At 62.6% G+C, this 113479-nt stretch carries 101 protein-coding genes and 4 pseudogenes (2 of these 105 only partly in view); 63 read left to right on the forward strand and 42 right to left on the reverse strand.

Going from position 1 to position 113479, the window contains the following annotated elements; all coding sequences use genetic code 11:
* From HDG37_RS04445 to HDG37_RS04455, 3 genes are all read left to right on the forward strand, one after another.
* On the forward strand, positions 1 to 2577 hold the 3' portion of the coding sequence (locus tag HDG37_RS04445) for an MGH1-like glycoside hydrolase domain-containing protein (RefSeq protein WP_184044713.1). It extends 189 nt beyond the left edge of the window; 2577 of the gene's 2766 nt are visible here — the last part of the coding sequence; its start codon lies off the left edge, out of view; it ends in the stop codon at positions 2575 to 2577.
* A 170-nt stretch (positions 2578 to 2747) separates the two neighbouring features.
* The gene (locus tag HDG37_RS04450; RefSeq protein ID WP_184044716.1) at positions 2748 to 4070 is read left to right on the forward strand and encodes a DUF2254 domain-containing protein; all 1323 of its coding nucleotides are present in this window, start codon (positions 2748 to 2750) and stop codon (positions 4068 to 4070) included.
* Positions 4071 to 4080: 10 nt separating this feature from the next.
* Entirely contained in the window at positions 4081 to 4758 is a 678-nt protein-coding gene (locus HDG37_RS04455; RefSeq protein WP_184044719.1) for a carbonic anhydrase, read from the forward strand.
* A gap of 199 nt (positions 4759 to 4957) precedes the next feature.
* On the opposite strand, the gene HDG37_RS04460 is transcribed toward HDG37_RS04455, so the two are convergent.
* Positions 4958 to 6355 (reverse strand): MFS transporter, encoded by a 1398-nt coding sequence (locus HDG37_RS04460; protein ID WP_260332746.1) that lies wholly within the window; start codon positions 6353 to 6355, stop codon positions 4958 to 4960.
* Positions 6356 to 6467: 112 nt separating this feature from the next.
* Here HDG37_RS04460 and HDG37_RS04465 point away from each other — a divergent pair, with 112 nt between their 5' ends.
* Entirely contained in the window at positions 6468 to 7340 is an 873-nt protein-coding gene (locus HDG37_RS04465; RefSeq protein ID WP_184044726.1) for a LysR family transcriptional regulator, read from the forward strand.
* 377 nt (positions 7341 to 7717) lie between these two features.
* Here the strand turns inward: HDG37_RS04465 and HDG37_RS04470 are convergent, their stop codons facing one another.
* Positions 7718 to 9031: a hypothetical protein gene (locus HDG37_RS04470; RefSeq protein WP_184044729.1), complete on the reverse strand. Its 1314-nt coding sequence runs from the start codon at positions 9029 to 9031 to the stop codon at positions 7718 to 7720.
* 108 nt (positions 9032 to 9139) lie between these two features.
* On the opposite strand from HDG37_RS04470, the gene HDG37_RS40250 reads away from it, so the two are divergent.
* The 3 genes from HDG37_RS40250 to HDG37_RS04485 all read left to right on the forward strand — a co-directional run bounded on the left by HDG37_RS40250 (position 9140) and on the right by HDG37_RS04485 (position 10496).
* Positions 9140 to 9391 carry a hypothetical protein gene (locus tag HDG37_RS40250; protein ID WP_184044731.1) on the forward strand — a complete coding sequence of 84 codons (252 nt, stop codon included), beginning with the start codon at positions 9140 to 9142 and terminating at the stop codon, positions 9389 to 9391.
* Between the two features lie 230 nt (positions 9392 to 9621).
* Positions 9622 to 10203: a hypothetical protein gene (locus tag HDG37_RS04480; protein WP_260332747.1), complete on the forward strand. Its 582-nt coding sequence runs from the start codon at positions 9622 to 9624 to the stop codon at positions 10201 to 10203.
* Positions 10200 to 10496, forward strand: coding sequence for a YdhR family protein (locus HDG37_RS04485; RefSeq protein WP_018422424.1), 297 nt, complete (start codon positions 10200 to 10202; stop codon positions 10494 to 10496). The genes HDG37_RS04480 and HDG37_RS04485 overlap by 4 nt, the downstream gene beginning before the upstream one ends.
* Before the next feature lie 37 nt (positions 10497 to 10533).
* On the opposite strand, the gene HDG37_RS04490 is transcribed toward HDG37_RS04485, so the two are convergent.
* The 3 genes from HDG37_RS04490 to HDG37_RS04500 form a co-directional block, all read right to left on the reverse strand.
* Complete coding sequence (locus HDG37_RS04490) at positions 10534 to 11202, reverse strand: response regulator transcription factor (protein ID WP_184044733.1); 669 nt, start codon at positions 11200 to 11202, stop codon at positions 10534 to 10536.
* Between the two features lie 18 nt (positions 11203 to 11220).
* Entirely contained in the window at positions 11221 to 12126 is a 906-nt protein-coding gene (locus HDG37_RS04495) for a S1C family serine protease (protein ID WP_184045260.1), read from the reverse strand.
* Between the two features lie 241 nt (positions 12127 to 12367).
* Complete coding sequence (locus tag HDG37_RS04500) at positions 12368 to 12577, reverse strand: hypothetical protein (protein ID WP_084754273.1); 210 nt, start codon at positions 12575 to 12577, stop codon at positions 12368 to 12370.
* 163 nt (positions 12578 to 12740) lie between these two features.
* On the opposite strand from HDG37_RS04500, the gene HDG37_RS04505 reads away from it, so the two are divergent.
* On the forward strand, positions 12741 to 13163 hold the full coding sequence (locus tag HDG37_RS04505; RefSeq protein ID WP_184044736.1) for an ACT domain-containing protein: 423 nt from the start codon (positions 12741 to 12743) through the stop codon (positions 13161 to 13163).
* A gap of 249 nt (positions 13164 to 13412) precedes the next feature.
* The gene (locus tag HDG37_RS04510; RefSeq protein ID WP_260332749.1) at positions 13413 to 13808 is read left to right on the forward strand and encodes a hypothetical protein; all 396 of its coding nucleotides are present in this window, start codon (positions 13413 to 13415) and stop codon (positions 13806 to 13808) included.
* A gap of 12 nt (positions 13809 to 13820) precedes the next feature.
* On the opposite strand, the gene HDG37_RS04515 is transcribed toward HDG37_RS04510, so the two are convergent.
* Positions 13821 to 16574 carry a UPF0182 family protein gene (locus HDG37_RS04515; protein WP_184044742.1) on the reverse strand — a complete coding sequence of 918 codons (2754 nt, stop codon included), beginning with the start codon at positions 16572 to 16574 and terminating at the stop codon, positions 13821 to 13823.
* A gap of 295 nt (positions 16575 to 16869) precedes the next feature.
* Between HDG37_RS04515 and HDG37_RS04520 the strand changes: the two genes are divergently transcribed.
* A complete protein-coding gene (locus HDG37_RS04520; protein ID WP_184044745.1) occupies positions 16870 to 17454 on the forward strand; it encodes a glutathione binding-like protein in 585 nt (194 codons plus the stop codon).
* Between the two features lie 62 nt (positions 17455 to 17516).
* Here HDG37_RS04520 and HDG37_RS04525 read toward each other — a convergent pair whose 3' ends face one another.
* On the reverse strand, positions 17517 to 18449 hold the full coding sequence (locus tag HDG37_RS04525) for a hypothetical protein (protein ID WP_184045262.1): 933 nt from the start codon (positions 18447 to 18449) through the stop codon (positions 17517 to 17519).
* Between the two features lie 221 nt (positions 18450 to 18670).
* The gene (locus tag HDG37_RS04530) at positions 18671 to 19714 is read right to left on the reverse strand and encodes an AraC family transcriptional regulator (RefSeq protein WP_184044748.1); all 1044 of its coding nucleotides are present in this window, start codon (positions 19712 to 19714) and stop codon (positions 18671 to 18673) included.
* A 490-nt stretch (positions 19715 to 20204) separates the two neighbouring features.
* Here HDG37_RS04530 and HDG37_RS04535 point away from each other — a divergent pair, with 490 nt between their 5' ends.
* On the forward strand, positions 20205 to 20369 hold the full coding sequence (locus HDG37_RS04535; protein WP_184044750.1) for a hypothetical protein: 165 nt from the start codon (positions 20205 to 20207) through the stop codon (positions 20367 to 20369).
* A gap of 237 nt (positions 20370 to 20606) precedes the next feature.
* Positions 20607 to 21323 carry a transposase gene (locus tag HDG37_RS04540; RefSeq protein ID WP_184044753.1) on the forward strand — a complete coding sequence of 239 codons (717 nt, stop codon included), beginning with the start codon at positions 20607 to 20609 and terminating at the stop codon, positions 21321 to 21323.
* A gap of 71 nt (positions 21324 to 21394) precedes the next feature.
* On the opposite strand, the gene HDG37_RS04545 is transcribed toward HDG37_RS04540, so the two are convergent.
* The 4 genes from HDG37_RS04545 to HDG37_RS04560 form a co-directional block, all read right to left on the reverse strand.
* The gene (locus tag HDG37_RS04545; protein ID WP_184044756.1) at positions 21395 to 22618 is read right to left on the reverse strand and encodes a polysaccharide pyruvyl transferase family protein; all 1224 of its coding nucleotides are present in this window, start codon (positions 22616 to 22618) and stop codon (positions 21395 to 21397) included.
* Positions 22593 to 23618, reverse strand: a complete 1026-nt coding sequence (locus tag HDG37_RS04550) for a lysylphosphatidylglycerol synthase domain-containing protein (RefSeq protein ID WP_184044758.1) — start codon at positions 23616 to 23618, stop codon at positions 22593 to 22595. The genes HDG37_RS04545 and HDG37_RS04550 overlap by 26 nt, the downstream gene beginning before the upstream one ends.
* Before the next feature lie 281 nt (positions 23619 to 23899).
* Entirely contained in the window at positions 23900 to 24097 is a 198-nt protein-coding gene (locus HDG37_RS04555; protein ID WP_184024187.1) for a hypothetical protein, read from the reverse strand.
* Between the two features lie 110 nt (positions 24098 to 24207).
* Entirely contained in the window at positions 24208 to 24750 is a 543-nt protein-coding gene (locus HDG37_RS04560; protein ID WP_311541000.1) for a phasin family protein, read from the reverse strand.
* A 404-nt stretch (positions 24751 to 25154) separates the two neighbouring features.
* Here HDG37_RS04560 and HDG37_RS04565 point away from each other — a divergent pair, with 404 nt between their 5' ends.
* From HDG37_RS04565 to HDG37_RS04575, 3 genes are all read left to right on the forward strand, one after another.
* A complete protein-coding gene (locus tag HDG37_RS04565; protein WP_184044761.1) occupies positions 25155 to 25925 on the forward strand; it encodes a DUF3047 domain-containing protein in 771 nt (256 codons plus the stop codon).
* A 90-nt stretch (positions 25926 to 26015) separates the two neighbouring features.
* Positions 26016 to 26684, forward strand: a complete 669-nt coding sequence (locus HDG37_RS04570) for a hypothetical protein (RefSeq protein WP_184044763.1) — start codon at positions 26016 to 26018, stop codon at positions 26682 to 26684.
* Between the two features lie 416 nt (positions 26685 to 27100).
* Positions 27101 to 28819 carry an alpha/beta-hydrolase family protein gene (locus HDG37_RS04575; protein WP_260332750.1) on the forward strand — a complete coding sequence of 573 codons (1719 nt, stop codon included), beginning with the start codon at positions 27101 to 27103 and terminating at the stop codon, positions 28817 to 28819.
* Positions 28820 to 28890: 71 nt separating this feature from the next.
* Here HDG37_RS04575 and HDG37_RS04580 read toward each other — a convergent pair whose 3' ends face one another.
* Entirely contained in the window at positions 28891 to 29619 is a 729-nt protein-coding gene (locus HDG37_RS04580; protein ID WP_184044766.1) for a FadR/GntR family transcriptional regulator, read from the reverse strand.
* Between the two features lie 414 nt (positions 29620 to 30033).
* Between HDG37_RS04580 and HDG37_RS04585 the strand changes: the two genes are divergently transcribed.
* From HDG37_RS04585 to HDG37_RS04600, 4 genes are read left to right on the forward strand one after another with little or no spacing between them, the layout of a single operon-like run.
* Entirely contained in the window at positions 30034 to 31161 is a 1128-nt protein-coding gene (locus HDG37_RS04585) for a sugar ABC transporter substrate-binding protein (RefSeq protein WP_184044769.1), read from the forward strand.
* A gap of 35 nt (positions 31162 to 31196) precedes the next feature.
* Positions 31197 to 32747 (forward strand): sugar ABC transporter ATP-binding protein, encoded by a 1551-nt coding sequence (locus HDG37_RS04590; protein WP_184044772.1) that lies wholly within the window; start codon positions 31197 to 31199, stop codon positions 32745 to 32747.
* Positions 32744 to 33724, forward strand: a complete 981-nt coding sequence (locus HDG37_RS04595; protein ID WP_184044775.1) for an ABC transporter permease — start codon at positions 32744 to 32746, stop codon at positions 33722 to 33724. Before HDG37_RS04590 ends, HDG37_RS04595 begins: the two co-directional genes overlap by 4 nt.
* Positions 33721 to 34707, forward strand: a complete 987-nt coding sequence (locus HDG37_RS04600) for an ABC transporter permease (RefSeq protein WP_184044777.1) — start codon at positions 33721 to 33723, stop codon at positions 34705 to 34707. The genes HDG37_RS04595 and HDG37_RS04600 overlap by 4 nt, the downstream gene beginning before the upstream one ends.
* An 84-nt stretch (positions 34708 to 34791) precedes the next feature.
* Here the strand turns inward: HDG37_RS04600 and HDG37_RS04605 are convergent, their stop codons facing one another.
* A complete protein-coding gene (locus tag HDG37_RS04605; protein ID WP_018422453.1) occupies positions 34792 to 35016 on the reverse strand; it encodes a hypothetical protein in 225 nt (74 codons plus the stop codon).
* Positions 35017 to 35457: 441 nt separating this feature from the next.
* Here HDG37_RS04605 and HDG37_RS04610 point away from each other — a divergent pair, with 441 nt between their 5' ends.
* Complete coding sequence (locus tag HDG37_RS04610) at positions 35458 to 36789, forward strand: NRAMP family divalent metal transporter (protein ID WP_184044780.1); 1332 nt, start codon at positions 35458 to 35460, stop codon at positions 36787 to 36789.
* Positions 36790 to 36875: 86 nt separating this feature from the next.
* Here HDG37_RS04610 and HDG37_RS04615 read toward each other — a convergent pair.
* The 4 genes and pseudogenes from HDG37_RS04615 to HDG37_RS04630 form a co-directional block, all read right to left on the reverse strand.
* Positions 36876 to 37103, reverse strand: a pseudogene (locus HDG37_RS04615) (acetylornithine deacetylase); the annotation flags it as partial.
* Entirely contained in the window at positions 37096 to 37773 is a 678-nt protein-coding gene (locus tag HDG37_RS04620; protein WP_184044782.1) for a DUF1028 domain-containing protein, read from the reverse strand. The gene HDG37_RS04620 and the pseudogene HDG37_RS04615, both read right to left, overlap by 8 nt.
* 10 nt (positions 37774 to 37783) lie before the next feature.
* The gene (locus tag HDG37_RS04625; RefSeq protein WP_184044785.1) at positions 37784 to 38215 is read right to left on the reverse strand and encodes a RidA family protein; all 432 of its coding nucleotides are present in this window, start codon (positions 38213 to 38215) and stop codon (positions 37784 to 37786) included.
* Entirely contained in the window at positions 38215 to 39573 is a 1359-nt protein-coding gene (locus HDG37_RS04630) for an NAD(P)/FAD-dependent oxidoreductase (protein ID WP_184044787.1), read from the reverse strand. Before HDG37_RS04630 ends, HDG37_RS04625 begins: the two co-directional genes overlap by 1 nt.
* A 178-nt stretch (positions 39574 to 39751) precedes the next feature.
* On the opposite strand from HDG37_RS04630, the gene HDG37_RS04635 reads away from it, so the two are divergent.
* From HDG37_RS04635 to HDG37_RS04665, 7 genes are all read left to right on the forward strand, one after another.
* The gene (locus HDG37_RS04635; RefSeq protein WP_184044790.1) at positions 39752 to 40675 is read left to right on the forward strand and encodes a LysR family transcriptional regulator; all 924 of its coding nucleotides are present in this window, start codon (positions 39752 to 39754) and stop codon (positions 40673 to 40675) included.
* 124 nt (positions 40676 to 40799) lie between these two features.
* On the forward strand, positions 40800 to 41951 hold the full coding sequence (locus tag HDG37_RS04640; RefSeq protein ID WP_184044792.1) for an SRPBCC family protein: 1152 nt from the start codon (positions 40800 to 40802) through the stop codon (positions 41949 to 41951).
* A 43-nt stretch (positions 41952 to 41994) separates the two neighbouring features.
* The gene (locus tag HDG37_RS04645; RefSeq protein ID WP_184044795.1) at positions 41995 to 43200 is read left to right on the forward strand and encodes an ABC transporter ATP-binding protein; all 1206 of its coding nucleotides are present in this window, start codon (positions 41995 to 41997) and stop codon (positions 43198 to 43200) included.
* Positions 43201 to 43202: 2 nt separating this feature from the next.
* On the forward strand, positions 43203 to 44258 hold the full coding sequence (locus tag HDG37_RS04650; protein ID WP_184044798.1) for an ABC transporter substrate-binding protein: 1056 nt from the start codon (positions 43203 to 43205) through the stop codon (positions 44256 to 44258).
* A gap of 39 nt (positions 44259 to 44297) precedes the next feature.
* The gene (locus HDG37_RS04655) at positions 44298 to 45554 is read left to right on the forward strand and encodes an ABC transporter permease (protein ID WP_184044801.1); all 1257 of its coding nucleotides are present in this window, start codon (positions 44298 to 44300) and stop codon (positions 45552 to 45554) included.
* 66 nt (positions 45555 to 45620) lie between these two features.
* On the forward strand, positions 45621 to 46448 hold the full coding sequence (locus tag HDG37_RS04660; RefSeq protein WP_090810989.1) for an ABC transporter permease: 828 nt from the start codon (positions 45621 to 45623) through the stop codon (positions 46446 to 46448).
* 233 nt (positions 46449 to 46681) lie between these two features.
* Complete coding sequence (locus tag HDG37_RS04665; protein WP_184044802.1) at positions 46682 to 47131, forward strand: SET domain-containing protein; 450 nt, start codon at positions 46682 to 46684, stop codon at positions 47129 to 47131.
* 158 nt (positions 47132 to 47289) lie between these two features.
* Here the strand turns inward: HDG37_RS04665 and HDG37_RS04670 are convergent, their stop codons facing one another.
* Entirely contained in the window at positions 47290 to 48066 is a 777-nt protein-coding gene (locus HDG37_RS04670; protein ID WP_184044805.1) for an aspartate/glutamate racemase family protein, read from the reverse strand.
* Between the two features lie 379 nt (positions 48067 to 48445).
* On the opposite strand from HDG37_RS04670, the gene HDG37_RS04675 reads away from it, so the two are divergent.
* From HDG37_RS04675 to HDG37_RS04720, 10 genes and pseudogenes are all read left to right on the forward strand, one after another.
* Positions 48446 to 49582 (forward strand): branched-chain amino acid ABC transporter substrate-binding protein, encoded by a 1137-nt coding sequence (locus HDG37_RS04675; protein WP_260332751.1) that lies wholly within the window; start codon positions 48446 to 48448, stop codon positions 49580 to 49582.
* 25 nt (positions 49583 to 49607) lie between these two features.
* Entirely contained in the window at positions 49608 to 50507 is a 900-nt protein-coding gene (locus tag HDG37_RS04680) for a branched-chain amino acid ABC transporter permease (RefSeq protein ID WP_184044810.1), read from the forward strand.
* Positions 50508 to 50510: 3 nt separating this feature from the next.
* On the forward strand, positions 50511 to 52319 hold the full coding sequence (locus HDG37_RS04685) for an ABC transporter permease subunit (protein ID WP_184044814.1): 1809 nt from the start codon (positions 50511 to 50513) through the stop codon (positions 52317 to 52319).
* Positions 52307 to 53038 carry an ABC transporter ATP-binding protein gene (locus HDG37_RS04690; RefSeq protein WP_090810981.1) on the forward strand — a complete coding sequence of 244 codons (732 nt, stop codon included), beginning with the start codon at positions 52307 to 52309 and terminating at the stop codon, positions 53036 to 53038. Before HDG37_RS04685 ends, HDG37_RS04690 begins: the two co-directional genes overlap by 13 nt.
* 168 nt (positions 53039 to 53206) lie before the next feature.
* On the forward strand, positions 53207 to 54052 hold the full coding sequence (locus tag HDG37_RS04695; RefSeq protein WP_184044817.1) for a DUF1989 domain-containing protein: 846 nt from the start codon (positions 53207 to 53209) through the stop codon (positions 54050 to 54052).
* Positions 54053 to 54158: 106 nt separating this feature from the next.
* Positions 54159 to 55403, forward strand: a complete 1245-nt coding sequence (locus HDG37_RS04700) for a D-amino acid dehydrogenase (protein WP_184044820.1) — start codon at positions 54159 to 54161, stop codon at positions 55401 to 55403.
* A gap of 418 nt (positions 55404 to 55821) precedes the next feature.
* Positions 55822 to 57348 (forward strand): glycosyltransferase family 39 protein, encoded by a 1527-nt coding sequence (locus HDG37_RS04705; protein WP_184044823.1) that lies wholly within the window; start codon positions 55822 to 55824, stop codon positions 57346 to 57348.
* Between the two features lie 14 nt (positions 57349 to 57362).
* Positions 57363 to 57692 (forward strand): annotated as a pseudogene (locus HDG37_RS04710) (hypothetical protein); the annotation flags it as partial.
* Positions 57693 to 57806: 114 nt separating this feature from the next.
* Entirely contained in the window at positions 57807 to 58163 is a 357-nt protein-coding gene (locus HDG37_RS04715; protein WP_184024102.1) for an STAS/SEC14 domain-containing protein, read from the forward strand.
* A gap of 181 nt (positions 58164 to 58344) precedes the next feature.
* On the forward strand, positions 58345 to 59247 hold the full coding sequence (locus HDG37_RS04720) for an NAD(P)-dependent oxidoreductase (RefSeq protein WP_184044828.1): 903 nt from the start codon (positions 58345 to 58347) through the stop codon (positions 59245 to 59247).
* 291 nt (positions 59248 to 59538) lie between these two features.
* Here HDG37_RS04720 and flgM read toward each other — a convergent pair whose 3' ends face one another.
* A complete protein-coding gene (gene flgM / locus HDG37_RS04725) occupies positions 59539 to 59850 on the reverse strand; it encodes a flagellar biosynthesis anti-sigma factor FlgM (protein ID WP_184044830.1) in 312 nt (103 codons plus the stop codon).
* Positions 59851 to 60711: 861 nt separating this feature from the next.
* Here flgM and HDG37_RS04730 point away from each other — a divergent pair.
* On the forward strand, positions 60712 to 61179 hold the full coding sequence (locus HDG37_RS04730; RefSeq protein WP_184005654.1) for a CBS domain-containing protein: 468 nt from the start codon (positions 60712 to 60714) through the stop codon (positions 61177 to 61179).
* Positions 61180 to 61210: 31 nt separating this feature from the next.
* Positions 61211 to 63226, forward strand: coding sequence for an acyl CoA:acetate/3-ketoacid CoA transferase (locus HDG37_RS04735; protein WP_184044832.1), 2016 nt, complete (start codon positions 61211 to 61213; stop codon positions 63224 to 63226).
* Positions 63227 to 63298: 72 nt separating this feature from the next.
* Here the strand turns inward: HDG37_RS04735 and HDG37_RS04740 are convergent, their stop codons facing one another.
* Positions 63299 to 65689: a filamentous hemagglutinin N-terminal domain-containing protein gene (locus HDG37_RS04740; protein WP_221311896.1), complete on the reverse strand. Its 2391-nt coding sequence runs from the start codon at positions 65687 to 65689 to the stop codon at positions 63299 to 63301.
* Positions 65690 to 66184: 495 nt separating this feature from the next.
* Here HDG37_RS04740 and HDG37_RS04745 point away from each other — a divergent pair, with 495 nt between their 5' ends.
* On the forward strand, positions 66185 to 67408 hold the full coding sequence (locus tag HDG37_RS04745; RefSeq protein WP_184044834.1) for a YeeE/YedE family protein: 1224 nt from the start codon (positions 66185 to 66187) through the stop codon (positions 67406 to 67408).
* A gap of 19 nt (positions 67409 to 67427) precedes the next feature.
* Here the strand turns inward: HDG37_RS04745 and HDG37_RS04750 are convergent, their stop codons facing one another.
* Positions 67428 to 68093 (reverse strand): DUF4410 domain-containing protein, encoded by a 666-nt coding sequence (locus HDG37_RS04750; protein ID WP_311541006.1) that lies wholly within the window; start codon positions 68091 to 68093, stop codon positions 67428 to 67430.
* A 325-nt stretch (positions 68094 to 68418) separates the two neighbouring features.
* Between HDG37_RS04750 and HDG37_RS04755 the strand changes: the two genes are divergently transcribed.
* Positions 68419 to 70071 carry a cyclic nucleotide-binding domain-containing thioredoxin-disulfide reductase gene (locus HDG37_RS04755; RefSeq protein WP_184044838.1) on the forward strand — a complete coding sequence of 551 codons (1653 nt, stop codon included), beginning with the start codon at positions 68419 to 68421 and terminating at the stop codon, positions 70069 to 70071.
* A gap of 42 nt (positions 70072 to 70113) precedes the next feature.
* On the opposite strand, the gene HDG37_RS04760 is transcribed toward HDG37_RS04755, so the two are convergent.
* Positions 70114 to 71016, reverse strand: a complete 903-nt coding sequence (locus tag HDG37_RS04760) for a DUF4922 domain-containing protein (protein ID WP_184044840.1) — start codon at positions 71014 to 71016, stop codon at positions 70114 to 70116.
* A 51-nt stretch (positions 71017 to 71067) separates the two neighbouring features.
* On the reverse strand, positions 71068 to 71553 hold the full coding sequence (locus HDG37_RS04765; protein ID WP_018422486.1) for an adenosine-specific kinase: 486 nt from the start codon (positions 71551 to 71553) through the stop codon (positions 71068 to 71070).
* Between the two features lie 414 nt (positions 71554 to 71967).
* Between HDG37_RS04765 and HDG37_RS04770 the strand changes: the two genes are divergently transcribed.
* The 3 genes from HDG37_RS04770 (at position 71968) to HDG37_RS04780 (ending at position 74567) form a co-directional block, all read left to right on the forward strand.
* Positions 71968 to 73275 (forward strand): tryptophan leader peptide, encoded by a 1308-nt coding sequence (locus HDG37_RS04770; protein WP_184044842.1) that lies wholly within the window; start codon positions 71968 to 71970, stop codon positions 73273 to 73275.
* Between the two features lie 67 nt (positions 73276 to 73342).
* Positions 73343 to 73672: a hypothetical protein gene (locus HDG37_RS04775; RefSeq protein ID WP_184044845.1), complete on the forward strand. Its 330-nt coding sequence runs from the start codon at positions 73343 to 73345 to the stop codon at positions 73670 to 73672.
* Between the two features lie 49 nt (positions 73673 to 73721).
* Complete coding sequence (locus tag HDG37_RS04780; RefSeq protein ID WP_184044847.1) at positions 73722 to 74567, forward strand: GNAT family N-acetyltransferase; 846 nt, start codon at positions 73722 to 73724, stop codon at positions 74565 to 74567.
* Positions 74568 to 74699: 132 nt separating this feature from the next.
* Here the strand turns inward: HDG37_RS04780 and HDG37_RS04785 are convergent, their stop codons facing one another.
* Positions 74700 to 75596: a LysR substrate-binding domain-containing protein gene (locus tag HDG37_RS04785; protein ID WP_409259937.1), complete on the reverse strand. Its 897-nt coding sequence runs from the start codon at positions 75594 to 75596 to the stop codon at positions 74700 to 74702.
* A 179-nt stretch (positions 75597 to 75775) separates the two neighbouring features.
* On the opposite strand from HDG37_RS04785, the gene HDG37_RS04790 reads away from it, so the two are divergent.
* The 3 genes from HDG37_RS04790 to HDG37_RS04800 all read left to right on the forward strand — a co-directional run bounded on the left by HDG37_RS04790 (position 75776) and on the right by HDG37_RS04800 (position 80068).
* On the forward strand, positions 75776 to 76942 hold the full coding sequence (locus HDG37_RS04790; RefSeq protein WP_184044849.1) for a mandelate racemase/muconate lactonizing enzyme family protein: 1167 nt from the start codon (positions 75776 to 75778) through the stop codon (positions 76940 to 76942).
* A 146-nt stretch (positions 76943 to 77088) separates the two neighbouring features.
* Positions 77089 to 78459: a C4-dicarboxylate transporter DctA gene (dctA, locus tag HDG37_RS04795; RefSeq protein WP_184044851.1), complete on the forward strand. Its 1371-nt coding sequence runs from the start codon at positions 77089 to 77091 to the stop codon at positions 78457 to 78459.
* Positions 78460 to 78520: 61 nt separating this feature from the next.
* On the forward strand, positions 78521 to 80068 hold the full coding sequence (locus HDG37_RS04800) for a methyl-accepting chemotaxis protein (protein WP_184045272.1): 1548 nt from the start codon (positions 78521 to 78523) through the stop codon (positions 80066 to 80068).
* Between the two features lie 34 nt (positions 80069 to 80102).
* On the opposite strand, the gene HDG37_RS04805 is transcribed toward HDG37_RS04800, so the two are convergent.
* The 4 genes from HDG37_RS04805 to HDG37_RS04820 form a co-directional block, all read right to left on the reverse strand.
* Entirely contained in the window at positions 80103 to 81626 is a 1524-nt protein-coding gene (locus tag HDG37_RS04805) for an ATP-binding cassette domain-containing protein (protein ID WP_184044853.1), read from the reverse strand.
* A complete protein-coding gene (locus HDG37_RS04810; protein ID WP_018422496.1) occupies positions 81623 to 82549 on the reverse strand; it encodes a branched-chain amino acid ABC transporter permease in 927 nt (308 codons plus the stop codon). The genes HDG37_RS04805 and HDG37_RS04810 overlap by 4 nt, the downstream gene beginning before the upstream one ends.
* 23 nt (positions 82550 to 82572) lie before the next feature.
* The gene (locus HDG37_RS04815) at positions 82573 to 83448 is read right to left on the reverse strand and encodes a branched-chain amino acid ABC transporter permease (protein WP_184044855.1); all 876 of its coding nucleotides are present in this window, start codon (positions 83446 to 83448) and stop codon (positions 82573 to 82575) included.
* 91 nt (positions 83449 to 83539) lie between these two features.
* On the reverse strand, positions 83540 to 84805 hold the full coding sequence (locus HDG37_RS04820; protein WP_184045274.1) for an ABC transporter substrate-binding protein: 1266 nt from the start codon (positions 84803 to 84805) through the stop codon (positions 83540 to 83542).
* Between the two features lie 617 nt (positions 84806 to 85422).
* Here HDG37_RS04820 and HDG37_RS04825 point away from each other — a divergent pair.
* The 7 genes and pseudogenes from HDG37_RS04825 to HDG37_RS39035 form a co-directional block, all read left to right on the forward strand.
* Positions 85423 to 85671, forward strand: a pseudogene (locus tag HDG37_RS04825) (ABC transporter substrate-binding protein); the annotation flags it as partial.
* Positions 85672 to 85711: 40 nt separating this feature from the next.
* Positions 85712 to 86582 (forward strand): annotated as a pseudogene (locus HDG37_RS39975) (carbohydrate ABC transporter permease).
* Positions 86582 to 87433, forward strand: coding sequence for a carbohydrate ABC transporter permease (locus HDG37_RS04835; RefSeq protein ID WP_184044857.1), 852 nt, complete (start codon positions 86582 to 86584; stop codon positions 87431 to 87433). The pseudogene HDG37_RS39975 and the gene HDG37_RS04835 overlap by 1 nt, the downstream one beginning before the upstream one ends.
* 102 nt (positions 87434 to 87535) lie before the next feature.
* Positions 87536 to 87859, forward strand: coding sequence for a hypothetical protein (locus HDG37_RS04840; protein ID WP_184044859.1), 324 nt, complete (start codon positions 87536 to 87538; stop codon positions 87857 to 87859).
* A 1447-nt stretch (positions 87860 to 89306) separates the two neighbouring features.
* Complete coding sequence (gene phbB / locus HDG37_RS04845; RefSeq protein ID WP_184044861.1) at positions 89307 to 90050, forward strand: acetoacetyl-CoA reductase; 744 nt, start codon at positions 89307 to 89309, stop codon at positions 90048 to 90050.
* A 303-nt stretch (positions 90051 to 90353) separates the two neighbouring features.
* Positions 90354 to 90620, forward strand: a complete 267-nt coding sequence (locus HDG37_RS04850) for a hypothetical protein (protein WP_184044863.1) — start codon at positions 90354 to 90356, stop codon at positions 90618 to 90620.
* Between the two features lie 181 nt (positions 90621 to 90801).
* Entirely contained in the window at positions 90802 to 91056 is a 255-nt protein-coding gene (locus HDG37_RS39035; RefSeq protein WP_260332753.1) for a hypothetical protein, read from the forward strand.
* A gap of 112 nt (positions 91057 to 91168) precedes the next feature.
* On the opposite strand, the gene HDG37_RS04855 is transcribed toward HDG37_RS39035, so the two are convergent.
* Both HDG37_RS04855 and HDG37_RS04860 read right to left on the reverse strand, forming a co-directional pair.
* Positions 91169 to 91546, reverse strand: a complete 378-nt coding sequence (locus tag HDG37_RS04855; protein WP_184044865.1) for a DUF3022 domain-containing protein — start codon at positions 91544 to 91546, stop codon at positions 91169 to 91171.
* A 499-nt stretch (positions 91547 to 92045) separates the two neighbouring features.
* Entirely contained in the window at positions 92046 to 92909 is an 864-nt protein-coding gene (locus tag HDG37_RS04860) for an alpha/beta fold hydrolase (RefSeq protein WP_184044867.1), read from the reverse strand.
* A 108-nt stretch (positions 92910 to 93017) separates the two neighbouring features.
* Between HDG37_RS04860 and HDG37_RS04865 the strand changes: the two genes are divergently transcribed.
* Positions 93018 to 93869, forward strand: a complete 852-nt coding sequence (locus HDG37_RS04865) for a LysR substrate-binding domain-containing protein (RefSeq protein ID WP_184044869.1) — start codon at positions 93018 to 93020, stop codon at positions 93867 to 93869.
* Positions 93870 to 94046: 177 nt separating this feature from the next.
* Here the strand turns inward: HDG37_RS04865 and HDG37_RS04870 are convergent, their stop codons facing one another.
* The gene (locus HDG37_RS04870; protein WP_184044871.1) at positions 94047 to 95177 is read right to left on the reverse strand and encodes an MBL fold metallo-hydrolase; all 1131 of its coding nucleotides are present in this window, start codon (positions 95175 to 95177) and stop codon (positions 94047 to 94049) included.
* A gap of 84 nt (positions 95178 to 95261) precedes the next feature.
* Here HDG37_RS04870 and HDG37_RS04875 point away from each other — a divergent pair, with 84 nt between their 5' ends.
* The 4 genes from HDG37_RS04875 (at position 95262) to HDG37_RS04890 (ending at position 97368) form a co-directional block, all read left to right on the forward strand.
* Entirely contained in the window at positions 95262 to 95876 is a 615-nt protein-coding gene (locus HDG37_RS04875; RefSeq protein ID WP_184044873.1) for a TetR/AcrR family transcriptional regulator, read from the forward strand.
* A 250-nt stretch (positions 95877 to 96126) separates the two neighbouring features.
* Positions 96127 to 96501, forward strand: coding sequence for a hypothetical protein (locus HDG37_RS04880; RefSeq protein WP_184044875.1), 375 nt, complete (start codon positions 96127 to 96129; stop codon positions 96499 to 96501).
* Positions 96502 to 96505: 4 nt separating this feature from the next.
* A complete protein-coding gene (locus HDG37_RS04885; RefSeq protein WP_184044876.1) occupies positions 96506 to 96853 on the forward strand; it encodes a hypothetical protein in 348 nt (115 codons plus the stop codon).
* 23 nt (positions 96854 to 96876) lie between these two features.
* Positions 96877 to 97368 (forward strand): lytic transglycosylase domain-containing protein, encoded by a 492-nt coding sequence (locus HDG37_RS04890; protein ID WP_184044879.1) that lies wholly within the window; start codon positions 96877 to 96879, stop codon positions 97366 to 97368.
* Between the two features lie 74 nt (positions 97369 to 97442).
* Here the strand turns inward: HDG37_RS04890 and HDG37_RS04895 are convergent, their stop codons facing one another.
* From HDG37_RS04895 to HDG37_RS39980, 3 genes are all read right to left on the reverse strand, one after another.
* The gene (locus HDG37_RS04895; RefSeq protein ID WP_184044881.1) at positions 97443 to 98711 is read right to left on the reverse strand and encodes an RNA polymerase sigma factor; all 1269 of its coding nucleotides are present in this window, start codon (positions 98709 to 98711) and stop codon (positions 97443 to 97445) included.
* Positions 98708 to 99076, reverse strand: coding sequence for a YciI family protein (locus HDG37_RS04900; protein WP_018422516.1), 369 nt, complete (start codon positions 99074 to 99076; stop codon positions 98708 to 98710). The genes HDG37_RS04895 and HDG37_RS04900 overlap by 4 nt, the downstream gene beginning before the upstream one ends.
* Positions 99077 to 99360: 284 nt before the next feature.
* Positions 99361 to 99648, reverse strand: a complete 288-nt coding sequence (locus HDG37_RS39980; protein WP_311541071.1) for a LysR substrate-binding domain-containing protein — start codon at positions 99646 to 99648, stop codon at positions 99361 to 99363.
* Here HDG37_RS39980 and HDG37_RS39985 point away from each other — a divergent pair.
* A complete protein-coding gene (locus HDG37_RS39985; RefSeq protein ID WP_311541075.1) occupies positions 99633 to 99899 on the forward strand; it encodes a hypothetical protein in 267 nt (88 codons plus the stop codon). The two genes, HDG37_RS39980 and HDG37_RS39985, sit on opposite strands and share 16 nt — an antisense overlap.
* Before the next feature lie 144 nt (positions 99900 to 100043).
* Here HDG37_RS39985 and acnB read toward each other — a convergent pair whose 3' ends face one another.
* Positions 100044 to 102629 (reverse strand): bifunctional aconitate hydratase 2/2-methylisocitrate dehydratase, encoded by a 2586-nt coding sequence (gene acnB / locus HDG37_RS04915; protein ID WP_184044883.1) that lies wholly within the window; start codon positions 102627 to 102629, stop codon positions 100044 to 100046.
* Positions 102630 to 102973: 344 nt separating this feature from the next.
* Between acnB and HDG37_RS04920 the strand changes: the two genes are divergently transcribed.
* On the forward strand, positions 102974 to 103576 hold the full coding sequence (locus HDG37_RS04920; RefSeq protein ID WP_184044885.1) for a DUF1326 domain-containing protein: 603 nt from the start codon (positions 102974 to 102976) through the stop codon (positions 103574 to 103576).
* Positions 103577 to 103578: 2 nt separating this feature from the next.
* A complete protein-coding gene (locus HDG37_RS04925) occupies positions 103579 to 104370 on the forward strand; it encodes a DUF2182 domain-containing protein (protein ID WP_184045276.1) in 792 nt (263 codons plus the stop codon).
* A gap of 34 nt (positions 104371 to 104404) precedes the next feature.
* Here HDG37_RS04925 and HDG37_RS04930 read toward each other — a convergent pair whose 3' ends face one another.
* A complete protein-coding gene (locus HDG37_RS04930; RefSeq protein ID WP_311541012.1) occupies positions 104405 to 105355 on the reverse strand; it encodes an alpha/beta hydrolase in 951 nt (316 codons plus the stop codon).
* Positions 105356 to 105489: 134 nt separating this feature from the next.
* The gene (locus HDG37_RS04935) at positions 105490 to 106047 is read right to left on the reverse strand and encodes a TetR/AcrR family transcriptional regulator (protein WP_184044886.1); all 558 of its coding nucleotides are present in this window, start codon (positions 106045 to 106047) and stop codon (positions 105490 to 105492) included.
* A gap of 259 nt (positions 106048 to 106306) precedes the next feature.
* Here HDG37_RS04935 and HDG37_RS04940 point away from each other — a divergent pair, with 259 nt between their 5' ends.
* Positions 106307 to 107836, forward strand: a complete 1530-nt coding sequence (locus tag HDG37_RS04940) for a CYTH and CHAD domain-containing protein (RefSeq protein ID WP_184044888.1) — start codon at positions 106307 to 106309, stop codon at positions 107834 to 107836.
* A gap of 91 nt (positions 107837 to 107927) precedes the next feature.
* Here the strand turns inward: HDG37_RS04940 and HDG37_RS04945 are convergent, their stop codons facing one another.
* The 4 genes from HDG37_RS04945 to HDG37_RS04960 form a co-directional block, all read right to left on the reverse strand.
* On the reverse strand, positions 107928 to 108329 hold the full coding sequence (locus tag HDG37_RS04945) for a hypothetical protein (protein ID WP_090810890.1): 402 nt from the start codon (positions 108327 to 108329) through the stop codon (positions 107928 to 107930).
* 216 nt (positions 108330 to 108545) lie between these two features.
* A complete protein-coding gene (gene pstS / locus HDG37_RS04950) occupies positions 108546 to 109580 on the reverse strand; it encodes a phosphate ABC transporter substrate-binding protein PstS (RefSeq protein ID WP_184044890.1) in 1035 nt (344 codons plus the stop codon).
* Between the two features lie 248 nt (positions 109581 to 109828).
* Entirely contained in the window at positions 109829 to 111631 is a 1803-nt protein-coding gene (locus tag HDG37_RS04955; RefSeq protein ID WP_311541015.1) for a thiamine pyrophosphate-binding protein, read from the reverse strand.
* A gap of 341 nt (positions 111632 to 111972) precedes the next feature.
* On the reverse strand, positions 111973 to 113479 hold the 3' portion of the coding sequence (locus HDG37_RS04960; protein WP_184044892.1) for a methyl-accepting chemotaxis protein. The gene runs 233 nt beyond the window's last position; the window shows 1507 of its 1740 coding nt (coding positions 234–1740); its start codon lies beyond the right edge, outside the window; its stop codon occupies positions 111973 to 111975.

The raw sequence follows: 113479 nt of genomic DNA on the forward strand, positions 1-113479 counted from the left end.
ATGTACCGCTGGGGCGAGGACGGCATTGCCGGATTCGGCAACGACCCGCTCGACTGGTGCGTGTCGCTCGCGCTCTGGAACGGGCGCGACCCCATCCTGAAGGAGCGGCTGTTTGGCTTGACCAATGCGCAAGGCAATCACGGCGAGGACGTGAAGGAGCTTTACTTCTACGTCGATGGCACGCCGACGCACTCGTACATGAAGATGCTGTACAAATACCCCCACGATGCGTACCCGTATCAGGACCTGATCGAGGAAAACGGCCGGCGCGGCGCCGATCAGCCCGAATACGAAATCCTCGATACGGGCGTGTTCGACAACGATCGCTATTTCGACGTCTGGGTCGAGTACGCGAAGCACACATCCGACGACATCGTGATGCGCGTAACCGTCGAAAATCGCGCGGATCAGCACGCGCCACTCCATGTGCTGCCGCTCTTCTGGGCGCGCAACCGCTGGGCGTGGTCAGGCAAGCCCGGCAAGCCGTCGCTCACGCTCGAGCCGGAGTCCGCCGAGGGCGCGCGCGTGAGCGCGCACAATCCCGCGCTGGGCACGATGATCGTCACGGCCTCGGCGCCGCAGCCGATCGAATGGCTGTTCTGCGAAAACGAAACCAACGTCCGCCGCCTTTTCGGCATCGCCGGCGCAGGCCCGTTCAAGGATGGCTTCAACGATTACCTCGTCGATGGCGACGAGCACGCGATACGCCGCGACGCGGGCACCCGCGCCGCCGCGCATGTGGCCCTGTCGCTCGCGCCGCACGAGCGCGCGGTGCTGTATCTGCGCTGGCGTCCGGCGGCACTACCGGGCATCACGCGCGACGACGTGCCGCTCGACTTCGAAGCGCTGTTCGCGCGCCGGATCGCGGAGGCCGATGAGTTCTACGCGGCGCTCCAGCACGACATCAGCAACGCCGATGCGCGGCTCGTGCAACGCCAGGCGCTCGCCGGCATGCTATGGACGAAGCAGTATTACCAGTTCGACGTGACGCGCTGGCACGACGGCGACCCCGGTCAGCCGAAGCCGCCGAAAGGACGCCGGCACGGGCGCAACGCCGACTGGCGGCATATGTGCAACGGCGACGTCGTATCGATGCCGGACAAGTGGGAGTACCCGTGGTACGCGTCCTGGGATCTCGCGTTTCATGCCGCCGCGTTCGCCATGATGGACCCCGACTTCGCGAAGAAACAGCTGCTGCTGCTCGTGAAGGAGCGGTACATGCATCCGAACGGGCAGTTGCCCGCCTACGAATGGGCATTCGGCGACGCGAATCCGCCCGTTCATGCATGGGCGACGTGGCGCGTGTACGAACTCGACCGTGAAGTCACGGGCGTCGGTGACCACAAGTTTCTCGAGGTGATGTTCCACAAGTTGCTGCTGAACTTTTCGTGGTGGGTCAACCGCAAGGATGCAGAGGACCGCAACATCTTCCAGGGCGGCTTTCTCGGGCTAGACAACGTCGGCATCTTCGACCGCTCTTCCCCCCTGCCGACCGGCGGCCGCATCGACCAGGCGGACGGCACTGCCTGGATGGCCTCGTATGCGCTCGACCTGATGCAGATCGGACTCGAACTCGCGATGACGAACAACGCGTACGTCGAAATCGCGGTGAAGTTTTTCGAGCATTTCCTGTATATCGCAGAAGCCGTCGGTTGCAGCGAAGGTTGCAGAACGGGGCTATGGGACGGACACGACGAATTCTTTTATGACGTACTGCATCTTCCTGACGGAACCCGTGTGCCGATGCGCGTTCGCTCGATCGTCGGCCTGATTCCGTTGTTCGCCGTGCATGTGCTCGAAGAACGCGTATACGGCCACCTGCCGGGCCTGCGAGAACGGCTCGCGTGGTTTCTCGATCACCGGCCCAATCTGGCCAAACTCGTATCGCGTTGGACCGAACCCGGCAAAGGTAACACCACGCTGCTCTCGCTACTGCGCGGATACCGGATGACGGCACTGCTGCGCCGCGCGCTCGACGAAGACGAATTTCTGTCCGATCACGGCGTGCGCGCGCTGTCACGCGTGCATCGCGATACACCGTACGAGTTCGATCATGGCGGCGCGCATGTCTGCATCGCGTATCAGCCGGCCGAATCGGATTCGCGCGTATTCGGCGGCAATTCGAACTGGCGCGGGCCTGTGTGGATGCCCGTCAACTATCTGCTGATCGAATCGCTGTATGAATTCCATCGCTACTACGGCGACGAGTTCCGCATCGAATATCCAACTGGATCGGGCAACCGGTGCTCGCTCAGCGAGATCGCCGACGGTCTCGCGCGGCGTGTCACTACCCTCTTTCTCAAGGACGAGCACGGCGTGCGGCCCGTGATGGAGGCTTATCCGCAGTTGCAGGCCGACCCGCGCTCGTCTGATCTCGTGCTGTTCCACGAGTACTTTCACGGCGACAGCGGACGTGGCGTCGGCGCTTCGCACCAGACCGGCTGGAGCGGTCTCGTCGCGCTGCTGCTTCAGCCGCGTCTGATGAAGCTGGCCCACGTGGCGGCCGATGTCACTGCCGAAAACGCGCCGGCAGGCGCGCCCGTCGCCGAAGACGCGCTGCCCGCGATGGCTCGATAGACGGGCATCCAAAATCCGCAATCGATCGAGACGCGATTCCCGAAACTCTATGTCCTCGACCTATCGGACCAAAGTCTGATTGACCGACCTGAAGGTCACGTGCATCGTCAAAGGCGAACCGCGAACGTTTCGGCCTCCGCTGCCGCATGAATCGTAGGAAGAGCGCAAACATGGACTGGAACCGCTGGTACAGCTTGAAGAGTTACCTCAGATCTTCCCTGTGGACGGTACCGCTCGTCGCGGTGGCGATCTATGCCGTGGTAAAGCCGCTCACTGAAATGCTGGGAAGGTGGATGATCGGACACGACATCCTCGATCCGAAAACTGGCCTTTTTGCGCTGTCCATGACTGGAGCACGGTCACTTGTCGGCGACATCGTTTCCGCAGACCTGGCGTTTCTGGTGTTTACCTTCGGTTCGCTGCTCGTCGCAATCCAGGTCGCTGGCGGTCAATATACCCCGCGGATCATCGCGACGACCTTGCTGCGCGATAACGTGATCCGCAGCATCTCGGGGTTGTTCGTATTCACGCTTCTGTTCGCCAACAGAACCCTAGGCTGGATGGGTGACAGCGAGGTGCACCAGCTTCAGGTATTCATTGCAGCGCTATTCGGCTTCGCTTCTGTCGTCGCATTCCTTTTCCTGATTGATTATGCGGCGAAATGCCTGCGTCCAGTAAGCCTCGTGGCTCGGGTTGGGGAGCACGGGATCGCGGTCATCGAAAGCGTCTATCCCGACCCCGCGACGGGCCGAATCACCCCGCCGAGACTTGACCACGAGCGAGGCGTCCCTGGCCGCATTGTTCGCCATAGCGGTACATCCGGCATCGTTCTGGCCGTGAATCTCGAAAGACTTGTCGCCAAGGCGAGGCGCACTGACTCGGTTATCGAATTCGTGCCGCAAGTCGGCGACTTTGTCGCAGTGGACGAACCCTTGTTTTACTTGTACGGAGACTCTGACGCAATCGATGAAAACCGGCTGCGTACACTGGTTGCTTTCGGGACTGAACGCACGATGGAACAGGATCCCATGTTCGCGTTTCGCATCCTTGTTGATATTGCGCTGAAAGCGTTGTCGGCTGCGATCAACGATCCAACCACGGCCGTGTTGGCCATCGATCAGTTGCAGCGGCTATTGCGTGTAGTCGGAAAACGGTCTTTGTACACCGAAGAGATAACGGATAAGTCCGGACTTGCGCGCGTCATCTATCGAACGCCGAACTGGGAAGATTTCGTGCATATCAGTTTCCGCGAAATACGTCAGTACGGCGCGGGCAGCATTCAGATCGCGCGGCGTCAGCGCGCGGCGATAGAGAATCTCCTTCAGTGCTTGCCGGAGCATCGTCACGACGCCTTGCGTGTCGAGCTGACCCTGCTGGATCGTGCGATCGGCTCGAAGCATCCATTTCCGGAGGACCTGGCGCTGGCCCGTATCCCCGACTCGCAAGGGCTTGGAGGCTCGAAAGGCTCGACAGCACGGCAACCCGTCCTTTGAGAGGCAAACCATGCAAAAACTCATCATGGGCATCGTTGAATTCCGGGAGAAAATGCTGCCGCAATACGCGCAGCAGTTTAGCAAACTCGCGCTCGCGCAGAGACCTGATGCGCTCTTCATAACGTGCTCGGACAGCCGGGTCGTGCCGGATCTGCTTGCATCGACCCATCCCGGCGATCTCTTTACGATGCGCAACGTGGGCAATCTGATACCGCCGGCGACTGCGGAGGGCGTCTCTACCGGAGATCTTTCCGAGGCAAGCGCGATCGAATATGCGGTGCTGGTGTTGAAAGTCGCGAATATTGTCGTGTGTGGACATTCGGAGTGCGGCGCGATGAAGGCCGTGTTCTCCAGGCACGCCAAGCTGAAATCGCCAAACCTCGATAAATGGCTATGCCACGCCAACAACGCAGCGTTTCGCCTCGAACAGGAAGGTCCGCTCGACGACAGCTTGAAAGCGCACGATCAATTGTCGCAACTCAACGTACTCGTGCAACTCGAGCACCTGATGACCTACCCGATCGTCCGCCAGCAGGTCACTGCCGGGGCACTCGTATTGAGCGGCTGGTGGTTCGACATCGCGACGGGCGCCATGTATGCCTATGAGCGCACGAGCCGCTCATTCGCAGTCATCGATCGCACAATGGCTGATCGGATGATTGCGCGCCTTGCCGCACGGGCGAGATGACGGGTTGCGAAGCCCGCGACGGGACCGGCATGTCGCTAGCGACCAATGCAATCCCTGCGTCGCGATGCAGACGGCAAGTTCTGTTTCAATGTTCGCTCCGGCCATCAACGGGCATTCAGCTAAAATCCAGCGTGTCTGCTTACAGGCATACCTGAGCCATTGCGGTTGACGCGCGACTGCACACCTGAAGAATCGGATCTTATCTGTCAGAGGCCAGAACCCTGGAAGTGTTCTCAATGTGCACGGGCCGTGGCGTTCTGATTCCGTACAGGCACATCACGCTGCCGCACAGCAGGAGCACCGCAGCGGTCATGATGGAAAGATGCATACCTTGCATAAATGCATCAGGACGGGTATCGCGTACGAAAAACCCGAACACCGCCACCCCGAGCATGCCGCCTACCTGCCTCGCCGAGTTGAGCACTCCTGACGCGATACCCGAGCGGGAAGCATCCACGGATGACAGCGTGACGTTTGTCATGGTCGGCACCATTAAGGCAATGCCGCTTGCGGCTATGAGCATTGGCACGACCAGCATCCAGTACGAGCCGTCTACGCGAACCGGCAACAGCAGCAGATAACCCGACGCGGCAATCAGCATGCCGGCAATCATGAGTTTCTTTGCGCCGACGCGGTTGAGCAGCCGACCCGCCAGGATATTCACTGCCATCAGAACGACGGTCATCGGCAAAAACGCGAGGCCGGTCCACTGAGCTGATAACTGCTGCTCTATCTGAAAGAAGAGACTAAAAACAAAGATCAAACCGTAGTAGGCAAAGTTCACGATGACGCCGGCGGCCGAGGCCGCAGAGAACGTAGTCGTTCGAAAAAGAGCCAATGGGAGCATGGGTTCCGTACGGCGTGACTCAAGCCACAGAAACGCCAAGGTGGCAACAACTGAGAACAGTAGCGCACCATAGACCAACGGATGATGCCATCCAAACCGGGCCGCTTCCGTGAGGCACACGGTCAGAGCGACGAGCGCCAGAATGGCCGCCACCTGGCCGGCAAGGTCAATGCTTCGGCTATGCGCGCGTGCGGCTGTCGCCGCATGACGGAGAGTAAGGCTCACGCCTGCAATTCCGATCGGCAGGTTAATCAAAAAAATGCTGCGCCAGCCCACGTGAGTCACCAGCAGCCTACCTAGCACAGGTCCTGCTGCAAGTGCAATTCCGCCTGCAGCACCCCACCAGCCCACCGCTCGGCTTCTTTGCTCCGTATCAGGGAACGCCTGGCGCAGCATAGCCAGCGAATTGGGCACCAACAGCGCGGCGCCCATGCCCTGTACGGCGCGTGCAGCCACAAGAATCGGCAACGAGTACGCGATCCCACACGCAATCGATGCCACAGTAAAGACGGCGAATCCCGCAGTGAAGATTCGCTTTGCGCCGAAGCGATCACCTAAGGCGCCCGTGGTGAGAAGCAGCGACGCGAATGCCAGCGTGTACGCGTTGACAACCCATTGCAGGCCGGTCACGTCCGTGGTGAAACGGGCTCGCAAGGCGTCAAGAGCGACATTGACAACGCTGACATCAAGCAAAACAACGACAAAGCCCAGCCCTGCGGCGGCGAGAGTGCCGCGTTGATCGCGGCTCATAGACATGCTCATCTGGAATGACCCTTATCGACTGAACGAGTCTCATGGTAGGCATGTCGCCTTTGTGCGAATATTCCCCAAAACCGCACACTATCCTTGAGAAATTGCACAGATGTTCGATTGGGAAAATATTCGTCATTTCCTGGCTGTCGCCCGCATCGGTACGTTGTCAGGGGCCGCGCGCGATCTGAAGGTTGATCACGCGACGGTGAGCCGACGCTTGAGCGCACTCGAGGACGAGGTCAAGACGCGCCTTGTCGAACGGCTCCCCAGGGCCTGCAAACTCACTCCCGCTGGGCAGCGCGTGTTCGAACTCGCGCAGGGAATGGAAGAGAACGCGTACGCGATTGAACGGTTCCTTGATGCCAGCCTATCGCCGCTGAGCGGCAAAGTCACGCTGAGCGCACCGCCGGTACTAGTGGCCAGTTTTCTGGTGAAGCATCTGGCGGAATTCCGGCTTGCAAATCCCGGCGTCCAGTTGTCTGTTTCTGGCCAGGCACGACAGGTTTCCCTTAGCCGAAGGGAGGCGGATATCGCCTTAAGGCTGGTTCGTCCTGAGGAAGCGACCAGCGTCGTACGCAAGCTAGGGCGTATGCCGTTCGACCTGTACGCGAGCAGGGACTATCCGCACCTGCACAATCCATCTGCATGGGAGTTCATCGTCTACGATGCCGGATTCGCGGACATGCCACAGCAGAAGTGGTTGATGAGCGTTGCAAGAGGGCGACCCATTGCTTGCGAAATCAGCGATATCACGGGCCACCTTGCAGCGACCCGAGCAGGCGCCGGCGTGGCTGGCCTCCCGTGCTTCCTGGCAGATACCGATGCGAATCTACAACGCGTCGCATACGACGGCGAACGATTTTCGCGTGATCTCTGGATGGCTGTGCATCGGGATTTGCGGCGTTCTCCGCAAGTACGGGCAGTGATGGACTTTCTGCTGAAAATCGTGGCGGAACATTCCGCCTTTACGACAAGCGGTTAGACGGCGGATGCCAAGGGCCGCCGCCTACGATCGAAATAGTACGGCTGGCACAGCAGCAGTCGTTCGAATGAGCGCTCGAAAATGCGGTCGAGCGGCAGAAACTGAGCCGGCTTCTGCCACAGCGTGGTCTATGGTTAGCACAACCCCACATACAACGCCCGCGCAATAGGTAGCGCGGTGAAAAGCGAACGTGTACGTCGATCCCAACGCGGGTCTTTCAGTATTCGCAGACATTTCTTCGGTCGAGAATCTGCGAGCGCAAGGTGGGATCAGCAAGGTGCTGCGTGCCCGGCGAGTGATCTTCGCGTTGCGGTACATCCGCGATGTACCGCGGCACGGTCTGGGTGGCTCGCAAGGAAGAACCGGCATCTTCGACGTCAGCTCGTCGCGCCGAAGTACACGGGTTGGCCGAAATGCTGATTGCGTGGCTCGTCGATTACCTGGCGGAACTGCTCGTAGCTGAGCGCCCATTGGTCGATCGACTGGATCTGGACCGCGTTGCCGTCAACCAGACGTTCGCCTTCGATGCGCCCGACCTGTATCTGCGCTTCGAGCGGATCAAGCACGGCATCGGCAGCCTGCCTGTCACTGTCGAAATGACGCTGGGCATACAGAGCGCGCTCGACGTTCTCGTGCCAGTCTCCGCCCATCTGGTAGCGCACCTGTTCGATAAAGGCGATCACGCCATGTCCGCGCGTCGGGCCGAGATGAATCCGGCGCAGCTTCAGACCGAACAGAAAATCTTGCAGCGCCACCTCGCGCACGCCGCGCTCGATGCACTGGTCCTGCACGCCGCCCATTTCGTTTTCGAGAAAGTCCTGGGTGTGCACCGCGTCGCCTAGCACCTTGAATGAATAGGCGTACGACTGCGTGGCCAGGAACACGCCGGTGCGCTGCGTGCCGTTGACCGTGCAGGTGACGCGGGCCAGCAACACGTCGTTAGCGCGTGCCAGTTCCAGTTGGCTTCGAGTCCAGTGCATGATCAGAGCAGACGGAAATTTGAAGATCTGCTCGTCCTCGATCAGCGGAAAACCGACCGAAAGCTTCATGGTCTCGGCGACGCTCAGCACCGAGAACAGGCAGTTGTCACCCGACGCGACCCGAAAGTACATCCGGTCCTTGTGCGGTGCATGGCTGAATGGATGCCACGGCTGTCCCATGTTGTTGAGGCCGAGATCGACTCGGTTGAGCGCGCCACCGTGCTCCCTGACCGTCGCGAAGTCGCGCCCTTCGCCCCGGCATCCGATCGGTAGGATCAGGCGGCCACCGCCCGCCGTCCTCAGCCGCAGCTTGTTGCGGAAGTAGCGCCGCACCTCGAGGCCGCGCGGAATGCCCCCGGTTGCCGGACCGCCCGGCATGTCTTTGAAGCCGATCTCGAGGGCGAGCTCCAGGACCGCCCGTTTGTCGGCGTCGGTGTCGGGCCAGGATGCGGCCTGCTGGACCACGATGGTCGCGCCGGCCGTCTTGCGCCCACCGAAGTTCATTGTCGGCAGTGTCGGATCGCGATAGACCCTGACAAACAACGCCTTGAGTTTCTCGTCACCCGGATCTAGCCGGCCGCCCGACGCGCGCGCTTCCTTCCAGAAATATGCACACCACCAGCCGAAATCGAAATCCTGGTTGCTGGCATACAGTCGTTGCAGTCCCTTGAACTGATCGAGCTGCTGCTTGGTGATCCAGTCATGAGCCATTCCGGGTGCCTCCTGCAGGCCGTACGTGGTCGGGCGGTGCGATAAAGGATCGGCGCTGCCCGAAAACGCCCGTTGGCAAAATCGTGCGCGGTATCCATGAGGTCGCGCGTGATGAGGCTCGACGCATTGCGGCAACCCCAGCATGATTATTTTCAGTCATGCGGCGAGACTGCCGACAAATTGTCTGACGCTGGCGAGGACGGCTCTCCGGTCGCCCGCGAAAACCCAGTGATCGACGCCGTCGAGTTCGACGTATCGCGCCTGTGCGATGTGGCTGGCAAGATGCCGGCCAGCGCCAATTCGAACGGCGTGGTCGTCCCGACGGAACTCCGGAAAACCAGGCGTCCGCACGCTGAATAGAGCCATCGTAGTGCGACCCTCCATGACGGCGTCCAGGGGACGCGTCGATCCTACCATGCACGGCAGACGATCATCGCTGCACTCATTGCGGCGGATCGCACTGGAGGCTTTGCCATGAAGAACCTGGATAAGCATGCGATCGTGATAGGCGCCGGAATGGGTGGGCTGCTGGCCGCACGCGCGCTATCGGATTTCTATTCCACCGTTGGCGGCTCCTGGAACTGCCGAACGTGCGCGCCATCGAGAATTGCGCAGTGCGAGGGCTCGCCGGCGACTCCGCCCGCGAGCGCGTGACAGGCGTGCGCATACGTGCCGAAGGCAGGCCCGAAGAGACCGTCGACGCGGACCTTGTCGTCGATGCGACTGGACGCGGCTCGTCCGGCGCGATGTGGCTCGAAGAGCTCGGCTACCGACCTCCCGTCAGCGAGAAGGTCGAGGTCGGCATCGGCTACACCACCCGGACCTATCGACGTCGGCCGACCGATCTTGACGGCAAGCTCGGCATCGTCGTCGCCGGGAGCGAGCCGAACTGGCGCAACGGCGTCATACTCGCACAGGAGAGCGACAACTGGATCGTCAGTACCGGGGGTTTTCTCGGCGACGAGGCGCCCGACAACGATGAGGGCTTTCTCGCGTATCTGGCGACGCTGCCGACCGTGGAAATTCATGACATTGTCGCCACAGCGGAGCCGATGAGCGGCTACGGGCGCTACCGCCACGTCTCCAGTCTGCGCCCCCCGGTACGAGACGCTTGCACGCTTTCCCGGGAATTACCTAATGTTGATCACAGTCTCCAAAGGAGTACGACATGATCGGTGTATTCGTTACGTTTCGCTACGGTGACAATTTCGATGAACGAGCCGTGCGCACGATTGCCGAGACCGCACGTGCAAGGTTTGAAGGAATGCCAGGGCTGCGTTCAAAGGCTTTCACGCTCAATTCCGCCAAGCGTGAGGCCACGAACTTCTACGTTTGGGAATCAGAGGACGCAGCCAAGGCGTTCTTCACCGATGAGCTGCTCGACCGGGTCACCGGTCTCTACGGGGTACGCCCTGATGTCGAGTTCGTGCAGATTGCCACGTTAGTGGAAAACGTTCGAGCATGACGTCGTCAGTGTCGTGGGTAGAGAAACGCGAGCTTGTCTACACCATGATGAATCCGTGCCGCATGCCGAGCATCACCGCTTCGGTGCGGTTGGTCGCACCGAGTTTGCCGAAGATTGACGAGAGGTGGAATTTCACCGTGTTGTCCGAGATGTCGAGGTGCCGCGCGATCTCCTTGTTGCCGAGTCCGTCGGCGAGCATCGCCAGCACTTCGATCTCTCGTAACGTCAAGGCTTCGAACGGTTCGCCGGATCCCTTCTGGCGCGACGCTCTTGTTTCGGCCAGCAGCCTTGCGAGGATGTCGGGCGTCAGCACGCAAAGGCCTGCGGCGACGGCTTCGATGGACACGACGATTTCAGCTGGCACCGCGTTGCGCGGCAGGATAGCCACGGCATCGGCGGGCAACGCATCGAGGATCCAGTCGCTGTCCGGGTCGTCGCTCAACAGGACGAGCGACGGTGACGCGGGCGAGAGTTCGAGTAGCGTCCTGAGCGCATCGCTCGCCTCCGGCGCGATGTCGGTGACGACCACATCCGGCACCGATCCGGCGAGGCAATCGACGAGCTTTTCGGCGTCGGGCGCACTACCCAGGAACTCAAGTGCCGGGTTCGCCTCGACAAGCGCTTGCAGGCTTGCGCGCTCTTGCCACGATGCCGCAATCACTACGACCCGTAAAGGCGCCCTCCGTATCGTCTGTCCATCCGACATTTGGTCGCTTCCCGGACGTCACCTGCACGAATTCCGTTGGGGCCGTTCGCCCACCGTTACCGAACACGCGTGGCGTTCGCCGCCTCGGATCAAGGCGATGTGCAACTGCTGCCCAATGCTTGCGGAGCCCAGCGCCGCACTTACGTCACCCATGTCGCGGCAAGGCTTGCCGTCCAGTTCGATCAGTACATCGCCTATCAGCACGCCCGCCTGCTCCGCAGGGCCGCCCGGCGCAAGCGAATTGATCAGCAATCCACTGCTGAACGACAGGTTCATTTTATTGACCCAGTCGTCCGGCAGGCCGACCCGCTGCGTGCCGACACCAAGGTAGCCCCGCGAGACGCGCCCTTTAGCCAACAGTTCATCGGTGACGCGCTCCACGGTCATCCCCGGAATCACGATGCCGGCGCCGCGCATCAGTGCCGAGGTGCAGATGCCGATGACCTGCCCGCGCATGTCGGCGAGGGCCGCCCCGGAGAAACCCGGGCGCAGACCGCCGTCCAGTCGCACGAACGCATCGAGTTGTCCGCCTTTCCATGTGCGCCAGGGACCACCTATGCTGCCGATCACGCCAAAATCAGCGCTGACGCCGGAATCGTCCGCACGTGCGACGGCGAGCGCAAGATGACCCGGCTTCAGTGAGTGGGCGTCGCCGGAACCGATCGGGTCGAGGTCCACGCCGTCCAGTTTCAGCACGCCGACGTCGGACCCCAGATCCAGGCCCGCGAGGACTGCGGCGACCGTACGGCCGTCGGTCAATGTGACTTCGATGCCGTCCTCACGCCTGAGCGTGTGTGCAGCCGTCACGACGACGCCACGTCGCCAGATTACGCCACTCGACGGCATGCGATGTCGGCCGTGTACTGCGACGACACTCCGCCCGACTCGCGCGACGATGTCTGCCAGATTGTCCGAGAGATCCATCAAAGGATTTCCGCTCGAGGATGTGGTTTCCATTTCAAGCCCCCTGTCAATTGCGTGCGACCTGCCAGTGCTTCGCGTCGACGTTTGCTCGCCTGTCCAGCTAGCGTTATGACGACGGGTTCACAATGACAGAACGACGGGGGGCGCACACCACCCAAATGGGTAGCCGGGTAGATGCAATGCGGACTTCACGATGCAACGAGTCTGGTCTGCGACCAGCACGTCCCTGATCACACTGCGGTTAGCGCCGCCCGCTACGGCCCCATACATAGCGAACCCACCGCTGCCAGCGGCTTTGCGGTGGAGCGGGCGCGTGGCGCGCAGTCTGCGCTTCGCAGTCGCGCTGGACGGACTTCTGAACCTGTTCGTGGATCTGCCTCAAACTCATGCCGCCTGGGCCTTTCAGTTTGTCGGGATCGGTAGCAGGATCGCCATCGGGATCGTCTGTCATGAGAGTCGCCTGTTTGTGATGAGGCGACTTGATCTTGATACAGATGCTCGGTAGCAGCAAGTTGGACGCGGATCGCCGAGCGGCGCGTAGTCCGACAGTCCTTGCCCGCATGCCGTTCGTGAAGTAGATTTTTCTAATGAGGTACGAGCCGGGAGGGACGGCCATGGAACTGAGCGTGGAACGGGTCGAGGTTTGGGCAGCTACCATCGACGATAAACCGGGAGGCCTTGCGAAGGTCTTAAGCGTCTTGCGGGATGCTGGTGTCGACTTGCAGTTCGTCGTGGCACGTCGAACGCCAGAGGCAGCGGGTAAGGGAGTCGTGTTTGTCGCTCCGCTACAGGGAGAAAGTGCGATCCGTGCCGCCACCCAGGCGGGGTTCAGCGTCACCCCGAGCCTTCACTCCGTCCGTGTAATGGGTCTGGACCAGTTGGGCATCATCGCGCAATTGACCCAGATGTTGGCGGATGGGGGGATCAACCTTCGCGGCGTCTCGGCCGCTGTACTTGGCACGCAGTTCATTGCGTATCTCGCGGTCGACTCGTTGGACGATGCCGAAAAGGCGATTGACCTTCTACAAAGGGCCTGAAGTACCCGTACCGGACTGCAAACCGGCTTGGCTCTTGCTGACGAGGCAAGGGGGCCACTCTGTCTGACGCGACTGCCGTCGACCATCTCAAATCCGTTGCGACAAAGCCGAGCGGCCATTTGAATGGCGAACGAAGCGCCGGGCATGGCGGCGAATCCCGATGCCGGTAGGAGGTCGACAGTGATGAAGACACCGACGACCCGAAGGCGGGTGCTTTGGGCGCTCCCGCTTTGCATTATCGCGACTTGCATGGCAGTTGGCGGGGCATTGCTGTTCGAGCTGTCGGTGGTCGGCCGTGCCGTGAGCGATTTCCGCCGGGACGCGGCCCTGGCGCAAGCGGGCATCGCACGTGGCGAGCCGGCTACGCCCGAGGAGCGCATGAACCCGCCCTATCTGAAGCGATACGGGTTGGACCGTAACCTGTACAAGGACATTCACGGAAACTTTTCGCCAACGGGTGCTGACTGGCGCCAATGGGGGCTGCGAACCAAGGTCGCAGCCACTGTGATGTGGCTGGGTCACGATCCACCGGGAACGTGGTGGACCTACGTTCAGATCAAGTGCGTCGATCGGTTTCCTCAAGCTCACGCCGACAGCGAGCCGATCGTCGATGTTGCCGACGCTTGCCTCGGCGAGCCGCATTGATCGTCCCGTTGGTCACTTCCGATCATCGGAACGGCCAGCGCCGAGTGCCTCGAGCAACGGCCGGAGGGCGTCCAGTTCCGCGCCGAAGCCGCTCCAGTCTCCCGCCTTCAGTCGCTCGATGGCGCGGTCATAGTGGACAAGTGCCTCTCTCGCGCGAGCGTCCACGGTGCCTCGGGCTGGCGATGCCGCTCGTGCGGTCTCACTGAAAAGCGCCGCCAGCGCCTCATCCAGAGTGTTCTCCATCACCACACGGTCCCCATACGCGGCAATCACCCGCTTCATCTCCGGCAACTGACCGGACGCCGCGCGCAAATAGAGCGGCGAAACGTAGAGGATCGAGTTCTCGATCGGCACGACCACGAGATGACCGCGAATGACGCGTGAGCCCATCTGGTTCCACAGCGAGATCTGCTGCGAGATCCCGGTATTCTGTTGAATCCGCGCTTCGATCTGAAACGGCCCATAGATCAGCTTGTCCTTGGGAAAGGTGTACACGATGAGCTTGCCGTACCCGGGCGCATCGCAACGCGCCGCCAACCAGGCAATCATGTTCTCCCGCCGGCTCGGCACCATCGGCAGCATGAGGATGAACTCGGCGCGTGCGTCGCCGGGGAGTCGCATGATCGTGTAATACGGCGGCATCGTGCTGGCGGTGCTTCCGCCATCCATTCCGACCAGCTCCTGGGGAAACTGCCACAGATCCTCGCGGTTGTAGAAGATCTCCGGCGCATCCATGTGATAGGCGCGGTAGATCTGCGCCTGGATCAGGAACAGATCTTCGGGGTAGCGGATATGCTTTCGCAGCTCCGGTGGCATCACGTCCAAAGGCTTGAACAAACCCGGGAAGATGCGCTCGTATGTGCGCAGGAGCGGATCGGCGGGATCGCTGACGTAGAAATCGACCGTGCCGTTATATGCATCGACCACGACCTTGACGGCGTTTCGGATGTAATTGTCGCCGTCGCCGAAACCCGGCCGGGAGTAAGGAAACCACCGGCTGACGGTGTACGCGTCCTGGATCCAGAACAGGCGCCCATTGCTTGCGACGACATAGGGGTCATGGTCGAGGGTCAGGAATGGCGCGATCGTACGCACGCGGTCCTGAATGTTGCGATGAAGCAGGATCCGGCTCTTGTCTGTGATATAGCCGCTCAGCAGGATGTTCGGATCGTCGAGCTGCCAGGCGAACAGACTGCGGCGTGCCACACTGCCGATGTTGACGCCATCGCGCCCGCTATACGTCGTGTAGGCATTAGTCGGCCGTTCGGGAAAGTCGAACTCCGCTACGTTGCCGTTCACGATGACGTAGTCCTGGCGGCCTTCGCTGAAATAAAGACGTGGTTCGCGAATGGCCGGGCCGCCGCTGGAGACTGGCGGAATATCGTGCAGATAGAAAAACGGTAAGCCTTCGGTGGATTTCTCGGTGACTGGCGACATCACGACGCCGATGCCGTGAGTAAAGATAAGGTGCAGATTCACCCAGGTTTGGGCGTTGGTCGGAAGCATCGCCGGTTCCAGTTCACGCGCCGACAGCATTACCTGTCTGTATCCGGCGTCAAGCTGATAGCGGTCGATGTCCACCGAAATAAATTTGTAGTAAGTCCTGATCTCCTGCAACTGTGCATAGGTATCCATCAGCGGTTGCACATCCCATAGCCGGATGTTGTCGATGGTCGCCCGATTGGCCTGCAGCGAGTCGAGAGTCAGTCCCTGCTCGGCCTCAAACGGTTTAACCTCGATCTTTGCGAGGCCGTAAGCCTGTCGCGTTAGCGCGATAGCGTGCTCGATATAGGGTGTTTCCAGTTTCAGCTCGCTCGGTTTGACATAGAAGCGCTGAAACAGCGATGGATAGATCACAGCGAATACAAACGAACTGCCGAATACGAGCAGCGCGAGAACGACGGGTTGCAGATGGCTCCGTCGGCGCATGTTGATCCAAAGGGCAACGGATGAGGCAGCGGCAAGGCCGACAAGCATCCACAGGACCGGCAACTCGACGTGCACATCGGTATAGCTGGCGCCGACCACGACGCCGTTGTCGCCATAGAGCAGCAGAAAGCGGTCGAGCCACCACGACCAGGCCTTCACCGCAAAGAACAAACCGAGCAGTGCCGAACCATGAGTGAGGGGGGCGGCCGAGAGCGTGCGTGGCGGCCGCTCCAGCGCGATGTCTCCGCGCAACGCGTAGACAGCACCTGCCACGATCGCGCTCCAGAAGATTAGCTGCAGCAGCCAGTTCTTGAGTGCGACATACGCGGGGAGCGAGAACAGATAAAAGCCGATATCCCTGTCAAAGATCGGATCGCGTTCGCCAACAGGGACCTGATAAATGAAGCGAAGCGCGAGGTCCCAGCTCGAGACTTCGCTAACGGCAATAACCAACCCCAGGACGACCGCGGCGCAGGCAATACTGGAGCGCCAGGGAACGTGCGGCGCGATCAGTTCAGACAATTCAACGGCAACTTCAGTCGTACCCGATCGATCAACAGATTGCGCTCGCAAGACATCGACGCGCCTCGCGTAACGATGCGCCAAAATCCCAGACAGCCATATCGCGCACGCCGAGACTGCGAACACCGCGGCAAACAGCAGCGCTCTCGCGGAAAGGATGGTCCAGAAAACGCCACCATAGCCGATCGAAGAGAACCACAGCCAGTTGACCAGGATGCCGGTGATGCGTCCGACGACAAGCAGGCCAACGATGACGGCCGTCACCGTGATTGCATAACGTCTCAGGCGCACGCCGGACTTCACTTCCGACCGCATGGTCTCTCCTGTGCTGGCCGTCGCCCTGCCCTGCTGCGACTGCGATCCGGGTTCGGATGGCTACATTAATTCAAGCTATCTGAAGCCGCTCCACGAACCATGACGAAAGACCCTTATGGACGTGGCGCGAGTCAAAACGGACAGTGCCCGGCGCAGCGATGCGGCAATTATGCCAAAGTTCACCCATCGCAATCGACGCTCGACGTCGAACTCTCGTTCCAGGTGTCGACGGCGGCGGCACGCCCTTTGCTGCGTTGAAACGGTTCAGTTCATCTCACGAAAAGGGACCCCTATCATGAAGCTCTACTATTCGCCTGGTGCCTGCAGCCTCGCCGACCATATCGCAATGCATGAGGCCGATCTCACTTTCGAAAGGATTCGCGTCGACTTGAAGTCCAAGGAGACCGAGACTGGGGAGCAGTTCAATCGGATCAATCCAAAGAGTTACGTCCCAACCCTCGAAATGGATGATGGTCAACGGCTTACCGAGAATATCGCGATTCTTTCGTGGGTCGCACAGCGCAAGCCTGCCCTTGCGCCGAATAGCGAACCCGGCAGCCTGCGCCTGCTCGAGATGCTCGCGTTCATTTCGACGGAAATCCACAAACAGTTCGGCCGTGTTTTCAAGCCCACTTCGGATGCTGAAGCAACGGCAGCGCGCGAGAAGCTCGGTCAACGCTTCCAGTTGATCGCCACCATGTTCAAGGGCGAATACCTGTTCGGCAGCGAAGCGAGTGTGGCGGACGCCTATCTGTTCACGATGCTGCTCTGGGCCAAAAAGGTAGGCATCGAAGTGCCGGAGAAATTGCGAAACTTTGCCGAACTGATGCGCGCGCGTCCGGCCGTCCAGCTTGCCATGAAGCACGAGGGACTCGACTGATGAAACTCAGATCCTCGCCGCGCGCACCTTTAGCTGGATGATTCGTGTGCGTTCGGGCTCGCTCAATGCAGTGTGGCGAGTGCGGCCCGGATACGCATCCCCTGCTCTTCGGAGACGAGCCGATCGAGCACTTCCGCGAAATGGGGGTGATGCATACCGGAATGGAGGTACTGCCACCGGTAGGCATGATGGAAATTCGCTTCGATCGACATGGCTTCTGCCTCGACGACGGCACGCCCGCAGTTCGCGATGAAATACCGCGAGTCCGCTGTCGCCTGCCCGCGCAAAATGCCATCTATCGCAATCATCAGGTCGATGAACTCGTTGACCGCGTTGTCCCGCGCCGCATCTGTCAGCGTAGCGTCGTGCCGCTTCCATTCCAGTTCATCGAGAATGGCGTGCTGACTTTCTTCCTTCCAGTGGTACAGAAATACATCCTTGAACAGCTCGGATAACTGATCGTCAGGATGAATGCTCTGGCGGTAGTGAATTTGCGAGAAGAGTTCAATATGCAGCGTCATGGCCAGCACCGCCCAGGTGCTCTTGCCGAGGACCACGGCGGCAAGCGCATCGGGATCGACGTCGAAGCGATAACCCGCGGGCAGCGTTTCACCGATCATTTTTTCGATGCGGCGAAACAGCGCCTGGTGTTTAAGCTCTTCGTCGCTGAAACGCACGAGCGCTTCGAGCGCCACCTGATCGCCGAGCCAGTAGTCGCGGCTCACTTCCAGCACCTTGGCGTTAATGAAGCGCTCGACGAGCCCGAACACGTTCGCGTATGTGCGCCCCTGAATCTGGCTGACGAACCGCTTCTCAGCCTCCGAGAGCATGATGAAATCCGGCACCAGCGAGAGCCCGTCCGGCAAATACTTCTGGGACAAGTCGAAGGTACGGCCTCCAATCACGTCACGGTCGATGTCCCAATTGACCATCTTCGAAGCGCGAATGCATCGGGCGTAGCGATCGCGATCGGACAGCCGCAATATTGCGTTCATTGAAGTTCTCCCAATATGGACCGCCACGCGGTCTAGCGTTGAGTGTCGATTCACCGGGCAGAGCCAGTCGGATGATCTGGCTTTCCGGTACGCTCAATTTACGATTGGGAGTCTTGAAGTTCTATGATCGAGTCGCCGGACGATATGACTGAAACGCCGTTTCGTCACGTTGGTCGCACAGGTCGACTTGAGTGGGTAGAAACAGCACGGCGCGGTAGGGATCACTGATCCCGCAGTGCGGCAACGCCACGCGTAGGTTGCGCGTGCTGCGCTGATGTGGCCACGCCGTTCGACTTTCCTTTGCTCTTGCGCCAGCCGGCCGGGGCCATGCCGAATTCGCGTCTGAACGCGCGACTGAATGCGGCTTCCGACTCATAGCCAATCTGTTCCGCAACGGCGTTGAGCGGCTTGCTACCGATCAGAAGTTCGTGCGCCGCAATCTGCATGCGCCATCTCGCGAGGTACTGCATGGGCGGCTGCCCCAGAAGATCGGTAAAGCGTTGCGCCAACGCGGAACGCGACAGGCCCACTTTGCGCGCAAGTTCCTCGACGGTCCACGCATGCGCCGCCTGCGCATGAAGCAGCGAGAGCGCGCGTCCAACGTAGCGGTCACGCACGCCGGCGAGCCACCCGGTCTGGTTATCAGGTAGCGCTTCAATACAGCTACGGATTGCTTCGACAAACAGCAGTTCCGATAGCCTGGCAAGCACGATCGTGCCGCCCGCGCGCGAGTCGGCCGCTTCCGCGGCAGCAACTTTGAGAGACGACTCGAGCCATGCCGCACGCGGATCCTGGCGCATGTCGATCTTGAACAGTCGCGGCAGCGATGAGAGCAGCGGATTGTTCAAAGTATCGTCGCAGGCCAGAAAGCCGCACACGATGCGCGTCACAGCGCCCCCGCCGCCATAGGACAGCGTCATCACTTCACCGGGTGCTGTCGCCATCTGCCCGGCCAGTAGCGAGTCCGACGGCACAGGGGAAATATCGATCGCGCTGCCGATGATGTGCGTTTCACCCTGAGGCACCACGATCAGTTCGCCGGCATGGACGTGAATCGCCGAACCGGGATCGTCGGCCAGCGTCGCCCAGCAACTCCCCTCTATGATCAGATGATAGGAAACGACGCGCTCGGAAGGCGGCAAGTAAGCGCTGCAGAGCGATGCATCGGTGCGACCGATCAGACACCACGGCGCGGTGAGTGTCCCGTTCAGAAACACGGCGCCGCTCAGACGAACAGTGCGCAGAACATCAGAGACTGCATCCATGGATAGCTCGCGTGAAATGCGATTTCCCGGGCGAGAAACCTGGCCGCCGTTCATTGTTCAGGACGGCCAAGGGCTCCATGTTATACCCGCAACCTCACTTGATGACAATTCCCTTACTGACGTTTTTCGCGAGGCTTATGAAGCGCTTTGCGGGTCCGTTAAAGACTCGCGCCTGGCCAAAAGCGCAACCCAAGGAACATGCGCTTCGCCAGGATGACAGGACGATCTTTGTGGACGCCCGCACTGCGCACGCGATGCATCGGCAAGAAGTGGACGATCGGTCAAGAAAGATCGACGCACGGACAGGACGGCAATGGCTTGCCGCGGGCAGAGTTCATGACAGGAAGGAACCTCACGGATCGGCGTCATCCGTACTTCGCCAACAAGCCTTCCTCGGACTCTGGAAACCTGGCGCGTCACCCAACTTGCACGAATCGGTTCAAGCACAGCAACTGACCGCTTCGCGCAAACACAGTAGCGTGAGACACCGATGAAACGCCTGATAAGCCGTGCGATGTACCACCCGATCATTGCGCTATCCGTTTTCTATCTGGCCGACGTTATGCATCACGTCGATTACAGCATCGCTGGTGCGTTGCTGGTTCTGGCCGCGAAAACGATCTCGCGTGTTTCAAGTCTGTTCGACAAGGGATAGAGCTGCGATGCGACGCGTTCGTCGATGAACTTCCGAGCGCGGCGCTGCAATTCAGCATTGGCATAAGAGACACTGGCGTCGATCGGCAAATCGACGAACAGAGGCCATAAAAAAGGCCTGTTCGTGATGCAGATGCACGAACATGATCGATAGAATTTCCTCCAGCACGTTACACACGGTCCCGCGTCCGATATCTCTCGGACCGCTTTCTCACATCGGATCTCCGGTTAATTCAGCATGGCACGGCTTGCACGGCACTACGTCCCCGATCAACCGCAGCACGTTATCTTGCAGGGACTCGCGGGGCCCGCTTTCATGGACGAAGGAGACTACCTGTACTTCCTCGCCTGCGTGGCGGACGCAGCGCGCGTCGCCGATCTGGCGGTCCATGCGTGGGTGATCATGCCTGATGCGGTACAGTTCCTCGTCACGCCTTCGTACGAGTCGAGCGTCGCCATGGCAATGCAGGCGGTTGGCCGTCGCTATGCCGAGACCTTCAACCGCCGCCATGGACGCCGCGGTGCGGTATGGCGTGGCGAGTACCGGTCGACAGTGATTGAGCCCGACCGGTATTTCCTGCTCGCGAGCCAGATCATCGATCAGGCGCCGGTGCGCAATGGCCTGGCGGCCGAGCCGGGAAACTACCCGTGGTCGAGCTGCGCGCACCACATCGGGCTGCGTGTCGATAGGTTCATCAAGGACCATCCACTGTACCGGGCGCTCGGCAATACGCCGTTCGAGCGCCACCAGGCTTATCGCGATCTGGGCGCACAGCCTGTTGACGAACGCGAGATCAATAACCTGATGCAGTCGACGCTCAACGGCTGGGTGCTCGGCAGCCCCGCGTATTGCGAATGGGCGGCGCAGACAGCCAATCGGCGCTTGATGCCACTGCTGCTGCGCGACCGGCCGTCCACGGTTCGCACCACACGCTCGCTCGTACACGTGGGCTGAGCAAAGAACGATCGAGCTTCGCGAGATTACACGACGGCGCCGACACCGCTCGTCGCGCGAGGCCCTGCATTTCAAGCAGAACCCATTGCCGCTCGCGTCTGCGCGAATCCCTCGCGATAGCGAGCGGTGAGGTGTGTGGCCGTGCGCCGCAGCAACGTCCGGTCGATCGTCAGGGCATGGAGCATTGCTTGCGAAAGTGCCTCGATCCCGACGCTGCCCGGCACGCACGCTGGCTCCCACGTCGCGGCAAACGCGGACTGTTTGGTCGTGTCGTTCGCGCGCGCCGGATGGAAGAAGTTCACCCGCGGCAAGCCGAACGCCAGCGCGACGATCCGTCCGTGCAGGCTGCTTCCCGCGTAGGCCGTGGCGGCTGCGATCAGTGCGCAGATGTCCCATATCTCCAGCGAACGGAAGAGTTGTGTACGTGAGACCTTCATCCGTGCCGCAATCCGCTCGTAGCAGGCCATATCGTCATGCCAGGGCGCCGCACCCGCTCGAAAGAAAACAATACCAAGCCCGCTCTCGTTCGACACGCGATCGAGCTCGCGCGCAAGCACATCGAGCGTTCCGTCGTCGCCGAAATCCGCACTGAACTGCACGGCGACATACCCCTCGGGAAACGCCCTTTGCAAATCCGCCACGCCGCTTCGTTCCTTGCACGCACGAATGTTCGCGCCGAACAGCTCCATCACCATCACCGCCGGATCCGGCACGAGCCGTGCGAGAATGCCTGCTGCGGCGAGCCCGTTCTGGGTGTGGATGTCACGCACGCTGACGTCGTCGGCTTGCGCGAGCTTCGACAGGACTTCTGCTCGCATCCCGGGATCCAGTCGCTCCACATCGACGCCGCCGACCGCTTGATAAGTGACGCTCGACGCACAGGGAAACAACTCGCGAGACGTCATGTACGGGGCAAGCGCATCGAGACCCGTCAGCGCACGTGCCCACGCGCGTCGCTCGTCGTTGTGCGTTTCCAGTCGCGCGATGACCTTCTGTGCCTGGTCCCACGGCAGCAGCATCACCGCCGCCTCCCAGTCGCCGCAAGTCAGGATCTCGCCGCCTGCATGCACGATATGCACACGGTCCTTGCCGCGTTCGGCGGCCAGTTGCGCGAGCGCCTGAACAGCGTGGCCGCCGTGGACGCGCAGGTCGCGCTCCGCGAGCCCGGCGAAGATCATGTCGTCGCACGCAAGCAGTTTTGCGACGACGTGAGGCAACAGCAGGTCACCCAGGTTGTGGCGATCGAAGGCGCCGAACACCACGACCGCATCATGTTTTCCTGTGTCTCGCATCATGATTCGGGCCCCGACCTCCCTCGGTACGAAGTCGCCGCTTGTCGCGCCACTCCTCCACCTGCCAGGCGATGAGTCCAGGCAGAAAGACGATGACGTCACGAATACGGCGCGCACCCGCGAGCGCGAGGCAAAGCTGCGGATGGAAACCAAGCACCGTGCCGATCAGCAGAAATCCACCTTCCTGAACGCCGAGTGCGCCAGGCACAAAGAACGCGACGCTACTGAGCGCCTGGATGAGCGACTCGAGTACGACTGCCTGCAGGAAACCTGCTTTTGCCGACAGAAAATAGAGCGCGAGCCATAGCTCGAGCGCCGTCGCGATGCATTGGAGCGATTGCCAGACGAGCAGGTAACGGATGATGACGCCGGGCTGATGCCAGAGGTCACTGATCGACTGATCGATGCGCACCGACTCGCCGACGAGCGAGCGGAACTTGCCGCTCGTGATGCGATTGAAAAGTTTCGTGAGCCGCGCGAACGGACTCGCTCGCTGCACGAGCGAAAACGCCAGGAGCAGAACCGCCAGAATGGCGATGCCGCCTCCGAGCCTGGCTGCGAGGTGCAACGCCCTGGAGCCGGCATGGGCGATCAGATAGCCGATGGCCGCGATGGCGAACAGCATTTCGCTGATGAGCGTGAGCTGGAGGTCGACGACGAGGCTCGCCATGGCTGGGGCAGGCTCCATGCCCCGTTTGCGCATCATGCGAAACGTCACGACTTCACCGCCCACTCGGGCAACGGGCAACATGCCGTTCACGGACTCCCGAATCCAGACGAGATGCAGTACGGCGAACAGCTTCGGGCGTATCGCGCCGCGCATCAGCATTTGCCAATTCCTTGCGTTGGCGAGCATCGGCAGAATGTGGACCATCCCTGCAAGCGCGAGCCCGGCGCCGGCCGCGCGCATCAAACCGAGCACCTTCAGGGCGTCGGCGTGCCAGACGAGCCAGACCGCGATGGCCAGGCCAGCAAGTGCGGCAACCCGGGCGAGATATTTCATAAGCTGGCGCGAGCGTAGTGTCAGTCGCTTTGAAGCGGCAGCAATAGACTTTTGCGTCCACTGGAGATCGAGCCGCAGCTGCGACTCCCGATAACTTTTCACCGAGAATCTGGCAGATCGCACCTAGGGCCACTATTCGAGCTGTCGCATAACTCGTTCCCCGCGCTGCCTTGCTCAGCGACAGTCACTGGCGAAGCTGTTCGTGCACACGATTGCCGAGCGGCGGCGCAGGCGGCCCACCCAACGTGTATAGGTCGTCAGATACGTTGTCTGCGCACCGGTCAGCGGACCCGTGCGAACGCTCGCAGCACGGCGTCGCCGCGCGGCGTCACGCGAGGTAACCGGAAGCCCGGCCCGGCTGGCTCATTCGCAATCAACTGCAGTTCGCGGAGCGCGCCAAGCTCTGCCCGATCCGAATCAATTCGTTCAGGCGCATCTTTCAACAGCAGCAACGTGGCCACTTCGTGCGGGCTCAACATGTCGCTTACCTCACGGCGGGAACGAAGGAACGGGTGACCAGATCCGGCCACGGCTGCATCGGCAGCACGCGAATACCGGACCCGGCAGGATTGTGGTGGAAGCTCGTCGCCTATCGGGTTGACGAGCGACGTGTGCGAGGCGGACCTCGTCGTTCCGCCGTGTCAGGCGTCGCCTTTTCGACGCGCTCGAGAAAGGCACGGACCATTTCTCCGACCTGTGCCTCGGCGACGGACACGCGGTCCGGCTGCACTTCCGGCGGCACGGCCGCGCGCATCATCGCGTCGACGCCCGTTGCGCAGGCCGGCAGGCCAGCGGGCATGGTGTCCTCGTGAAGCTCACGCTCGTCGTCGTGATCGCCGCCGGCGTGGCACGGTCTGATTGTTTCAGACGCGATATCCATCCAGCCGCGGGTGTATCCGGCGAACTGCAGGGTAAGCCAGGGCAACACATCCGCTTGACGTCTGAGGAACTGTTCAGGCGTCTGGGCGCGCAATATGCTTGCCCAGTGTAGCGCGGCACCCGTGACCGAGGACCTGTATGTATCCACGTTCAGCCGTACCAGCGCGCAATAACCGGCGAGGAACTGGTTGGGCAGTTGCGACACGTCGGTCGGCACGGATAGGGTAAATGGCATCTGTTTTGGGCTGCTCACGGAATATCTCTCAGGTTCTCGCGGACACGGCGATCGCTGCCACTGCGATTCGTGAAGGTCGTTTCCACACCGGGCCGTTGGCCAGGCAGACGGTCTGAAGCCGTCTTAGAGCAGCCATTCTAACTTTGTTAAGTCGGGTTACGATTTTTACGAGCCAGGGAGTTTCCCCAATATATGGGAAATTGACGCCTGTGATGAGTGGCGGCGACCATGGTCATTGATAGCAAACCCCTCGCGCGCCGCACGACGCGACGGGAATACCGCGCGGCGCGTTGCGAGCCTCGTCATGCAAACGCTACGACGCAGCGAACAGATCCTCAACCGCCGGCGTGAAAGCTTCGCTGAAACGTCGCCCGAGGAGCCCATTACAATGGACGCTATCCAAAATACGGATGCGACCTGCCATGCATCTTCCCTCGCGCCATCGAGCGCAAAAACGAACAGCCCCGTCAGCCTGGATCGCCGCATGCGTCGCGCTTCTTTTGTTGTCGCCACCCATCCTTGCCCAGGACGAAACGCCCGGTATCGCCTTTTCCTCGATCGAGCCCGGCGCATCGCTGCCCGCGGGCTGGAAGAACCTGCCGGTCGTGCGCGGCAAGCCCATCACGCAATACACGCTCGTTCACGACGACCACACCACTGTGCTGCAGGCGGACGCGAACCGCTCTGCTTCCGCGCTGATGCACGACGGTGATATCGACCTCGCTCGCACTCCCGTCGTGGCATGGCGCTGGAAAGCGGATAGACCGATCGAAGGCGCCGATAACCGCGTGGCGTCGAAGGAAGACGCGCCAGCGCGGCTGGTGTTCATGTTTGCCGGAGACAAGAGCAAGCTGTCGCTTTTCGACCGGGCGAAGATGGGGCTGGCCAAGCAACTGAGTGGCGAAGATCTGCCCTATGCCACGTTGATGTACGTGTGGTCGACCACCGCCGCGCCGGGTACCGTCATTGCCAACCCTCGCACGAACCGCGTACAGATGATCGTGGTCTCCGGTCTGCCTGGCGATGCGGGTCAGTGGCAAAGCCTGCGCCGCAATATCGTGCAAGACTATGAGCGGGTCTTTCACGAACCGCCAGGACGAATCACAGGCTACGGGCTGCTGACCGATACCGACAATACCGGTGCCACGACACGCGCCTGGTACGGAGACGTCCAGTTCCTTCCCGGGCCTTGATCACCGCGTGCCATCGAGTTGATCGAGCCCGTCGGCGCGGCGTGGCCGGCTGAGTGTCCCGCGCGCTTTCGTAAGCGAAGACGACGCGCCTTGCCGATCACCGGCTTGCTTTGGGGCGCAGCCATCGACCCTTCATTCCTCAGGCGCTCAGATGAGTTCCCGCGGTTTGTAGTACCACATGCCCACAATCAAAGCCTGGGTGCGCAGCATCTTGCCGATATCGAGGTGAACGTTACGCTATCGAAGACGCATTGGCTCGGTGGCAAATATCGCCGTTATCGCGTGTCATGGACCGTGACGTTGCCGGGCAATCCGGAGCAGGAACTGCTGAGTTTTCCGGAACAGTTCGATTTTCTGACCGAGCATGAAGCGTTCAAGTATGGAGAAAATCGGACGCACACCTTTGTCGATTCGATGTTGTCGACGCCTTCAAAGGCGCAGGTTCCGCGACGCGGCCGCTCGGCCCGCAACGCGCCAGGAGGTTTGATGGTTCGCGCCGGCGCGCGACATTTCGGAGCGGTATGGCGCGTCGCCGCGTTTCCTATGATCCCTTCGAGCTTCGTGCGGCAGGCAGAAGCGACCGGAAACACCGAGTCTTCCGGGAAGTCTTCCGACAATCGCAACACCATCTCGCTATCTGGCCTGTTTGCCCTGCCGGTCAACTGCGTAGCGTCGGCAATGCTCCAGATATTCTGGCTTCGTTTGCGACGGTCAATTCAACCAGCGGGTTTCGAACCGCTTGATCGTGCCACCGGGTAGCGACCAGCGCGACGAGCAAGCAGCGTGTGCGCAAGCTCCGTAAAGCCACTCGCTCGGGCGACGTCGCCACCGATAGGCCGGTCATCGATGTTCGAACACGATGCGCGCAGAGCGACGATGTTGTTCGGGGGACAGAAAGGTAAATACAATGCGACGCATGGCCGGTTTATCGTTGACGTTTTTTCGACGCAGGAGAAACATCGCACGAGATCGGAGCAGCCCCGTCCGTCCCGCTGCCCCCATGTGTCGCGCTGCGCGCGGGAATCAGGAAAACATCGTCGTGGCTGATCATGCGGCGGCATCTTCCATTACTGCCCTCCTGGCGGAGTCTGAATCAAGGCTGGTCGGGTCATCAACTCCTTTGCGGGTGACCCGCGAAAACGAGGTGCGAGTTGTGCCAATCCGAGCGAGCACGCATGCGGGACTCCCATGAGCCGGTAGCCGCCGGGCTTCGAAGCACGTCCTGGACGCCGACGCTCAGCGGCTCGCTGCTCGCGCTCGTGTTCTGGTGGCAGTCGCTGACGCCGACACTGATTCCGCGGTCGTGGGGAACGCAAACCGTGGTCGGCGCGTTCTGTCTGGCCATCGGCTACGGGATAGGCACATTGGCCGGCCGCGGCGTGCATCGGCTGCTGGAGCGATGGGGGCGCGTGGCCGGCAGCGAGATCCGACGGCGCAGTTGGATCGTTCTGGCAGCGGCGTGGCTCATTGCACTATTCGTTGGCTCGAAGCTATGGCTCGGCTGGCAGAACGAGCAGCGTAATTTCATGGGGATGGCGCCGATCGGCTGGTTCGACGCCGTGCTGGTGATCGTCCTGTCGCCGTTGAGCGCGGTGTTGCTGGTAGTCATCGGGCGATTGACGGCGCGCGGTGTCGCCGGCGTCAAGCGGGTCATCGAGGGCCACGTGCCCCCGATGATTTCGGTGCCGGCAACAGCGCTGCTCATCATCGTAATTAGCATGGCGCTCGGTCGCGGAGTGGCCTTTCCCGCCCTCACCACGGTCTCCAACTTCGTCCACGGGCGGGTGAACGAGAACACGACCGAGGCAATCGTGGCCCCCACGTCGCCGGCGGTGTCGGGCAGCAGCACGTCGTTCGTCGCATGGGACACCTTGGGCCGCATGGGGCGCGACTTCGTGGCGACAGCGACGAACAAGCAAGAGCTTGCGAAGTTCCACGGGACTGATGCGAGACTGGTCGATCCGGTGAGGGTCTACGTGGGAGTGCGTTCCGCGGACTCCCTCGAGCAGCGTGCGCAGATTGCGGTCCGCGAGCTCGAGCGCGCGGGCGGGTTCGAGCGGAAAGTGCTGGTCGTGTGGATACCCACCGGCACGGGCTGGATAGTCCCCAAAGCCGCGGCTTCGCTGGAGCAACTGCACCGTGGCGACACAGCGATCGTGGCGATCCAATACTCTTTCCTGCCTAGCCGACTCGCCATTTTCATGGATGCGGGTCTCGCGAACGAGGCGGGTATCACGCTCTTCAACGCGGTTCGCGCCCGATGGTCGATGCTCCCGCCGAAACGACGGCCAAAGCTCGTTCTGTTCGGCAAGAGTCTTGGCGCCGCGGGGGTGGAAGCGCCTTTCGTCGGGAAAGACGCCTCTGCCTCGGTGGCCAACATGACGGCCCGAACGGATGGCGTGCTGATCGTCGGCGCCAAACAAAGCAACCCGATCCATTCGCAACTCACTCGTGAGCGCGATAGCGGGTCGCCCTTCTGGCAGCCGATCTTCGATGGGGGGCGTTCGGTACGGTTCTTGAACCGCGATCCGCATCAGGTGGCATTGGACACCGACTGGCCGGCCCCGCGAATCGTGTACCTTCAGCATCCGGCCGATCCGGCCGTGTTCTGGAGTGCCAGTGCGTTCTGGTGGCCGCCCGAATGGCTGGCTCGGCCACGGGGCTTCGACGTGCCTGACGCCATGCATTGGTTTCCCATCGTCTCGGGCGTGCAGGCGGTGGGCGATCTGATTCACCAACTCGGCGTGCCGGCGGGTTTTGGTCACAACTACTCGTCTGAGGACTACGTCAACGGCTGGGCCAGCGTGGTGCCTCCCGAGGGCTGGACGCACGCCGATACCGGACGACTGGCGCGGTTCCTCGACCAGATTGCCGGCGATGAATCAGAGCCGTGACCGAGCTGAAGGCGAACGGACTGGGGCGATGCCGCTGCAGCTTGCTGCGCGCACTGCAGAACATGGTCTGGCTAACGCCAGGCTCGTGTGAACTCGCCGACCACGCGCGCCAGATGCGCCTGCATCGCCGTGCGCGCGGCGGTCGCATCTCGCGCCATGATGGCCGCAAAGATGCGCTGATGGTCATCCTGTGACGCCGCCCGCAATGCGGGAGTATGAAAGTGCTCCTCGATCTTTTTCCACAACGGGTCGGCACGGGAGTTGTCCCACATCGCTGTCACCACGAGCCGGAGCATTTCGTTTCCCGTCGCCCGCGCGATCGCCAGATGGAAATCACGGTCGGCGGCCTCGTTCGCAGCCTTCTCGTCCATGTTTTCGCGCATCGCGCGCAACGCGGCGAAGAGCCGGTCGAGGTCTGAATCTTTGCGCTCGGTAGCGGCTAAGGCCGCGATCCCGCTTTCGATCACCGCCCGCGCGCGCAGCGTCTCGATCGGGCCCAGTCCGCGCGGCAGTTTAAACATGGCGGAGCGCGCCTGCGGCGCTTCTGCCACATAGATGCCCGAGCCGACACGGACCTCGACCACGCCCTGCACTTCCAGCGCGATGATCGCTTCCCTCACCTGCGTGCGGCTCACGCCAAAACGCTCGGCCAGCGTGCGCTCGGAAGGCAGGCGCGCACGCGGCCCGACGTCGCCGGCGACGATCAGATCGTAGATCTGCTTCGCGAGCCCGACATAGGAACGGTCGGTCGCGTCCTCATCGGCGGCGCGGCCGGTTGGCGTGTGCGAAAGATCGGCCATTCAGGATTCCAGAAAGCTTCGAAGCCGCCCAAGGATTGGCTCGAGTTCGCCAAAATGGTACACCAATTGCCGGCGCCAGCCTGCATCGGCCTGACGCCGCGCTTGCCGCCCACCGAACCCGTACGGCAGGAATTTCAGACTACTCGAATCCTCCCGCGACGCCGTGGTAAACCACTATCGCGCGCGGATTGGTATGCCAGTACTGTCAGACGTGACTGCGTTCGCGCCGGCCCTTCGTTTTGCTTCGAGGCGGCGCCGTTGAAAAGGTCATCGCGCTGCTTCGGCGAGTCCGAGTCAGCCCCGCTGCAGCACATTCCGCAAGATTCCCTGCTTCACGCACAGAATTCGGCGGCGATCCATGGCCGCCATGTTCGCCGGCAATCGGCAAGTTCAATCCAACAAAAAGGAGACGACATGCTTTCAGGAATCCAGGTGCTTCGAGCGGCGGCGACCGCGGCATTCACGCTGTGTGCAAGCGCGGCTTTCGCGCAGGCATCGTTCGTTTCAGGACCGTCCAGCGATCCAACCTGCATGGTCCCCTGGAAGAGCGACACGAAGTTCATCAAGTATCCGAAGAAGAACGGGCCCTACCGGATCGCACTCGTGAACGGCTATATCGCGAACACCTGGCGTATCCAGATGATCAAGACAGCCAAGGCCTACACGGCGCAGCCGGCCGTCGCCGCCAAGCTCAAGGAATTCAAGGTCGTCTCGACCGGCGAGGACGTGCCGGCGCAGATCTCGGCCGTCAACAACTTCATCGATGCCGGCTATGACGCGGTCATCGTGGACGCGCAAAATCCCGCCTCGTTCGGCCCCGCGATCCGCCGCGCGAAGAAGGCCGGCGTCGTGCTGATCGCGTTCGACAACATCCTCGACAGCGAAGACGCGATCAACGTCAACGTCGACCAGTACGGGCTCGGCGTGCTGTGGGCCAAGTGGCTCGCGAGCCACCTGCCGAACGGAGGCAAGGTGCTCGAGGTTCGCGGGGTGGCGGGCACGTCGGTCGACACGGACCGCCACAATGGTTTCCTGAAAACGTTGGACGACACCGGCAAGAAGTGGAACGTCGTCCAGGTCTACGGCAAGTGGGACGACGGGGTCGCGCAAAAGGCCACCGCCGACGCGATTGCCGTGCAGGGCCATTTCGATGGAATTTCGGCGCAAGGCGGCGACACGGGAGTCGTGCGCGCGATGATCGATGCGAAACATCCGTTCGTGCCTTTCGGCGGCGAGACGGAGAACGGCTTTCGCAAGTTCTGCGCGCAGTATGGGAGCCAGGGCCTGAAGTGTACGTCGGCGGGCACCGGTCCCGCGCAGGTGGCCGTGGCGATCAAGACGGCGCTCGCCGCGCTGGACGGCCAGACGATCCCGGTCTCGATCAAGCTGCCGCTCGACGTCACCGACGATTCGAAGCTGAAGGCGGGCGTCAACTATTTCCCGAACGACTCCGACAACTTTTTCGTCGGCAACTCGTTTCCGACTTGCGGCATCAATTTCTCTGCGCAGGAAATCATGAAGCAGAGCCAGGGCAACCAGTGATCGGGTGATGGCCGGGATGTGACGGGAGACGAAGCATGCTGCAGGATGCAGAGCAGCCGTTCTTTCAGATGTCTGGCGTGTCGAAAAGCTACGGCGGCGCCGTCGCGCTGGATCACGCTGAGCTCACGGTGCGCAGGGGCCGCATTCACGCGATCCTCGGCGAGAACGGCGCGGGCAAGTCCACGTTGCTGAAGGTGATGTCCGGCGTCGTACAGCCGGACGAGGGCACGATGCACTTCGATGGCCGGCAGGTCTCGTTCGCGTCGCCGGCCGAGGCGAACGCGGCCGGCATCGTCTGCGTCTATCAGGAGCTGTCGCTGATCCCCGACTTGAGCGTGGCGGACAACATCTTCGCTTCGCACCCGCCGCGACGTTTCGGCATGATCGACCGCCGGGCCCAGCGCCGCCATGCCGAGGAGGCGCTCGCCCGGGCGGGCGCCGCCGACATCAATCCGCTTGCAAAGGTCCGGGACCTGCCGCTGTCGCGCCAGCAGATGGTCGAGCTCGCGAAGGGGCTGGCACACGCGCCGCGCATTCTGATCCTCGACGAAGCCACCTCGGCGCTGACCGCGGCCGACGTCGCGCGCGTGATCGAGGTGCTCAAGCGCCTGCGCGAAGAGGGGCTCGCGCTGCTGTTCATCTCGCACCGGATGCACGAGGTGAAGGCGCTCGCGGACGAATGCACGGTCTACCGGAACGGCCGTCATGTGATGAGCTTCGAGGCAGACACACGCTCCGACAACGAGGTCGTCGAAATGATGATCGGCCGCAAGTACCAGCATGCCTTTCCGGCCAAACCCGCCGGCGACCGCAGTGCCGCTCCGGTTCTCGCCTGCCGGGATCTCGCGTGGAACGACACGCTGCAAGGCATCAGCTTTTCGTTGAAGCCCGGTGAAATCCTCGGACTGGGCGGCCTCGACGGACAAGGCCAGCGCGAACTGCTGCTGGCGCTGTTCGGCGTGTTGCGCGGGTGCGCGGGCAAGATCGAGATCGACGGCAAAGCCGTGTCGATCGGCAGTCCGTTGGCCGCGCGCGCCAACGGCATCGGTATGGCGCTGATACCGGAGGACCGCAAGACCGAAGGCTTGATGCTGCCGATGTCGGTACGCGAGAACCTGTCGTTTGCCGCGCTCGATCGCATGTCCACCGCCGGCGTAATCGATCGCGACCGCCAGCAGTCGCTCGTCGACCGGATGATGGAGCTGCTTGCGATCAAGTCGTTCGGCGTCGACGCGCCCGTGAGCTCGCTGTCGGGCGGCAACCAGCAGAAGGTGGTCATCGCGAAGTGGCTGATCCGGCAGCCGAGAATCCTGCTGCTCAGCGACCCGACGCGCGGTATCGACGTCGGCACCAAGCAGGAGCTCTATCAGTTGCTCAGGCGCCTCGCCGACGACGGCGCCGCGATCGTGTTCTATTCGACCGACTACGACGAGCTGATCGGCTGCTGTGACCGCGTGCTCGTGCTGTACGAAGGCAGGATCAAGAAGGAACTCGTCGGCTCGGCGATCACCGAGCAGAACCTGATTGCCAGCGCACTGGACCTGCCCGTCGGACAGATTTCGCCTTCCACGGGAGTCGCGCTATGAGCGGGCTGCGTTACTGGTATGCGGAGAATCGCGGGGCCGTGTTCGCGTTCGGCCTGTTCGTGCTGATGTTCGCGATCTACCTGGTCAACTATCCGTCGGCGTTGTCGGCCAACGTGTTTCAGACGGCAGCGAACAAGGCGGTGCTGCTCGCGCTCGTTTCGATGGGCCAAGCGCTCGTCGTGCTGACGGCCGGCATCGATCTGTCGATCGGCATGACACTGGTGCTGACGAATTGCATCGGCTCGTGGATCGTCACGGGCGGCACGCTGCACAGCGCGCTCGGCATCGCCGGCGTGCTCGCGGCGGGCGCGCTGTGCGGCGCGCTGAATGCCGTGATCATCATTTTCGGCCGGCTGCAGCCGATCGTGACGACGATCGCGACGGGCGCCGTCTACTACGGCCTGGCGCTGCTGCTGCGCCCCGTGCCCGGCGGCTCGATCAACGAGGACCTCGCCGACGCACTGACCGGCAAGGTCGCCGGCGTCCTGCCGGCGAGCTTGCTGATTCTGCTCGCGGCGACGCTGATCGTCTGGATTCCTTTCAAACGCTCGGCGGTCGGGCGCGCGGCGTACGCGACCGGCTCGTCCGAACCCGCGGCTTTTCTGTCCGGCATGCCGATCCGCCGCGCGAAGTTCGCCAGCTATACGCTGGCCGGCCTGCTCACTGCGATCGGCGGCCTATTCCTGACGTTCTTCACCGACACCGGCGAAGCGAGCCTCGGCAGCGCCAACTCGTACACGCTGTTTTCGATCGCCGCGGTGGTGATAGGCGGCGTGTCGCTGCTCGGCGGCAAGGGCAGCGCGATTGGCGCGATCTTCGGCGCATTCGCGTTCCGCTCGATCGGCGACCTGCTGTTCGTGTTCAACGTCGATGCGCTGTGGCAGCCGCTATTCCAGGGTGTGATTCTTCTGCTCGCTGTCGCGATCGGCGCATGCGGGCTGTTCAGGGTACGCAACCGTCTGGAGTGGTTTCAATGAGCCACGTTTCAGCAACCGGCCGGACCACGTTCGTGTCGAGGCTCACGCGCAGAATCGACAAACCGATCGTGATCGCGTTCGCGTGCATCGTCGCGCTGCTGCTCGTCGGCGGGATGTATTCGCGCAACTTCACGTCGCCGGAGTACATCCTGCTGCAACTGAAGGTCGGCGCGTTCCTCGGCATCATCGCGACCGGCCTGATGATGGTGATCCTGCTCGGCCACATCGACCTGTCGCTGCCGTGGACCATCACCGTCGGCGCAATGATGGCGTGCGCGGTAGCGGGGCACGGCGAACTCGGACGGATCCTCGCGATACCGGTCGGGATTGGTTGCGGCGTGCTGATCGGCGTCGTCAACGGCATCCTCGTTGCGCTGCTGCGCATTCCGTCGATGATCGCCACGCTCGCGACCAATGCGGTCGCACAGGGCATCATGATCGTCTATACCGGCGGATCGTCGCCGCAGGATTCCGCGCCACAGGTGATGCGATGGCTCGCGGCGGGCTGGCTCGTACCGGGCGTGCCGAATGCCGTCGCGCTATGGCTCGTGATCGGCGGCGCCACGGTGTTCCTGTTGTCGCGTACGACCTTCGGCCGCACGCTGTACGCGATCGGCAATACCGAACGCGCGGCGTATCTGTCCGGCATCAATACGCGGCTCGTGACCGTGGCCGCATTCGCCGTGTGCAGCGCGTTCGCGGCGTTCGGCGGCGTATTGCTCGCCGGTTATGCGTCGAAGGCAGCGCAGTCGATGGGCGATGCCTACCTGTTGCCGGCGATCGCGGCAGTCGTGCTCGGCGGCACATCGATTCTGGGTGGACGAGGTTCATACCTCGGCACCGTCGCTGGCGCGATCCTCATCACGCTGCTGCAGTCGATCCTTTCAGTCGCGCAGATGCCCGAGGCGGGACGTCAGATCATCTACGGCGCGGTGATAGCGGCAATGTTGCTGCTGTATGGGCGCAGCAAGCGGGAAGCGTAGGTTCGAGTCGATCCGCTGGCGCGTCCTCCCGGCCCACCAACGGCAACGGCTCCAAGCCTCTCGACTACCCTGCCAAGCGCAAGCTCATCCATGAGCATCCACCCACGCGCGCGCCCAATCCAGGCCTGCATGGTGGGCTTCCTCCTCGCTATCGAATAGTCCCAGAATGCCTGATGCTTCGATCAGCTTTCCGCCTCGCGTAATGGTTCCGCTCGCCGCATAGCGCTCCGGTTGCAGGATGCCTTCGCCTTCCTGCTGAAGGATGGCATGCCCCCACAACGTGTACCCGTCGTAGTCGATCGTTTCCATTAGCGCACGACCCTGACGGATGCGGCGCGAGCCGTCGCTCGAAGCATGTTCGCGCGTGCCTCTGGTGGATTCCAGACCTCAGCGTAGTCCGATGCGTGCGCGCCCGTGCAAGGCGTCATGATCAGAACCGTAAATCCTGTCTTTTTCAAGATTTCTCCTTTCCAGCGATTTTCTTCAGCGGCGGAAAAGACGCCTGGGCATTGAGACTTCACTCGCGGGGAGCTATCGCGGAGACTGGTCGTTCGCTCGCCGCGGTCGACGAGCGTTTCGCGCTGGTCGGCGCGGGTTGAAGATGTGACATTGTATCGTCAGCCTGCGGGAGTCCTGATAGTCGCCCTCGATAGCGTCACATCCGCTGAATATGTGTGCCGCGAAACGAGTCGACGAAGGAACGTTTCGTGCGAGCGCTACAGTATCCCTGGTTTCCCGACGGTCAGGCGAATGCACTCTTCCCCCGACAGGGGCACCGCGCCCCGCGCCGCACAAGGTAGTACGCACGCTGCCTCGTCGCAGGCCGCCCGCTCGTGGGCCGCCGATCTGCGGCCGGGGCTGGCAAGTCTCGGCTGCGATAACGATCCCAGCGGTATCGCCACATATTCACTCGCGGGCGCGTGGTACGGCTACGACCTGCTGTGGACCTGCGTGCTGTCGTATCCGTCGATGGTCGCGTTGCAGCTGGTCTCGGCGCGTGTCGCCGCCGTCACCGGACATGGCCTGACCGCGAACATGCGCGCGCACTATTCGCCGGTGTTCTTCCATTTGGCGGTGGCGCGGTTCGTGATTGCGAACACGCTGAATATCGCCGTCAATGTGATGGCGATGGCCGCGGTCGTGCAACGCTTCACTCATGGGCCGCTTTGGTTGCTTGCCCTCGCATGCGGTTGCACCTCGATTGCGTTGCAGTGGTTCATTCCCTATGCGCGCTATGCGCAGGTGCTCAAATGGTTGATGCTGCCGATGCTCGCGTATGCCGGCGTGCTGCTGGTCGTCGATGTGCCTTGGCACACGGTCGTGCTGCGCTCGCTCGTGCCGCACGTCGAGTGGAAAGAAGATTTCGTCACGATGCTGATGGCCGTGCTCGGTACGACGATGAGTCCCTATCTGCTTTTTTCGCAGGCCGAGCAGGAAGCACAGGAAGAACATCGACAGCACGAACAGCACGCGGCGCGGGGCGATCGACGTTCGTCGGAGCAGCTTCGCCGCTTGCGCATGCAGACCTTGACGCGCACCGCGCTATCGAGCGTAGCCGCATTGTGCATCATGATCGCGGCTGCGGCGACGCTGCATGGTGCACAGACGCGGCCCGGCGAGCCCATGGAGCTTTCCAGGGTGCTCGAACCGCTAGTGGATGGCTACGCCGGCACACTGCTTGGGCTTGCACTGATCGGCTCAGCGCTGCTCGCACTACCTTCGCTTGCGGGTTCCGCTGCGCAAGCGGTCGCGAGTTCGTTCGACTGGCCCCACGGCCAACGGCGTGATCGGCGCATTGCTGTTCTGCTCGTTGCGCTCGCGGGGCTCGGAACGCTGCTTGGCGTTGCGCTCGGCCTATCGCACGTCGACCCTGTCAAGGCGCTGTACTGGAGCGCCATCGTCAACGGTATGACGATTACGCCCGTGCTGGTGCTTCTGGTGCTGCTGAGTGCGAAACGAGAAGCGGTCGGAGAAATCGTCGCGCACTGGTCGTTACGCGCGCTCTGCTGGCTCGCGACCCTGATCACCGGTGTGGTCGTGGTCGCGCACTTCGTGCTCGAAGTGGCGGAGCGCGTGTCCTGATGAACCCCTCACGCCCGATTTGCACCGCAGACGCGCAGGCTACCTCACGCTTTTGAGATGTTCAGCGAGGCGAGCGAACATCGCGTCACACCATCGGTATGCCCGGACAGCACGATGTCACCACGCTCTCGCGGACCGATCGTGGCGAACAGGTTCGCCTTGGTACGCTCGGCGTTATGGAACAGCTCGCTGTCCACACCGAGATTCGCGAGGTATTGCTGCACGAAGCCGATCAGTTCCAGATTGGAGTGGCGGCTGACAGTCGCAAAACCGATCAGCCGTTCGAGCAGCGCACGGCTCGACAACTCACTCATCGCCGGGCACTCCGTAGCTCGGCGCCGCGGTCGGATTCAACGCGCGTGCGATGTAGTCCCGCATCTGCGGCCGATACGCTTGCCAAAGCGCGGCAAGTTTGCCGATCGGATCGTCGTCGGCCCAATCGACACGCAGATCGACGCTCGGCCAGACGTGTGTATCGACGATCTTCAGAGCCGCCGAATGCACAGGCCCTGCTTCTCCGCCAGCTTCGGCGGCCGCATGCATCGCGTGCAGCAGGCGATCGGCGAGCGCGCCTTGTGCGCTCTCGAACGCTTTCACCATCGCGTCGATCACCGGCTTGCCGGCGAGCAGATTGCCCGCTGCCACACACTGATTCCCCGCGACGGCGTGATGCACGCCGAGTGCTTCCTTGCCGGTGAACATCGCGGTTCGCCCCTCACTGTCGACCACCGTCACCTGCCGGTATTCGCTCCATTCGCTCGCGCCTAGCGCCCGTTCGAGCGCCGCATCCGCCGCGATACGCTCGCTCTCCAGCAGATCGAGAATCTGCGGCCCGAGCGCGGGCTGCGTCACGTTCTGAGTCGCCACCGCACCGACGCCCGCGCGCGCCCACGGACACCTCGCACCCACCGCAATGCTCGACGAACTGATCGCGATACCGAGCTGACCGGTCTTGCCACAACGTCCGACGATCGAGAATGTCATGGGTAGCTCCTCATGCCTGAGATGGCTTCCAGTTGTCCGGAATCACGGCGATCACGTCGATTTCCATCAGCCATTGCGGCTGGCCGAGCGCGCTGACGCACAGCCCCGTCGAAATCGGATACACGCCCTTCAGCCACTTGCCGACTTCCTGATACACCGGCTCGCGATAACGAGGATCAGTGATGTAAGTCGTCGTCTTGACGATATGCGACAGGTCGCTGCCCGCTTCCTCGAGCAGTTGCTTGACGTTCTTCATCGCCTGCTCGGCCTGCCCGCCCGGATCGCCGAGACCGACCAGGTTGCCGTCGAAATCCGTACCGACCTGGCCGCGCACATAGACCGTATTGCCCGCGCGAACCGCCTGGCAAAGATCGTTATCGAGCGACTGGTTCGGGTACGTGTCCTTCGTATTGAACATGCGGATGCGGGTATGCGTAGGCATCAGTTCACTCCCACTTCTTTGGTCTTCGGCGCGTGCGATTCGTCGCACGCCGTATCGGTCGGATTCGCGCCATGCACGCCGCGCGCGTCCTGCCGACGCTGCGACGCGTCGCGATACGCGAGGTATTTGCGCTGCGTGACGATGTGATCGGCGATGTGCTTTGCGTCATGCCAGACGCCCCAGATAAACGACGACGCGCGCCGCGACAACCACGGCAAGCCGAGGAAATACACGCCCGGTTCCTTCGATACACCGCGCTGATGCTGCGGCTTGCCCTTATCGTCGAATGCGTTCACGTGCAGCCAGCCGAAATCGACGGCATAGCCGGTGGCCCAAATGATCGTGCTCACGCCCGCCTTCTTCAGATCCAGTTCCGGGAGCGGATGCGTCACGCACTCCGGGTCGGGTGGAATCAGGCGTGCGTCGGGGTCTTCCGGCAGGTCCACGCCGTTGCGCTCGACGTAGTCGTCGGCCGCGTCCAGTAGCGACATCAGGTTTTCGTCGCCACGCTTCAGATTGGCGGCGAGGTCCTGTTCGAAGGTCGCGACGCCATTCGCGAACGATTTCGTCGTGCCGACCAGCGTCATGCCCTGATGAGCGAGCCTGCGAAAATCGATGGTCTGGCCGCCGTACGCGCCGCTGACGGCAATGGTCACATGCTCGCGTCCCGGCACGGCGACTTCCTTGTCCCATTCGCCGAGTACACCCAGCCACCAGCAGAAATCGCGCCCGCGATAGGCGCGCGGCGGACGGTCATGCGCACCGACGGACAGATAAACCTTGCGGCCCGCGCGCTGCAGTTCGTCCGCGATCTGCACGCCGGACGAACCCGCGCCAACCACGAGCACCGCCCCTTCGGGCAGTTGCGCCGGGTTCCGATAGTGGGCCGAATGAAGCTGCATGAGCTCGACGCCCTGTGGCGCGATAGGGGGAATGACGGGCCGCTGGAACGGCCCCGTCGCAACGACCACGCGACGGGCTTCGATCGTGCCATCGGACGTTGCGACCGCAAATCCTGCCCGGCCCTTCAGACGCTCGACGCTCGTGACTTCGACGCCCGTGCGGATCGGCGCATCGAACTTGCGCGCATAGGCCTCGAAGTAATCGGCGACCTGATCCTTGGCGGCGAACCCATCAGGATCGAGTCCTTCGAACTCCATATTAGGGAAGCGGTCGTGCCAGGCGGGACCATTGGCGACCAGTGAATCCCAGCGGCAGGTACGCCAGCGTTCGGCAATGCGGTCGCGCTCCAGCACGAGATGGGGTACGCCGAGTTTGCTCAGGTGTTCGCTCATTGCCACGCCAGCCTGACCCGCGCCTATGACCAGCGTGTCGATCGACAATTTTTCAGCCGACATGGCCTTCTCCTTCTGAAAAGCGCTCTGGATTCAGGTCACACTCTCTCTTCGGTCGGACAGAATGTACGCCGCGCGGCGGGCAACAAAAACTATATTTTAAAAATGCTTTGCATCGTTTTTCGCTATGCAATCGACAATTGGCGAGCGACAATCGGTTCGACCGAACACGGAGCAACTGATGGACGGCAACTCGATACGCTACTCGTTGCGTCAGCTCAGGTATTTTGTCGTCACGGCCGAGACGCTTTCGTTCACCGCCGCGGCAAGGCGCCTGCACATTTCGCAGCCGTCTATCTCGACGTCGCTCGCGGATCTGGAGGAATCGTTCGGCGTCCAACTGTTCATCCGCCATCACGCCAGCGGGCTGTCGCTCACGCAACCGGGCCGCGATCTGCTCGGCCACGCTCGCAATCTGCTTCAGAACGCCGAAGAATTGCAGTTGACCGCGAAGGAAATCGATGGCGGCATGTCGGGCTCCATCTCGCTGGGCTGCATGGTGTCGCTGGCCCCGCCGCTGATGCCAGGCATCATCAGCCGCTTCGTGCAGGACTATCCGGCGGTCACCTTCCGTACGACGGAAGCGCATCAGGACACGCTTTTGAGCGGCCTGCACGACGGCTCGCTCGATATCGCGCTGACCTACAGCCTCGATATCGCCGATGGAATCGCGTTTACCCCGCTGCTTTCGCTGCCACCGTATGTCATCCTGCCTAAAACACACAGGCTTGCACGGGCCCGCAAAGTGTCGCTGGCCGATCTGCTGCCCGAGCCCTATGTGATGCTGGACCTTCCGCATAGCCGCGAGTACTTCTCCGCGCTGTTCGACGCAGTCGGCAGCCGCCCTACCGCGGCTTTCCGGTCGTCACAGCCTGAAGTGGTGCGTGGCATGGTCGCCAACGGCTTGGGTTACAGCATACTCAACTTCCCGCTGAAGTCGACCCGGACAGTGGACGGCGAAGACTTCGTGATTAAACATTTCAAGGAAAGCGTCAATGCGACGACGCTTGGCATCGCACTGTCGGGCGCCGTCAAGCCGCGCGAGGTTGTGAAGCGCTTCTCGGCATTCTGTGAAACGTATATTCGGCGCCTCCACATCGGTTAGCGGCCCGGAAAGCCTCTCGGCATAGGCTTGAGCTATGCACTGCATGCAAAAACAATATTTTACCTAGCAATTTGGATTGTTAGATTGGTGCTCATCGGATGCACACACTGATGGGGGGCCCCCTATGTCAGCCATTCTTCAGTCGACGGACACTGAGCTCGACATCGTTCGCGCCCTGCGCGAGAACTGCGAGCGTCCGTTCGGGGATGCACACGCCATGCCGCCGGCCGTCTACACGTCGGAGGCGTTTCTCGCGCTCGAACGGCGCGACGTGTTTCGCCACGAGTGGTTGTGCGTGGGCCGCGCGAGCGCGCTCGCACAGAGCGGCGACTATCTGACCGCGCAAATCGACGACCAGCCGGTGTTCGTGCTGCGCGATGCGAGCGGTGCGTTGCGCGCATTCTCGAATGTTTGCCTGCACCGGATGTCGGTATTGCTTGAAGGGCGCGGCAACGTGCGCCGGATCGTGTGCCCCTATCACGCATGGAACTACACGCTCGATGGTTCGCTCGCGGGCGCGCCGTTGATGGATCGGCAGCCGGGCTTTTGCAAGGAACAATACAAGCTGCCTGCCGTGCGCTGCGAGACGTGGCAAGGCTGGATCTACGTAACGCTCAACGCGCACGCGCCTTCGGTGGAATCACATTTGTCCGGGCTGACGAAGCTGATCGAGCCGTACGGCATGAGCAACTACGTCGAGACCTTCCACGAAGAGCACGTGTGGGACACCAACTGGAAGATCCTCGCGGAAAATTTCATGGAGAGCTACCACTTGCCGATGCTGCATCGCGCAACGGTCGGGCCGCACTCGAAGCTCGAAGAAATGGAATGTCCGCCGGGCTTGCCTGCGTTCAACTATCACTGGATCACCAAGGAAGCGTCGCTGCCGATCGGCAACGCGCATCCCAGCAATACACGTCTGCAAGGGCACTGGCGCCGTACCACCGCGCTGCTGGCGATCTACCCGACACACCTGATCACGCTGACGCCCGGCTACTTCTGGTATCTGATCCTGCAGCCGCGGGGCATCGGCCGCGTGCATATCCGCTTCGGCGGCGGCCTCGCACCGGATTTCGTCGACGATCCGCGGGCCGCCGATTACATGGCTGCGCTGAAGACGCTGCTCGACGAAGTCAACGCCGAGGACCGGCGCGGCGTCGAGGCCGTGTTTCGCGGCGTGCACGCGCCACTCGCGAAGCCTGGCCATCTGAGCCCTCTGGAACGGCCGAATTACGACTTCGCCCGCTATCTGGCGGGACGCCTGGGCGCGAAGTGATTTGCCGCCCCACGTGGACCGCCAACACTCTGCCGAGTTACCCATGTCAAGCCAACCATTTATTTCGTTCGACGGCGTCAGCAAGTCATACGACGGCGTGCATAGCGTCGTCGAGGGACTCGATCTCGATGTCGCGCACGGTGAATTCGTTTCGCTGCTCGGTCCGTCCGGTTCCGGCAAGACCACGACACTGATGATGCTCGCGGGATTCGAAGCGCCGACGCGCGGTGAAATCCGCCTCGCCGGCAAGCGTCTGGACGACAAGCCGCCGCATCGGCGCGATATCGGCATGGTGTTTCAGAACTATGCGCTGTTCCCGCACATGACGATTGCCGAGAACGTCGCGTTTCCGCTGTCGGTGCGCAAGATGAGCCGTAGCGAACAGAAAACGCGCGTGACGCGCGTGCTGGACATGGTGGAGTTATCGCATCTGGCGGCACGGCGTCCGTCGCAACTGTCGGGTGGTCAGCAGCAGCGCGTTGCGCTTGCCCGCGCGCTGGTTTTCGAGCCGAGCGTGGTGCTGATGGACGAGCCGCTTGGCGCGCTCGACAAACGCCTGCGTGAAACCATGCAATACGAAATCATGCGGCTGCATCGCGAACTGTCGCTGACGATCGTCTACGTGACCCACGACCAGAACGAAGCGTTGACGATGTCGGACCGCGTCGCCGTGTTTTCCGATGGACGCATCCAGCAGGCCGCCGCACCGACCGAACTCTACGAAAACGCGGCGAATGCGTTCGTTGCCAATTTCGTCGGCGAGAACAATGGACTGACCGGTCGCGTCGATTCCGACGGCGGGGAATGGGCTGCGATGCGACTGGCCGACGGCAGCACTGTGCGCGGACGCCCAGGCGCGGGGCTCGCGTCGGGCGACACGGCGGTGCTGGCGCTGCGTCCCGAGCGCGCGCACATCGCCGCGACGCCGGACGCCGTGCAGGAAGCGACCCGGCAGAACATGAACGTCGTGCACGCGCTCGTCGAGGAACTCGTCTACTGCGGCGATCATCATCGCGTGCATCTGAAACTCGGCCATGGCGAAAGCATGGTGGTCAAGCTGCCGAACACACAGCACCATGATCTGCCCGCACTGGGCCGTCAGACCGCCGTGACCTGGCGGCGCGACGACTGCAAGGTGCTGCCCGCCATGGCGCCCGCGCCGCATTCCGCCGCCGCGTCCGGCGGCGCCGACTATTCCACTGTTGCCGTTCCCTCGTCCGCCTCGCCACTTATCGCAGGAGCCAACTAGAAATGAAAACCACACTCTCGTCCTTCCGGACCACCATCGCGGCGTGCGCGCTCGGGGTGTTTGCCACGGCCACGGTTCACGCGGCCGAAACGATTTCCGTCGTCACCTTTGGCGGTGCGTATGAAGCTGCCGCGAAAAAGGCATGGTTCGAACCGTTCACTGCGAAAACCGGCGACCAGTTCTCCACCGAGTCCTACGATGGCGGCCTCGCCAAGCTGCAAGCGATGGAACAGTCGAAGAACCCGACCTGGGATCTGATCGACCTCGAAACCAACGACGCAATCACCGCGTGCGACGAAGGCCTCATCGCCAAGTTCGACAAGAAGTTGCTCGGCAACACCAGTGACTTCCTGCCGGGCTCGATCAGTGATTGCGCCGTCGCGGCGATGGTGTGGTCCACCGTCTATGCGTATGACACCACCAAGCTGAAATCTGCGCCGACCACCATCAACGATTTCTTCGACCTCAGCAAGTACCCCGGCAAGCGCGGCATGCGCAAGTCGCCGAAGGTCGCGATGGAATGGGCCTTGATCGCCGATGGCGTGGCACCCAAGGACGTGTACAAGACCCTCTCCACGCCTGCTGGCGTCGACCGCGCGTTCAAGAAGCTCGACACGATCAAGCCGAGCATCGTCTGGTGGGAGGCGGGTGCGCAGGCGCCGCAACTGCTCGCCGACGGCGCGGTCGTGATGACGCAGGCGTACAACGGCCGCATCGACGACGCCGTGCACAAGGACAAGAAGCCCTTCAAGATCGTCTGGGATGCACAGGTGTACGACTACGAATGGTGGGCCGTGGTCAACGGCGCGAAGCATGCCGACGCGGCGCGGAAGTTCATCGTCGCATCCTCGACACCGCAGGCCTATGCGGACCTGTCGAAGTACATCGCGTACGCGCCGCCGCGCAAGGACGCCATTGCGCTGATCGACAAAGCGCGTCTGAACGATCTGCCGACAGCGCCGGCGAACTTCAAACGCCCGCTGCAAATCAACGCGACGTTCTGGGCCGACAACGCGGATGCGATCAACAAGCGGTTCCAGAACTGGCTGACGCAGTAGCGCCAGATCGAACGAACGTCACTCGGGAGATCGAGCACGATGAACACGCAACTGCCATCCACCGCCCCTTTTGGCCGCGGCCCGCAGGCCGCGGACCGCGAGTCGTTCCGCGCCGCGCGCCGCAAGGCCGCGATGCGCGCGTTGCTGCTGGCTTTGCCGTTGCTCATCTTTCTGCTGGTGACGTTCGTCGCGCCGATCGCGAGCCTGCTCGCGCGCAGCGTGCGAAACCCTGAAGTGCGCGCCGGCATGCCGCAATTGAGCACGGCGCTGGCCGGATGGGACGGTGCGGGCGTACCCGGCGAACCGGCCTTTGCCGCACTCGCGCACGACCTGAAGGACGCCAGCGAATCCGGCCAGCTCGGCAATATCGCGCGACGCATGAACTTCTCTCAACCAGAGTTCCGCAGCCTGCTGTTCAAGACGGCGCGTGCCACACGTTCGCAAACGCCCGCGCAATGGAAGCCCGCCCTGATCGATCTGGATGAACGCTGGAACACACCGGAAACCTGGCGGCTCCTCAAGCGTGCGTCGATCTCGCCCACGCCCGACTATTTGCTGAACGCCGTCGACGCGCAAGTCGCGCCCGATGGCTCGGTGACGTCCGTCGCGGCGGACAGCGCCATCTTCCGCGCGGCCTTCGGACGCACGGTCACGATCAGTGCGACGGTCACGCTGCTGTGCCTGCTGCTGGGTTATCCCGTGGCGTATCTGCTCGCGACATTGCCGGAGGACCAGAGCAACCGGCTGATCCTCTTCGTGATCGTACCGTTCTGGACATCGCTGCTGGTGCGGACCACCGCGTGGTATGTGCTGCTGCAACCAGGTGGTGTGATCAACAGCGCGTTGCTCCGCTTTGGGCTCATCAATCATCCGTTGTCGCTGATTTTCAATCGCACGGGTGTGTTGATCGGCATGACGCACATCCTGCTGCCATACATGATCCTCGCGATCTTTTCGGTGATGAAAGGTGTCCCGCCCGTGTACATGCGGGCGGCGAAATCCCTCGGCGCGCATCCGGCTGTGGCCTTCGTGCGAGTGTATATTCCGCAAACGCTGCCGGGTGTCGGCGCGGGATGTTTTCTCGTGTTCGTTCTCGCGCTCGGTTATTACATCACCCCCGCCCTGCTAGGCGGTGCCGGCGACGAAATGATCAGCCAGCTGATCGCGTCGCAGACCAACGATCAGCTCAACTGGGGACTCGCGGGTGCGTTGTCGTGCTATCTGATCGCATTCACGGCGGTGTTCTATTTCATCTTCAACCGGCTGGTCGGTATCGACCGCTTGCGCTTCGGCTAACGCGCCGCGCAACCGACGCTAATGGGTTGTCGCTCCTTCGTATGGTTGATCAACAGGCAGACTCAGATGAAAGACGGACGAACCCGGCTACTCTCGGAACGCATCGCGGGCGCGGGACTACGCGTGCATTGCGCGCTCATTTTCTTTTTCCTCGTCGCGCCGATCCTCGCGATCGTGCCGCTGTCGTTCAACTCCGGCTCATTCTTCTCGTACCCGATGCAGGGCTTCTCGCTGCGCTGGTACGCGCAGGCGCTGAGTTCGCCGGACTGGCAACGCGCGTTGGCGAACAGCATCGGCATCGGCGCGGCGTCGACGCTGATCGCGACGGTGCTCGGCACGCTCGCCGCCCTCGGCTTGAGCCGCACGCAGTTTCCTTACCGCTCGATCATCATGCCGATCATCGTGTCGCCGATGATCGTGCCTATCGTTGTCGTCGCGGCCGGGTTTTATCTGGTCTTTTCGCCGCTCGGCCTGGTCAATTCGTATCTCGGCGTCGTGCTTGCGCATGCCGCGCTCGGTACGCCCTTCGTGGTGATCACCGTGACGGCTTCGCTGCTGTCGTTCGATCAAAGCCTGCTTCGCGCTGCGTCGGGGCTGGGCGCGCAGCCGTGGGTCGCGTTTCGTCGCGTCACGCTCCCGCTGATCACGCCCGCCGTCGCAACGGGCAGTGTGTTCGCATTCGCGACGTCGTTCGACGAAGTGATCGTCATTCTGTTCATTGGCGGCCCCGAGCAGCGCACCGTGCCGCGGCAGATGTGGAGTGGCATCCGTGACCAGATCGACCCGTCGATCCTTGCCGTGGCCACACTGCTGATGGCGTTCGCCATCGCCCTGTTCGCCTGCATGAACTGGTTGCGCAAGCGCGCAGCGGCGGCCAGCCGCTCGTTTGGCTGAGCCGACGGTTGTGCCAGCGTGATGCCGTGGACATGCGACTTGATGCCCTCCCTGTAACCATCGACCGTTGCCAGCCTTGTTGCGGCAAAGCCGGAACCCTTGGCGCGGTCCGTCCTTGGCTGTTAGTTGCGCTTTTAAAAAGAAAAATATTGAGCGCCTGAGTGTGTGGCGATATGCTTCGCATCGCCGCTCAACCACATGCAACGACCGAGGGTCGCGAAGGAAACGACAAAATGCGATTGCGACGCATCACCGCACGACGCTCACCAGTGCATGGCATGGGACTGTTTGCCCTGCAGCCGATCGCCCCGGGCGAACGGGTGATCGAGTACAAGGGGGAAGTGACCAGCTGGCGGCGCGCCGCCGCCCGTCAGCGAGCCGACGCGGGCCACACGTTCGTGTTTGGGCTGTCCAGCGGACGAGTGATCGACGGCAGCCGCGGCGGCAACAGCGCCCGCTTTCTGAACCATGCGTGCGCCCCCAACTGCGAGGCCATCGAGACGGGCGACCGGGTGTTCATTCATGCGCTCGCCACGATCGCACCCGGGGAGGAGCTTTTCATCAATTACGGTCTGTCAGTGGACGGCGCGGTCACCGACGACATTCGCGCCCAGTACACGTGTCATTGCGGCGCGCCGGCATGTCGTCGAACCATGCTGGGAAATGACGGACAGTCGTCGTAGTCCTGCCGCCGCGCAGACGCTTCGATGAGCGATTCCTGCGGCGGTTCATCCGACGCGCCTGCCGCGTCCGTGGTGCGCGTCGATGTCTGGAACAGGGCCTCGGCGTCGATCGCCGCATGGTCGCCCCGTCGCGCTGCGTCGCGTTTCAAGGCACAACGTCACAGCGCGAACAGCCGCCCAAGACGAGGCTCGCAATCTCTCACGCCGGCGAGCCGCAACGCGTGCCACGCCATCGCGTAGTTGCTCGATATCACCGGCTTGCCGATCGCCGCCTCCAGCTCCGGAATCAACCCGGCGATGCGCAAGCTCGTGCACGATACGAAAATCGCGTCCACGTCACGATTGCGCGCAAGTCGCTCAACACCGGTTCGCAACGACGCCGCATCGATCCGCGCCACTTCGTTATCGTTCGCATGCTCGAACGACGCCATGCGCGTAATGCCGTGACCACGCGACTCGATATAGTCGCGCATGTATTCGTTGATCGAACGCACATAGGGAGTAAGCAGGGCCGTACGTTGGACGCCCAGGGCGCGAAGCGCCGCCAGCGCCGCGGTGATCGGCGTAGTGCACGCGGCGTCCGCACGCGCTTCGCGAATCCGCGCGAACACCTTTTCCTCCCCAATCACCATCGAGGCGGACGTGCAGCCAAACGCCACCACATCGATACGCTCGGCCGGACGGATCAGCGCGACCGCCGGTGCAATACGGTCCTCCATTTCCGCTAGCCGTTCGGGCGTGATGTCCGCCGAGTTATACACACGGCTTTCGTAGAACGCCACGCCGGCCTGCGTCAGCAAGCCCCGCCACTCATGCTCGATCGTATGATCGGTAGCGAGCACCACGAGCCCAATCGCGGCACGACGGCAGACGCCGTCGTCCAGCGTGAAATCGAGCTTCGTGTACACGTCGTCATGCTGTGCAATCGCACTCATTTCGGAGTCGTCCTGTCATGTCGCGTTCGCCGCTCGCGAGTCTCTGTCCGTCACTGCCTCTTAAAGGTAGGGGATTGCCGGCGCCTTTGTGTAATGGTTTATACGCAAATACCCTATACCGTCCCAACCCACACCGGCTTCTATCATGAAAGAAGCGCTTTTGTGTCAGCGCTCCGGTGAAACCAGCAGTCACGCCGTTGACCTGGTGGGTATGAATCACACGCAATCGCCCCATTTCCGTCCGCTTTCCGATGTCACCGGTATACCCGTGTGGCGGATCGTCCGATCCCTCTCACAATAAGGAGTCTCTAACATGTTTGCTCAGACGATTGGCTGGTCCGGTGCAAAGCGGGGCTCGCGGCAAACGGCCTTTGCGGGCATGGCGGCCGCCGTGGCCCTGCTTGTCGGCATGGCTCCCGGTTCGGCGCTAAGCCAGGGCGCCACCATCAAGATCGGCGTGCCCGTTCCGCTGTCGGGCAGCAGTGCCAATGCCGGCACGGATATTGTCAACGGCGCGAAGCTCGCCGCCGCCAGAATCAATGCAGCCGGTGGCGTGCTCGGCAAGCAGATCGAGCTGGTGCCCGAGGACGACGCCTGTGATGCGCAGACCGCGGTGCAGGCGGCACAGAAACTCGTCGATGCGGGCGTTGTCGCGGTAGCGGGCGGATATTGCTCAAGCGCGGCGCTGCCGGAATCGACAACCTTTCATCGCGCCGGGATTCCCTACGTGCTGGATGCGTCGACGAATCCGCAACTGACCGAGATGGGGTACGACAACGTGTTCCGCACGATCGGCCGTGACGACCAGCAGGGCCCATTCGCGGCAAGCTTCATGAAAGACGTTCTGCACGCGAAGCGCGTGGCGGTGATCGACGACAACACGACCTATTCCAAAGGCCTCGCCCAGAACACCGTGCAAGCCCTGAAGAAGGACGGTGTCGATGTCGTGTACGCCAATTCGATCACCCCCGGACAGATGGACTATTCACCGACGCTCACGCGGGTCTCCTCACTGAAGCCTGACGTGATCTACTACACAGGCTATTTCTCCGAAGCCGGCCTGCTGGTCAAGGAGGCGCGGCAACTGGGTCTGAAAATGACCTTCATGGGCGGCGATGCCACCAATGACCCCACCCTGATGAAGACGGCCGGTCCCGCCGCCGACGGCATGATCATCACGACGGCACCGCTTGCGCAGTTCCTGAGCGGCGCGCACGCCTACGTCGATGACTATACGAAGGCTTACGGGCAAGCGCCGGGACCGTACTCGGTCTATGAATACGATGCTGTCGGGGTCACGGCGAAAGCCATCGCGGACGCGAAATCGGCACAGCCTGCCGCGATCACGGCTGCTCTGCACAAGATCTCGAACTACCCGGGCGCGACCGGAACGATTTCCTTCAATTCGAAGGGGGACCGCAGTAAAGCCGTGTACATCACCATCATCGTGCACAACGACAAATTCGAGCCCTACCAGCGGCAGGATGCGAGCGGACATTGGGTGGCGATGAAGTAGGCGTCATTACGCGCGCGCCCCCGTCATGAGCGACTTCTTCCAGTTCGTCATCGAAGGGCTGACGACGGGCTCGTTCTACGCGCTCGTCGCCCTCGGCTACACGATGGTCTACGGAATCATCCGGCTGATCAACTTCGCTCATGGCGACCTGTTCATGGTCGGCGCGTTCATCGGCTGGACCGGTCTGATGGTTCTTGCATCCGCGCATCTGCCGCTCGCCCTGGCGCTGCTGATCGCCCTGGTGGCCGCCATGACGGTCACAGGCGCGCTCGGCCTGCTGATCGAGCGGCTCGCGTATCAGCCGTTGCTGCGCGCGCCGCGGCTGTCGATTCTGATTACCGCGCTGGGCGTCTCGCTGGCGCTGCAAAATGGGGTGCTGCTGATCTACGGCGCGGGCTTTCGCACCTATCCGCACGTGCTGAGCCAGGCCGGCTTCGAACTCCACGGCGTGCAGATCACCTTCGCGCAGATCGGCATCATCGTGACGAGCCAGGCCCTGATGCTGGCACTGTATTTCTTTGTTCACCACACTTTCCTCGGCACCGCGATGCGCGCGCTGGCAATCGATCAGGACGCCGCGCGTCTGATGGGCATCGACGTCGAACGCCTGATCCAGCTCACCTTTCTGCTCGGGTCGGTGCTGGCCGCCGTGGCGGGCGTCATGGAAGGTCTTTACTACACGCAGATCAATTTCTTCATGGGCTTCGTGCTAGGCCTGCGCGCGTTCACCGCCGCCGTGCTTGGCGGCATCGGCAACATCCCGGGCGCGATGGCGGGCGGCATCCTGATTGGCCTGCTCGAAGCCTTCGGCGCGGGCTATGTCTCTTCGCAATGGACCGACGTGTTCGTCTTCGGCGTGCTGATCGCCGTGCTCGTGATCAAGCCGACCGGGCTGTTCGGCGAACGCGTTGTCGAGAGAATGTAGTCCATGAGCGCCAGTCAGGCTTCCGCGCGTTGGGCCAGGCCTCTCGGCGGTGCGCTGCTGGCCGCCGCCGTGGCGCTGCCCGCTGTCGTCAGCAACTATGTCGTCGATGTCGGCCTGACCATCATCACCTATTCGATCCTGGGTCTTGGGCTGAACATCGTAGTCGGTTATGCCGGATTGCTCGATCTGGGCTACGCGGCCTTCTTCGCGATCGGCGCGTACACGACGGCGTTGCTGGAAACCCTGCTGCACTTCTCGTTCTGGGAGACGCTGCCGTTCAGTCTGGCGTTCGCCGGGGTATCGGGCATCGTCATCGGCTATCCCACCCTGCGCCTGCGCAGCGACTATCTGGCGATCGTCACGCTGGGGTTCGGCGAAATCACGCGTATCGTCGCCACCAACCTCGACATCACGGGCGGCCCGAACGGCATCTTCGGCATCGCGAGCCCGAGCCTGTTCGGTTTCGAGATCAGTTCGCCGATAGCGCTCTACGAACTGGGCATGGCGTTCCTCGTGGTGGTGCTCGGGTTCGCCATCCGGCTCGGCCAGTCGCGGCTGGGCCGCGCCTGGACCAGCATCCGCGAGGACGAGGCAGCTGCCGAGGCCGTCGGCGTGCCGACGCTGCGCGTCAAGCTGCTCGCCTATGTGATGGGCGCGCTGATCGGCGGGCTGGGCGGCAGCCTGTTCGCCGCCCGCTTCGGCACCATCGATCCGACCGGCTTCACCTATCTGCAGTCCGTCACGATCCTGATTGTCGTCGTGCTCGGCGGCCGGGGCAGCATTCCCGGTGTGCTCCTCGGCGCCATCATCGTCGCCGGCCTGCCGGAGATTCTGCGTTTTCTCAACCTCTGGCGCATCTTCGCTTTCGCGATCGGGCTCGTGATCCTGATGCTGTTAAGGCCACAGGGGTTGTGGCCAGCGCCGTTGCGCCGCGTCGCGCCGGCGCGCAAGGGCGCTGACGCCGATCGCGTCGCCGTGCCCGATCACGCCGTCACCGATGAGGTCCTGCTGGAGGTGCGCGACATGCAGCGCCGCTTCGGTGGCGTGCTGGCGGTCGGCGGTGTCAGCTTGATGGTGCGAAGCGGCGAGATCGTGAGCCTGATCGGTCCGAACGGCGCCGGCAAGACCACCGTGTTCAACTGCCTGACCGGCGTCATCCGCCCGACTGGCGGCCAGATCGTCTGGTGCGGGGAACGGCTTGCCGGCGGCGCACCTCATCGCATCGTCCATCAAGGCATGGCGCGCACCTTCCAGGGCATCCGCCTGTTCGGCCACATGACGGCCTTCGAAAACGTCCTGACCGGCATGGACCATCGGCTTCGGACACCGCTCGCAGCCGAGCTTCTGGCGTTGCCGTCCGCGCGCGCCGAGGCGGCGGACCATTCCACCGAAGGCCTGCGCTGGCTCGCCTTCGTCGGTCTTGCCGGCAGGGCGGGCGAGCGCGCCGCCGATCTGCCGTACGGCGACCAGCGCAGGCTGGAGATCGCCCGTGCGCTCGCCAGCAGCCCTCGCCTGCTGCTGCTCGATGAGCCGGCTGCAGGCATGAACCCGACCGAGAAACGCGCGCTGATGGAACTGATCCGGCGCATCCGGGATCATGGCGTGACGGTGCTGCTGATCGAGCACGACATGATGCTGGTGATGGGCGTGTCGGACCGGATCATCGTGATGGACCACGGCGTCATCATCGCCGAGGGCCAGCCCGCCGCGATCCAGGCGGACCCGCGGGTGATCGATGCCTATCTCGGCACAGCCGGAAAGGACGAGGCGAGCGACGATACCGCCGGGGAGAAATCGCTGTGGGACTCCTAGAAATCCGCGATCTGCGTGTGAGCTATGGGACTGTCGAAGTGCTGCACGGCATCTCGCTGGACGTCGCGGAGGGCGAGATCGTCGCGTTGCTCGGCAGCAACGGCGCGGGAAAAACGACCACGCTGCGGGCGATTTCCGGATTGATCCGGCCGCGCGCGGGCGACATTGCGATGGCTGGCCAGCGCCTGACGGGCTTGCGCGCACACCAGATCGTGGCGCTGGGTCTGGGTCATGTGCCAGAGGGGCGGCGCATTTTCGGCGCGCTGACGGTGGAGGAAAATCTGCATCTCGGCGGCTATCTGATCCGGCGCGACAGTGCGGCATTGCAACAGCGAAGGGATCAGCTCTATGCGACTTTCCCCCGGCTCGGCGAGCGACGCAGCCAGCTGGCTGGCACGCTCAGCGGCGGCGAACAGCAGATGCTGGCGATTGCCCGAGCCCTGATGCTGCGCCCGCGTATCGTGGTGCTGGACGAACCGTCGATGGGACTCGCGCCGAAGCTGGTCCGCGCGATCTTCGGCATGATCGCCGACATCTGCCGCGAAGGCACCTCGATTCTCCTCGTCGAGCAGAACGCCCGCCAGGCGCTGCGGATCGCTCATCGGGCTTACGTGCTGGAAAGCGGGCACATTGCGCTCGCGGGGTCCGCCCGCGAGTTGGCTCAGGATAGCCGGGTCCGCGCTGCCTATCTGGGCGGCAGTGCCAGCTCGGCAGAGTAACCCGCCAACCGGGCAATCGACCTTGGCTGAAACGGGTCAGACGTAATGGAGGCAAAACATGTCAGAGATCGATAAGGAAAAGGTCGTTGCAGTGCTGCGTCGCCCGAGCGATGACGACACCGCCTCGTCGCGGCACGGCGCCGGCCTGAGTTCGACGGAGAATGCATCATGCTGAATTATCCTGCTGCCTATCAGTCCACCAAAGGCTCGGCGCTCGACGTCGACAAGACCTTCTATCAGCGCATCGCCTCACAGCACGACACCCGCACGCTGGTCGAATCGATCGTCGTGCCGATCCGCTCGGGGCAAGCGTGGAGCGTGCCGGCCGGCCACGTGTTTCGCATTGTCACGATCGAAGGCCCGCAGGTTGCCGACCTGAACATGTGGAACCGGCACAACCCGCGCGAGCGCATGTGGGCATCGCGCACGCGCCAGTTGCAGCAGGCGCACGTGAGCACGTTCGACCGTCTGTGGTCGACGCTGCCATTCCTGCGTCCGATGGTGACCATCACGGATGACAGTCTCGCAGGCTACGGTGTCGACGAGCACGGCGGCCGTGTCCACGATCTGCTCGGCACGCGCTGCGACCCCTACGTGAACCGCATGCTGACCGGCGAGGATTTTCATTTTCACTGCCACTCCAACCTGACGCGCGCCATCGCCCCGTATGGATTGACTGAGTACGACGTCCACGACGTGCTCAACGTGTTCCAGTGCACCGGCCTGAATCTCGAAGACAAATACTTCATGAAGGCGTGTCCGGCAAAGAAAGGCGATTACCTCGAATTCTTCGCGGAGATCGACTTGCTGTGCGCGCTGTCGACCTGTCCGGGCGGCGATCTGTCAGTGCCGATGTGGGGACCCGACGCGCGCGATCCGCTGGAAGTGTGCCGGCCGCTTGGCATCGAGGTCTGGCAACTCGCGCCACGGATGCTGGATGGGTGGACGCCGCCGGCCGTGGCTGCCTACAGAGGGCAGCACGGAATGGCGCTGAATCAGCCGCAATGGAAGTGAGACTGCTGCCTCCTGTCCAGCACGAACCGATCGTGGCGCAGCAAAAAGCCGGAGCAAGACCGCGCCGCCTTGAATGCCCGCCGGCCCCCTTGTATCTGAGGACATCATGAAAGTTGTCGTGCTCGGTGGCGGGGTAGTCGGTGTGACAACCGCGTACCAGTTGCAGAAGGATGGCCATGAAGTCGTGATCGTCGAGCGGCAGCCTTTAGTCGCATCGGAAACCAGTTGGGGTAACGCGGGCATGATCGCGCCCGGGCATTCCTTTGTCTGGTCCTCGCCCAAAGCGCCGATGATTCTGCTCAAATCGCTGGTGCTGAAAGATCAGGCGTTGCGCTTCAAGTTCTCGGCGGATCCCAGGCTTTACAGCTGGTCGTGGCGTTTCCTGATGGAATGCACATCGGAGAAGGCACGCCGCAATACCCTGCTCAAGCATCGGCTTGCCGCGTACTCGCAACGCGTGCTACAGAATGTGATCGCTGAGGACGCCATTGAATACGATCGAAATGACCGCGGAATTCTGTATTTTCATCGGACTCAGGAAGCGCAGGATCGCGGAGTCGAACACATGAAGCTGCTGGAATCCGATGGGCAAGTCATCAGGGTTCTCAGCCGCGATCAGGTCGTCGCACTCGACCCGTCGCTGGCTTCGGCAAAAGACAGGATAGCGGGTGCCATTTACTGCCCGACCGATGAGACCGGAGACCCTGCGAAGTTCACCCGCGCCCTTGCGGAAAAGATTGTCGCGCGTGGCGGTACGCTTCTGACGGACACCACCATCGACGGCTTCGAAACCGCTGGGCAGGACGTGGTGGGCATAAGAACGAGTCGAGGCCTTGTAAAAGCCGACGCGTATGTGCTCGCCCTTGGCCCCTATAGTCCGGTTCTTGGCCGACAGATCGGCATCGATCTTCCGATCTATCCGATCAAGGGATACTCCCTCACGATTCCGATCGATGGCCGGCCCATGCCACCCTCCGTTGCAGTGGTCGACGAGCACAACCTCGTCGCAATCTCGCGCTTCGGCGACCGGATCCGGGTCACCGCAACGGCGGAGTTTGCTGGCTACGACACGAGCCATAAGCCTTCTGATTTTGCGTTCATGAAGAGCGTGACACAAGAACTCTACCCGGCCGGCGCCAACTACGATCGCGCCGAAATGTGGGCCGGTCTCAGGCCCATGACGCCGACGAACCTGCCGTTTCTTGGGCGCAGAAAGTATCGCAATCTTTATCTGAATACCGGTCACGGTCATATCGGCTGGACCATGTCGCACGGATCGGCTCGAATCACGGCCGACCTGATCGCGGGACGAACCCCGGCGATACCGATGGTGGGGCTGCTTTGCGACTGATGGCGACGCGTTTTGCAGCCAAAACATGAGGCCCCAGCCGAACGTTGTCAGCAAACTATTGCATCGACCGGTCGAATCCGCCGCGCATGACCCGTCGGTACACGTCGCGCTCAAAGAATTGCGACTTCGAGACGCGTTATCGCGCGTCGGTCGCGATGCACGCCCAGCTCAGGGCTTCCTCAAGCGCATCTGCAATTGCGGCCGAGTTGAGCGCCGCGTCAAGAGAATCGAATCTTCGGCTTGACCACACGGGTCAATTTTCGCCGCGAACATCCTTCATCAAAGCCTTTTTGATTTGATCGGGCGCCATGGGTTGCCGGGCAGTCTGTCAGGATCGCACTCTCCCTACGTAAGCTCATATTACAATGCCGGGCCAAAAACGCTGCCCGGTACGGCGGCACACAGACCAAAAGGTTCAATGTCGACCCAGCTTTCGAATCCCACGTCGCTCGCCTCAGCCTCCGACAAACCTGCCGCCGCACGCATCGCATCACTCGGCTGGCTGCTCCCCTTCCACGCGCTGGTCTGGACGCTGGCCGCCTGGCTCGCGCGCGGCAATCTCGACATCCAGGGCGACATGGTCGAGACCTATGTCTGGGGCATCGAGTGGCAGGCCGGTTACGCGAAGCACCCGCCGCTTTCGTCGTGGGTCGCAGCGGCCTGGTTCAGCGTGTTCCCGCACACCGATCTCGCGTATTTCGCGCTGTCGGCGGTGAACGTGCTGGTCGGCCTGGCCGGGATCGTCGCGCTCGCCGGGCGCTTCGTGCCGCGCCAGATCGCGATCATCGCCGGGCTTGCGATGGCGGTCTCGCCGCTTTACTCGAATCTCGCCAACAAATTCAATCCGAACTCGATCCTGCTGTCGGTCTGGCCGTGGACCGCCTACTTTTTCGTCCGTTACGTGCAGCCGGGCAGCCGCCTTGCGCGCAGCGGCGCGGCGCTCGGTCTCGGGGCGTGCGCGGCGCTTGCCGTGCTGGGCAAGTACTTCACGATCGTGCTGCTGCTCGGGCTGTTGCTGGCATTGCTCGCGCGTCCCGCATGGCGTGCGCGCCTCGTCAGCGTCGATTCGCTGCTCGCGGTGGCGGCGGGACTCGCCGTGCTGGCCCCGCACGTACACTGGATGATGGCTAATCATTTCCCGACGCTCGAGTATGCCGCGCAACGCACCGGCGGCACGCTTCTCGCCGCGGTCGGGCGCTTTGGCATCTACACGCTCGCGCAGATCGGCTATCTCGCGCTCAGTTTCGTTTTCGTGCTGTTGATGGTGCGCACGCGCGGGGCTGCGCGGCTCATGGCGCTGAGCGTTGTTCGGAGCGCGTCGTACCCGGATCTCTGGTGGCTCGCGCTGGGGCCACTGTTCGCGGTGGGCCTGCTGTCCGTGATCGGCAAGACGCAGATGGCCTCGGTCTGGGGCATGGCGCAGTGGTTCGCAATGGTGCCGCTCTGGCTTGCAGTGCTCGTGCAAGCCCGCTTCGAGTTCGCGCCGCAGCGTGCCATACGCGTCATGGCGGTGTACTGGGCGCTGGTGCTCGCGGTATCGGCAGTGGTCGGCTACACAGGGGCGCGGCGCAATTCCGACGATGCGGCCGAGCCGCGCGCGGAACTCGCGGCAGCCGCGCAGGCGGTGTGGCACGAACGCACCAGCCAGCCGCTGTCGATCGTGGCGGGCTCGACGCACGAGGCCGCTTCGCTGGTGTTCTATGACGGCGGCCGCGCCCGCTTCTGGGATCTCGACTGGCCGGCGGCAACGCCCTGGCTCACATCCGCCGATTTCGCGCGCCAGGGCTCGCTGATTGTGTGCCGTGGCGACGACTCGGGCTGCATCGCGACGGCATCGTCGCTAAGCCATGCAGCGCCGATTGCGCTCGAGGTAAGCAAGAGCGCATGGGGACGAGAGTTGCCTGCGCGCCCCTACCAACTGTTCGTGATCGTGCCGCAGTCGTGAGCCACGCGCCCATCATGCCGTACCGCGGCCGGCCGCTCGTCGTCGATCTCGACGGCACGCTGTTGCGCTCCGACGTTCTGATCGAGTGCGTGTGGGCCTATCTGAAAGCCTCGCCGCTGCGCTGCTGGCAACTGGTGGTCAGGCTGCTGCATGGTGGCAAAGCGGGCCTGAAGGCGCGGCTCGCGGCCGGCCGTGCGCTCGTGCTTGCAACCGCCACGCACCAGCGTTATGCGCAGGCCATCGCGGTTCGTCTGGGCTGCTTCGACGAGGTCCATGCGACCGAGGGTGAGGTCAACCTGTCGGCAAGGCGCAAGCGTGATGGCCTCGACTGCCTCTCAGGGGAAGATCGGCTCGTAACCTAACCGAGCGCGTGGAAAGAGGTACCATGAGTACGCCGTCGAACGCCAGGCTCATCCGTGCCTGAGCGTGTAACGTCTCTCTGGCCAGGGGGTGCTGCCATGATCCTGTATCACACCGTCCCCGATTCGTCGGTCATCGAAATATCCGTCGAAGGCAAAATCACCGACCACGAACTGCGCGAAGCCATCGAGCGCATGCGTGGTGATCTTGAACTGAACGGTAAGACCCGCGTGCTCGAACGCATCGAGCATTTCAGCGGCATCGAGCCGAAGGCGCTATGGACCGACCTGACGCTCGGCGTCTCCGTCGCCCGCAAGGTCACGCGCGCCGCCGTGGTGGCCGACGCGGGCTGGATTCGCGCCTCGATGCATTTGGCCCGGTTCTTCACGAAGGCTGAAATCAAGGCGTTCCACGTCAACGAGCTGGAACAGGCGCGAGCCTGGATCAACGCCTGAACGTCGTCTCCAGCCGGCCGCATCGGGCAGAGGCCGGCCAGTTGGAGCCGCACGACTCAACATCAGAACTGTTACTGCCGAATCAAGGACACGGAGCGCAACGATCCTATGATGGAATGAGGCCGCGCGACACGCGCGGAAAAGCGCTAAAACATGTAGGAAAACAGGAGAAGAGGAGCACATGACGAAGCGAGTGATCGTGACCGGCGGCAGCGGCCTGGCCGGAAGATGGGTGGTCCAGAACCTGGTCGAGCACGGCTACGAGGTGATGAATCTTGATCGCGTGCCGATGGCGGCTCGCACGGCGCGCACGTTGATTACGGACATCACCGATGCGGGCCAGGTATTCAATGCGCTGGCGTCGAGCACCGCGCCGGGAGAATTCGCCGACGACCTCGAACCAAAGCCGATCGACGCGATTGTGCATTTTGCGGCGATCCCTCGCATCATGATCACGCCCGACAACGAGGTCTACCGGATCAACGTGATGGGCACGTACAACATCCTCGACGCAGCGTCGAAGCTTGGCATCCGCAAGGTGATCGTGGCATCGAGCGAAACCACATACGGTATGGTGTTCGCGCACCGGGATCGCAGTCCAGAGTACTTCCCGCTCGACGAGGAATACCCGGTGAACCCGATGGACAGCTACGCGACGTCGAAGGTTATCAACGAAGTGACGGCAAAGGCGTTCCACGCGCGCACGGGCTCTGACATTTACTGCTTTCGTATTGGCAACGTGCTCGAACCCAACGACTACGCGAAGTTTCCGGCGTGGCTCAAGGATCCAGCACTGCGCAAGAGGATTGCGTGGAGCTATATCGACGGGCGCGATCTCGCGAACGCGTGCCGGCTTGCCATCGAAAAGGACGGCCTCGGCTTTCAGGTCATGAATGTCGCGGCCGACGACGTGTCGTCCGACGTACCTACCGCGGAACTGCTCCGACGCTACTACCCCGGCGTGCCGCTCAAAAAGCAACTCGGCGAGTTCGAGACCCTGCTCAGCAACGAGAAGCTCAAGCGCCTTCTTGGGTGGAACCAGCAACACTACTGGCGCGACGAAGCGAAAAAGGTCGTCCAGTAAGCATGGCGGGCCGGCCCCCGGCCGGCCAATCACGCCGTGCGAGTCTTCATGGACTGCTTTGCAACGACGCAGACCGGCGCAATGGCGTCGTTCCCGCAGTCGGGTGGTGGGTCTTCGGAAGAATTGTCGAACAAGCCCGCAGCGGAAATTCTTCCTGCGATGCACTGCATTGCAGGCGTGCCGCCACCCCGAACGCGGACCGACATTGAAGCCAATGGCTCGCCTCACGGCTGTCAGCGCTGGCGCCTGCGTCGCTTATCCGCCGTCGGTATTGCTACGTTCAGCCGCCGGTCAGCGAGCAGTCGTTTGCAGCAGGTCGCGCGCGGTGCTTAGCATGCCGTCGGCGATCTTTCCGGAATCGACCTTGTAGCTGCCGTCACGCAGGGCGGCCTTGATCGACTCGACCTTCGCCGTGTCGCTATCCGAATCGCTGGACGTGTGCATCGCGGACACTGACGAGAGATTAACCGTCGAATTCTGCGCACCGGCAGCGCTGACTTGGTGCGCGGACTCGACGGCATCCTTCGCATCACTGTTGATCGTTGCGCGTTGCGGACCGTTCTGCGAAGCCGCGAGCGGAAAATTGCTGGATTCAATCTTCATGGTGTGTGTTCCCCACTGGTTGAGTCCTTTAACGGTTCAGCGTCTGAAATCTTCACCCTGCTGTGGGAAGCGGAACCGTATCCACGTTTCGCCGCGAGCCGCTAAGCCTTGCCGGGCGGGCACTCTAGCCGCCTGCAGCAAATTGCAACAAAGTGTGAGCAATACCACACAACGGCTATAAGCTGATCGAAGCGTCGACCCGCTCCGAACCAAAGGCGCAGGTATGCTTGAGAACACGACGCCGCACCCCATTTTGCTTGCTGTGAACAAACGTACCCGCCGCCCCTTGCAGCCTCGATGGCCCTTTCCGCCAAGTCGCGATGTCGCTGGTCGCGCCTTTGGCGATCTCGTCGCGCTTCAATATTGCGGCGCGGACATGTGGCTCTGGCGATGCCGATGCGGCGGCCATGTGACTTCCGCCCTGAAGACGGTAGAGAGCGGTGCAGTGCGTGATTGCGGCTGCCGTGAGCAGCGTCGCGTGTGGCGGTCGCGACCGGGCTCACCTGCGCTGAAGAGCGGCGAGGTTTTCGGCCAGCTGACGACCGAGCGGTACGCTGGCGATGGATTGTGGGTTTGCCGGTGCGACTGCGGTGGTGAGGCGACAGTTAGCGCCGGACGCTTGCGAATGGGCAAGGCGCGCTCGTGCGGCAGGTGCCTCGTCGCTTCGACTCACCGAGTGGCGTAGCGCCGGAACGGAAAATGTTCGTTCGACTCAGGTCAAGCGATCTACACTGCAATTCAACGAATAAGAAAAGATCGCCAGCCTTGGCTGGGTCTGGACGATCGTATTCCGATTTCGTTTTGATTTCGCTTTGATCAAGCGTAGTCCGTACATGCTCCCCTTTCTGTCTGGAGGCGGTCATGAAAAAGGAGAGGAAGACAGCACGGCAAATTCTGTCCGGGAACCCTCGGGAGGTTATCTCAGTGGGCCCCGACGACACGGTGCTGAACGCGTTGCAGTTGATGGCCGACAAGGACGTGACGACGGTGCTGGTGCTGCAGGGCAGCAATCTGGTTGGCGTGCTGTCTCAGCGCGACTACGCCCGCAAGGTCGAGGTGCTTGGCCGCAACGCCGCGAACACCAGGGTTGGCGACATCATGACCACCCAGGTGCTTTATGTGACGCCCGAGCATACCTGCGATCAATGCCTCGCGTCGATGCATACCCGGCGGATCCGGCACCTGCCTGTGATCGAATCCGGGCGCGTCATCGGCGTGCTTTCCGACAGTGACGTGCTGGAGGAACTCCTGCAGGAGGACGAGCATTTCATCAGGATTCTCGAGGACGACATGCTCCATCTGACCATTGATACCGGTGGCGCCTATTAGAAAGTCGCGCTCGAATCAGGCGAGGTGAAACGTGAGCACGCAATCAACCGCGGGGGCGCTTTCACCGGCCATCCTTTCCCGTTCGTCCGGCAAAGTGGCGTCGGCGCGCGATGCCGTGCGCCTGATCCGCGACGGCGATACGGTCGCGACGGGTGGCTTCGTCGGCATCGGCTTCGCCGAAGACATCGCCATTGCCATCGAGCAACTCTGTACGGCGCATGACGAGGATACGTTAGTCACCCTCCCAAAGCCCGCCAACCTCACGCTAGTCTATGCGGCCGGCCAGGGAGACGGCAAGGAACGCGGACTGAACCACCTGGCGACGCCGGGACTCGTCAAGCGCGTCATCGGCGGACACTGGGGCCTCGTGCCGAAGCTACAGCAGCTTGCGGTGGATAACCAGATCGAGGCGTATAACCTGCCGCAGGGCGTGATCAGCCACCTGTTTCGCGACATTGCGGCCGGAAAGCCAGGCCATCTCTCCCGGGTCGGCCTCGGCACCTTCGTCGATCCGCGCTTCGGTGGTGGCAAACTGAACGAGCGCACCACCGAGAATCTGGTCGAGTTGATGCGGATCGGCGACGAGGAATATCTGTTCTACAAGGCCTTCCCGATCAACGTCGCGATCGTGCGCGGCACCACTGCCGACCCGGAAGGCAATGTGACGATGGAGCGCGAAGCCCTGACACTGGAGGCTCTCGCGATCGCCATGGCCGCGCACAACTGCCGCGGCCTCGTGATCGTCCAGGTGGAGCGCATCGCCGAAAGCGGCTCGCTCAATCCGCGACAGGTCAAGATCCCCGGCGTGCTGGTCGATTGCGTCGTGCTGGCGCCGCCCGAGAACCACCAGCAGACCTTTGCCACACCATACAGTCCGGCGTACGCCGGCGAAATCCGGGTCCCCGCGAGCAGTGTGGCGCCGATGCCGATGAGTGAGCGCAAGGTGGTCGCGCGACGCGCGGCAATGGAACTCCAGCCAAACAGCGTGGTGAATCTCGGGATCGGCATGCCCGAAGGCATCGCCAGCGTCGCCAACGAGGAAAGGATCCTCGACCTGATGACGCTGACCACCGAGCCCGGCGTCATCGGCGGCATTCCTGCGGGAGGCTTGAACTTCGGCGCGGCGACCAATGCGCAGGCGATCATCGATCAGCCTGCCCAGTTCGATTTCTATGACGGCGGCGGGCTCGACGTCGCCTTTCTTGGCCTCGCCCAGGCCGATCGCATGGGAAACCTCAATGTGTCGAGATTCGGGCCGCGCCTGCCCGGCGCCGGAGGCTTCATCAACATCAGCCAGAACGCCAGGAAAGTCGTGTTCGTCGGCACTTTCATGGCGGGCCACAGCCAGATTTCGGTCGTCGACGGCAAGCTGCGGATCCACCGTGACGGCACGGCCAGGAAATTCATCGAGGAAGTCGAGCATCGCACGTTCTCTGGCCCGTATGCGGCAGCAATGGGCAAGCCGGTCCTCTACATCACCGAGCGTTGCGTGTTCGAGCTGGGCGCCGAGGGCATGGAACTCATCGAGATTGCACCGGGCGTCGATCTGGAGCGCGATATTCTGGCCAGGATGGACTTCGCACCGATCCTGCGTTCGCCGACGCAGATGGACGAGCGGATTTTCCTGCCTGAACCGATGGGCCTGCGCTCGAATGTTTTGCGACTGCCGCTGGAAGCGCGCTTCATCTACGACGACGACAAGAACATCATGTTTCTCAATTTCGCGCGCCTCGAGGTGAAGCGTCCCGACGACATCGCGGCGATCCGGACTCAGGTATGGCGCGTCTGCGAACCACTGGACCACAAGGTTTATGCAGTGGTGAACTACGAGGGTTTCGTGTTGGACCCCGCGCTGGAGGACGCGTACGTCGAAATGGTCGAGGATATGGTGCAGCGCTACTATCTCGGCGTAACGCGCTTCACTACCAGCGCTTTCATGCGCGCCAAGCTGGGTGGCGCCCTTACGCGGCGCGGGCTGTCACCTTATGTCTATGAGACGGAGGCGGAAGCGCAGGCCTACCTGCGCGAACAGTCGTCAAACCGCTGAATCCGGCTTGCATCGTGATCGCGGCACCGAAGGCCGAGTGCGCCCGCGCCGGGTTTTGTCGGACCCTCGATGTCAGTGCCCTGCCAGCCAGCGCAACTGAGGCCCCGGATATCCCGCGACCCACGTGCCGTTCGCGGTGAAATCCCACGTCGGACCGAAGCTCGCCGGCTCGAGCAACTGGGTGTCCGTGAGTCCGCTCGAACTGGCCACCGCCGTGCCCGAACCGACACCCGCCGCCGCCCCCGACGATTGGCTGTTCCAGAACACGTTCGCAGCGATCCGGCCGCTGTTGGTGCCCGCGATACCGCCCGTCGTCGAGTTCGCGCCCGCCGTGAGCCTGGACGCGGCATACGACTCGCGGATGAAACCCGTATTGATGCCGACAAGTCCGCCGACAGTCGCGCCGCCGTTCAGGAATTCGTAGGCATACGATCGGCCGATGACGCCATGGTTCGTGCCGACGAGTCCGCCGACCGTGCTTTGCGCACCGCCCGATGCGGGGGCGATCGCGAAAGACTGATCGATGCGGCCATCGTTCAGGCCGACCAGCCCACCGATCTGGCCCACGCCGATGATGTTCACGCCCGCCCACGAGCGCTCGATGCGCCCAAAGTTCTCGCCGACCAGACCGCCGGCCACTGTGCTCGTGTTGCCCGGGGCACCGATGGCGCCCGTTGCGCCGACGTTCACCATGTATCCGTAGTTGATGCCGGCCAGCAAGCCGACCGTTTCTCCCGAGGACGTCGCGCTGCCTTCCGCGAGCGTGAAATTGCGCACGACGCCGCTCTTGCCGATCACGCCGAAGAGTCCGGTATCGGCCGCGCTTGAGAGACGCAGATCCGCGGGGAGATGCCCCATGCCGTCGAACTGACCGGTGAACGGATTCGCGGCGGTGCCGATGCCGCCGAACTCCGGCGCACCCGCGAATTCCAGCCCCCTGCCGCCCAACGCATAGTTGCCGGAGAGGTTGTTATTCACCGCGCTCAGGTCCGTCATGGAGTTGACGAGCTGATAGGCCGTGAACTGCGTGACGAGCCCAGTAAACGGCGCGGGGTGCCACGATACGTTGGTGTACACGGTGCCGGGCGTGTAGCTGCCGTTCATGTCGTACAGGCCGCTGACGATGCCCATGCTTCGCGACCAGTCGATCGTGCCCTGGTTGGTCAGACTGCCGCCGTTGTCGAAACCATAGGTGTCGGCGGACAGCGTGAGCGAGCCTGTGCCCCTATTGGCGATGGTCGCCTGTGGTGCGATCGTCAGCGAGTGCGCCGCGTCGAGCGTCAGGGAGGAGGCTCCGTGCCAGCGCACGCTCGCTTCGATCGCGATGTCTCCCTCGCCGGTCGCCCCGAGCTTGCCGTCCGCGCCGTTCGCGAGCACGGAGATGGATGCGCCGTTGCTCAGACTTGCGCCGAGCGTGTTGGCGGTGGGGACGTCCGCGGTGAAGTCCCCCGCGGTGATGTTCCATGCTTTCGCCCGCACATCCGCGCCGCCGACCTTGACGTCCTTGCCGGACATGTCGAGCGTGCCGCCGCTGCCGTCCGCGTTACGCGCGCTGATTTGCGCCCCGCGCGCATCGACGTTGCCGGAGTTGACGACGACCCCGTTGACGGTGGTGTTCGCGACGAGCCAGACGTGGCCGTCGCGCGTCGCGGTGCCGGTGGCGCGCAGGGCGCCCGAATGACCCGCGAGCGCGAAGATATTGCCGTCGGCCGCCTGCACGTTGATGATCGCCGCCCGTACCGTGCCTGAGTTCGTCACCGTGCCGCCGCTTCCCACCTCCACGAAGACTTGTTGAAAGTTGCCGTCGAAGAGCCGGACCTGACGGCCTGCGACGAGTTCGGCATTGCCGTTCGGCGCATCGATCGTCCCTGCGTTCGTGACCTTGCTGGCCGATATCAGGAACACGTCCCCACCCGACGAACTGATCTTGCCGAGATTGACTACATCCGCCGTGGAACTGCCTGTGTAAGCGGAGCCACCGAACCCGGGCGGGTTGAGAAAGACGTCGTTGGGGACGTCGAGCGTCGACGCGACGAAACGCCCTCCCGTCGACACCACGCCGCCTGGCCCGATGAGCACGCCATGCGGATTGACGAGGTAGATGCTGCCGGTGCCCTTCAGCGTGCCGTAGATGGCCGACACATCGTTACCCGTCACGCGATTGAGTGTCGCGCCCGTGCCGTTGTTGATCGACACCGTGCGGGACGATCCGACCGAAAAACTGTTCCATTCGATGATGCCGCGCGAGCCCGCTTGCGTGATGCTCATGCCGGCATCGTTCTGAGTGATGCTTCCCGAGCCGGCGACGAAATGCCCGCCTTGCGGCAGGGTACCCGCCGCGTACGCGACGTGCGTCGTGGAAAGTCCGGTCAGCGAAATGGCGATGGCAAATGAAATTCGCACGCTTGCATGACGGCGTTGCGATGGACGTTGCCGCAGCAGAGATGGCCTTCGAGTGCTCATACATCCCCCTTCCACGCTCGCGCGAAACGGCTGCCAACGACCCGAGGAGCCGACCGGAAACGCGTGAGTCGCCCCGTATGAAGATTAGCAGTTCGCCTCGTCGCCACTTAACGACCGTGGCTGATTTGGTCGATATTTCGGCCCGAAACGTTGTTGCGCGACCGGGACGGGATTTGCGTCGCCTTCCATCTTGATAACGATTTCAATGCAAGTTTGAAATACCGTTATTACGGGAGGTTATTAAGTCACTGGTTTCAAGCGCGGTCGACCACCGTCAAGCGCCCGTGCGGCGGGCCATGCAGCCTGGCGGCACCGTGCGCGCCCGGATTTGCCATCGAGCAGGGCGAACCTTGCTGGGCAACAGCCGCAACGCGACATTTCGGTATACTCGCCAGCTTTCCCAAAAACGATTATTCGCGGCCCTCCGCCCGAGCAGCGACCGCCGTTTCATAGGCGTGCCGCCCTCGCGCGACAAGCGCATGCGCCCCGCTCATCATGTCCGATCTCTCCACGCCGTTCGGCGCGCCCCGCCGTCTCGTCAACCTCAATCCGAAGCCGCTCGCCGTCGCGCTCGCGCTGGTCGTGCTCGGCGCGATCTATCTCGCGCAGACCGTCAGCGAGAAACAGGCCGCGCTGTACGTCCTCGGCGCGCTGCTCGGCGTCACGCTCTATCACGCCGCGTTCGGCTTCACGTCCGCATGGCGCGTGTTCATCGCCGACGGCCGCGGCGCCGGCCTGCGCGCGCAGATGCTGATGCTCGCGATCGGCGTGCTGCTGTTCTTCCCGGCGCTTTCCGCCGGCACGCTATTCGGTCATCCGGTCGTCGGCGAAGTGTCGCCCGTCGGCACGTCGGTCCTGATCGGCGCGTTCATGTTCGGCATCGGCATGCAGCTCGGCGGCGGCTGCGCCTCCGGCACGCTGTATACGGTCGGCGGCGGCAGCACACGGATGGTGGTCACGCTGATCGCGTTCATCATCGGCTCGGTGATCGGCACCGCGCACATGCCGTTCTGGTCCGCGCTGCCGCATCTGCCGCCGATCTCGCTCGTGCAGACGCTCGGCGTCGGCCCGGCGATCGCGCTGAACCTCGTGGTGTTCGCGGCCATCGCCGCGCTGAGCGTGCTGATCGAAAAGCGCCGTCACGGCCGTCTCGTCAGCGGCGTGGATCGCGCCCCGAACGGATCGCCATGGCTGCACGGCCCGTGGCCGCTCCTCGCCGGCGGCGTCGTGCTCGCGATCCTCAACTTCGCGACGCTCGCGCTGTCGGGCCATCCGTGGGGCGTCACGTCGGCGTTCGCGCTGTGGGGCGCGAAGGCGTTCTCCGCGATGGGCGTCGACGTCGCGAGCTGGCATGTGTGGAGCACCGGCCCGAACGCGGCCGCCCTTGCCGCACCGATCAGCCACGACGCGAAGTCGGTCATGGACATCGGCATCGTGATCGGCGCGATGGTAGCCGCTTCGCTGGCCGGCCGCTATGCGCCGGTGTGGCGTCTGCCGCTGCGCTCGCTGATCGCGGCAATCATCGGCGGACTGATTCTCGGCTACGGCGCACGCCTCGCGTACGGCTGCAATATCGGCGCGTACTTCAGCGGCATCGTGTCGGGCAGCCTGCACGGCTGGCTGTGGCTCGTCTCGGCATTTTTCGGCAACGTGGTCGGCACGAAGCTGCGTCCGCTGTTCGGCCTCGCGGTCGAGCGCGTCAAGCGGACGGGCTGCTGAGCGGGCGGCTTCCGGCCGCCTACCGGGCGGGGGCTGCGCTGCCGGCCTCCCTTGCACCCGTCTGAAGCCGTCGCGCGAGTTCGTCAGCGATCTGCTCCGCGCTTTTCCTGATCGCCGTCTTTTCATCGCGGCCGGACAGCACGACCTTCGCGGCGATCACGTACGGGTTGAGCTTGATCACGGCGCCCGGCATATCCCTGCTCGCCCCCTCTTCAACAGTTTCATAGAGCGGCGGTAACTCCGGCGTAGCCAGGTTATCGCAGGAAACCGCGACCTGAAACTGGCTTTGGCCCGCGCCCATACCCACCATCGCGCGACGCAGCCGATTACCCTCATCGACACTGAGAAAGACGCCGCGCACCTGCCAGCCGCCGTGGGGCAGCGGTTCACCCGGCGTGACGTGGCGCGCGTCTACTCCGGCCTTCTTCAGATCGTCCGTCAGAGATTGCGCCATCAGCGCAACCATGTCTCGCGCACGCGCCTGCGGATCCTGCTGCTGACGCAGCGGGCCCTCAGGCACCAGATTGCCCAGGATGCCTCGCGCGCGGTGGCCTGGCCCGCTGTCAGGGGCGATGTTCGCGGCGTCGAGATCGAAATCGGAGACATAGACGACCGGCGGCGCGACAGGAGCCGCGAGCGCCGCCGACGAATCCGCGGCCAGACATCCTTGCGCGCTGGCACCCACGTACGTCGCCAGACATACCATTCGCACCCATCGCAACACCATTGCGCACCTCCACGCTGATCGCCCGGTTCTGGTTGCATGGCAGCGACGAAATACGGCGATTCATATCGCGGCCGTTCATCCAGCTTAGGTCTTTCAGAAGCGCACCCATGGCTCAGATCGTCTGCATCGCGATTTGAAAATCCTATACTGGGTCGGTGCGGTTGCTGACTTCGCGCCTTGTCTGCACATCCGTTTACGCGAGTCCAATCGTCCGACATGACGCCGCTGAAACCCGGTGGATCGCGCGTTGCGTCATCTGCCTGACAGAACGGGAAACCAAGCCATGCTGACGATCGACGACATCCGCGCCGTGCCGCTGTTCTCGACCCTCCCCGACAGCGAACTGGAAATCCTCGTGCACGCGTGCGCCGACCTGCATCTATGCGGGGGCGAGTTCGCGGTCCATGAAGGCGGCGAGCGCGCGTTATACGCCGTGCTGGCGGGCAAGATGGAAGTCATCAAGACGTTCGACGGCATCGAGCGAACCTTGGGCTGGCGTCTGCCCGGCACGATCTTCGGCGAAGTGCCGCTCGCGCTGAGCTCGCCGTTTCCGGGCGCGTATCGAGCGGCCGAGCCTTCGCGCGTGATGCGCGTCGACGCGCCGCAATACTATGCGCTCGCGGCGGCGTCGCCCGACGTGGCGTTCAAGATGGGCGCGCTCGCGCGCGAACGCATCGGCGGGCTGCAAAGCCTTTCCGCCGAGCCGCCGAAGGCGCGTGTGACGATCGTCGGCAACCGTTGGGACAATGCGTGCACGCTGCTGCGCCAGTTCCTCGCGCGCAATCAGATCAGCGTCGACTGGCTGGCGCCGGATGCGCCCGAATTGGCCGCGCGCTGGCCTGGCACATGTCCGACGCAAGGCGAGTGCCCCGCGTTGCGCCTCGTCGACGGCACGGTGCTGAGGCAGCCCGCGACCCGCGAGCTTGCCGGACTGCTCGGCCTCCAGACGCAGCCGCGTCTGGCCGGATACGACACGGCGATCATCGGCGGCGGCCCCGCGGGGCTGGCTGCCGCGGTATACGGCGCGTCGGAAGGTCTGCGCACGCTTGTGCTCGAGCGCGAGGCGCCGGGCGGACAGGCGGGCACGTCCTCGCGCATCGAAAATTATCTCGGCTTTCCCAATGGCGTTTCTGGCGACGAACTCGCGAGCCGCGCGCTGCAACAGGCACGGCGGCTCGGCGCGGAGATCCTCGTGACGCGCTCGGTCGAGCGCATCGATGTGCAGGCGCGGCGGATTCATCTCGACGGCGGCGACGCCGTGCACGCTCGAACCATCATTCTCGCGACGGGCGTCACGTGGCGGCGGCTCGCGATCGACGGCTTCGACCGCTTGATCGGCAAGGGGATTTACTACGGCGCGGCGCGCAGCGAAGCGAGCGCGACGCACGGCCTCGATGTCCATCTGATCGGCGGCGGCAATTCGGCCGGCCAGGCGGCGTTGTACTTCGCCAATCATGCGCGCAGCGTGACGCTCGTCGTGCGCGGCGATTCGCTCGAAAAGGGCATGTCGCGCTATCTCGTCGAACAGCTAGCGGGCAAATCGAATGTCGCGGTGCGGCTGCGCTCGGAAGTCGTCGGCGCGCATGGCGATACGCATCTGACGGCCATCACCGTTCGCGATTCGACGAGCGACGCAGTGAGCCGACACGACTGCGGCGGTCTGTTCGTCTTCATCGGAGCGGATGCGCAGACGGAGTGGCTGCCGCCCGAAATCGCGCGCGATGTGCGCGGCTACGTTCTGACCGGCGATGACGTCGTCAAGGCCGGACGCTGGTCGCATCAGCGCGATCCTTATCTGCTCGAATCGAGCGTGGCTGGCGTGTTCGCGTGCGGAGACGTGAGACTGAGTCCTGTGAAGCGCGTCGCTTCGGCCGTCGGCGAGGGGAGCATGGCGATTGCTTTCGCGCACAGGTATTTGCAGTCGGACGGAGCTTGAGTTCGTCGCGTGAGACTGCTGCGCGGTCGGGTTGCGCGGCCGCTATGTATTCGCAGGCAGCGCGACGCGTTCCAATACCGTCATCGGGCCGAGCCTTTCGATCACATCCAGTTGAGCCGCATCGCGCACGAACAGCGAACCCGCAAAGCCGAGCGCGTTGACCGACACGCCTTCGACTCGCTCTTGCGATCGCGGCACGAGCAACATCCAGCGCCGCGTGACCAGCAGGTTGTAGGGCGTCGTATGACAGCAGGCACGGTCGATTTCGAGCACGCCGATATCCGCCGCTTCGAGCAGCGTGCGATAGCGGGAAAGCGCCAGCTTCGGCGCATCCGCGCGAGCCAGATCATCGGCGTGAAAGCGTGCGAACGCATGCCGAAACGGCAGATCCGGCATGCCGTTCTCCGCACCGAGCAAGGGCTCGACTGGCACGGACGGATCGGCTTGCCCGAGCGGCAGCGGCACGATCTGCAGGTGCTTGTGCGGCTGGCTCGCGCCCGCCTGCGTGCCGGCGTTGTAAAAGCCGATGCCGTCGAATTCGGCCATGCACACGAGCAGCGCTTCGAAATCGGCAAGATCGAGCAGCGCTTCCTGCGGTTCGAATTCGCGCGTGACGATCAGCAGATGATGATCGATCACGTTGAACTTGTTCAGCAACGCGAGGTGAGTATCGGAGATGTCGGCGACGAACAGATCCGGCTCATAGGGAAGAAATGGGTTCGCCCGAGGGTGCTTTGCCGTCTGCAGCTTGCGCGCTTGCTCGCGTTGCTGTTCCTTGCGCGTCAGGCTCGACACCTGACGCACGAGAAAGCGGATGCCGCCGCTGTCGATCACGGACTGTTGCGTGTCGATCGGTCGCAGCGCGCCGCAGCGCAGCGCATGTCCGGTCTGTCGCACAATGGCGGACCACAGCGTGCCCGGAATCAGGCGTCGTTGTCGTTCCATAGGATGTCGGCAGGCGTGGCGGCGCGCGTGAAGCGGGTGAACGCGCAGCCGCTACAGCTTGTAGCCTATCGTGCGCAAAAGATCCTTGCGCCATTGAATGTCCTCCGCGCTTTCCGTGCCGACAGGCGAAAAACCATCGACCACGCCGACGATGCCTCGCCCCTGATCTGTTTCAGCGATCAGCACTTCGACGGGATTCGCCGTGGCGCAGAAGATGCGGCAGACCTCCGGCACGGCCTTGATCGTGTTCAGCACGTTGACGGGGAAAAAGCCGTCGCCCAGAAACACGAAGAAGCTATGGCCCGCGCCGACGTTGGTTGCGTTCTGGCATGCCATCTCGACGAGGCTTTCGTCGGTGCCGGAGCGGCGCACGAGGCGCTTGCCGGAAGCCTCGCAAAACGCGAGACCGAACTTGATGCCGGGCACCGTGCCGACCATCGCTTCGTGAATATCCTCGACAGATTTGATGAAGTGGCTTTGCCCGAGAATGAAGTTGGTCGCTTCGGGCTTGACGACCTTGACGGCGGACAATTGCATGGTGGACCTCGCTCCATTGCGGCAACACGCCGATGAAAACACGTCGAACACAGGCCAACGCGACCGTGGATGGTTCGCGCGTCAGCCGGTCTTCGTCGATCCGGCTTCTAGCCTAGTACTAACCGCGCGTGAGCGAAACCTCGACCGACCACGAGCCGCGGGATTCGCATGCGCCCGGACACCGCTTCCGGGTCGCGCCGGTCCAGGATCGAGCAGGCCGAGAAAGCCTGACTTATGGCGGCACTGATCGACCAGAAGCCGATCCATCCTCATAGCGTTTTGACCCGCTTTAAACCCCCATCGCACCGCGGCGACCTCTCCGGGTCAACAAGGTCAACCGCCGGTTTACGCCCCCGACCGAGTGTGCAAGTATCTTCACCAAGCCGCATCCCGCACACTCTTGCGAGGTTCACGATGGCCTGGAAACTTTGGAAGACCGAGAAGCGGTACGACGAGACGCGAAGCTGGCCGAGCGGCACGCATGAGTCGTTGAAGCAGCTTCTGGATATGTACCTGGGCAGCGACTCGCCACCGTTTGCGAACTGGGCCGCGCCTGGAATTACTTTTGCGCCCGAAGTCGAAACGCTCGCGCGAAACGGAGTCCGGGGGTATCAGCTTGCGCTCTGGTTGTGGCTTTTCGCCGAGAAGCACGGCACGATCGCGGCAAAAATGGTGCGTGAGTCTTTGTGCCTGCTCGCCGACGCGATGCAACCGTCGTCCGGCGACAAGATCGACTCGCTCCTCGACCTCGAAAACCGCCTCGCGCATTCTGTCGAGGACCTTTCCGCTCAACAGCGCACCTTCCGACTGGAGGGTCTGTCGGTCGAGCTACCCATGGAGTTTTTCCTCGCTACTGCCTTCCTCCGGCTCGCACCGGACTCGCCTTATGCCGGGAACGAAGGCACCGACCTGCAAGGCAACGACTTCAAACTGGCCGACTGTTTTCACCATGCAACCGAAGAGGGGCTGGCGGTATTCCGGCCCATGATAGACGCGGTCGACTTCGACGCGAAATCGCTGCCCAACTGGAAATGGAGCGCTCATCCCGGCGCCGCCGAGCGACACCTGCAACGCCGCCACAAGAATCCCCTTTTCGCCCTTCATCGCCAGATGGTGACGGCTCACGAGGTCTATGAGGCACGGCTCGCCGACGCTCGGGCCATCGAGGACATCAGGACCGAGCTCAATGAGACTAGCCGGTCGTTCTCCGAGACGACCGAATTGCCCTTGAACTGGCAGCCCTTCCTCGAAGGATACCGGGACCACGTCGACAGGCTCGACGAACGCCGGCTCGTCGTTGGCGGACAGAGCACGTCGCTCGGCAATGCAATTGCAGCGTTGCGCGCCGACATACTTGCGACCTGGCGCGCTTCGATTCACAAGAACCGGCACAGTCTCGCGACTCTGGAGCAGGAAGAAGCGAAACGGGCTGAGCGACGGACGCTGCTGTATGGATGCGAGTGGACGGCCCAGCTTTTGAGCCACGGGTCGCTGATCCCGGCGGAAGAGGTGGTTCCCGCCCTGCTAAGCGAGCCCCCCGCCGAGCTGGAAAAGGTGGTGACCGGTTTGCGGGGCGAACCGCGACTGCATGAGACGCTTGCGCAGTGTTGTGCAACTGCGCATCGGCTTGTCAACGAGCTTCGCGCGGCTGGCCATCAGCTTCCCGACATCGACGACAAGCTCCGCATTCTGGATGGTGCGCCCGGCCAGTTGCCGGTCTGATCGTCTTCCAGGTATGCCATGTCGTGTTACCTATTTGGATGCCACGCCCGACCCACAAAGGCCACTTATGAACTCTTCCTCTCGCAACCCGCTCGATGTAGCGACCGAGGCGGTATCTACGCTTTCAGAGTACCTGGAGCTTTCGCTAGACAAAGGAAAGAGCCTGATTTTTGTGCTCTCTCAAGGCGAAAATTGCGAAGTCTACCTTGGTGATCCTGGCGAGCCAGACGCGGACTGGGTAAGCTGCGCGGCCATTCCGAACAAGCTGGTCCGCGCGCTTCTGGAGACCACGCGGTCAGGATTCAACCAGTTGGTCATTGAAGGACAGACCTACCGCTTCGCTCGGACCTTCGCGCAAGTTGCCGAGCAGGGCGCTGTCGTCTTCACACCTGCGTAGACGTTGTAGCCAATCACGTTGATGCATTTGATCATGGATGAATTTGATCATGGATGATCGTGACGATTTCCTTGTGCGCAACATGGCGTTCCGCGAGGTTGATCTGGCGGTCGAATGGGCTGAGGCAGAGGGGTGGAATCCGGGCCTCGACGACGCGAGGTGCTTCTGGAATGCGGACCCCAATGGCTTTTTCGTCGGTACCTGGCGCGGGGAGCCGGTGGCATGTATCTCGGCAGTCGCCTACGATGAGCGCTTCGGTTTCATTGGCCTCTACATCGTCAAGCCGGCGTTTCGCGCCAGGGGTTTCGGGCTGCGCATCTGGCAGCACGCGATGCGCTATCTGGGAGATCGTACGATCGGCCTCGATGGTGTCGTTGCCCAGCAGCAGAACTATAAAAAATCCGGCTTCCAGTTCGCCTATCGCAACATCCGCTTCCAGGGCGTCGTGCAAGCGGCGTCGACGCCAAACCTGACGAACGCGCGGGAGGTACCCTTCGCGCAACTGGTTGCCTACGACAGCGCATGTTTTTCGACCGCTCGTCCCCGCTTCCTGGCGGACTGGATCGCGCAACCAGAGGCACTGGCCCTGGCGGATGTGCGCAACGCTCAGATAAGGGGGTACGGCGTGCTGCGCCGTTGCGGGACCGGCTACAAGATCGGTCCGCTCTTTGCCGACGACGCACGGATTGCCAACGATCTGTTCGACGGACTGGTGGCGAGCGTCGCAGGCGAAGTCATCGCGTTCGACGTCCCGGAGGTCAACGCGGCAGCCGTAGCGCTCGCTGAACGCTACGGCATGGTTAGCGCGTTCGAAACGGCGCGAATGTACACTCGCGCCCCGCCGGCCATTCCCGTGCAACGCGTGTTCGGGGTGAGTTCGTTCGAACTAGGTTGACTGCAAAGATCGAGCCGCTGGAAAAAACCGGCGGTGATGCGCCAGACCTCCACTACGATCCGAGCGGTCCGCCCCGAAAGGGAACGATCATCGCGGCGGTTTTTCACGAGCGCTGTCCTCGCGACATGAACGTCACTTTCGCGAGACCCTCTTCTTCCTTTCCGGAACTTCGACGGTGGCGTCGACCGGTGTGAACGGTGCGTGAAAATGATCGACGAGGAAGTCGATGAAGGCGCGCGCCCGCGCGGTCTGATTGCGCTGCCTGGGGTAATAGACGAACAGGTCCGCGGACGGCAGCACGGTATTCGGCAGCACCAGCTTAAGGCGCCCGCTCTGTACATACTTGGCCAGATCCCATTCAGAGCGAATCAGAATCCCATGACCGTCGAGCGCCCACCGAAGGACAATGTCGCCGTCATTGCTCGATAGCGCGCCTTTCACCTTGATCGCCTCGATGTGGTCGTTCACGATGTAGCGCCACACGCCATAAGCGTCATCGTTCTGCCGATGAATGATGCAGCGATGCTGGTGCAGGTCCTCCACCCGCTCGGGCGTTCCAGAACGTTCCAGATATTTCGGGGACGCGCAAAGAAAACGGCGATTGCTCATGATGCGCCTCGCGCTCAGGCGACTGTCGGGTAGCTCGCCGAACCGTATCGCCATGTCGAAGGCCCCTTCGACGAGATCGACCGGCCGGTCTGTCACCTCGAACTGAACGTCGACATTCGGAAAGCGCTTTGCGAAGTCGGAGACGAGCGGCGCGATGGTGGTCCTGCCAAAACCGAGCGTCGCGTTGATGCGCAACGGCCCATGCGGATCGCGTCTGGCGCCGGATATGGCCTCCTCCATCTCCCGAACCTGCCCGACGATCTGGGACGCGTAGCGCAGATAGGTCTCGCCCTCGGGTGTCAGGCTGACGCTGCGCGTGGTCCGGTTGACCAGACGCGCGCCGAGCCGCTGCTCGATGATCCCCAGCCGCTTGGTCGCCGCTGGCGGACTCAGATCGAGCGCCCGGGCGGCGCCGGACATGCTCCTGAGTTTCGCCAGGAGAATGAAGAACTCAAAGTCGGATGCGGGAGCAGTACTCACTTTTGGTGAAATATGTAGTGAACGTAAGTGAATTCTAGCAAGCTCTTTCGCGGCTAAGCTATGCACCACATTGAAGCCGGTGTGGCTCAATAACTGTTCAAATCTCTGGAGACAGTGGCGTGAGAATCGTTGAAATCCGCGAAAAAACCGTTCCGATCAGTTCCCCGATCCGGAACGCCTACATCGACTTCAGCAAAATGACCTTGAGTCTCGTCGCGGTCGTCACGGACGTCGTTCGCGACGGCAAGCCGGTGATCGGCTACGGCTTCAACTCGAACGGCCGTTACGGTCAGGGCAAGCTGATGCGCGAGCGCTTCATCCCGCGCCTGCTCGAGGCCGCCCCTGCCTCGCTGGTCGACGACTCCGGCGACAACCTCGATCCCCACAAGATCTGGGCGACGATGTTCATCAACGAGAAGCCCGGTGGCCACGGTGAGCGATCCGTCGCCATCGGCACGGTCGACATGGCCGTCTGGGACGCGGTGGCGAAAATCGCGGGCAAACCGCTGTTTCAGCTCCTCGCGCAACGGTACGGCAATGGCGAGGCCAACCGCAAGATCTTCGTCTACGCGGCGGGCGGCTACTACTATCCGGGCCAGGACCACGAAAAGCTCAAGGATGAGATGCGCAGCTACATCGACCGGGGCTACACGGTCGTGAAGAAGAAAATCGGCGGTGCCTCGCTCGACGAAGACCTGCGACGCATCGACTCGATCCTCAGCGTGCTGCAGGACGGCCAGAAGCTCGCGGTCGATGCCAATGGCCGCTTCGACCTCGATACGGCGATCAGGTATGCGAAGGCCCTGTCGCAGTACGACCTGTTCTGGTACGAAGAGGCGGGCGACCCGCTCGACTTCGAGTTGCAGGCGACACTGCGCAACTACTATGACAAGCCGATGGCCACTGGCGAAAACCTGTTCTCGATGCAGGATGCTCGCAACCTGATCCGCTACGGCGGCATGCGCCCCGATCGCGACTGGCTGCAATTCGATTGCGCGTTGAGCTACGGCCTCGTTGAATATCTGCGAACGCTCGACATGCTGCATCAGCATGGCTGGTCGCGCAGCCGTTGTATTCCCCACGGCGGGCACCAGATGTCGCTGAACATCGCGGCGGGTCTCGGACTTGGCGGCAACGAATCGTACCCGGACCTGTTCCAGCCATACGGCGGCTTCCCCGACGGCGTTCGCGTCGAGAACGGATATATCACGATGCCGGAGCTGCCCGGCATCGGCTTCGAAGGCAAATCCGACCTCATCGCCGAGATGCGCAAGTTGGCTGAATAACGCGCGCGCGCAACGGCACCGACCAGTATTCCCGGTTGAATGGCTCATATAAAGACAAAACGAAGCCGGCTCAATGCGGCCTTTCCACGCTGCTGCGTGGGAGGGCCGCATTTTCCCTTTGAAGACGCGATGCACAGGAGACAGACATGCCAGTATCGAAAGTAACAAGAGCACTTTCCAAGCTGTACGTTCAGGTCCTCATCGGGATCGTGGCCGGTGTCCTGCTCGGCCACTTCTACCCCGAGCTCGCCTCGCAGATGAAACCGCTGGGCGACCTGTTCGTCAAGCTGATCCGGATGCTGCTTGCACCGATCATCTTTGCATCGGTCGTGGTCGGGATTGCGCGCATGAACGACCTTCATCAAGCGGGCCGCGTAGGCGTGAAAGCCCTCCTGTATTTCGAACTGGCGTCGACCATTGCGCTCATAGCGGGAATGGTGGTCGTCAATGTCATCAAACCCGGCAGCGGAATGAACATCGATCCCTCGCAGATCGATGCCGCTGCGATTTCGACCTACACGCACGCGGCGCAGCAACACGGCATGCTCGACTTCTTCATGAGCATCGTTCCGAATAGCATCGTCGGGGCATTCGCCAAAGGCGAGATGCTTCCCATCATTTTCTTTTCAGTCCTGCTCGCCATCTCGCTGGCAAAGCTCGGACCTCGTGCCGCGCCATTCGTCGACATGCTCGACATGTTCCTTCAAGGAATGTTCGGCGTCGTGCGAATCGTCATGTACGTTGCTCCGATCGGCGCGTTCGGGGGCATGGCCTTCACCATCGGCAAATACGGCATCGGCACCTTGGCATCGTTCGGCGAGTTGATGCTTTGTCTGTATCTGACTTCGTTCTTCTTCGTGTTCGTCGTGCTCGGCCTCGTCATGAAAATGTGCGGGCTATCGCTGTGGAAGTTTCTCCGCTACATCAGGGACGAGATTCTGATTACGCTCGGCACGGCGTCGACGGAAGCGGTGTTGCCGCAGATGCTGATCAAGATGGAGGCACTGGGCTGCCCTCGCCCAGTGGTCGGCATGGTCTTGCCCACCGGCTACACGTTCAATGCCGATGGAACGGCGATTTATCTGACGATGGCGGCCTTGTTCATCGCCCAGGCGATGAACGTCCACCTGAGCATCTGGGACCAGTTGCTCGTGCTCGGCGTACTGCTGCTCACGTCGAAGGGCTCTGCGGGGGTGGCCGGGGCGGGATTCGTCGCACTGGCCGCGACGCTCGCCTCGATGCACAAGATTCCCGTGGAAGGCCTCGTGCTGCTGCTCGGCGTGGACCGCTTTCTCAACGAGGCGCGCGCAGTCACGAACCTGATCGGCAATGGCGTTGCCACTGTCGTCGTCGCTCGCTGGGAGGGGCAACTCGACAGGAACCTGGCGCGCGCGGTGCTGGATCGCGACAATACGCCTCACTTCCACACACCTGGTCCTGCGGCGCAACCGGCGATCCCGCCGGCACCGACGACCGAAGCCGCCGCGGTTCTCGACGGCTCGCCGAATCATCGCTAGAACTGGACTTTTCCGGGTGGGTGCCGTTAATGCAGAGATATCTCACTCCACCGAATTCAGCATGAAACTGACCATCAAGTTCCGTCTTCTCGCCACACTCGCCTTGCTCGGGTTCCTGCTGACCGTGACCGGCGTGCTGGGGATCGCCGGCATGCGTGGTTCGAACCATGCCGTTGCAAAGGCGTACACCAACGACGTGGCTGCCGCAACCGCGCTCGGCAAGTCCAACCTGAACCTGACGATAGTGCGTACCACGCTCGACCGCGTGCTGCTGCACCCGGAAGCAGCGGACAGAGCCGCGCTCATCGATAAGGCGCGCAACTATCTTGCGGTCTCCGACAAGGCCTGGAAAGAGTACCGCGCACTGCCCGTTTCCGAGGGCGAGGCGGCCTTGTCGAAGGCCGTGGCCGACGCCCGTGAAGCGATGCTGCAGGGCGCACTCGAGCCGATGATGGACGCGATGAGCCGTGGCGATCATGAAGCCGCCGACCACGATGCGATGGTCTTGATGCCACCGCTGTCGGCGGCTCTCACGCAGAAAACCGCGCATCTGGACAAGTTTCGCAACGAGCAGGGTAATGTGCGTTACAAGACGGCACAGGACCGGTATGACACCCTCGTGACAATTACCGGAATCGCGATCGCCGTCGGTCTTCTTACCTGCGTCACCTGCGGTTTCACGCTGCTTCGCGCAATCGCGCGCCCGATCGATATGACGGTGCGCCATGTCGAGCGACTCGCTCAGGGTGACATGTCGCAGCAATTGCGCTTCGACAGTGATGACGAAATGGGTCGTCTCGTCAGAAGCGTCGGGCAGATGCAGAAGGACATCGGCACGATGATCGAACAGATCGCGCGCGGCAGCGAGTCGATCGCATCCGCGACCCAGCAGATCTCGGCCGGCAACGCGGACCTGTCGGCGCGCACCGAGACGCAGGCGGCGTCCATCGAGGAAACGGCGGCAAGCATGGAGCAACTCACCAATGCCGTCACGGAGAACGCCGCGCACGCGCGTGAAGCGCGCGAGCTGGCCGACGCGACGAAGACGACGGCTAGTGCGGGTGCGGACGTGGTGCGTCAGGTCATCACCGCGATGAGCGACATTCACGACGGTGCGAAGAGGATGGGCGAGATCATTGGCGTGATCGAAGGCATCGCCTTTCAAACCAACATCCTTGCGTTGAATGCGGCTGTCGAGGCTGCTCGCGCCGGAGAGGAAGGACGTGGCTTTGCCGTCGTCGCTGGCGAGGTGCGCAATCTCGCCCAGCGCTCAGCAACAGCGGCGAAGGAAATCAAGGAGCTTATCGACGCGTCGACAGCCCGCGTCGCGGACGGTTCGCGCCTGGTCGGTCGGGCCGGTGAGACCATGGGCGAAGTACAGACTGCCGTCAGCCGCGTCACGTCGATCATGAGCGACATCGCGACGGCCTCGGCCGAACAGAGCGATGGCATCGAGGAAGTCAATCGGGCGATTACGCAGATGGACCAGATGTCGCAGCAAAATGCCGCGCTGGTCGAGCAGGCAGCCGCCGCGGCCGCGTCGCTGACCGAGCAGACCGGTCTGTTGACGAAGGCGGCGGGTCGATTTCGCTTTGCGTCCCTGTCCTGATGCCGCGCTACGGGCTCGCCTGCCGTTGCTGGCCTTAGCTGCGCGCGTCGCCGGAGGTCGTGGCGTCGGGCTCACCGGTAGGCGCTGCCTCGAGAAAGCCGCGCCCCATCTCAGCCTCGAAGCGCGAAGCGCTGCCCTCCCAGATGATGCGTGCATGTTCGAGCACGTAGACACGGTCCGCATGCGGCAGCGCAAACCTGACGTTCTGCTCGCCCAGCAGTACGGTAATGGGCGTGGACTTTTGCAGCGAATCCAGCGCTTTCGACAATTGTTCGAGAATCACGGGCGCGAGCCCCAGTGTCGGTTCGTCGAGAATCAGCAGCTTCGGCTGGGTCATCAGCGCGCGCGCGATCGCGAGCATTTGCTGCTCGCCGCCGGAAAGCGTGCGCGCGGTTTGGCCCTGGCGCGATTTGAGGATCGGAAAGAGATCGAACAGCCACGACAGCTGTTTGGCGCGCATCGTATCGGCGAGATGATATCCGCCGAGTTCGAGATTCTCGCGTACCGTCATGTCGCCGAATAGCTCGCGCGTTTCCGGGCATTGCACGAGGCCGGCGCGCGAGATCGCGGCACCGCTGCTACCGCGCAGATCGCGCCCGTCGAAGCGAATCGTCCCCTTGTACGGCACGAGGCCCGAGAGCGCGTTGAAAAGCGTCGTCTTGCCCGCGCCGTTCAGACCGACAACCGATACGAACTCGCCCTCGCGCACCTGCAGACTGACGTCGTCGAGTGCGCACGCCTTGTCGTAAAGCACACGCACACCGGTCACCTCGAGGATCGTGGGCCTGGCAATGCCCGCGGCTCCGGTGCGCTGGCGCAACTCCAGCTTGCTGCCCAGATAGACCCGGCGCACTGTCTCGTTCTGCATCACTTGTTCGGCGGTGCCCTCGGCGACATGCTCGCCAAGGTACATCGCGAGCACGCGGTCGGCGAGCGCGGACAGACTTTTGACGTTGTGATCGACCAGCAGCACCGCGCGGCCTTCGGCGCGAAAGCCGCGAATCAGCTCGGAAAACGCCTCCGATTCCGCCACCGTCAGTCCCGCGAACGGCTCGTCCACCAGCACGACCTGCGGGTCGCGCGCAATCGCTTTGGCCATCTCCATGCGGCGCAGATCCGCAAATGGCAGTGTCGCGGGATGCCGATGCATGACGGCGGCAAGGCCCACACGCGAGGCAATTTCCTGCGCGCGCTGGTGCACGTGCGGTTCGGCGGCCAGCTTGACGAGCGAATCAGGAAGCAGCGCGAGCTTGATGTGTTCCAGCACCGTCTGCCGATGGAGCGGCCGCGAATGCTGAAACACGATGCCCACGCCCGCGCGCGCGATCCGGTGCGGCGCCCAGCCGGCCATCTCCACGCCATTCACCTTGACCGACCCCGCGTTGGGCCGCTCGATGCCCATGATCAGCTTCATCACGGTGGACTTGCCCGAGCCGTTTGGTCCGATCAGGCCAAGAATCTCGCCGGGCCGGATGTCGAAGCCGATATCCTTCACGGCGACGAGACCGCCGAAGCGCTTGGTCAGTCCGCGTACGGAGAGCAGCGGCGTGTCGTTCATTGGCGCTCCCTCGCACGCAGCAGATTGCCGAGCAGACCGTCTGGAAAGAACAGCAGCGCCGCCAGTGCGACCGCCGCGACGACGAATGTGTTGAGCTGGCCGAGCGGGCGCAGAAACTCGCCGGCGACGATCAGGAAGATCGAGCCGAGCACCGCGCCGAGTATCGTGCGGCGTCCGCCGAGCACGGCCGCGATGATGATCTGTACTCCCACGCTGAGATCCACCACCGTGCTCACGGAGGCCGTGCCCTGGTAGAACACCAGCATCGCGCCGGCCACGCCGGAGAAAACGGCGCTGATGCAAAAGGCCACGAGCTTGTGTCGCGTGACGTTGAAACCCAGCGCCTGCGCGCCGGTCGCGTCCTGGCCGCTTGCCTGCAGGATCAGACCGACTGCCGAACGCGACAGGCCGAACAGCAGGACGGCGCAAACGATCAGGAACGCGAGCGCGATCCAGTAGTTATGGTTCGCGTCGACCGACATCACGTCCGGCACCATCATGCCGATCTCGCCGCCAGTTATGCCCGCAAAGATCACGATGGCGTTCTGCAGCAGCAGCACGGCCACGAGCGTAACCAGCCCGAAGTAAGGACCGCGCAACCGCAGCGCGGGCACCGCCAGCAGCAGGCCGCCCACCAGCGCGACGACGCCGCCAGCGAGCACGCAAACGGGTATGGGCAGACCCCATCTGGCGTCGAGGATCGCGGCCGAATAGGCGCCCAGTCCGATCAGGAAGGTCGGCCCGAAGTTGACCTCGCCGGCAAAGCCGAACAACAGGTCCCACGACATGGCGAACACGCCGAAGTAATACGCAACCGTGAGCACGCCGAGGATGTAGCCCGAAAGCCACCACGGCAACGTCGCCGCCATCGCGACGAGCGCAACGGCGATCCATGCGCCACGCGAACGGAGAAGAACGGACATGGGGGAACGCTCCATTCGCACTGTTAGCGGCGTCCCAGGAAGCCCTGGGGTCTTACATACACCACGAGCACCAGCAGCAGCAACGCGGGCAGCGGCCGCAGGGTCGGCGCGATCAGATAGGCCGTAATGGTTTCCAGATAACCGACCACATACGCGGCCATCAGCGAACCGGACACGCTGCCGAGCCCGCCCAGCACCACAATGGAGAATGCGCTGGCCGTGAGTTGCCCCGCATTGTTGGTGCTCACGCCGAGGAACGAAGCGAGCAGCACGCCCGCGACGCCGGCCAGCACCCCATAGATGCTCCACGCGAGAAGATAGATTCGGGAGAGTTCGAAACCGAGCAGCGTGAGACCACGAGGGTTCATCGACGCCGCGAGCAGCGCCTTGCCCGCGCGCGTGCGGTTCACGAACAGCCACAACATGCCGATCACGGCCCAGCAGACCGCCGCGATCATGATTTCGTTGAACGGCACGCGCACGCTGCCGACCATCGCCACACCGCTGATCAGCGGGCGCATCGTGACCGGGTTGTCGGTAAAGAGCCACGCCATGCCCTGCTGGATCATGATGCCCCACAGCAGCGTGCCGGTGAGCACGAAGATTTCCTTTTCTTCGCCGGGAATCGCGGCCGAGCGTTGAATGGGCCGCACCACCATCAGGTAGGTGACGAAGGCCGTCACGAGACCCGCCAACACGCCGAGCAGCGTGCCGAGATAGGTGCCAAGTCCCGCCTCGCCCGCGAGCATCCAGCCCATCAGCGCCGCGACCAGCATCACGCCGCCGTGCGCGAGATTCAAGATGCCGGAGACGCCGAAGATCAACGTGAAACCGATCGCGCCCAGCGCGTAGAGGGAACTGATCGCAAAGCCGTCGACGAGAATCTGCAGTAGCAACATGCCCGGCCTTTCATGTTGGTTAAGGTGTCGATGCGTGCGCTGTCCGGGCCTTCGCTATGCGCGGGTCCGGACAGTCGCGATCGTCGCGCTGCTAGTTCGCGCTTGCCTGCTGCACCTTGATGAAGGTCGGGAATTTGACCGTGCCGTTGGCAATCGACTTGGGCCAGATCGCAACCTGCTTGCCGTTTTGCCATTGCAGGTCGATGCCCGTGATATAGCCGGGCCCGTACTTCAGCGCGTGCGTGAACTGATCGCTCTTGCCGTAGAACTGCCAGCGTCCGATCGTGCCCACGTAGTCGGTTTTCTCGAGTGCGTCGACCATCCGGTCCGGATCGGTCGAGCCCTTGTTGCGCTTGATCGCGTCCGCGAGGATGTAGACGAGGTCGTAGCTCGTGAAGCCGCAATACGCCGGAGAAACGCCGAACTTCTTCTGATACTCATCCGTAAAAGGTATCGTTTTCGGCGTGATCGCCACGCCCGGCGCCGCGGCCGAGGCCGTGATCACGCCGTCCGTCGCGCCGTTCGTGTCCTTCCAGAAGCTCGTGGTCGTGGCCTGCGAGCTTTGGCCCGACATCGGGATCGGCACCTGCTGGTCGTGCCATTGCACGGTCGGCTGCACGCCAACGTGGCTGATGCCGGTGGTGATCGTATCGGGGTGCTTCGCCTCGATCTGGTTGAAGATCGGCGTGAAGTCGGAAGTGTCAGGATTGAAGCGGATGTGATCGAGCACCTGAAGTCCCGCTTTGGGCAGGCATTCGAGGTAGCGTTCGTCGAGCGGCTTGGTCCACGCCGCGTCCTCGCTCATGACGACCGTCGTTTTCATCTTGAACTGGCCGACCAGAACGTCGTGTGAGAAGTCGCAGATGGACTGTGCGATGAACGCCGACGTCATCCAGCCGTGGAACGTGTACTTGTAGTGGTCGTAGTCGTCGTGAACGTGCTTCGAGATGTCGTTGCTAGCCGCGCCGGGAGTGATGAAGGGCATCTTCAGGCGTCCCGACCACGGCTCCATCGCGAGCGCCACTTCGCTGATGTAGCTGCCGATCACAGCGACTACCTTGTCCTGAGTCGCCGCGCGCTGGAAGGCGCGCACGCCGTCCGAAGCCGATGAATGGTCGTCGTACGCGACGATCTGGATGGGCCGGCCATCGACTCCACCGCTGGCGTTGATCTGGTCCGCGGCGAGTTGCGCCGCCTTGCTGATCGAAGCGCCCGCCACCGAGGATTCTTCGCTGATCACGCCGATCTTGATCGGCTCTGCCGCCGCATGGGCGCCTGCCGGCAGACCCAGGCCCGCCGCTACCATCCCCGTCGCGACGACGCAATGAAAGTTTCGCCACACACTTTTACTGGACATCATGCATCTCCGATTCGAAAGGATCGTTGAGCAACATTTGCCCGCCACATCGCAGCATTTGAAGAATGCGCACACAACAATATTCACGGGACTCGCAACGCTCAATCGGTACAAACGATGACCGGGTCCCTACGGATTTCATGGTGCAGAGCGGAAAAATTTTGCCGCCCGCGCCGCCGGACGCGGTTTGTCCATAGTGAGAGCGATGGCTATGGACCGCGAGATTAGCGGCCTTCGTCCTCTCGCTCATTCGTGATCCGAAGCATTGTGGCCGCATCGCTTTGCGGGGTTGGTGCGGCGCTTCAATGGACCAACCCGCGCCATGATCAGCTGAGGGCGGTCGCGGCGCGCAAACGGACCACGCGGCAAGCGTGCCTGCATGCGGGTCCGAACACTGCGCGGCAACCGTGCTTGCTGACACATGTACGTCATGCTAGGTTGCTGCAATTCCCGCTGCCGCATCTGGCATTTATTTTTCGCAACGCTGCGCGCGATCAATGAAAACGGGGTGGGTTGCTCTGGACTCATCGTACGCATACGCCTTTCCCCTGGAGGAATCCAAGAGCCATGGCTTCAATGATCCAGCGGACGACCCTGTTCGCCTGCCTCTGCGCGTGCTCGGCATTCCGCCGACGCGCAAGAGCGTCTTCGTCAATCCGACGCTCGTCAAGCAGTATCGCTGGTACCCGGACCAGCTGAAGGCGCTCGAAACGGGCCGTGCGCGGCCTCGCGTGAAAGACTGGCAGCAGATCGAGGCGATTCTCGGCGACGCGTTGCAACTCGCGCTGGCGGGGCAGGCCGCGCCCGACGCAGCCTTGCATCAGGCGGCGCTGAAGATCGCCCAGGCCAACGCCGCATTGCAGTGAAAGCGGCGGTGACAGCGCAGACAAGCGTGGGAAAGAGTCGATGAGCGGGTTGCGACGTTATCTGCCGCTGATCGTCCTGATGAGCCCAGCCGCGCTCGTGCTCGGCGTGCTGGCGCTCTACCCGATGGCGCGCGTGCTGATCGATTCGTTTTTCTCGGTGAATTACGCGTCGGGGCATCGCTCGTTCATCGGGCTCGCCAACTATCGATCGGTCATTGCGGACGGCGAGTTCGGCACGAGTTTCGTCAATGCGATCCAGTTCATGAGCGTGGCCTCGCTCGCTGAAGTCCTGTTCGGCCTCGCGCTCGCGCTGCTGTTCGTGCGCGCGTTTCCGGGCCGGCCCATCGCCGTGCCGCTCGCCGTGCTGCCGATGATGCTCTCCACGCTCGTGTGCTCCGCCATCTGGGCGCAATTGGCTCAATTACCGCGGCTTCCTGAATGCGCTGCTCACGGCGGCAGCTCTGCCGGCGGTGCCCTGGTTATCCGATCCGCACCTCGCGCTCTGGTCGCTGACGTTGGTCGATGTCTGGCAATGGACGCCGATGGCATTCCTGATCATTCTCGCGGGGCTGCAGTCGATTCCGCCGGAAATCGCCGAGGCGGCCCGCACCGACGGCGCGAACGAATGGCAGTGCCTGCGATACATCACGCTGCCGCTCGTTGCACCCCACGTCGCCCTCGCGATGCTGCTGCGCTCGATCGACACCTTCAAGCTGTTCGACAAGGTGTACGCATTGACGGGCGGCGTTCCGGGCAATGCCACGCAAACGCTGTCGACGTACATCTACGACACGGGTTTCCGGTTCTTCAACGTAGGACCCGCCAGCGCGGCTTCGGTACTGATGCTGCTCACGTGCGCGGTGCTGGTCTCGGGATACATATGGAAATCGGCCGTCAAGCGCGACCGTTGATGCCTCTCGCACGCTTGCAGGGTTTCGCGCGACGCTCGTCCGCTGCCGAGGTGCGAGGGCTGTTGCGGATCGCTGCGCTGGCGGTGTTGCTGCTGCCGTGCACATGGATGGCTGGTGCGGCCTTCACGCCGACGCTGGAACGCCTCGCCCATCCGCTCTCGTTGTGGCCTTCGGCGCCCACGTTCGAGCACTTCGCGGCGGTGTGGGAAAGCGGCATGGCCCAGTCGGTGCTGAACTCCGTGTGGGTCGCGCCAGGCGCCACGTTGCTCGCGCTCGCGCTGGCTTTTCCGGCCGCTTATGCCCTCGCGCGGCTTGCGTTTCCCGCGCGCCTCGATCTGCTGTTCCTGCTGCTCGTGCTGGCACTGAAGCTGATGCCGCCGATTACGGTGGCCGTACCGCTGTTTTCGCTGGCCAAGTGGCTCCATCTGCTCGATTCGCTGTTTGGGCTGATACTCGCCTATCAGCTGTACGCGCTGCCGATGGCGATCTGGATGTTGCTGCCGTTCGTGCGCGACGTGCCGATCGAATTCGAGGAGGCCGCGGCGCTCGACGGCGCGAACCTCGCGCAGCGCATCGTCTTCATCGTCGTGCCGCTGTGCGCGCCAGGTCTCGTTGCCGCCGCCATCTTCGTGTTCGTCATCGCGTGGAACGAGTTTCTGCTGGCGCTGTTGTTCGTCTCGTCGCCGAGTCATTTCACGCTGCCGCTCGCCATGGCGGGCTATGTGACCGAGAACGGCATCGACTGGGGCGAACTGATGAGCGCGGGGCTGATTTCGTCGGTGCCGACGCTTCTGCTCGCGGGCTATGTGCAGCGCTATCTGCTGCAGGGCTTTTCGGGCGGGTTGAAGTAGGAGGCTCCGACTTCACGCCGCCGCTGCAGCAGACGCTTTGCTTATCCAGAGGTTTTCTTGCGCCCTGCCCTGACTGATCACACCGTTTCGCCGGCTGACCGGATGTCGGCCATCGTTCAGGACGAGTTTCGCGTGCCGGTGCCGACATCGATCGCTTACAAATGGCGCGCCATCGATTCACTGTTGAACCTCGCCCCCGCTCTGTGCGGCAAGCGGTGGGTCATCAACTTTTGCAGCGGCACGGGGATGGCGGCGGCGCCGGTCGTCGTGGCGTGTGGCGATACACGGCATGGCGGCATTCACGAGCAACTTGCGGAGCGACTCGCGGCTCGTCCGGAACCAGGCGGCACGCTGATGCTCGACTTTTGCGACTGGCAGGACTGGCGCCTCGTTGATGCCTTGATCGACTGCAACTGGAGCCGATAAGGTTTCGCTGCGGGTATGACGTTGCCCGCGAACGTCAGCGTGGTTCCTTGTTTGCCTGAGGCTGCCGCGGTGGCGGCTTAGATTCTTGTCCGCGTTGCGCCGGTTCACGCGTACAGGCGTCCGGCGGCGTGACATACGGAACGTCGTCGCGGCAACACGCATAGATCGGAAACCCATACGCGTTCGTGCCGACGATGGTCGTTGGCCCGTGCAGCGGGCACACCGTCTTCATGGCGCCCCCTTGAAACTCATCGATCAATCCTTTCCATCTTACGCTCGCGTGCGAACGGTGTTCTAGGTGCGCCTGCGTTGCCCTTGGAAACCCGGTCCCGTTCACCGCCGCCGACACGCATTCGCTATGCGTGCCGCGCCGCAGCGTTCGCCATTCTCTACCGCACGCGCCGCGGACGAGCGACGCTCCCTGGGCAGCCGCCCCTCGTGCAGCGAGCCGGCCGGGCCCAGGCAGAAGTGTCTGACAGCGTCGGCTGAATTGTCATTTTCTTGCATGACATGCAATGATGCATCCGGTGGTGCTCACTGCAGTGTCCTGTCATTTGGGACATTTTCGTGACATTGTTGGGGTGCTCCGCGAAGCAATCGGAGAGAGCACTCATCATCGCTGGCCATGCGCGTCCTTCGTTCGGACGTTCGAACGTCGACTTAGCTCGACTATCTCCTCTGATAGCCGACCTTTCGGAATAGGGGTATTTACCTAGCCCTTCTTCTCAAAAATTTAACAATTTGAAGTTAGAATGAACCTTCTAACATCGATTGTTATGTCATTTCATGACAGTTGAAATCCAGGGCGAAGCATCCGGTCAGCGGCACGGCCGGACTGACGAGGGTTATGGCCAACCGATCGGCCGCGACCCGATATGGACACCGTGTCGTCATTCGACTGTTGAATACCGACGACCAGAAGTGCGATCCAGGCCGAACTGGTTTTGTGGTGTTTATTCAGTCTTACTAATAATACTTTTGCTCTGGAATCGTTTCCGACTGACATTCAGCACATTCATTGCGCATGTCGTCTCCGGGGCAAGTGGGTTCGAAATCAATTCAGGGAGAAGCAATGAAAGACCTTTCGTCCGAAGATTTGCTGAAATTCTGCCGAACGAATGCGTCGATTTTTCTTTCGCTCGCCAGCGAAGCGTTTGAAGGGCACAGAAACTCGCCGCCCTGAACCGACAGGCGAGAAACACCATTCGGGGCATCTGGAATCTTTGAGCAGTGCGCCGGCGCGGCATATCGCCGCGAGCTGACGCACCCGGCTCCATTCGCGCAATACCACAAGCCCATAAAAACCCGCGCAGTTCAATCAATGCAGCAGCCGTTCCTCCCTCGACGCTGGAGGCGGCAGCGCATTGTGGCAAAACAATGGCGGGTATGCGAGACCGCCATTGGGTATTCACGATCCTCGCAGACGTTATGATCACGGATGGAAAGGATGACGAAACGAATCGTAGTAGTAACGGGCGGCATGGGCGGCCTGGGAGAAGCGATCAGTACGAAACTGCACGACGCAGGGTATGCGGTGGTAGTCACGCACTCGCCGAACAACACCGGTGCGGACAAATGGCTGGCTGACATGGAAACTCAGGGCCGGAGCTTCCGCGCTTACCCGGTCGACGTGGCCGACTACGACTCATGCCAGCGTTGCGCGGACAAGATTCGGGCGGAGGTCGGCCCGGTCGACATCCTGGTCAACAACGCGGGGATCACCCAGGACATGACTCTCAGGAAGATGGACAAGGTGAACTGGGATGCGGTCATTCGCACGAACCTCGATTCGGTCTTCAACATGACCAAGCCGCTGTGCGAAGAGATGGTCGCACGAGGCTGGGGGCGCGTCGTCAATATTTCGTCCGTCAACGGTTCAAAAGGCTCGGTCGGCCAGACCAACTACGCCGCGGCCAAGGCCGGCATGCACGGCTTCACCAAGTCGCTAGCACTGGAAGTGGCGCGCAAAGGGGTCACCGTCAACACGATTTCGCCGGGCTACCTGGCCACCAGGATGGTCACCGCGATTCCGCAGGACATCCTCGATACGAAGATCCTGCCGCATATCCCCATGGGCCGTCTCGGCAAGCCCGAGGAAGTCGCGGCGCTCGTGCTCTATCTCTGCTCGGACGATGCCGGCTTCGTGACCGGCTCCAATATCGCGATCAACGGCGGCCAGCACATGCAGTAACGTGACACACCGCGCCGGTATGCGCCGGAACATCGGACGAAGCGGCGTGAACCATTCACGCAACACCCCTGTGCTTCCATGAGAGGAACGTGTCATGAGTGAGACCTGGATGGGCCTGATTATTGGGGGCTCGGCCCTCAGCATCGCAATGCTGATGGTGATTGATCACTATCGCCGTGAGCGCAGACGGGCACGACTGCTACGACATCTGGATCATCATGAGTGGTGGCATCAACCGCGCGGGCGAATGTAGGTGCATCGTCCGTGCCAATAACAAATCAGATACATCGAGAGGGCTGAAGAATGACACCGGAAACCACCGGACAACTAAAGGCCACAAGCCATCAGATTACGGTTCGTACGAGGCGCGGCTGCATGCGGGTCGCCGCAGTGTGGCAGGTATTGATGCCGGTCGCAGATGCCATCGAGGACGTAAGGATTACGAGCAACCGCAAACGTGACGTCGAAGACATGACGATCGCGTTTGCCGACAGGTTCTCCGGATCGCTGCACACCGTTCTCAGGCAGTTCGAGACGATGCCGTGGGTGGCCGCCGCGGAGCTTTGCTGAACACCGGGGCCGTGCCGCTAGCAATGGGTCGCGTCGCCATGCGACCCCGCGCGCGTCATGCTACCTGGCCCGCCAGGTAGCTGACGGGCGCGCGCCCCGCATGGGTTGTTTGGCACGAACCGGCCAATTGAAGCCGGACGTACACGACCGGACCCAGCCGGTCACCACCTGAGAGAAGTGGATGAAAACCACAATCAAGAAAGGGCCCCCGGACAGGGAGAGCCCCTATACACCCCTGACCGCTGGAGATGCGATTTCCCATCTCGAACGGATCCTGTCCTCCGATGGCGCGGATTCGTTGTTCAGCCGGACCTACTGGCGCGCGCGTGTTCAGCAGGTGAGCGCTACTCAAGGACTGACTCCGCAGCAGCAGGCAAGGCTCTTGAAGTTGCTCGAGTCGCTCCCGCCCCCAGTCCCGAGCGAAGAATCGTGCTAGTCACTTTTCGACCTCGCTACATCGTGGAGATTCGGGCGCAACTCGATTGGCAGGCGGCTGCCGGCTCGGACAGCCAATCGCCAAGCCGCGGACGTACGCCGTCCGCGATGGATCAGAGCTGATCGTCGACATCCAGCAGCCGATCCTCCACATGCAGGTCTTCCGCGCAATCTCCCCGCAAGGGCAACTCACCGCCTTCCGCTCGGAGTCGATCGCGGACCATTTGGCAGAGGCGTTCGCGCACGAGGATACGTTGTGCCGTGTCCATCTGCGCGTAACGCTGAATCTGCGAATCCGAAAAGTGAAGTGTGAGCACGCATCGCGCATCCAGCGTCGTGTCGCCGTGTGACTCGACGACCCAGGAGGCCTGGATGAAGAACGTCCGGCCGTCGTCGTAGCTGCTGATCGCGGGCGCCTTCGGCGACTCGAATAGTGTGGAAAGAGCCAGTTCGATTTCTTCTACGCGCTGGTTCAGATCGATGTCTTTCATTGAAAGTCCTCCTTTGGTCGAGGGCCCGGTTGCATGGCATCGGGCGTCGTCGTGACCGCGGGTTCGTTCGACGCTGCGCTCGAGTCGCCCGCTGGCACGACGGCGCTCGCGCGTCAGCACTATGCGTGCCGGCTTTGCGCCTGGCCCGCCGAATTGATGAATCGATGAATACGCGAGCAAGAACTGTGTCCGGCTGCCTCTGGCCGCCCAATGAAGAGGCAGCGTGCTTCGGCTGAAGCCGTCGCCTCGCGCCGATTATCGTGCAGGACTTGACGCGCATCCTCTCGGAGATCATCCGCGACGAAGGCCTCTCAGTGATTCTGATCGAGCAGAACGCGCGCAAGGCGCTGGGCATCACGCACAACGCCGTGGTGCTCGAGCGCGGCTCGGTCGTTCATTCGAATACGGCGGCCGAGTTGCTGTCCCAGGATCACAAGATCGATACCTTGCTGGCCGGGAAAACCAGCGTGCACGCCGGAGCACTCTGCCGTCGACCGGGCTACGCCGCGAAAGTCGCAACCGCCCTGTTGAACGCATCCGGTCTCGCGACATTCATCCCATGCGACGCACCGTCGATCGTTTCGCGTTCCGCAAACTCGATCCACTGTTCGAGCTTGTCGACCGTATTGCGGAACATACGGGGACTTTTCTGGCCATCGATCAACAACGTACGGCACTTGATATCGCGCGCGGCTTCCGGCGTATAGGCGGGAAGCGGATCGAGCAACTGCTTTGGCAGCGTGAGCGCGTTGTCGAGCGCCATGCGACGAAAGCTCTCCGGACTTTTGTTCCAGAACCCCGGCATGCTCACCGAGTCGACGAACATCGACAAGCCGGCGTCGAACTCGCCCCGCTCGATCAGTTCCGCGACCCGTGCGCGCAACACGTTGGTCGCCGGCGGCATGAACGCAGGCTGCCCCCTCGGTTCGGTTTGCAGCGGGCCGCCGGGATCGGCTAGCGTCAGCGTTTTCACGAGGCGCGGAAATTCGCGCGCGAGATGGAAAGCCACGCACCCACCCCGCGAGTGACCGACCAGATGAACGGGAGCAAGGTCGAGCGCCGTGATGAATCCGGCAATTTCCTCGACGTGCGCCTCCCAACTGAAGTCGCTGTGTCCAAATGCATCGATCTCGGGCCAGTAATGGCTCAAGCTCGGCGCGAAGCAGCGAAACCGGCCCGACAGGGAGGCCATCTGGGCGTCCCAATAGCGATAGTCGCAAAGCGAGCCGTGCACGAACACCATCGGCTCGCCGCGCCCGGACTCGACATACGGTATCGCAAGACTCGATGCGGTGGTCACAAACGATGGCGCGGACGCGCCAACGGCCGAGGCCAGAATCGATGGGCTGGTACGTGCATTCATCACAAGGCTCCTTTGCCGCCACTATCGAGGGTGTGCTCGCAAAAGAAAATCGCATAATATTGATGGAATCGATCTACTTTTCTGATATCAACCATCATGGCAACGGAAATGAAAGCGCTCGATCTGGACGTGCTGTCCATGATCATCGCGGTCGCGGACGCCGGCACGATTAGTCGCGCGGCGCAGGTCGTGCATCGTTCGCAATCGGCGGTGAGCATGCAGATCAAGACGCTCGAGACGGCGCTCGGCAAGGCGCTTTTCGTGCGCAAGCCTCGCAGCGTGGTGCCGACGCAGGACGGCGAAATGCTGTTGACCTACGCGCGGCGGATGATCGCCCTGCGCGACGAAGCGTGGGCAGCGGTGGTACGGCCCGACGTGACCGGACGCGTGGTGATCGGCGTGCCTGACGACTATGCGACGTCACTGTTCCCGCCGATCCTCAAGAAATTCTCGGCGACCTATCCGAAGGCGGAGATTCAGGTAGTGGGCCTGCCAAGCGTCGCTCTCGAGCCCATGTTGAAAGACGGCACGGTCGATCTCGTCTGCGCGACGCGCGTGAAAGGATTACACGGCGAGTTCCTGCGTCATGAACCGATGGTCTGGGCCGCCGCGCCAGGCGCGACCGAGATCTGGCGTGAAAGGCCCTTGCCCATCGCCGTGTTTTTGCCCGGCAGCGTCGCGCGGGAGAAAGCCATCCGGAGCCTGGAGCGCGCGCGCATCACGTATCGAACCTCGTATGAAAGTCCGAGTCTGCTGGGTCTGCTGACGATGGCCGAGGCCGGACTCGCGGTGACGCCTTTGGCGAAGTGCGCGGTACCGGCTCACTTCTCGCTGCTGGGAACCGCGAATGGCCTGCCGGAAATCGGCACGCTTGAAGTCGTGCTGGCGCGAAGTGCCGCTTCGAAACGGCCTGTGTGCGATTTTCTCGCGGAACGCATTCTCGCCGACCTGAAGAATTAACCCGCAGATCGACGGTTGCGTATCACGCCGCGGCGGACAGTTCCGACGGAGCGTACTTCGAGGTCGCGAGCGCTTCGGCGGGAACGGCAACGTGCGCGCGCCGCACCAGCGAACCGCCGAGAAACAGTCCGCTCGGGCGCTCTCGTCCGCCGCAAAAACGTGGCGGTGCCAACGACCTCAGGACGACTCCCCCTCCTGGACCCCGCGCGCCGCGCACATCCGCCACGAAGCCTTCCGCACGGCAGCGGTTTGCGCAACGTCGCGCCACCAGCGTTCGCCGCGATGCACCGCAGTCAGATCGAGCCGCTCGCCCATGCGCGGTGTCGACAGCGCGACGCCTCGCGCGAGCGCCAGCCCCGTCACCCTTTCGAACGGCTCCTGCCAGCGATGCATCGCGAGGTCGAAGGTGCCGTTATGGATCGGCACGAGCCAGCGGCCGCGCAGGTCGATATGTGCCTGCACGGTTTCTTCGGGCTGCATATGGACGTATGGCCACATCGCGTCGTACGCGCCGGTCTCGATCAACGTGACGTCGAATGGTCCGAGGCGCTCGCCGATCGCGCTGAAACCCTCGAAGTAACCGGTGTCGCCGCTGAAAAACACGCGCAAATCGTGATCGACGATCACCCACGACGCCCACAACGTCCGGTTGCCGTCGAACAGGCTGCGCCCGGAGAAGTGCTGGGCGGGCGTCGCGGTGAACTCGATACCCTCGACAGCCGTGCCCTGCCACCAGTCGAACTGCCGGACCTTTGCCGCGTCGATACCCCATTCGATGAGCCGGTCGCCGACCCCAAGCGGCGTCAAAAACACCTCGGTACGCTGCGCCAGTATCAGCACGGTTTCGCGGTCGAGATGGTCGTAGTGATCGTGCGACAGGATCACGCCGTGCAGCGGCGGCAAATCGTCGAGCGAGATCGGCGGCGCATGAAAGCGCTTCGGACCGAGATTGCGGAACGGAGACGCCCGCTCGGCGAACACGGGATCGGTCAGCCAGAACTTGCCGCGCAACTTCAGCAGCATCGTCGAATGACCGAGCCGGTACAGGCTGCGGTCGGGCGCCGCGTCGAGTTGCGCGCGCGTCAGCGTTTCGACCGGCAACGCGTCGGCCGGCACGGTGCCGCGCGGCTTGTTGAACAGCACCGTCCACGCGAGGCCGAGCGTTTTGCGCAGGCTTTCCGCCGGACGCGGCTTGACGTTGCGAAAGCGCTCGCCGTCATGCTGCGGCGACAGGCTGAACCTCGCGCGGCTGCGTTGTGCGGCGTTCACGCCGAGCATTCGGCGGACAAAGGCGGGAAGCGACGTCATGAAGTTGACCTTCCGAAGAAAATTTACACTCGGCAGTGTAGTTTGTTCTCAAGAAAAGTAAACTGGCCAGTGTAAAATCGTTGGATGGAATCCTGTGCCCGCCCCCAACGTCTGACTGACCGAAAGCGCGTCGCGATCGTCGCTGCAGCGATCGAGGAATTCCTCGCGGCCGGCTACGACGCTACCAGCATGGACCGTATCGCCGCCCGCGCGAATGTCTCGAAGCGCACGGTCTATAACCATTTCCCGAGCAAGGAAGCGCTTTTCGCGGCGATTCTCCATCAGCTGTGGGACGCGAGCCAGGACGGCGATGCGCCTTCTTATCGTGCTGACCAACCGTTGCGCGCGCAGTTGCTCGATCTGCTGGAGCGCAAGCTGCGGCTGCTTCACGACGAGTCCTTTTTGTCGCTTGCCCGGGTGGCGATCGCGGCTGGTATCCATTCACCGAAGCGCGCGCGGGACATGGTCGCTCGCATGGGGGAACGCGAGGAAGATCTGACGGCGTGGGTCCGGGCGGCCGCCGCGGACGGCCGCATCAAGACCGATGACCCCGTCTTCGCGGCACTGCAGTTGCAGGGGCTCGTGAAGGCTTTTGCCTTCTGGCCGCAAGTGGCGATGGGGCAAGTGCCGCTCGATGCCAAGGAGCAGAAGCGCATCGCGGAAGCGGCGGCGGATATGTTTCTCGCGCGGTATGCGTGAGTCGGTTCGTCGGGTTGGGGCGCCAGGTCGATCGCGTTCCGACGAGCGTACGCGTAGCAATCGCTGCGGATTTACCCGACAGGGTAAGAAGTTCTTTGCTCGAAGGCGGAGGTGCACGCAGCAACCTTCCGGGAAGCGGCGCCGCGAGAGCGAACTCTTTCTTTTTTCGCAAACGTTTGCCCCAGGTATCAAGTCTGAGCATCCCAAGCCGAAAACGCGTACATCGCCACGAAACTTTGGAGACCCCGACGTGACGCGCGTTGTGCTCTTACTTGCCGTAATGTTTGTAACGGGCTGTGCACAACTGCAGCAGCCCAATACGGCTCAAGCCGAGAAACCTGCGGTGTCGGACGTGATCATGAAGTTCGACATTCCCGCCGATGCACTCGGCGCGCGCGATCCGCAACTGACTACGGTGCTCGCCAAGGCGGGTGCGCTCGCCGCCGCGCAGAAGCAGCCCACTGTGATCCGCGTAACGGCGCTGGGCCAGGACTTCAAGTACATCAACCAGGCGATCTGGCGGGGCGTGCCGCAACAGGGGCTCAAACCCACGCTCGAAAACCTTACGAGCGGCGCGAACCAGACGTACAGCGTCTCGATCCAGCCGCTACATGCGGGGAGCTGACACGATGCGCCTGATTGCTTTCGCCGCGGCATCGCTATGCTTAGGTTCGGCCGCATGGGCGGGCCAGCCCGCTGCCAGCGCGCCTGCGACTGCGGCCGGCACTGCCACCGCTGTCACCACAGCCTCTGCGGACAAGGTCTACCCGCCGCTGCCCACGCTCTCCATGCTGCCGCCCTCCACCGGCGACGACGACGATCTTCCCGCGCCTCGCTCGACGTCGCACAACAAGAAGAAGACGCACCAGCACGATTGCCGCTGCGCGATGCCCACGCCGCGCCTCGTCGTCTCCGATGCGTCGCGCACCTATCTCAAGGACATCGAGCGGCAGCTCGATTCCGCGCTGGCGCAGTAAAGCAGAACCTGGAGCCCCGACTCATGGACCAGCACAAGACCAACGCCTTCCGCCCTTTGCGGTCGTGGGCCCTATGCGCCTGGGCGGCGCTGCTGGCGCTCGGCAGTTCGGCCGCGCAAGCCGCCCCGTCCGCCGACGATTGCTTCGACAAGGCCAGCGCTTACCAGGGCGTCAATCCGCACGTGCTGCGCGCCGTGGCATGGCGCGAATCGAAAGGCGACGCGAGCGCCATCAACCGCAACGCCAACGGTTCGATCGACGTGGGACAATTGCAGATCAATTCGATCCACTTTCCTGAACTCGAGAGCCGGGGCATTCCGCACCGCGCGCTCACGGACCCGTGCGTGAATATCTTCGTGGCCGCGTGGCTGCTCAAGCAGAAGATGGTGCGATACGGCAACACATGGCGCGCAATCGGAGCGTATCACTCGGAATCGCCGCACGAGCGCGACGCCTACGCGCGCAGCATCCAGGCGATTCTCGTGAGCTGGGGGTTGTTGCAGCCGGAGCGGTAAGGTTCAGGCGCAGGCCTGTCGGGGCAAAGCCGCCACGCCCGACCTGACGAAGCAGGCAAACGCAACCCACTCCGCTAACTGCTCTTCGATGCAAGCTCCATTCGCTTGCGCTGCAGGAACCGGCGCACGGCCGGATCACGCTCAAGGCCGATTGCCAGATCGTACGCGTCGAGTGCTTGCGCAGTCGCGCCGGTACGCGCGAGCAGATTGGCGCGTGCGGCCCAGTAGGGCTGGTAGTCGGCCAGCCTCGGATCGTCCGCATACGGCGCCAGCGCGTCGAGCGCCGCTTGCGGGCTGTCACGTTCCGCCACGGCCAGCGCGCGGTTCACAGCCACTACCGGCGACGCTGCAATGGCGAGCAGCCCATCGTAGAGCTGCACGATTTCGTCCCAGTTCGGGCGACGCGTCCGGCAGCGATCCACATGCGCCGACTGCAGCGCGGCCTCGAGCTGAAAGCGCCCAATTGCGTTGCGCGCGTTCGCGCGCCGCAGCAGTGCGTTCGCCGCGTCGATCATCGGCGCGTTCCACGTTGCAGGGTCCTGGGCCGACAGCGGCACGTAGTCGCCAGCCGCATCGCGTCGCGCATCACGCCGCGCCTGTGCAAACAGCATCAGCGCGAGCAGGCCCAACGTCTCCGGTTCGTCGGGAAGCAACTCGACGAGCAGTTGCGCGAGATACAGCGCCTCGTCGGCGAGGTCGCGCCGCTCGGTATCGCCGCCGACCGGGTCCGTCCAACCTTCCGCGTACGCCGCATAGACCGCTTCGAGCACCGCGTCGAGCCGGCCGGGCAGCTCCTCGCGCTCGGGCACGCTGAACGGAATGCCCGCTTCGCGGATCTTGGTCTTCGCCCGCACGAGACGTTTGCTCATCGCGGCGGGCGACATCAGGAACGCCGACGCAATCGTCTTCGCTTCCAGCCCCAACACCACTTGCAGCATCAGCGGCGTCCGAATCGCGGCCTCGAGCGCAGGGTGCGTGCACGCGAACAGCAGCGCAAGCCGCCGGTCGGGCAACGCGCCTGCCTCACTCTCGTCGATCTCGTCGGCGAGGATCATCAACTGGTTCGCCACGTCGTCGCCAACCTGGCGGCGACGCGCGCCATCGATCGCCCGGCGGCGCGCGACCGTCATCAGCCACGCTTCAGGACTCGCGGGACAGCCGTGCTCCGGCCAGTCCGCGAGCGCGGCCGCGAATGCGTCGGCGAGCGCGTCCTCGGCTGCGGCGACGTCGCGCGTGCGCATTGCCAGCAGCGCGACGAGCTTGCCGTAGCTGCGGCGAGCGACCGCCTCGGCAATCGAACGCGCGGCGCCATCATCGCCAAGGGCGCCGCCGGACGCACTCATGCAGTGGGTGCCTCGTAAGGGGCGGTCCAGACCGGGCGCACCTCCATGACGCCGTGCGCCGCGCCCGGACAACGCGACGCCCACGACATCGCCGCGTCGAGGTTCGGCACGTCGATCAGGTAGTAGCCGGCGAGTTGCTCCTTCGAATCGGAATACGGTCCATCGAGCACCTGCGGCTTGCCGTCGACGAGCCGCACCGTGGTGGCCGTGTTCGTGTGCTGCAGCCGGTTGGCCCCCACCAGAGCCCCCGCTTTCTTCAACGATTCGGTGTACGCGTGATAGGCGGCAACGCCTTGCTGCCGCTCGCTGTCGGTCATCTTGTTCCAGCCGTTTTCTTCCGAGTAGATCATCAACAGGTATTCCATTTGAGCCTCCGTCATGGGGTTGAGGCGGATGAATTGCATCGGCCGCCATCACAATGACGCGCGGGCCGCATGCTGACGGACAGGGGGCGTCAAAAAAATCGCGGACGACCACCTGGGACCCACGCCGCATTGGAAAAAGACGCTTGGATCACAGCCGGTTCGACCGTGTTTCGCCAAGCATTGTCGGACGGGGCAAGTGCCTTGTCGACCGGGGATTGGCTGCGGCGCGGTAAGGCCGGACCGCGATCCCTGTTCGGCATGATCCGGTGTCGGCGGAACACTCGCTAGGTCCTGACCGGGACAAAGGCCGCACCGGGATCAGACGTGAGAATTTCCGAAACGAAATCGATAAATACGCGGGTCTTGGTCGGCAATCGTCGGCCGGCAGGATGAACGGCGTGGATGGGCATCGGCGCCGGCGCGAAATCCGGCAACAGGCTGACGACCGCACCGCTGGCGATCTCCGGCGCAAAGAGCCACGCCGGCGCTTGAACCAGTCCCATATGGGCGAGGACGGCAGCGCGAATCTGTTCCGCGTCGCCGGTGTGAATCCAGAGTGGAATTGATTGTATTCCGTTCGGCCTTCTTCTGGACGCTGCGTGGAATCGCCATTCAGGCCGGCACGGACGAACGGCTGCTCGACGACGCCCGGCGCTACGCGGCTGCCGCTGCGCAGCGGGGAAACACGGTGCAGTTGGAAATCTACGAGGGACTCCATCACGCGTTCCAGCGCTCGACCGACGAGCTTGCAAGCGCCCGATACGCGTTGGACCAGGTCGCGGGGTTTGTCTTGCGATGCGGATCGGCTATCGCCAGGCCCTGAGATTCCTCTGCGATCCCGGCGAGGCTGCCGCGCGCCGACCTCGACTCGAACGCCGCAAAAAAAAATGGCGCCGCAGGCATTCAGCCCACGGCGCCATTTCGTGGCGCTACGACGCGAAGCACACGCCGTAGTCCGACAGCACACTTACATCGTCACGGCGTCGGCGACTTCCTTGAAGTCTTCGATCTGGTCGAAGTTCATGTATTGATAGATCTTGTCGCCGTTGGCGTTGAGCACGCTCATGTCGGCCATGTACTCTTCCTTGGTCGGGATCTTGCCGAGGCGCGAGCAGATCGCCGCCAGTTCCGCCGAGCCGAGGTACACGTTCGTGTTCTTGCCGAGGCGGTTCGGGAAGTTACGGGTCGACGTCGACATGACCGTCGCGCCTTCGCGCACCTGTGCCTGATTGCCCATGCACAGCGAGCAGCCCGGCATTTCGGTACGCGCACCAGCCGTGCCGAAGACGCCGTAATGGCCTTCCTCGGTCAGTTGCTTCTGGTCCATCTTGGTCGGCGGGGCCACCCACAGCTTGACCGGGATGTCGCGCTTACCTTCCAGCAGCTTCGACGCGGCGCGGAAGTGACCAATGTTGGTCATGCACGAGCCGATGAACACTTCGTCGATCTTCGCGCCGGCTACGTCGGACAGCGTCTTCACGTCGTCCGGATCGTTCGGGCAGGCCACGATCGGCTCGTGGATGTCGGCGAGATCGATCTCGATGACGGCTGCGTATTCGGCGTCGGCATCCGGCGACAGCAGTTGCGGGTCGGCCAGCCACTGCTCCATCGCCTTGATGCGGCGCTGCAGGCTGCGCGGATCCTGGTAGCCCTGGGCGATCATCCACTTCAGCAGCGTGACGTTGCTGTTCAGGTATTCGATGATCGGTTCCTTGTTCAGGTGCACCGCGCAACCGGCGGCCGAGCGCTCGGCGGAAGCATCCGACAGTTCGAACGCTTGCTCGACCTTCAGATCGGGCAGGCCTTCGATTTCGAGAATGCGGCCGGAGAAGATGTTCTTCTTGCCTTGCTTGGCAACCGTCAGCGTGCCTTGCTTGATCGCGTACAGTGGGATTGCGTTGACGAGGTCACGCAGGGTCACGCCCGGCTGCATCTTGCCCTTGAAGCGGACCAGCACCGATTCCGGCATGTCCAGCGGCATCGTGCCGGTGGCGGCCGCGAAGGCGACCAGACCCGAACCGGCCGGGAAGCTGATGCCGATCGGGAAGCGCGTGTGCGAGTCGCCGCCGGTGCCCACGGTGTCGGGCAAAAGCATGCGGTTCAGCCACGAGTGGATCACGCCGTCGCCCGGGCGCAGCGCGATGCCGCCACGGTTGCTGATGAAGTTCGGCAGCGTCTGGTGGGTCTTGACGTCCACCGGCTTCGGATAAGCGGCGGTGTGACAGAACGACTGCATGACGAGATCGGCCGAGAAGCCGAGGCACGCCAGGTCCTTCAGTTCGTCGCGGGTCATCGGGCCCGTGGTGTCCTGCGAGCCGACCGAGGTCATCTTCGGTTCGCAGTATGTGCCCGGACGGACGCCCTGGCCTTCCGGCAGACCGCAAGCGCGGCCGACCATCTTCTGCGCCAGCGAGAAGCCCTTGCCGCTATTGGCGGGCTGCTGCGGCAGGCGGAACAGCGTCGACGGGGCGAGGCCCAGCGCTTCGCGTGCCTTGGCGGTCAGGCCGCGGCCGATGATCAGCGGAATGCGGCCGCCCGCGCGCACTTCATCGAACAGCACGTCGGACTTGACCTGGAACTCGGCGATCACTGCGCCGTTCTTCAGGGCTTTGCCTTCGTACGGGCGCAGTTCGACCACGTCGCCCATTTCCATCTGCGACACGTCGAGTTCGATCGGCAGAGCGCCGGCGTCTTCCATCGTGTTGTAGAAGATCGGGGCGATCTTGCCGCCAAGGCACACGCCGCCGAAGCGCTTGTTCGGGATGAAGGGGATGTCTTCGCCCGTGAACCACAGCACCGAGTTGGTGGCCGACTTGCGCGAGGAGCCGGTGCCGACCACGTCGCCCACGTACGCGACCAGGTGGCCCTTTTCCTTCAGCGACTCGATGAACTTGACCGGGCCGCGCTTGCCGTCCTCTTCCGGCGTGATACCGGGACGCGCGTTCTTCAGCATCGCCAGTGCGTGCAGCGGGATGTCCGGACGGGTGGTCGCATCCGGGGCCGGCGACAGGTCGTCGGTATTGGTTTCGCCCGTCACCTTGAAGACGGTGATGGTCAGGCTTTGCGGCACTTCCGGACGGCTCGTGAACCATTCGGCGTCGGCCCAGCTTTGCATCACGGCCTTCGCATTGGCGTTGCCCTTGTCGGCCAGTTCCTTGACGTCGTGGAACTGGTCGAACATCAGCAGGGTTTTCTTCAGCGCGTCGGCGGCCACGGTGCCCACTTCGGCGTCGGACAGCAGTTCGATCAGCGGCTGGATGTTGTAGCCGCCCAGCATCGTGCCGAGCAGTTCGGTGGCACGGGCGCGCGAGATCAGCGCGCAGGCGGTCTGGCCGTTGGCCACGGCGGCGAGGAAGCCTGCCTTCACGCGGGCGGCTTCGTCCACACCGGCGGGCACGCGGTTGGTGATCAGGTCGAGCAGCGTCTGCTCTTCGCCAGCGGGCGGGTTCGTCAGGAGTTCGACCAGCTCGGCGGTCTGCTGAGCCGTCAGCGGCAGGGGAGGAATGCCGAGCGCGGCGCGCGCGGCCACGTGAGCACGAAAATTTTCAAGCATGGGGGACCTGCTGGTATTTGCGTTTCAGGGAAAGGCTTTTAAGGCACTCCAAGCTGTGCCGGGCACTGCTTCGATCGCGATTTTAATTGCAATGCCCATGCAAGGTCAAATGTCTTATGTCTTATATAAGAGTTGCGCGCGAAAATCGTCGATGCGCCACGCGCTTCAGGACCGCCAACCGGACTCCGCGGCCCCCTCCTGCCCCCCAAATGCACCGACTGTGTAAGCCGCTTCAATCATTCGCAGCGCCCCGAAGGCTTTGATTACTGCTCGCTTAACAGCTACAACTGAGGATGTCCGGCGATGTTCTTCCCGGCCGGATCCAACCGGCAGCGGAGGCGTGAATGAGCTATCAACTGATGGGCAGCATCCTCGAAGTGTGTGAATGCAAGGTGCTGTGTCCGTGCTGGATCGGAGAAGATCCCGATAACGGCGTTTGCCGCAGCGCGCTTGCATACCACTACGAGCAAGGCATGATCGACGGCGTCGATGTATCGGGCCTGACGATCGCGTTCGCGGCGTTCATTCCCGGCAACGCGCTCAAAGGCGGCTGGCGCGTCGCGATGTTCGTCGACGAGCGCGCGAGCGACGCGCAATTCGACGCCCTGGTTAGCGTGTACCGTGGCGAGCGCGGTGGCCCCATCGCGGATCTCGTGCAGTTGATCGGCGAAGTCGTGTCCGTGGAACGCGCGCCGATCGAATACACGGTCGTCGACGGCAAGGGCAGGATGAAAGTCGGTGAAGCCATCGAGGCCGAGTTGGAGCCCTATCGCGGCCCGACCGGCGAGCCGACCAAACTGGTCGAAAGCATCTTTTCGACGATACCCGGCTCCCCTGCTTTCGTCGGCAAGGCGAACTCATTCCGCCTGCGGCACGAAAAGCTCGGTCTCGACCTCGCCTTGACCGGACATAACGCCATTCAGGGATCGTTCAGCTTCGCGTCGTGAAGATGCTCGCACGCTCGCGGCTGTTCGCGCCGCTGTTCGTCGCATTGACGGGCAGCGCGTGGATCGCGTTATGGATATGGGACGCGGGGCCCTATGCGCGTTTTCTGCATCATGCGAGTTGGGCCGAACTGCCGCTCGTCGGCGCGATATGCCGTCAGGTGCCCGGCGCGAGCCTCACGATTGCGGCATTGCTGCACAGCGTCGCATGGCTGCTGATGATCGCGGCCATGATGCTGCCGACCGCCTTCCCGCTCTTCGACACGTTCCGGCGGATGACCGTCGCGCGCGCCAACCGGCGCACGCTGATGGCGCTTCTGATCGTCGGTTATGCGACGATGTGGGCGCTGTTCGGCGTGCTCGCGCACGGCTTCGACGCGGCGCTCCATCTGGTCGCGGACCAGTCTGCGAGCTTGCTTGCAAACGGCTGGCTGATCGGCGCCGCGATCGTCGCGCTCGCGGGCCTTTATCAGTTCAGCAGCCTCAAGCATCGATGTCTCGACAAATGCCGCTCGCCGCTGATGTTCGTCACCGAGCATTGGCGCGGCAGGAGCGCGCGCCGCGAGAGCTTCGCGCTCGGCATCAGTCACGGCGCTTTCTGCATCGGCTGCTGTTGGGCCCTGATGCTGCTGATGTTCGCGGTCGGCACTGGCAGCGTCGGCTGGATGCTGGCGCTCGGCGCGATCATGTCGGCCGAGAAGAATTTCCGCTGGGGCAGCTCCATCGGCAAGCCGCTCGGCATTGCGTTGCTTGTGTGGTCCGCATGGATCGTCGTACAGCACGCCCGCATCGCCTGAGCCATGCGCGGCATCTTGCGCCCCCGTAGCCCCGTTATCCCTCTGCGCTTCCAAAGAACGCAGTGAGTTCGTCGGCGACCGCGCGCGGTTGTTCTTCTGGAATGAAGTGCCCGCAGTGACTGATGGTGCGGCCTTTGACGTCGGTGAAAAAGGCTCTCAAAGGTGTTGCCATATCGGCGATGGAACCTTGATCGGAACCGAGCGTCAGCAGTGGCAGGTCGAGCATGCCTCGTTGCTTCAGTTCTGCATTCTGTTGGGCGGACACAGGCGCGGCCCGGTAATACGCAAGGCCCGCGCGTAAGCCGCCGTCTTTCTTGAGAATGCGTAGATATTCATCGATATCGGCGTCAGTGAAAGTATCGGGATTGGCCGCCTTTCGCCGCAAGAACCAGTCGAGGTATTCACGTTCCTTGCCGGCGAGCAGCACTTCCGGCAGGTCCGGTAGCCCGTGAAATGCGAAATGCCAGGTGCGCCATGCACGCTCGGGCGCGCTCGGCAACTCGTCAGGCAAGGTCACGCCGGGGATCCCCGCATCCAGCAGCGCGAGTCGCCGGACCTCGTCGCCGAACATTACGGCGTAAGGAAAAGCCACCCACGCTCCAATGTCGTGTGCAGCAAGAAAGTACCGGGTCATCCCCAGTTGCTGGAGCAAACCGTGAACATGGCTCGCAAGGGTTTGTGTGTCGTAGCCGTCCATCGGACGATCCGAATCACCTTGTCCGGGAAGGTCCGGTGCGACGACTCGGTAGGTCTTTGCGAGCAGTCCCATCACTTTGCGCCAGGCGAACCAGCTCTCGGGAAAGCCCGCGAGCAACACGGCCACGTCGCCCTGTGGGTTCCCACCGGTGACGTAGTGCAGCCTCAGTCCGTCTACGGTTGCGAACTTGTGCTCGAATCCTGCTAGCCCCGCAACGGGCCTTGCTACTGGCAACGTGCTTACGAATCCGGAACTCCCTGATGGCATGGGCGAGTGATGTGTTTTCACGAACGAAACTCCTCTGGGTTGGGGGATGACACCGTTGAGCGGCTTTTCTCATTGGCGGATGATGTTAGGAAATGGACATTTCCTAATAGGGTGAGCGGCACGCGGAGGTCATGCGATGCTATGTCTTGCCGTGCTTAGTCCAGCAGACGCATGGCCTGATCCGCCGCCGACATCATGTGTGCCCGGGATCGCCCGACTTTGCCGACGACCCTCAAACCTTGCGTCAGACTCAGCAGTGCGCGGCCGGTAGCGTCCGGATCCACGGCGGGCGCGATGGAACCGTCTGTCTGGCCCGCTCGGATCAAGCGACACAACAGACGCTCCGTTCGCTGCAAAGATGCGACCACATGACTCGCGACCTCATCGTCGAAGGCCAGCAGGTCGACTGCACTTCCGACTACGAGACAGCCTCGCTTGCCCTCTTCGCCAATTGCAGACTCAGCATAAAACTGCAGAATGGCCCGTACCTTGTCGCGGCCGGTCTGCTCCGCGTCGAGCAGGCTCTGCAACTGGCCATTTCGTAGGTGGATGTAGCGCTCGAGCGCGGCAAGGAATACCGCTCGCTTATCGGCGAACGCCTTGTAGATACTGCCGGCCGTGAGCCCCATCGCGGACCCAAGGTCGCCAAGAGACGTCCCTTGATAACCGCGCTCGCGAAAAATCTGGATTGCGCCGTCCAGCGCGACGTCCATTTCGAATTCGCGTGGACGACCTGGAGCACGGGGCTGTCTGGCAGCATGGTTGCGTGTAGTCATACGGCGATTATAGGAAATGATCATTTCCTAATCAAGCTGCCCCAACGTGTACAGGCATTCGCGCCAGGCTCGTCGACCGTCTCATCCACTTTTTCCGTGTACGACTTTTATCTGAGGCCACAGGGGACGATCGGCCGTGACGCGGTCCAGCCAATCCGGTGTAGTCTGACGGTCCGGTGCTCATTTCGGAGGCGGCATGGAACGGGAGCTGAAGCTGCGCGTTGCGAAGGAAGATCTCGTCAAATTGCGTAACGCGTCGATGCTTGCGCAATCAGAAGCCACGGCGGGAACGCCTCACCTGCTGACGAGCACCTATTTCGACACGCCCGATTTTTCATTTCACTGGTGCGGGGCTTCGCTGCGCGTGCGCACCGTCGGCAACGACAAACTCCAGACGCTGAAGCGCGAAGGATCGGCCAAGGCGGGGTTGTTCGACCGGGACGAGTTCGAGATGCCCGTGAATAGCGACGCGCCCGATCTGACGCTGCTGTACGACCAGATCCCCGACGACAGCGACTGCGGAAAGCTGATTCGCGACGAGACCGTTGCGGCCCAACTGAAGCCGGTGTTCGTCACGCGGATCAACCGGTCAGCGTTTGTGCTGCGCCAGCCGTCCGGAGACGAACTCGAGCTTGCTCTCGACGAAGGAAGCGTCGAAGCGGATTCGGGATCAGTGCAGATCGCCGCGGTGGAACTGGAACTGAAACAGGGCAATCCGGATGTGCTGTACCGCGTCGCGCTGGAAATGCTCGAAACTGTGCCGCTGCGTATCGATCATCGCAGCAAGGCAGATGTCGGGTATGCACTGCTCATTGCCGAGCACAGCGAGGCGGTGAAAGCGCAACCAGTGCGACTGAACAAACGCGATTCAGTCGAGGATGCGTTCTGCGTGATTGTGCGCAACTGTCTGGACCAGGTCCACGCGAATGAACGGGGCGTCGTGTCGGGCCACGATCCATCGAGCGTTCATCAGATGCGCGTGGGACTTCGTCGCTTGCGTTCGGCTCTCGACCTGTTTGCGAAGGTCATCCCCGCCTCGTCCGGATTCGACGAGGAGTTGCGCTGGATCGCCTCGGAACTCGGCGGCGCGCGCGACTGGGAAGTGCTTGCGGGACCGACGCTCGACCATGCCGGCGCCGACGGCAATGCGGACGAGATCCGGCCCGTCAGACAGGCGTGCGAGCAGATTGCCGTCGACAACCGGCAGCGCGCGGCTGCCGCGGTCGAGTCGGTTCGCTACACGCGGCTCGCGCTCCAGTTCGCGCTTTGGGTGAACCGCAAAGGTTGGCGAGATGAGATGTCCGACGAACAGCGCAACGCAATCAGCGGCCCAGTGAAGTCATTCGCCGCCGATGTCCTGCGTCGTCGGCACAAGAAACTGATCAAACGTGGCAAGGGTTTGGCTGATCTGGACGATCACCGTCGTCACCGCGCCCGCATCGCGGCGAAAAAAGTTCGATACGCCACCGAGTTCTTTGCGTCGCTATGCCCGAAGCAGGCCGTTCGCCATTATGTCGACGCGCTCACCGCGCTTCAGGATGATCTCGGCTGGCGCAACGATGCCGTCGTCGCCGATCAGCTTCTGAAGTCGTTGTTGAAAACGTCGCCGGAAGCGGCCTCGGGCGCGGCCTTCGCACGCGGCTTCCTCGCGTCACGCGTCGCTGCCGATCATCAGACATTGAAGAAGCTGTGGAAGCGCTTCAAACTGCTTTCGTCACCGCACTGACGCGAACAATTCACCTCGAGGGATCCGGGCACGAACGTGTCACGCGCAACACTCATCGTGAGGTCTCACGATGTTCGAGATCGAAGTCTTATTATCCGAACAAGCGCGACCACGCCGCGCGTATGCGGCGCGCGCGGTCCTCGAACAGGTACGACGCAGCGAGCGCGAACAGGCCTGACATGACCCCCGTCGCGACGTGTTCGAGAACATGAAAGCGGTACTGGCTCAAATGAGAGTAGGCATCGCCGATAGCGGTCAGGCAACCGACGAGCAGTGCGTTGCTATAGCGATTCCCGTACCACTTCGCCGCCGGCGTGAAGGTGAGCAGCAAGGCGAGCACACCGGTGAGCAGCCCGGTTTTGAATGCAATCGCCCAGTGCGTGAGGCTCATGATGTTGCCCCAGCTCCCCGGCATACAGGTCATGCACGCGCTGGTTGGCTGCCAGAAACGCTGGATAAACAGTTTGAAGCGGCGTTTCCATGCGCTTCCCATGATGTACTCCACGATATCCAGCGCGAGATTTCACGCAGACATGGTACATCGCGAGCGTGGCGTAGCGTGGCGTGGCGTGGCGTGTGATGAGCGTGCGGTGATAAAGGACAGTCACAGACACGTTACCCGCCTCTATGCGTCAGTCAATTGACCTGCGTCAATTGACTTCGTCCATGATCGATTACAAGCTGTTTGAGGCGGGTTGCGCCGAGGCCTTCACTGAAACACCGGTTTTCCCGACGCGTCCTTGACCTTGGTCTTCCATTGCGCGCGGATTTCCGACACGACCGAATCCGGCAGCGAAATGTAGTCGAGATCGCTGGCAGCCTGCCCGCCGTTCTTGAACGCCCAGTCGAAGAACTTCAACGTTGCCGCGCCTTGCGCCGGCTTGTCCTGCGTCGCATGCAGCAGCACGAAGGTCGCGCCGACCACCGGCCACGCGTCCTTGCCGGGCTCGTTCGTCAGGATCTGGTAGAAGGACGTCTTCCAGTCCGCGCCCGAGGCGGCCGCCTTGAAGGTTTCGGTCTTCGGCGCAACCACGGTACCGGCCGAATTCTTCAGGCTGGTGTAGATCATGTTGTTTTGCTTCGCATATGCCCACTCGACGTAACCGACCGCGCCCGGCAGGCGTTGCACGAACGCGGCAACGCCGTCATTGCCCTTGCCGCCCGTACCGGTCGGCCAGTTCACCGTCGTGCCTTCGCCGATCTTCGACTTCCACTCCGGGTTCACCTTCGACAGGAAGTTCGTCCAGATGAAGCTCGTGCCCGAACCGTCGGCGCGGCGCACCACGGCGATGTCCGTATCCGGCAGCTTCATACCCGGATTCAGCGCGGCGATCGCCGGATCGTTCCATTTCTTGATCTTGTTCAGATAGATGTCGCCAAGCACGGCACCCGACAGAATGAGTTGACCCGGCTTCACGCCGGGCAGGTTCACGACCGGCACGACGCCGCCGATCACGGTCGGGAATTGGAACAGGCCAGTCTTCGCCAGTTCGTCGTCCTTCATCGGCGCATCGGAACCTGCGAAATCAACGGTCTTCGCGATGATCTGCTTGATGCCGCCCGCTGAACCGATGCCTTGGTAGTTGACCTTGCCGCCTCCCGCCTTATGGTAGGCGTCAGCCCACTTGTCATAGATCGGGGCCGCAAAAGTGCTGCCCGCGCCGGTGATGTCGACGGTTTGCGCTTGCGCGGCCGCGAGCGGTAGAGCAACGGCAAGAACTGCAATTCCTCGTTTGAACAGCATGGTTTGCCTCCACGAGATTGACTGACCGGTTCAATGGTTGCAGCAAGCTACACGCCGCGATCCCTCTCTTGCGCATTGCGCAGGCCCGGCGTGCCCATCGCCGCGTCGAGCCTTGTCATCGGCTCGAACGTCTAAACTTAGGCGGTTCGAATGACATTTCGTTGACAACCGCGGCGCGGCGTTCAGACGGTCTGATTGCGGCGTCGTTCAGCAATGCGTTTGGCTTTGCCGCGTTGAAGGATGGAATCTCACGGACAGGCTTCGGCTTCTGCATAGTACCGGTTCGGCGCGGGGAAAACTCCGGTGATGACTTCGATCAGAAAGGGGCCGTCATATTGACAAGCTTCACTCAATACATCATCAAGCTCGTCGATGCGCTCAACCGCGCGCGCGGCCACACCGATCGACGATGCAAAAGCCGACCAGCTATGACAGGGCAATTTGGTGAACTGCTCTGAAATCGAACCACTCCTGATAGCGTCGATATGGATTGCGCCATGTGCGGCGTTGTTCAGAACCACATAGATCACCTTGACTCGGTATCGAGCCGCGGTCTGAATCTCCATGCCGTGCATCATCATGCACCCATCGCCGGTCACCACGACACACGGGCGTTCTGGGGCCGCAAGCTTGACGCCGATTCCGGCTGCGATGGCCCAGCCCATCGGGGCGAGCGAGCTCGACGAAAAGTAGTTGCCCTTACCCGACGACAGCCAGTAATGGGCCATGAAGATGCGGTGGGCTCCGGAATCCACCACGACGTTGCTGTCCTTCGGCAGAATCCGGCACAAGTGCTTAACTACGTCTCCAGGATATAGCGCTTCGTCACCGCTGGAAACTCGGTTTCCTAACTGCTCGAACCGGTGGTCGTACAGGGGGGTCTCGTTGATCTCGGCAATCCACCCCTTTCTTCTTTGCAGTGCTTGCGGCAGCCCGGGAGGGTTGTCCGCGGCTTTCTGGGCCAGCAACCGGAAGCTCGCGGAAATTCCGGAGAAGATTCCTTGACGCGAAATGTGCCCCATCGCCGGTGAATCGAAGCTGTCATCAAAGATGAATAGCTCCTTCCCCCCTGTCAGCCTCCTGCTCCAGTTCATGCTGTCTCGCTGGTTCAGGTCGCTACCAAACACGACTAGTGCATCAAGTTCGTCGGAGTTGATCACCCGTGCAGCGCGCGAATGACTTGAAAATCCGTAGACACCCAGTGCAAGGGCATGTTGCTCAGGAAATGCACCTTTTCCCGATAGTGTCGTTGCGACTGGAATGTGAAAGCCTTCGGCAACCTCGAGAAGAAGCTTTGCAGTTTCCGCATCATTGCCGCGACTTCCGACCAGAAACGCGACTCTCTTCGACTGAAACAGATACTGATCGCACAGGGCATCGAGAGCGGCGCGGTTCGCGGGCACTTCGCACGCGTTAAATTCGCGGTGAGCGTAGGGTTGCCGTGCCACGTCCTGACCGGGCAGGACATCCTGCTTTTGAACGTCTACGGGGATACTGATGAATGACTGCGCTCGACGCATCCAGTTCAACCCTTCGATCGCACGACGCATCTCGGCCTGAGTATTTTCCTTGTTCTTTAGCTCGACGATATCCGTCACCAGACTTCTGACCACGCCGCTTTCAAAAATGCCTCCGGGCGTGGCATCCTGAAACGCCCCTTTGCCTTCCGCGTGCGACGAGATCCCGCCGGCAATATAGAGCATCGGAATCCGGTCTGCGTGAGCGGCCGCCATGCCGGGAACGAAATTCATCGTGCCTGGGCCGGAAATCCCTGCGCAAACGCCGAATTTCCGGCTGGCGCGGGCATAGCCATCGGCCATGAAAGCACTGCCGGTCTCATGAGCGCCTACGATTCCGCGAATCAAAGGGGAGTTGTCGATTGCGTCCAGCAGCGGATAGATCAGTTTTCCCGGGACCAGGAACACGTGGTCTATTCCGGCGGACTCCAACGAGTTCACAACCATTGTCGAGACATTGAGCGGAGCGTTTGATCCCATAGTTTTGATTACGATCTCACGAGTTACCGTTAATCGAATCTCACCGCTGCGCATCTGCCCGTCAAGCGCTGCATGTCGGAGCGGCGCGAGACGAGATCGGCGATGGCCAGTGCGCGGAGACGGCGAGACATTCAAGGCGCTGCACGTCGAGTGCAGTCGCGCATCACGCTATTTCCTCGAACCCGCTTGACCGGCGGGCCCGGGTGTCTCCGTCCACAATCACACGCCCTGGCTGCACTGTTGATCATCCACGCTGCCTGCGTGCCTGAGGCAGTCGCCGCGCCGCATTGATAGCCATCCGGCGCACGTGTATCGCGGATCTTCGCCCGCTCGACTCCCGCGGGGCTGGCACGCGCCGACGGTATGAATCGACGTCATCCAGCACCCGGAACCGTTCAGAATGTCTGCCAGTCCGTCTCAGTCGCGGCGGCGACGACTAGCGGACCTTCTGAAGAGGGGACTGGTCTCCTCGCAACCCTTGCCGGTGTTACAGCAGAGGACGGGGCGCGGTTCAGGGCCGTCCGTTGCGGTACTGCCGCTTGCGTCGTCGCTCGCGATGAAGCAGCCTGCTCGCCATCGACCTTGAAAAAAGCGACCGTCTTGCGCAGGCTTTCCGCTTGCCGGGCCATTGTCTGGGCTGCCGCCGACGCCTCTTCGACAAGCGCAGCGTTTTGCTGTGTGACCTGGTCCATCTGGTTGACTGCCTGATTGACCTGTTCGATACCGGTGCTTTGCTCGCTCGATGCCGACGAGATTTCGCCCACGATGTCGGTCACGCGCTTCACTGACTGCACGATTTCCTTGATCGCACCGCCCGCTTCTTCGACCAGCATCGAGCCTGCCTCCACCCGGCTGACAGAGTCCGAGATCAACTCCTTGATTTCCTTCGCGGCGGTCGCACTGCGCTGCGCGAGCGTGCGGACTTCACCCGCAACGACAGCGAAGCCCCGCCCCTGTTCTCCCGCGCGGGCCGCTTCGACCGCTGCGTTCAGCGCGAGGATGTTGGTCTGGAAGGCGATGCCTTCGATGACGCCGATGATCTCGGACATCGTGGCCGAGCTGGTGGAGATGTCGCGCATTGTGTCGACCACGCGCCCGACGATCTCGCCGCCATGTTGCGCGACGCTCGAGGCGGTACCCGCGAGCGTGGCAGCCTGGGTTGCATTGTCCGTGTTGTGGCGGACCGCCGCAGTCAGCTCCTCCATGCTGGAAGCCGTTTCTTCGAGCGACGCCGCCTGTTGCTCCGTGCGACTCGACAGATCCAGATTGCCTTGGGCGATCTGCGCACTCGCAGTCGCGACACCTTCGGCGTTCTCGCGCACCTCTGATACGACCCGCACCAGGGCGTCGCACATGGCTTTGAGCGACGCCATCAGGCTGTTCGTGTCGCCGGGCCGCAGGGCGATACTGATGTTCAGGTCGCCGGCCGCCACGCTTCTGGCCACAGCAGCAGCCGTCGCCGGCTCCGTACCCAGTTGCCGCGTTACGCTACGCATCATCCATATGCCGATTCCCACGCCGATCGACACGGACATCGCCACGAAGACCAGCATCAGATTTCGACCTTCCTCGTACACGGCATCGTTGGATTCAGCTGTCCGTTGCGCGTCGGCCTGTTTCAGGGCAACCAGATTGCCCATCAGCACGAGGGTCTTGAAGCCCTTCTGGTGGTACTCGCCCAGCATGTATTCGGTCAGGCTGTCCCGATCGCCTAACGCCGCCGCGTTGATCTTGCCTTTCATTTCATTGAAGGCCTGGATGTAGTCCTGCCAACCTTGATCGAGGTCGGCGAACGTAGCCTTGCCTTTGTCGGTATAGACGAGCGGCTCCGCCTGATTGAGGTGCTCACGTGACGAGGCAAAGGCCTTGTCAGCTTGATCGAGCGAGCCAGCCCGCTGTGCG

Origin of the sequence: Paraburkholderia sp. MM5384-R2, from assembly GCF_014201025.1 — a bacterium.
Taxonomy (GTDB): domain Bacteria; phylum Pseudomonadota; class Gammaproteobacteria; order Burkholderiales; family Burkholderiaceae; genus Paraburkholderia; species Paraburkholderia tuberum.

What these genes read in the sequence shown, in the direction of transcription:
- HDG37_RS04450 (WP_184044716.1), top strand. Translation starts at nt 2,748, where the DNA reads ATGGACTGGAACCGCTGGTACAGCTTGAAGAGTTACCTCAGATCTTCC.
- HDG37_RS04455 (WP_184044719.1), top strand. Translation starts at nt 4,081, where the DNA reads ATGCAAAAACTCATCATGGGCATCGTTGAATTCCGGGAGAAAATGCTG.
- HDG37_RS04460 (WP_260332746.1), bottom strand. Translation starts at nt 6,355, where the DNA reads ATGAGCCGCGATCAACGCGGCACTCTCGCCGCCGCAGGGCTGGGCTTT.
- HDG37_RS04465 (WP_184044726.1), top strand. Translation starts at nt 6,468, where the DNA reads ATGTTCGATTGGGAAAATATTCGTCATTTCCTGGCTGTCGCCCGCATC.
- HDG37_RS04470 (WP_184044729.1), bottom strand. Translation starts at nt 9,031, where the DNA reads ATGGCTCATGACTGGATCACCAAGCAGCAGCTCGATCAGTTCAAGGGA.
- HDG37_RS04485 (WP_018422424.1), top strand. Translation starts at nt 10,200, where the DNA reads ATGATCGGTGTATTCGTTACGTTTCGCTACGGTGACAATTTCGATGAA.
- HDG37_RS04490 (WP_184044733.1), bottom strand. Translation starts at nt 11,202, where the DNA reads ATGTCGGATGGACAGACGATACGGAGGGCGCCTTTACGGGTCGTAGTG.
- HDG37_RS04495 (WP_184045260.1), bottom strand. Translation starts at nt 12,126, where the DNA reads ATGGATCTCTCGGACAATCTGGCAGACATCGTCGCGCGAGTCGGGCGG.
- HDG37_RS04500 (WP_084754273.1), bottom strand. Translation starts at nt 12,577, where the DNA reads ATGACAGACGATCCCGATGGCGATCCTGCTACCGATCCCGACAAACTG.
- HDG37_RS04505 (WP_184044736.1), top strand. Translation starts at nt 12,741, where the DNA reads ATGGAACTGAGCGTGGAACGGGTCGAGGTTTGGGCAGCTACCATCGAC.
- HDG37_RS04510 (WP_260332749.1), top strand. Translation starts at nt 13,413, where the DNA reads ATGGCAGTTGGCGGGGCATTGCTGTTCGAGCTGTCGGTGGTCGGCCGT.
- HDG37_RS04515 (WP_184044742.1), bottom strand. Translation starts at nt 16,574, where the DNA reads ATGCGGTCGGAAGTGAAGTCCGGCGTGCGCCTGAGACGTTATGCAATC.
- HDG37_RS04520 (WP_184044745.1), top strand. Translation starts at nt 16,870, where the DNA reads ATGAAGCTCTACTATTCGCCTGGTGCCTGCAGCCTCGCCGACCATATC.
- HDG37_RS04525 (WP_184045262.1), bottom strand. Translation starts at nt 18,449, where the DNA reads ATGAACGCAATATTGCGGCTGTCCGATCGCGATCGCTACGCCCGATGC.
- HDG37_RS04530 (WP_184044748.1), bottom strand. Translation starts at nt 19,714, where the DNA reads ATGGATGCAGTCTCTGATGTTCTGCGCACTGTTCGTCTGAGCGGCGCC.
- HDG37_RS04535 (WP_184044750.1), top strand. Translation starts at nt 20,205, where the DNA reads ATGAAACGCCTGATAAGCCGTGCGATGTACCACCCGATCATTGCGCTA.
- HDG37_RS04540 (WP_184044753.1), top strand. Translation starts at nt 20,607, where the DNA reads ATGGCACGGCTTGCACGGCACTACGTCCCCGATCAACCGCAGCACGTT.
- HDG37_RS04545 (WP_184044756.1), bottom strand. Translation starts at nt 22,618, where the DNA reads ATGATGCGAGACACAGGAAAACATGATGCGGTCGTGGTGTTCGGCGCC.
- HDG37_RS04550 (WP_184044758.1), bottom strand. Translation starts at nt 23,618, where the DNA reads ATGAAATATCTCGCCCGGGTTGCCGCACTTGCTGGCCTGGCCATCGCG.
- HDG37_RS04555 (WP_184024187.1), bottom strand. Translation starts at nt 24,097, where the DNA reads ATGTTGAGCCCGCACGAAGTGGCCACGTTGCTGCTGTTGAAAGATGCG.
- HDG37_RS04565 (WP_184044761.1), top strand. Translation starts at nt 25,155, where the DNA reads ATGCATCTTCCCTCGCGCCATCGAGCGCAAAAACGAACAGCCCCGTCA.
- HDG37_RS04575 (WP_260332750.1), top strand. Translation starts at nt 27,101, where the DNA reads ATGCGGGACTCCCATGAGCCGGTAGCCGCCGGGCTTCGAAGCACGTCC.
- HDG37_RS04580 (WP_184044766.1), bottom strand. Translation starts at nt 29,619, where the DNA reads ATGGCCGATCTTTCGCACACGCCAACCGGCCGCGCCGCCGATGAGGAC.
- HDG37_RS04585 (WP_184044769.1), top strand. Translation starts at nt 30,034, where the DNA reads ATGCTTTCAGGAATCCAGGTGCTTCGAGCGGCGGCGACCGCGGCATTC.
- HDG37_RS04590 (WP_184044772.1), top strand. Translation starts at nt 31,197, where the DNA reads ATGCTGCAGGATGCAGAGCAGCCGTTCTTTCAGATGTCTGGCGTGTCG.
- HDG37_RS04595 (WP_184044775.1), top strand. Translation starts at nt 32,744, where the DNA reads ATGAGCGGGCTGCGTTACTGGTATGCGGAGAATCGCGGGGCCGTGTTC.
- HDG37_RS04600 (WP_184044777.1), top strand. Translation starts at nt 33,721, where the DNA reads ATGAGCCACGTTTCAGCAACCGGCCGGACCACGTTCGTGTCGAGGCTC.
- HDG37_RS04605 (WP_018422453.1), bottom strand. Translation starts at nt 35,016, where the DNA reads ATGGAAACGATCGACTACGACGGGTACACGTTGTGGGGGCATGCCATC.
- HDG37_RS04610 (WP_184044780.1), top strand. Translation starts at nt 35,458, where the DNA reads ATGCACTCTTCCCCCGACAGGGGCACCGCGCCCCGCGCCGCACAAGGT.
- HDG37_RS04620 (WP_184044782.1), bottom strand. Translation starts at nt 37,773, where the DNA reads ATGACATTCTCGATCGTCGGACGTTGTGGCAAGACCGGTCAGCTCGGT.
- HDG37_RS04625 (WP_184044785.1), bottom strand. Translation starts at nt 38,215, where the DNA reads ATGCCTACGCATACCCGCATCCGCATGTTCAATACGAAGGACACGTAC.
- HDG37_RS04630 (WP_184044787.1), bottom strand. Translation starts at nt 39,573, where the DNA reads ATGTCGGCTGAAAAATTGTCGATCGACACGCTGGTCATAGGCGCGGGT.
- HDG37_RS04635 (WP_184044790.1), top strand. Translation starts at nt 39,752, where the DNA reads ATGGACGGCAACTCGATACGCTACTCGTTGCGTCAGCTCAGGTATTTT.
- HDG37_RS04640 (WP_184044792.1), top strand. Translation starts at nt 40,800, where the DNA reads ATGTCAGCCATTCTTCAGTCGACGGACACTGAGCTCGACATCGTTCGC.
- HDG37_RS04645 (WP_184044795.1), top strand. Translation starts at nt 41,995, where the DNA reads ATGTCAAGCCAACCATTTATTTCGTTCGACGGCGTCAGCAAGTCATAC.
- HDG37_RS04650 (WP_184044798.1), top strand. Translation starts at nt 43,203, where the DNA reads ATGAAAACCACACTCTCGTCCTTCCGGACCACCATCGCGGCGTGCGCG.
- HDG37_RS04655 (WP_184044801.1), top strand. Translation starts at nt 44,298, where the DNA reads ATGAACACGCAACTGCCATCCACCGCCCCTTTTGGCCGCGGCCCGCAG.
- HDG37_RS04660 (WP_090810989.1), top strand. Translation starts at nt 45,621, where the DNA reads ATGAAAGACGGACGAACCCGGCTACTCTCGGAACGCATCGCGGGCGCG.
- HDG37_RS04665 (WP_184044802.1), top strand. Translation starts at nt 46,682, where the DNA reads ATGCGATTGCGACGCATCACCGCACGACGCTCACCAGTGCATGGCATG.
- HDG37_RS04670 (WP_184044805.1), bottom strand. Translation starts at nt 48,066, where the DNA reads ATGAGTGCGATTGCACAGCATGACGACGTGTACACGAAGCTCGATTTC.
- HDG37_RS04675 (WP_260332751.1), top strand. Translation starts at nt 48,446, where the DNA reads ATGGCGGCCGCCGTGGCCCTGCTTGTCGGCATGGCTCCCGGTTCGGCG.
- HDG37_RS04680 (WP_184044810.1), top strand. Translation starts at nt 49,608, where the DNA reads ATGAGCGACTTCTTCCAGTTCGTCATCGAAGGGCTGACGACGGGCTCG.
- HDG37_RS04685 (WP_184044814.1), top strand. Translation starts at nt 50,511, where the DNA reads ATGAGCGCCAGTCAGGCTTCCGCGCGTTGGGCCAGGCCTCTCGGCGGT.
- HDG37_RS04695 (WP_184044817.1), top strand. Translation starts at nt 53,207, where the DNA reads ATGCTGAATTATCCTGCTGCCTATCAGTCCACCAAAGGCTCGGCGCTC.
- HDG37_RS04700 (WP_184044820.1), top strand. Translation starts at nt 54,159, where the DNA reads ATGAAAGTTGTCGTGCTCGGTGGCGGGGTAGTCGGTGTGACAACCGCG.
- HDG37_RS04705 (WP_184044823.1), top strand. Translation starts at nt 55,822, where the DNA reads ATGTCGACCCAGCTTTCGAATCCCACGTCGCTCGCCTCAGCCTCCGAC.
- HDG37_RS04715 (WP_184024102.1), top strand. Translation starts at nt 57,807, where the DNA reads ATGATCCTGTATCACACCGTCCCCGATTCGTCGGTCATCGAAATATCC.
- HDG37_RS04720 (WP_184044828.1), top strand. Translation starts at nt 58,345, where the DNA reads ATGACGAAGCGAGTGATCGTGACCGGCGGCAGCGGCCTGGCCGGAAGA.
- flgM (WP_184044830.1), bottom strand. Translation starts at nt 59,850, where the DNA reads ATGAAGATTGAATCCAGCAATTTTCCGCTCGCGGCTTCGCAGAACGGT.
- HDG37_RS04730 (WP_184005654.1), top strand. Translation starts at nt 60,712, where the DNA reads ATGAAAAAGGAGAGGAAGACAGCACGGCAAATTCTGTCCGGGAACCCT.
- HDG37_RS04740 (WP_221311896.1), bottom strand. Translation starts at nt 65,689, where the DNA reads ATGAGCACTCGAAGGCCATCTCTGCTGCGGCAACGTCCATCGCAACGC.
- HDG37_RS04745 (WP_184044834.1), top strand. Translation starts at nt 66,185, where the DNA reads ATGTCCGATCTCTCCACGCCGTTCGGCGCGCCCCGCCGTCTCGTCAAC.
- HDG37_RS04755 (WP_184044838.1), top strand. Translation starts at nt 68,419, where the DNA reads ATGCTGACGATCGACGACATCCGCGCCGTGCCGCTGTTCTCGACCCTC.
- HDG37_RS04760 (WP_184044840.1), bottom strand. Translation starts at nt 71,016, where the DNA reads ATGGAACGACAACGACGCCTGATTCCGGGCACGCTGTGGTCCGCCATT.
- HDG37_RS04765 (WP_018422486.1), bottom strand. Translation starts at nt 71,553, where the DNA reads ATGCAATTGTCCGCCGTCAAGGTCGTCAAGCCCGAAGCGACCAACTTC.
- HDG37_RS04770 (WP_184044842.1), top strand. Translation starts at nt 71,968, where the DNA reads ATGGCCTGGAAACTTTGGAAGACCGAGAAGCGGTACGACGAGACGCGA.
- HDG37_RS04775 (WP_184044845.1), top strand. Translation starts at nt 73,343, where the DNA reads ATGAACTCTTCCTCTCGCAACCCGCTCGATGTAGCGACCGAGGCGGTA.
- HDG37_RS04780 (WP_184044847.1), top strand. Translation starts at nt 73,722, where the DNA reads ATGGATGATCGTGACGATTTCCTTGTGCGCAACATGGCGTTCCGCGAG.
- HDG37_RS04785 (WP_409259937.1), bottom strand. Translation starts at nt 75,596, where the DNA reads ATGTCCGGCGCCGCCCGGGCGCTCGATCTGAGTCCGCCAGCGGCGACC.
- dctA (WP_184044851.1), top strand. Translation starts at nt 77,089, where the DNA reads ATGCCAGTATCGAAAGTAACAAGAGCACTTTCCAAGCTGTACGTTCAG.
- HDG37_RS04800 (WP_184045272.1), top strand. Translation starts at nt 78,521, where the DNA reads ATGAAACTGACCATCAAGTTCCGTCTTCTCGCCACACTCGCCTTGCTC.
- HDG37_RS04805 (WP_184044853.1), bottom strand. Translation starts at nt 81,626, where the DNA reads ATGAACGACACGCCGCTGCTCTCCGTACGCGGACTGACCAAGCGCTTC.
- HDG37_RS04810 (WP_018422496.1), bottom strand. Translation starts at nt 82,549, where the DNA reads ATGTCCGTTCTTCTCCGTTCGCGTGGCGCATGGATCGCCGTTGCGCTC.
- HDG37_RS04815 (WP_184044855.1), bottom strand. Translation starts at nt 83,448, where the DNA reads ATGTTGCTACTGCAGATTCTCGTCGACGGCTTTGCGATCAGTTCCCTC.
- HDG37_RS04820 (WP_184045274.1), bottom strand. Translation starts at nt 84,805, where the DNA reads ATGTCCAGTAAAAGTGTGTGGCGAAACTTTCATTGCGTCGTCGCGACG.
- HDG37_RS04835 (WP_184044857.1), top strand. Translation starts at nt 86,582, where the DNA reads ATGCCTCTCGCACGCTTGCAGGGTTTCGCGCGACGCTCGTCCGCTGCC.
- HDG37_RS04840 (WP_184044859.1), top strand. Translation starts at nt 87,536, where the DNA reads ATGTCGGCCATCGTTCAGGACGAGTTTCGCGTGCCGGTGCCGACATCG.
- phbB (WP_184044861.1), top strand. Translation starts at nt 89,307, where the DNA reads ATGACGAAACGAATCGTAGTAGTAACGGGCGGCATGGGCGGCCTGGGA.
- HDG37_RS04850 (WP_184044863.1), top strand. Translation starts at nt 90,354, where the DNA reads ATGACACCGGAAACCACCGGACAACTAAAGGCCACAAGCCATCAGATT.
- HDG37_RS39035 (WP_260332753.1), top strand. Translation starts at nt 90,802, where the DNA reads ATGAAAACCACAATCAAGAAAGGGCCCCCGGACAGGGAGAGCCCCTAT.
- HDG37_RS04855 (WP_184044865.1), bottom strand. Translation starts at nt 91,546, where the DNA reads ATGAAAGACATCGATCTGAACCAGCGCGTAGAAGAAATCGAACTGGCT.
- HDG37_RS04860 (WP_184044867.1), bottom strand. Translation starts at nt 92,909, where the DNA reads ATGAATGCACGTACCAGCCCATCGATTCTGGCCTCGGCCGTTGGCGCG.
- HDG37_RS04865 (WP_184044869.1), top strand. Translation starts at nt 93,018, where the DNA reads ATGAAAGCGCTCGATCTGGACGTGCTGTCCATGATCATCGCGGTCGCG.
- HDG37_RS04870 (WP_184044871.1), bottom strand. Translation starts at nt 95,177, where the DNA reads ATGACGTCGCTTCCCGCCTTTGTCCGCCGAATGCTCGGCGTGAACGCC.
- HDG37_RS04875 (WP_184044873.1), top strand. Translation starts at nt 95,262, where the DNA reads ATGGAATCCTGTGCCCGCCCCCAACGTCTGACTGACCGAAAGCGCGTC.
- HDG37_RS04885 (WP_184044876.1), top strand. Translation starts at nt 96,506, where the DNA reads ATGCGCCTGATTGCTTTCGCCGCGGCATCGCTATGCTTAGGTTCGGCC.
- HDG37_RS04890 (WP_184044879.1), top strand. Translation starts at nt 96,877, where the DNA reads ATGGACCAGCACAAGACCAACGCCTTCCGCCCTTTGCGGTCGTGGGCC.
- HDG37_RS04895 (WP_184044881.1), bottom strand. Translation starts at nt 98,711, where the DNA reads ATGAGTGCGTCCGGCGGCGCCCTTGGCGATGATGGCGCCGCGCGTTCG.
- HDG37_RS04900 (WP_018422516.1), bottom strand. Translation starts at nt 99,076, where the DNA reads ATGGAATACCTGTTGATGATCTACTCGGAAGAAAACGGCTGGAACAAG.
- acnB (WP_184044883.1), bottom strand. Translation starts at nt 102,629, where the DNA reads ATGCTTGAAAATTTTCGTGCTCACGTGGCCGCGCGCGCCGCGCTCGGC.
- HDG37_RS04920 (WP_184044885.1), top strand. Translation starts at nt 102,974, where the DNA reads ATGAGCTATCAACTGATGGGCAGCATCCTCGAAGTGTGTGAATGCAAG.
- HDG37_RS04925 (WP_184045276.1), top strand. Translation starts at nt 103,579, where the DNA reads ATGCTCGCACGCTCGCGGCTGTTCGCGCCGCTGTTCGTCGCATTGACG.
- HDG37_RS04935 (WP_184044886.1), bottom strand. Translation starts at nt 106,047, where the DNA reads ATGGACGTCGCGCTGGACGGCGCAATCCAGATTTTTCGCGAGCGCGGT.
- HDG37_RS04940 (WP_184044888.1), top strand. Translation starts at nt 106,307, where the DNA reads ATGGAACGGGAGCTGAAGCTGCGCGTTGCGAAGGAAGATCTCGTCAAA.
- HDG37_RS04945 (WP_090810890.1), bottom strand. Translation starts at nt 108,329, where the DNA reads ATGGGAAGCGCATGGAAACGCCGCTTCAAACTGTTTATCCAGCGTTTC.
- pstS (WP_184044890.1), bottom strand. Translation starts at nt 109,580, where the DNA reads ATGCTGTTCAAACGAGGAATTGCAGTTCTTGCCGTTGCTCTACCGCTC.
- HDG37_RS04955 (WP_311541015.1), bottom strand. Translation starts at nt 111,631, where the DNA reads ATGCGCAGCGGTGAGATTCGATTAACGGTAACTCGTGAGATCGTAATC.